Source organism: Pandoraea sp. NPDC090278, from assembly GCF_044772185.1.
In the GTDB taxonomy this organism is placed as follows: Bacteria; Pseudomonadota; Gammaproteobacteria; order Burkholderiales; family Burkholderiaceae; genus Pandoraea.
In genome coordinates this window covers 458813-571356 of record NZ_JBIVYJ010000004.1, presented here as the reverse complement: position 1 = coordinate 571356, position 112544 = coordinate 458813, and the positions used below count along the sequence as shown (strand labels likewise).

At 63.2% G+C, this 112544-nt stretch carries 112 protein-coding genes, 1 other RNA gene and 1 pseudogene (2 of these 114 running past the window's edge); 37 read left to right on the top strand and 77 right to left on the bottom strand.

Features of this window, described 5'->3' with window-relative positions; genetic code table 11:
• From ACIQWO_RS17690 to hemP, 8 genes are all read left to right on the top strand, one after another.
• Positions 1 to 70, top strand: partial view of a bacterioferritin-associated ferredoxin gene (locus ACIQWO_RS17690; RefSeq protein ID WP_150575713.1) — the end only. 194 nt of this gene lie to the left of the window's left edge; the window shows 70 of its 264 coding nt (coding positions 195-264); its start codon lies beyond the left edge, outside the window; the stop codon is at positions 68 to 70.
• Between the two features lie 357 nt (positions 71 to 427).
• On the top strand, positions 428 to 1147 hold the full coding sequence (locus tag ACIQWO_RS17685) for an energy transducer TonB (protein ID WP_402826700.1): 720 nt from the start codon (positions 428 to 430) through the stop codon (positions 1145 to 1147).
• 27 nt (positions 1148 to 1174) lie between these two features.
• Positions 1175 to 1912, top strand: a complete 738-nt coding sequence (locus tag ACIQWO_RS17680; RefSeq protein ID WP_046290946.1) for a MotA/TolQ/ExbB proton channel family protein — start codon at positions 1175 to 1177, stop codon at positions 1910 to 1912.
• A 27-nt stretch (positions 1913 to 1939) separates the two neighbouring features.
• Positions 1940 to 2362, top strand: a complete 423-nt coding sequence (locus ACIQWO_RS17675) for a biopolymer transporter ExbD (protein ID WP_039396348.1) — start codon at positions 1940 to 1942, stop codon at positions 2360 to 2362.
• 275 nt (positions 2363 to 2637) lie between these two features.
• Positions 2638 to 3534, top strand: coding sequence for a pirin family protein (locus ACIQWO_RS17670; protein ID WP_402826694.1), 897 nt, complete (start codon positions 2638 to 2640; stop codon positions 3532 to 3534).
• 255 nt (positions 3535 to 3789) lie between these two features.
• Complete coding sequence (locus tag ACIQWO_RS17665) at positions 3790 to 4200, top strand: OsmC family protein (RefSeq protein ID WP_046290943.1); 411 nt, start codon at positions 3790 to 3792, stop codon at positions 4198 to 4200.
• Positions 4201 to 4275: 75 nt separating this feature from the next.
• A complete protein-coding gene (locus ACIQWO_RS17660) occupies positions 4276 to 4746 on the top strand; it encodes an SRPBCC family protein (protein ID WP_402826689.1) in 471 nt (156 codons plus the stop codon).
• 187 nt (positions 4747 to 4933) lie between these two features.
• Positions 4934 to 5188 (top strand): hemin uptake protein HemP, encoded by a 255-nt coding sequence (gene hemP / locus ACIQWO_RS17655; RefSeq protein ID WP_402826686.1) that lies wholly within the window; start codon positions 4934 to 4936, stop codon positions 5186 to 5188.
• A gap of 462 nt (positions 5189 to 5650) precedes the next feature.
• Here hemP and ACIQWO_RS17650 read toward each other — a convergent pair whose 3' ends face one another.
• The 3 genes from ACIQWO_RS17650 to ACIQWO_RS17640 form a co-directional block, all read right to left on the bottom strand.
• The gene (locus tag ACIQWO_RS17650) at positions 5651 to 6058 is read right to left on the bottom strand and encodes a heme-binding protein (protein WP_039396331.1); all 408 of its coding nucleotides are present in this window, start codon (positions 6056 to 6058) and stop codon (positions 5651 to 5653) included.
• 98 nt (positions 6059 to 6156) lie between these two features.
• Positions 6157 to 6981, bottom strand: coding sequence for a YdcF family protein (locus ACIQWO_RS17645; protein WP_402826683.1), 825 nt, complete (start codon positions 6979 to 6981; stop codon positions 6157 to 6159).
• Positions 6982 to 7144: 163 nt separating this feature from the next.
• Complete coding sequence (locus ACIQWO_RS17640; protein WP_402826680.1) at positions 7145 to 7642, bottom strand: Dps family protein; 498 nt, start codon at positions 7640 to 7642, stop codon at positions 7145 to 7147.
• Positions 7643 to 7819: 177 nt separating this feature from the next.
• Between ACIQWO_RS17640 and ACIQWO_RS17635 the strand changes: the two genes are divergently transcribed.
• Positions 7820 to 8500, top strand: coding sequence for a thiamine phosphate synthase (locus ACIQWO_RS17635; RefSeq protein WP_402826677.1), 681 nt, complete (start codon positions 7820 to 7822; stop codon positions 8498 to 8500).
• A gap of 98 nt (positions 8501 to 8598) precedes the next feature.
• Here the strand turns inward: ACIQWO_RS17635 and ACIQWO_RS17630 are convergent, their stop codons facing one another.
• The 3 genes from ACIQWO_RS17630 to recG form a co-directional block, all read right to left on the bottom strand.
• Positions 8599 to 10047, bottom strand: a complete 1449-nt coding sequence (locus tag ACIQWO_RS17630) for a catalase (RefSeq protein ID WP_402826674.1) — start codon at positions 10045 to 10047, stop codon at positions 8599 to 8601.
• 399 nt (positions 10048 to 10446) lie between these two features.
• The gene (locus tag ACIQWO_RS17625) at positions 10447 to 11391 is read right to left on the bottom strand and encodes a LysR substrate-binding domain-containing protein (protein WP_402826671.1); all 945 of its coding nucleotides are present in this window, start codon (positions 11389 to 11391) and stop codon (positions 10447 to 10449) included.
• A 154-nt stretch (positions 11392 to 11545) separates the two neighbouring features.
• The gene (gene recG, locus ACIQWO_RS17620; protein WP_402826667.1) at positions 11546 to 13879 is read right to left on the bottom strand and encodes an ATP-dependent DNA helicase RecG; all 2334 of its coding nucleotides are present in this window, start codon (positions 13877 to 13879) and stop codon (positions 11546 to 11548) included.
• 111 nt (positions 13880 to 13990) lie between these two features.
• Here recG and queA point away from each other — a divergent pair, with 111 nt between their 5' ends.
• From queA to secF, 5 genes are all read left to right on the top strand, one after another.
• Complete coding sequence (queA, locus tag ACIQWO_RS17615) at positions 13991 to 15073, top strand: tRNA preQ1(34) S-adenosylmethionine ribosyltransferase-isomerase QueA (RefSeq protein ID WP_402826664.1); 1083 nt, start codon at positions 13991 to 13993, stop codon at positions 15071 to 15073.
• A gap of 138 nt (positions 15074 to 15211) precedes the next feature.
• Positions 15212 to 16342 (top strand): tRNA guanosine(34) transglycosylase Tgt, encoded by a 1131-nt coding sequence (gene tgt, locus ACIQWO_RS17610; RefSeq protein ID WP_402826661.1) that lies wholly within the window; start codon positions 15212 to 15214, stop codon positions 16340 to 16342.
• A gap of 174 nt (positions 16343 to 16516) precedes the next feature.
• Positions 16517 to 16846 carry a preprotein translocase subunit YajC gene (gene yajC, locus ACIQWO_RS17605; protein ID WP_150575699.1) on the top strand — a complete coding sequence of 110 codons (330 nt, stop codon included), beginning with the start codon at positions 16517 to 16519 and terminating at the stop codon, positions 16844 to 16846.
• Between the two features lie 144 nt (positions 16847 to 16990).
• Positions 16991 to 18883: a protein translocase subunit SecD gene (secD, locus tag ACIQWO_RS17600; protein ID WP_402826658.1), complete on the top strand. Its 1893-nt coding sequence runs from the start codon at positions 16991 to 16993 to the stop codon at positions 18881 to 18883.
• A 24-nt stretch (positions 18884 to 18907) separates the two neighbouring features.
• Positions 18908 to 19885, top strand: a complete 978-nt coding sequence (gene secF / locus ACIQWO_RS17595; RefSeq protein WP_402826655.1) for a protein translocase subunit SecF — start codon at positions 18908 to 18910, stop codon at positions 19883 to 19885.
• A gap of 89 nt (positions 19886 to 19974) precedes the next feature.
• Here secF and ACIQWO_RS17590 read toward each other — a convergent pair whose 3' ends face one another.
• The gene (locus tag ACIQWO_RS17590; RefSeq protein ID WP_402826652.1) at positions 19975 to 22041 is read right to left on the bottom strand and encodes an LTA synthase family protein; all 2067 of its coding nucleotides are present in this window, start codon (positions 22039 to 22041) and stop codon (positions 19975 to 19977) included.
• A gap of 249 nt (positions 22042 to 22290) precedes the next feature.
• Between ACIQWO_RS17590 and ACIQWO_RS17585 the strand changes: the two genes are divergently transcribed.
• Positions 22291 to 22995 (top strand): cytochrome b/b6 domain-containing protein, encoded by a 705-nt coding sequence (locus ACIQWO_RS17585; protein WP_402826649.1) that lies wholly within the window; start codon positions 22291 to 22293, stop codon positions 22993 to 22995.
• A 111-nt stretch (positions 22996 to 23106) separates the two neighbouring features.
• Here ACIQWO_RS17585 and ACIQWO_RS17580 read toward each other — a convergent pair whose 3' ends face one another.
• Positions 23107 to 23559, bottom strand: coding sequence for a cytochrome c (locus ACIQWO_RS17580; RefSeq protein ID WP_150808312.1), 453 nt, complete (start codon positions 23557 to 23559; stop codon positions 23107 to 23109).
• Positions 23560 to 23744: 185 nt separating this feature from the next.
• The gene (gene purB, locus ACIQWO_RS17575; protein ID WP_150575692.1) at positions 23745 to 25118 is read right to left on the bottom strand and encodes an adenylosuccinate lyase; all 1374 of its coding nucleotides are present in this window, start codon (positions 25116 to 25118) and stop codon (positions 23745 to 23747) included.
• Positions 25119 to 25258: 140 nt separating this feature from the next.
• Between purB and ACIQWO_RS17570 the strand changes: the two genes are divergently transcribed.
• A complete protein-coding gene (locus ACIQWO_RS17570; RefSeq protein WP_402826644.1) occupies positions 25259 to 25882 on the top strand; it encodes a glutathione S-transferase family protein in 624 nt (207 codons plus the stop codon).
• Here the strand turns inward: ACIQWO_RS17570 and ACIQWO_RS17565 are convergent.
• The 12 genes from ACIQWO_RS17565 to ACIQWO_RS17510 all read right to left on the bottom strand — a co-directional run bounded on the left by ACIQWO_RS17565 (position 25800) and on the right by ACIQWO_RS17510 (position 36652).
• Positions 25800 to 26870: a lytic transglycosylase domain-containing protein gene (locus ACIQWO_RS17565; protein ID WP_402826641.1), complete on the bottom strand. Its 1071-nt coding sequence runs from the start codon at positions 26868 to 26870 to the stop codon at positions 25800 to 25802. The genes ACIQWO_RS17570 and ACIQWO_RS17565 overlap by 83 nt on opposite strands.
• Positions 26867 to 27982: an EscU/YscU/HrcU family type III secretion system export apparatus switch protein gene (locus ACIQWO_RS17560; RefSeq protein WP_402826638.1), complete on the bottom strand. Its 1116-nt coding sequence runs from the start codon at positions 27980 to 27982 to the stop codon at positions 26867 to 26869. The genes ACIQWO_RS17565 and ACIQWO_RS17560 overlap by 4 nt, the downstream gene beginning before the upstream one ends.
• A 7-nt stretch (positions 27983 to 27989) precedes the next feature.
• Positions 27990 to 28826: a type III secretion system export apparatus subunit SctT gene (sctT, locus tag ACIQWO_RS17555; protein ID WP_402826635.1), complete on the bottom strand. Its 837-nt coding sequence runs from the start codon at positions 28824 to 28826 to the stop codon at positions 27990 to 27992.
• Positions 28827 to 28849: 23 nt separating this feature from the next.
• Positions 28850 to 29116, bottom strand: coding sequence for a type III secretion system export apparatus subunit SctS (sctS, locus tag ACIQWO_RS17550; protein WP_039396281.1), 267 nt, complete (start codon positions 29114 to 29116; stop codon positions 28850 to 28852).
• A gap of 19 nt (positions 29117 to 29135) precedes the next feature.
• A complete protein-coding gene (gene sctR, locus ACIQWO_RS17545; RefSeq protein ID WP_402826632.1) occupies positions 29136 to 29786 on the bottom strand; it encodes a type III secretion system export apparatus subunit SctR in 651 nt (216 codons plus the stop codon).
• A 225-nt stretch (positions 29787 to 30011) separates the two neighbouring features.
• Positions 30012 to 31094 carry a hypothetical protein gene (locus ACIQWO_RS17540; protein ID WP_402826629.1) on the bottom strand — a complete coding sequence of 361 codons (1083 nt, stop codon included), beginning with the start codon at positions 31092 to 31094 and terminating at the stop codon, positions 30012 to 30014.
• Positions 31084 to 31548, bottom strand: a complete 465-nt coding sequence (locus ACIQWO_RS17535) for a hypothetical protein (RefSeq protein ID WP_402826626.1) — start codon at positions 31546 to 31548, stop codon at positions 31084 to 31086. Before ACIQWO_RS17535 ends, ACIQWO_RS17540 begins: the two co-directional genes overlap by 11 nt.
• Positions 31549 to 31621: 73 nt before the next feature.
• Positions 31622 to 32032 carry a hypothetical protein gene (locus ACIQWO_RS17530; protein WP_402826623.1) on the bottom strand — a complete coding sequence of 137 codons (411 nt, stop codon included), beginning with the start codon at positions 32030 to 32032 and terminating at the stop codon, positions 31622 to 31624.
• The gene (locus tag ACIQWO_RS17525; protein ID WP_402826620.1) at positions 32008 to 33363 is read right to left on the bottom strand and encodes a FliI/YscN family ATPase; all 1356 of its coding nucleotides are present in this window, start codon (positions 33361 to 33363) and stop codon (positions 32008 to 32010) included. The genes ACIQWO_RS17530 and ACIQWO_RS17525 overlap by 25 nt, the downstream gene beginning before the upstream one ends.
• Before the next feature lies 1 nt (position 33364).
• Positions 33365 to 35443 (bottom strand): type III secretion system export apparatus subunit SctV, encoded by a 2079-nt coding sequence (gene sctV, locus ACIQWO_RS17520; RefSeq protein WP_402826617.1) that lies wholly within the window; start codon positions 35441 to 35443, stop codon positions 33365 to 33367.
• Complete coding sequence (locus ACIQWO_RS17515; RefSeq protein WP_402826614.1) at positions 35440 to 35829, bottom strand: hypothetical protein; 390 nt, start codon at positions 35827 to 35829, stop codon at positions 35440 to 35442. Before ACIQWO_RS17515 ends, sctV begins: the two co-directional genes overlap by 4 nt.
• Positions 35830 to 35992: 163 nt before the next feature.
• Positions 35993 to 36652, bottom strand: coding sequence for a two component system response regulator (locus ACIQWO_RS17510; RefSeq protein ID WP_402826611.1), 660 nt, complete (start codon positions 36650 to 36652; stop codon positions 35993 to 35995).
• 237 nt (positions 36653 to 36889) lie between these two features.
• Between ACIQWO_RS17510 and ACIQWO_RS17505 the strand changes: the two genes are divergently transcribed.
• The 5 genes from ACIQWO_RS17505 (at position 36890) to ACIQWO_RS17485 (ending at position 41256) form a co-directional block, all read left to right on the top strand.
• Positions 36890 to 37360, top strand: a complete 471-nt coding sequence (locus ACIQWO_RS17505; protein WP_402826608.1) for a hypothetical protein — start codon at positions 36890 to 36892, stop codon at positions 37358 to 37360.
• A gap of 2 nt (positions 37361 to 37362) precedes the next feature.
• A complete protein-coding gene (locus ACIQWO_RS17500) occupies positions 37363 to 39027 on the top strand; it encodes an EscC/YscC/HrcC family type III secretion system outer membrane ring protein (RefSeq protein WP_402826605.1) in 1665 nt (554 codons plus the stop codon).
• Positions 39028 to 39029: 2 nt separating this feature from the next.
• On the top strand, positions 39030 to 40358 hold the full coding sequence (sctD, locus tag ACIQWO_RS17495; protein ID WP_402826602.1) for a type III secretion system inner membrane ring subunit SctD: 1329 nt from the start codon (positions 39030 to 39032) through the stop codon (positions 40356 to 40358).
• Positions 40333 to 40605 carry an EscE/YscE/SsaE family type III secretion system needle protein co-chaperone gene (locus ACIQWO_RS17490; protein WP_402826599.1) on the top strand — a complete coding sequence of 91 codons (273 nt, stop codon included), beginning with the start codon at positions 40333 to 40335 and terminating at the stop codon, positions 40603 to 40605. The genes sctD and ACIQWO_RS17490 overlap by 26 nt, the downstream gene beginning before the upstream one ends.
• A gap of 108 nt (positions 40606 to 40713) precedes the next feature.
• Positions 40714 to 41256, top strand: coding sequence for a hypothetical protein (locus ACIQWO_RS17485; RefSeq protein WP_402826597.1), 543 nt, complete (start codon positions 40714 to 40716; stop codon positions 41254 to 41256).
• Between the two features lie 97 nt (positions 41257 to 41353).
• Here ACIQWO_RS17485 and ACIQWO_RS17480 read toward each other — a convergent pair whose 3' ends face one another.
• The 11 genes from ACIQWO_RS17480 to ACIQWO_RS17430 all read right to left on the bottom strand — a co-directional run bounded on the left by ACIQWO_RS17480 (position 41354) and on the right by ACIQWO_RS17430 (position 49951).
• Positions 41354 to 42490: a TyeA family type III secretion system gatekeeper subunit gene (locus ACIQWO_RS17480; RefSeq protein WP_402826594.1), complete on the bottom strand. Its 1137-nt coding sequence runs from the start codon at positions 42488 to 42490 to the stop codon at positions 41354 to 41356.
• Positions 42483 to 43172, bottom strand: a complete 690-nt coding sequence (locus tag ACIQWO_RS17475; RefSeq protein ID WP_402826591.1) for a hypothetical protein — start codon at positions 43170 to 43172, stop codon at positions 42483 to 42485. Before ACIQWO_RS17475 ends, ACIQWO_RS17480 begins: the two co-directional genes overlap by 8 nt.
• Positions 43148 to 43861, bottom strand: a complete 714-nt coding sequence (locus tag ACIQWO_RS17470) for a type III secretion system domain-containing protein (protein ID WP_402826588.1) — start codon at positions 43859 to 43861, stop codon at positions 43148 to 43150. The genes ACIQWO_RS17475 and ACIQWO_RS17470 overlap by 25 nt, the downstream gene beginning before the upstream one ends.
• Positions 43819 to 44601 carry a type III secretion system inner membrane ring lipoprotein SctJ gene (sctJ, locus tag ACIQWO_RS17465; RefSeq protein WP_402826585.1) on the bottom strand — a complete coding sequence of 261 codons (783 nt, stop codon included), beginning with the start codon at positions 44599 to 44601 and terminating at the stop codon, positions 43819 to 43821. Before sctJ ends, ACIQWO_RS17470 begins: the two co-directional genes overlap by 43 nt.
• Positions 44602 to 44630: 29 nt before the next feature.
• Positions 44631 to 44942, bottom strand: a complete 312-nt coding sequence (sctI, locus tag ACIQWO_RS17460; RefSeq protein ID WP_402826582.1) for a type III secretion system inner rod subunit SctI — start codon at positions 44940 to 44942, stop codon at positions 44631 to 44633.
• A gap of 62 nt (positions 44943 to 45004) precedes the next feature.
• A complete protein-coding gene (locus tag ACIQWO_RS17455; RefSeq protein WP_402826579.1) occupies positions 45005 to 45385 on the bottom strand; it encodes a DUF1039 domain-containing protein in 381 nt (126 codons plus the stop codon).
• Positions 45382 to 45600: a type III secretion system needle filament subunit SctF gene (gene sctF, locus ACIQWO_RS17450; protein ID WP_402826576.1), complete on the bottom strand. Its 219-nt coding sequence runs from the start codon at positions 45598 to 45600 to the stop codon at positions 45382 to 45384. Before sctF ends, ACIQWO_RS17455 begins: the two co-directional genes overlap by 4 nt.
• Positions 45597 to 46397, bottom strand: coding sequence for a helix-turn-helix transcriptional regulator (locus ACIQWO_RS17445; RefSeq protein ID WP_402826573.1), 801 nt, complete (start codon positions 46395 to 46397; stop codon positions 45597 to 45599). The genes sctF and ACIQWO_RS17445 overlap by 4 nt, the downstream gene beginning before the upstream one ends.
• 228 nt (positions 46398 to 46625) lie before the next feature.
• Positions 46626 to 48227, bottom strand: coding sequence for an FMN-binding glutamate synthase family protein (locus ACIQWO_RS17440; protein WP_402826570.1), 1602 nt, complete (start codon positions 48225 to 48227; stop codon positions 46626 to 46628).
• Positions 48228 to 48311: 84 nt separating this feature from the next.
• A complete protein-coding gene (gene mnmA / locus ACIQWO_RS17435) occupies positions 48312 to 49478 on the bottom strand; it encodes a tRNA 2-thiouridine(34) synthase MnmA (protein WP_402826567.1) in 1167 nt (388 codons plus the stop codon).
• Positions 49475 to 49951 carry an NUDIX hydrolase gene (locus tag ACIQWO_RS17430; RefSeq protein ID WP_150666771.1) on the bottom strand — a complete coding sequence of 159 codons (477 nt, stop codon included), beginning with the start codon at positions 49949 to 49951 and terminating at the stop codon, positions 49475 to 49477. Before ACIQWO_RS17430 ends, mnmA begins: the two co-directional genes overlap by 4 nt.
• Positions 49952 to 50359: 408 nt before the next feature.
• Here ACIQWO_RS17430 and ACIQWO_RS17425 point away from each other — a divergent pair, with 408 nt between their 5' ends.
• From ACIQWO_RS17425 to ACIQWO_RS17405, 5 genes are all read left to right on the top strand, one after another.
• Entirely contained in the window at positions 50360 to 51490 is a 1131-nt protein-coding gene (locus ACIQWO_RS17425) for a Re/Si-specific NAD(P)(+) transhydrogenase subunit alpha (protein WP_150739725.1), read from the top strand.
• Between the two features lie 19 nt (positions 51491 to 51509).
• Positions 51510 to 51833: an NAD(P) transhydrogenase subunit alpha gene (locus ACIQWO_RS17420; RefSeq protein ID WP_233328041.1), complete on the top strand. Its 324-nt coding sequence runs from the start codon at positions 51510 to 51512 to the stop codon at positions 51831 to 51833.
• Positions 51830 to 53272 carry an NAD(P)(+) transhydrogenase (Re/Si-specific) subunit beta gene (locus tag ACIQWO_RS17415; RefSeq protein WP_402826561.1) on the top strand — a complete coding sequence of 481 codons (1443 nt, stop codon included), beginning with the start codon at positions 51830 to 51832 and terminating at the stop codon, positions 53270 to 53272. The genes ACIQWO_RS17420 and ACIQWO_RS17415 overlap by 4 nt, the downstream gene beginning before the upstream one ends.
• 122 nt (positions 53273 to 53394) lie before the next feature.
• Entirely contained in the window at positions 53395 to 54165 is a 771-nt protein-coding gene (locus ACIQWO_RS17410; RefSeq protein ID WP_402826558.1) for a 5'-methylthioadenosine/adenosylhomocysteine nucleosidase, read from the top strand.
• A gap of 118 nt (positions 54166 to 54283) precedes the next feature.
• Positions 54284 to 55456 carry a hypothetical protein gene (locus ACIQWO_RS17405; protein ID WP_402826555.1) on the top strand — a complete coding sequence of 391 codons (1173 nt, stop codon included), beginning with the start codon at positions 54284 to 54286 and terminating at the stop codon, positions 55454 to 55456.
• 77 nt (positions 55457 to 55533) lie between these two features.
• Here the strand turns inward: ACIQWO_RS17405 and ACIQWO_RS17400 are convergent, their stop codons facing one another.
• From ACIQWO_RS17400 to edd, 5 genes are all read right to left on the bottom strand, one after another.
• Positions 55534 to 56853: a class I SAM-dependent RNA methyltransferase gene (locus ACIQWO_RS17400; protein ID WP_402826552.1), complete on the bottom strand. Its 1320-nt coding sequence runs from the start codon at positions 56851 to 56853 to the stop codon at positions 55534 to 55536.
• A gap of 49 nt (positions 56854 to 56902) precedes the next feature.
• Positions 56903 to 57436, bottom strand: a complete 534-nt coding sequence (locus ACIQWO_RS17395; protein ID WP_039396206.1) for a gluconokinase — start codon at positions 57434 to 57436, stop codon at positions 56903 to 56905.
• A gap of 117 nt (positions 57437 to 57553) precedes the next feature.
• Entirely contained in the window at positions 57554 to 58909 is a 1356-nt protein-coding gene (locus ACIQWO_RS17390) for a GntP family permease (RefSeq protein ID WP_150575673.1), read from the bottom strand.
• A 151-nt stretch (positions 58910 to 59060) separates the two neighbouring features.
• Entirely contained in the window at positions 59061 to 59687 is a 627-nt protein-coding gene (gene eda / locus ACIQWO_RS17385) for a bifunctional 4-hydroxy-2-oxoglutarate aldolase/2-dehydro-3-deoxy-phosphogluconate aldolase (protein WP_150666779.1), read from the bottom strand.
• A 34-nt stretch (positions 59688 to 59721) separates the two neighbouring features.
• The gene (gene edd / locus ACIQWO_RS17380) at positions 59722 to 61554 is read right to left on the bottom strand and encodes a phosphogluconate dehydratase (RefSeq protein ID WP_402826881.1); all 1833 of its coding nucleotides are present in this window, start codon (positions 61552 to 61554) and stop codon (positions 59722 to 59724) included.
• 318 nt (positions 61555 to 61872) lie between these two features.
• Here edd and ACIQWO_RS17375 point away from each other — a divergent pair, with 318 nt between their 5' ends.
• Entirely contained in the window at positions 61873 to 62718 is an 846-nt protein-coding gene (locus ACIQWO_RS17375; RefSeq protein WP_402826545.1) for a MurR/RpiR family transcriptional regulator, read from the top strand.
• Between the two features lie 113 nt (positions 62719 to 62831).
• Here the strand turns inward: ACIQWO_RS17375 and ACIQWO_RS17370 are convergent, their stop codons facing one another.
• The 3 genes from ACIQWO_RS17370 to ACIQWO_RS17360 form a co-directional block, all read right to left on the bottom strand.
• Entirely contained in the window at positions 62832 to 63797 is a 966-nt protein-coding gene (locus tag ACIQWO_RS17370) for an NAD(P)-dependent oxidoreductase (protein ID WP_402826542.1), read from the bottom strand.
• A gap of 67 nt (positions 63798 to 63864) precedes the next feature.
• Positions 63865 to 64482, bottom strand: a complete 618-nt coding sequence (locus ACIQWO_RS17365) for a 2-hydroxychromene-2-carboxylate isomerase (protein ID WP_402826539.1) — start codon at positions 64480 to 64482, stop codon at positions 63865 to 63867.
• 101 nt (positions 64483 to 64583) lie between these two features.
• On the bottom strand, positions 64584 to 65000 hold the full coding sequence (locus tag ACIQWO_RS17360; protein ID WP_150575847.1) for a CopD family protein: 417 nt from the start codon (positions 64998 to 65000) through the stop codon (positions 64584 to 64586).
• 224 nt (positions 65001 to 65224) lie between these two features.
• Between ACIQWO_RS17360 and ruvC the strand changes: the two genes are divergently transcribed.
• The 3 genes from ruvC (at position 65225) to ACIQWO_RS17345 (ending at position 67970) form a co-directional block, all read left to right on the top strand.
• A complete protein-coding gene (gene ruvC, locus ACIQWO_RS17355) occupies positions 65225 to 65767 on the top strand; it encodes a crossover junction endodeoxyribonuclease RuvC (RefSeq protein WP_402826536.1) in 543 nt (180 codons plus the stop codon).
• 43 nt (positions 65768 to 65810) lie between these two features.
• Positions 65811 to 66881, top strand: a complete 1071-nt coding sequence (gene ruvB / locus ACIQWO_RS17350) for a Holliday junction branch migration DNA helicase RuvB (protein ID WP_402826533.1) — start codon at positions 65811 to 65813, stop codon at positions 66879 to 66881.
• 102 nt (positions 66882 to 66983) lie between these two features.
• A complete protein-coding gene (locus tag ACIQWO_RS17345; RefSeq protein WP_402826530.1) occupies positions 66984 to 67970 on the top strand; it encodes an oxygenase MpaB family protein in 987 nt (328 codons plus the stop codon).
• 12 nt (positions 67971 to 67982) lie between these two features.
• Here ACIQWO_RS17345 and ACIQWO_RS17340 read toward each other — a convergent pair whose 3' ends face one another.
• The 4 genes and pseudogenes from ACIQWO_RS17340 to tyrS all read right to left on the bottom strand — a co-directional run bounded on the left by ACIQWO_RS17340 (position 67983) and on the right by tyrS (position 71341).
• Positions 67983 to 68690, bottom strand: coding sequence for a histidine phosphatase family protein (locus tag ACIQWO_RS17340; RefSeq protein WP_402826527.1), 708 nt, complete (start codon positions 68688 to 68690; stop codon positions 67983 to 67985).
• A gap of 89 nt (positions 68691 to 68779) precedes the next feature.
• A pseudogene (locus tag ACIQWO_RS17335) lies at positions 68780 to 69307 on the bottom strand (YbhB/YbcL family Raf kinase inhibitor-like protein); the annotation flags it as partial.
• Positions 69308 to 69585: 278 nt separating this feature from the next.
• Positions 69586 to 70065 (bottom strand): D-aminoacyl-tRNA deacylase, encoded by a 480-nt coding sequence (gene dtd, locus ACIQWO_RS17330; RefSeq protein WP_402826524.1) that lies wholly within the window; start codon positions 70063 to 70065, stop codon positions 69586 to 69588.
• Positions 70066 to 70096: 31 nt separating this feature from the next.
• Entirely contained in the window at positions 70097 to 71341 is a 1245-nt protein-coding gene (tyrS, locus tag ACIQWO_RS17325; RefSeq protein WP_402826521.1) for a tyrosine--tRNA ligase, read from the bottom strand.
• Between the two features lie 202 nt (positions 71342 to 71543).
• Between tyrS and ACIQWO_RS17320 the strand changes: the two genes are divergently transcribed.
• The 4 genes from ACIQWO_RS17320 (at position 71544) to ACIQWO_RS17305 (ending at position 76024) form a co-directional block, all read left to right on the top strand.
• Positions 71544 to 72917, top strand: coding sequence for a peptidoglycan DD-metalloendopeptidase family protein (locus tag ACIQWO_RS17320; RefSeq protein ID WP_402826518.1), 1374 nt, complete (start codon positions 71544 to 71546; stop codon positions 72915 to 72917).
• 101 nt (positions 72918 to 73018) lie between these two features.
• On the top strand, positions 73019 to 74191 hold the full coding sequence (locus tag ACIQWO_RS17315; protein ID WP_402826515.1) for an anhydro-N-acetylmuramic acid kinase: 1173 nt from the start codon (positions 73019 to 73021) through the stop codon (positions 74189 to 74191).
• A 142-nt stretch (positions 74192 to 74333) separates the two neighbouring features.
• Complete coding sequence (locus ACIQWO_RS17310; protein ID WP_402826512.1) at positions 74334 to 74837, top strand: SET domain-containing protein-lysine N-methyltransferase; 504 nt, start codon at positions 74334 to 74336, stop codon at positions 74835 to 74837.
• Between the two features lie 11 nt (positions 74838 to 74848).
• Positions 74849 to 76024 carry a trans-sulfuration enzyme family protein gene (locus ACIQWO_RS17305; protein ID WP_402826509.1) on the top strand — a complete coding sequence of 392 codons (1176 nt, stop codon included), beginning with the start codon at positions 74849 to 74851 and terminating at the stop codon, positions 76022 to 76024.
• A 129-nt stretch (positions 76025 to 76153) separates the two neighbouring features.
• On the opposite strand, the gene erpA is transcribed toward ACIQWO_RS17305, so the two are convergent.
• From erpA to rplM, 4 genes are all read right to left on the bottom strand, one after another.
• A complete protein-coding gene (gene erpA, locus ACIQWO_RS17300; RefSeq protein WP_039396169.1) occupies positions 76154 to 76519 on the bottom strand; it encodes an iron-sulfur cluster insertion protein ErpA in 366 nt (121 codons plus the stop codon).
• A gap of 97 nt (positions 76520 to 76616) precedes the next feature.
• Positions 76617 to 77660 (bottom strand): N-acetyl-gamma-glutamyl-phosphate reductase, encoded by a 1044-nt coding sequence (gene argC, locus ACIQWO_RS17295; RefSeq protein ID WP_402826506.1) that lies wholly within the window; start codon positions 77658 to 77660, stop codon positions 76617 to 76619.
• A 162-nt stretch (positions 77661 to 77822) separates the two neighbouring features.
• The gene (rpsI, locus tag ACIQWO_RS17290; protein WP_039396162.1) at positions 77823 to 78218 is read right to left on the bottom strand and encodes a 30S ribosomal protein S9; all 396 of its coding nucleotides are present in this window, start codon (positions 78216 to 78218) and stop codon (positions 77823 to 77825) included.
• Between the two features lie 9 nt (positions 78219 to 78227).
• The gene (gene rplM, locus ACIQWO_RS17285) at positions 78228 to 78656 is read right to left on the bottom strand and encodes a 50S ribosomal protein L13 (RefSeq protein WP_010805091.1); all 429 of its coding nucleotides are present in this window, start codon (positions 78654 to 78656) and stop codon (positions 78228 to 78230) included.
• Positions 78657 to 79294: 638 nt separating this feature from the next.
• Here rplM and ACIQWO_RS17280 point away from each other — a divergent pair.
• Positions 79295 to 79717: an OsmC family protein gene (locus tag ACIQWO_RS17280; protein ID WP_039396159.1), complete on the top strand. Its 423-nt coding sequence runs from the start codon at positions 79295 to 79297 to the stop codon at positions 79715 to 79717.
• A 93-nt stretch (positions 79718 to 79810) separates the two neighbouring features.
• On the opposite strand, the gene rnpB is transcribed toward ACIQWO_RS17280, so the two are convergent.
• From rnpB to pyrC, 3 genes are all read right to left on the bottom strand, one after another.
• Positions 79811 to 80220, bottom strand: an RNA gene (rnpB, locus tag ACIQWO_RS17275) — RNase P RNA component class A.
• A gap of 15 nt (positions 80221 to 80235) precedes the next feature.
• Positions 80236 to 81057, bottom strand: a complete 822-nt coding sequence (locus tag ACIQWO_RS17270) for a DUF3025 domain-containing protein (RefSeq protein ID WP_402826501.1) — start codon at positions 81055 to 81057, stop codon at positions 80236 to 80238.
• Between the two features lie 97 nt (positions 81058 to 81154).
• Positions 81155 to 82192, bottom strand: a complete 1038-nt coding sequence (pyrC, locus tag ACIQWO_RS17265; RefSeq protein ID WP_402826498.1) for a dihydroorotase — start codon at positions 82190 to 82192, stop codon at positions 81155 to 81157.
• Between the two features lie 204 nt (positions 82193 to 82396).
• Between pyrC and ACIQWO_RS17260 the strand changes: the two genes are divergently transcribed.
• Entirely contained in the window at positions 82397 to 83227 is an 831-nt protein-coding gene (locus ACIQWO_RS17260; RefSeq protein WP_039396153.1) for a class II glutamine amidotransferase, read from the top strand.
• A gap of 107 nt (positions 83228 to 83334) precedes the next feature.
• Here ACIQWO_RS17260 and ACIQWO_RS17255 read toward each other — a convergent pair whose 3' ends face one another.
• The 7 genes from ACIQWO_RS17255 to ACIQWO_RS17225 all read right to left on the bottom strand — a co-directional run bounded on the left by ACIQWO_RS17255 (position 83335) and on the right by ACIQWO_RS17225 (position 91249).
• On the bottom strand, positions 83335 to 84060 hold the full coding sequence (locus ACIQWO_RS17255; protein ID WP_069340032.1) for an amino acid ABC transporter ATP-binding protein: 726 nt from the start codon (positions 84058 to 84060) through the stop codon (positions 83335 to 83337).
• Positions 84057 to 84737 carry a glutamate/aspartate ABC transporter permease GltK gene (gltK, locus tag ACIQWO_RS17250; RefSeq protein ID WP_402826491.1) on the bottom strand — a complete coding sequence of 227 codons (681 nt, stop codon included), beginning with the start codon at positions 84735 to 84737 and terminating at the stop codon, positions 84057 to 84059. The genes ACIQWO_RS17255 and gltK overlap by 4 nt, the downstream gene beginning before the upstream one ends.
• Positions 84737 to 85477, bottom strand: a complete 741-nt coding sequence (locus ACIQWO_RS17245) for an amino acid ABC transporter permease (RefSeq protein ID WP_150575659.1) — start codon at positions 85475 to 85477, stop codon at positions 84737 to 84739. The genes gltK and ACIQWO_RS17245 overlap by 1 nt, the downstream gene beginning before the upstream one ends.
• Before the next feature lie 105 nt (positions 85478 to 85582).
• Entirely contained in the window at positions 85583 to 86491 is a 909-nt protein-coding gene (locus tag ACIQWO_RS17240) for a glutamate/aspartate ABC transporter substrate-binding protein (RefSeq protein ID WP_402826487.1), read from the bottom strand.
• A 164-nt stretch (positions 86492 to 86655) separates the two neighbouring features.
• On the bottom strand, positions 86656 to 87942 hold the full coding sequence (locus ACIQWO_RS17235; protein ID WP_150575657.1) for a Glu/Leu/Phe/Val dehydrogenase: 1287 nt from the start codon (positions 87940 to 87942) through the stop codon (positions 86656 to 86658).
• Between the two features lie 310 nt (positions 87943 to 88252).
• Complete coding sequence (locus ACIQWO_RS17230) at positions 88253 to 89209, bottom strand: LysR family transcriptional regulator (RefSeq protein WP_402826484.1); 957 nt, start codon at positions 89207 to 89209, stop codon at positions 88253 to 88255.
• Between the two features lie 126 nt (positions 89210 to 89335).
• Positions 89336 to 91249, bottom strand: a complete 1914-nt coding sequence (locus ACIQWO_RS17225; RefSeq protein ID WP_402826481.1) for an ABCB family ABC transporter ATP-binding protein/permease — start codon at positions 91247 to 91249, stop codon at positions 89336 to 89338.
• 140 nt (positions 91250 to 91389) lie between these two features.
• Between ACIQWO_RS17225 and ACIQWO_RS17220 the strand changes: the two genes are divergently transcribed.
• Positions 91390 to 91809, top strand: coding sequence for an acyl-CoA thioesterase (locus ACIQWO_RS17220; protein ID WP_402826478.1), 420 nt, complete (start codon positions 91390 to 91392; stop codon positions 91807 to 91809).
• A 107-nt stretch (positions 91810 to 91916) separates the two neighbouring features.
• Here ACIQWO_RS17220 and ACIQWO_RS17215 read toward each other — a convergent pair whose 3' ends face one another.
• The 19 genes from ACIQWO_RS17215 to ACIQWO_RS17125 all read right to left on the bottom strand — a co-directional run.
• Positions 91917 to 92684 (bottom strand): enoyl-CoA hydratase, encoded by a 768-nt coding sequence (locus ACIQWO_RS17215; RefSeq protein ID WP_039396125.1) that lies wholly within the window; start codon positions 92682 to 92684, stop codon positions 91917 to 91919.
• Positions 92685 to 92830: 146 nt separating this feature from the next.
• Entirely contained in the window at positions 92831 to 94030 is a 1200-nt protein-coding gene (locus ACIQWO_RS17210; protein WP_402826473.1) for an acetyl-CoA C-acyltransferase, read from the bottom strand.
• A 17-nt stretch (positions 94031 to 94047) separates the two neighbouring features.
• Positions 94048 to 96492 carry a 3-hydroxyacyl-CoA dehydrogenase/enoyl-CoA hydratase family protein gene (locus tag ACIQWO_RS17205; RefSeq protein ID WP_402826470.1) on the bottom strand — a complete coding sequence of 815 codons (2445 nt, stop codon included), beginning with the start codon at positions 96490 to 96492 and terminating at the stop codon, positions 94048 to 94050.
• Positions 96493 to 96509: 17 nt separating this feature from the next.
• A complete protein-coding gene (locus ACIQWO_RS17200) occupies positions 96510 to 98297 on the bottom strand; it encodes an acyl-CoA dehydrogenase C-terminal domain-containing protein (RefSeq protein WP_402826467.1) in 1788 nt (595 codons plus the stop codon).
• Positions 98298 to 98345: 48 nt separating this feature from the next.
• Positions 98346 to 98939 (bottom strand): TetR/AcrR family transcriptional regulator, encoded by a 594-nt coding sequence (locus ACIQWO_RS17195; RefSeq protein ID WP_046290871.1) that lies wholly within the window; start codon positions 98937 to 98939, stop codon positions 98346 to 98348.
• Between the two features lie 184 nt (positions 98940 to 99123).
• A complete protein-coding gene (gene clsB / locus ACIQWO_RS17190) occupies positions 99124 to 100287 on the bottom strand; it encodes a cardiolipin synthase ClsB (protein WP_402826462.1) in 1164 nt (387 codons plus the stop codon).
• 64 nt (positions 100288 to 100351) lie between these two features.
• Positions 100352 to 100816 (bottom strand): dihydroneopterin triphosphate diphosphatase, encoded by a 465-nt coding sequence (nudB, locus tag ACIQWO_RS17185; protein ID WP_402826459.1) that lies wholly within the window; start codon positions 100814 to 100816, stop codon positions 100352 to 100354.
• Between the two features lie 230 nt (positions 100817 to 101046).
• Positions 101047 to 102849, bottom strand: coding sequence for an aspartate--tRNA ligase (gene aspS, locus ACIQWO_RS17180; protein ID WP_046290870.1), 1803 nt, complete (start codon positions 102847 to 102849; stop codon positions 101047 to 101049).
• Positions 102850 to 102896: 47 nt separating this feature from the next.
• Complete coding sequence (locus ACIQWO_RS17175; RefSeq protein WP_046290869.1) at positions 102897 to 103541, bottom strand: DUF502 domain-containing protein; 645 nt, start codon at positions 103539 to 103541, stop codon at positions 102897 to 102899.
• Between the two features lie 50 nt (positions 103542 to 103591).
• Positions 103592 to 103933 carry an FmdB family zinc ribbon protein gene (locus tag ACIQWO_RS17170; RefSeq protein WP_402826452.1) on the bottom strand — a complete coding sequence of 114 codons (342 nt, stop codon included), beginning with the start codon at positions 103931 to 103933 and terminating at the stop codon, positions 103592 to 103594.
• A 205-nt stretch (positions 103934 to 104138) separates the two neighbouring features.
• Entirely contained in the window at positions 104139 to 105584 is a 1446-nt protein-coding gene (locus ACIQWO_RS17165; protein WP_402826449.1) for a sodium:solute symporter family protein, read from the bottom strand.
• A gap of 396 nt (positions 105585 to 105980) precedes the next feature.
• Positions 105981 to 106586 (bottom strand): methyltransferase, encoded by a 606-nt coding sequence (locus tag ACIQWO_RS17160; protein ID WP_402826878.1) that lies wholly within the window; start codon positions 106584 to 106586, stop codon positions 105981 to 105983.
• Between the two features lie 109 nt (positions 106587 to 106695).
• Positions 106696 to 108255, bottom strand: coding sequence for a ubiquinone biosynthesis regulatory protein kinase UbiB (ubiB, locus tag ACIQWO_RS17155; RefSeq protein ID WP_402826446.1), 1560 nt, complete (start codon positions 108253 to 108255; stop codon positions 106696 to 106698).
• A 3-nt stretch (positions 108256 to 108258) separates the two neighbouring features.
• A complete protein-coding gene (locus tag ACIQWO_RS17150; RefSeq protein WP_174990049.1) occupies positions 108259 to 108882 on the bottom strand; it encodes an SCP2 domain-containing protein in 624 nt (207 codons plus the stop codon).
• 166 nt (positions 108883 to 109048) lie between these two features.
• Positions 109049 to 110032, bottom strand: coding sequence for a Tim44 domain-containing protein (locus ACIQWO_RS17145; protein ID WP_402826441.1), 984 nt, complete (start codon positions 110030 to 110032; stop codon positions 109049 to 109051).
• Between the two features lie 227 nt (positions 110033 to 110259).
• Positions 110260 to 110994 (bottom strand): bifunctional demethylmenaquinone methyltransferase/2-methoxy-6-polyprenyl-1,4-benzoquinol methylase UbiE, encoded by a 735-nt coding sequence (gene ubiE / locus ACIQWO_RS17140; RefSeq protein WP_402826438.1) that lies wholly within the window; start codon positions 110992 to 110994, stop codon positions 110260 to 110262.
• A 59-nt stretch (positions 110995 to 111053) separates the two neighbouring features.
• Positions 111054 to 111467 carry a gamma-butyrobetaine hydroxylase-like domain-containing protein gene (locus ACIQWO_RS17135; protein WP_150575642.1) on the bottom strand — a complete coding sequence of 138 codons (414 nt, stop codon included), beginning with the start codon at positions 111465 to 111467 and terminating at the stop codon, positions 111054 to 111056.
• Between the two features lie 149 nt (positions 111468 to 111616).
• The gene (locus ACIQWO_RS17130; RefSeq protein ID WP_150665564.1) at positions 111617 to 112054 is read right to left on the bottom strand and encodes an HIT family protein; all 438 of its coding nucleotides are present in this window, start codon (positions 112052 to 112054) and stop codon (positions 111617 to 111619) included.
• A 74-nt stretch (positions 112055 to 112128) separates the two neighbouring features.
• A protein-coding gene (locus tag ACIQWO_RS17125; protein ID WP_402826432.1) for a Na+/H+ antiporter crosses the window boundary here: on the bottom strand, positions 112129 to 112544 show its end. 1273 nt of this gene lie beyond the right edge of the window; the window shows 416 of its 1689 coding nt (coding positions 1274-1689); the start codon falls outside the window, past its right edge; it ends in the stop codon at positions 112129 to 112131.

The following is a 112544-nucleotide window of genomic DNA, read 5'->3' as shown; positions in this document are numbered from 1 at the left end:
GTCTGCGCATGTCGAGACGACGCAAGTCGAAGTCGTGATGGTGCGTCAGGAACTCGCACTGGCCGCTTAAGCGCCGTGCACGGGTCTTCGAACCCACGGAATCCGCCTGCGTGACCGGCATCGACTGAGGTCACGGGGCAACGGAGCCAGCCAGGCGTCTTGAGGCGTCATGCGCCAGCCAGCGACTTGTCACCCTGGAGGTGTCAGATGGAACTCCTGATTGGCTTTGTTTCGACGCTATGTTTATCGTTTTTCCTGTTTCGAAGGTGAGTTGCAGCACGGTTTCCAACTCACTGCGTTCGCCGACCGCGCCCCTAGGCGCGGTTTTCCTTTGATCGTACGTCCGGCCATTCCCGAACCCGAGGCTTCGCACACCGCGCTTCACTCACCGTTCATCGCCGCAATTTAGCGTACCCTAGCCGTTATCATGTCGACCGCCGTGCCCCCCGCCGTGACCTCATCCGGCCTTGCGTCCACGCAATTCCGAGATCCGCTGCAATCGCCGCGAACGCTCGCGATTGCTGCCGCGATCGTCGTCTTCCACATTGCCGCTCTGATCGGGCTGTCGCACCTGCGCAACGAGCCTGAGCAAGCGACGATCGAGCCGACGACGTTTACCGCCACGATCATTCCGCTCACGCCCGCCCCGACGCCGCCGCAACCCGCGCCGCCTAAACCGCAGCCGGAACCGCCCAAGCCGAAGGTCGCGCCGCCGCCGCCCAAGCCGCGCGAGCAGCCCAAGAACGCCATCACGCAAAAGGCCGAACCGGTCGCCCCGCCTCAGCAAGCGCAGGTCGAGCCGGTGCAGAACGCAGCGCCCACGCCGCCAGCACCGCCCGCACCGACGCCTGCGCCCGCGCCGTCCGGCCCGATCGAAGGTCTCGCCGTGAAGTGCGACGAGCCCCGCGTGGCCTACCCGACGCAATCGCGTCGCGTCGGCGAAGAAGGCACCGTCACGTTGCGTCTCGTGATCGACACCCGTGGGGTAGTCTCGAGCGCCAATGTCGTCAAGTCGAGCGGCTTCCCCCGTCTCGATCAGGCCGCCCGCACCGCCGCACTGGCGATGCGTTGTGCGCCCCCGATGCAAAACGGCCGCGCGGTGGAAGCCGCTGCGACCAAACCGTTTAATTTCAATCTGAACGACTAACGAATTGGATTTTCCGAGGAACGCAAAATGCAAGAGTATGGTTTGAGCCACGTCTGGTCGCAGGGCGATTTCGTCACCCGCGCCATCGCGATCGTGTTGCTGGTGATGTCGGTGCTGTCCTGGACGGTCATCATCATCAAGGGCACGCAAGTCTTCCGCCTGAGCCGCCTCACGCGCACCGCTGAGCCGGACTTCTGGCACTCGGAGAATTTCTCCGCCGGTCTGCAAAAGCTGGGCGAATCGGGTCAGAACAACCCGTTCCTCGCGCTGGCGCTCGCCGGTCAGGACGCCGCCGAACATCACCGTCAAAGCCAGCCGCATCTGCACGACAAGATGGACGTGAGCGACTGGATCACGCGTGCACTGAAGAACTCGGTGGACGATACGGTCTCGCGTCTGCAAAGCGGTCTGGCCATGCTGGCCTCGATCGGTTCGACCTCGCCGTTCGTCGGTCTGTTCGGCACGGTTTGGGGCATCTATCACGCCCTGCTGGCCATCGGCGCATCGGGTCAGACGACCATCGATAAGGTGGCCGGTCCCGTGGGTGAAGCCCTGATCATGACGGCCTTCGGTCTGTTCGTCGCCATTCCGGCCGTGCTCGGCTTCAACGCCCTGACGCGTGCCAACAAGGGTATCGTCTCGAAGCTCAACCGCTTTGCGCACAGCCTGCACGGTTACTTCCTGACGGGCGCCAGCGTGCACTCGACGCAGTTCACCAGCAACGTCACGCCGGTGCGCAAGTCGACGTCGGCCAGCGCCAGCTAAGCCGCCGCGCAAGACAAGGAGTTCGCTATGGCTATGGGTTCATACAGCAGCGACGACGGTGCCGATGACGCGATGATGAGCGAAATCAACATGACGCCGCTCGTCGACGTCATGCTGGTGCTGCTGATCATTTTCATCGTGACGCTGCCGGTGCTCAATCACGCGGTCAAGCTCGACCTGCCGCAGGCGAGCAGCCAGCCGGAAGACACCAAGCCTGCCAAGGTCGACCTGTCGATCCAGGCAGACGGCAGTGTCTTCTGGGACAAGCAGCAGATCGACGACGACACGCTCAAGGCGCGTCTGGCGCAGGCCGCCGAAGCGCAGCCGCAACCGGAACTGCACTTGTTCGCCGACAAGAGCGTGCGTTACGAAAGCGTCGCCAAGGTGCTTTCCGAAGCACAAACGGCCGGCGTGACCAAACTCGGTTTCGTGACCGAACCGGCGAAGTAAGTCGTGAAGTAAGTCGGTAAATCCACGAATCGCAGAAGTGAAAAGCGCGGTGCCAGTCACCGCGCTTTTTTTCGTCTGCACGGTTCGAAATCGATTGGGATTCCGTGGACTTCCCGCGCATTGTTCCAATCGGGTAACAATCCTTCCTGCCTTACGGGCTACTCCCGGTGCCATACGTCCGCATATAGTTGGGACATGACAACGGATGTCGGCGACACCCGAAGCGGCGCTCAGTCACGCTTCCCTCGCCCGTCCCTAACAGGAGAACTCCCCCCATGAGCACCCCCTACACCCGCCCGGTTGCCCGTGTCTTTACCGCAGCGCAAACGCAGGAAGGCGCTGGTTTTCACGTCAACCGCCCGTTCCCGACGCGCATGATGATGGACTTCGATCCGTTCCTGCTGCTCGACGAAATGGGCCCGATGCAAGTGGCCCCCGGCGACGCCAAGGGCGCCCCCGATCATCCGCATCGCGGCTTCGAAACCGTCACCTACCTGCTCGCTGGCGAGATGGAGCACCGTGACTCGCACGGTCACGCAGGCAAGCTCACGCCGGGCGACGTGCAGTGGATGACGGCCGGTGCCGGAGTGATTCACTCGGAAGAGCCGTCGCATGCGTTCCAGCAACGCGGCGGCGAGATGCACGGCTTCCAACTGTGGGTGAATCTGCCGAGCACCGACAAGATGATGACGCCGCGCTATCAGGAGCTGCCCGCCGCCGGTATTCCCACGGCGACGAGCGACGACGGCAAGGTCTCCGTGCGCGTCATCGCTGGCGAGGCGCTGGGCACACGCGCCGCCATCGAAACGCGTACGCCGATTCTGTATCAGCACTTCACGCTGCAACCGCAGGCGCTGCTCGATCATCCCGTGCCGTCGGATTTCAACGTGTTTGCGTACGTCATCGATGGCGAAGGGCATTTCGGTGCGGAGTCGACGGCAGCCAAAGCGCATCAGATGGTCGTGTTCGGCACGGACGGCGAAGGCGTGACCGTGCGCAACGATGGCGACAAGCCGCTGTCGTTCCTGCTGATCGGCGGCAAGCCGCTGGGCGAGCCAGTGGCGCGCTACGGCCCGTTCGTCATGAACACGGAAGGCGAGATTCGTCAGGCGATTCTCGACTTTCAGGCGGGACGTATGGGGCACATTCCGGCGTCCGTGTCGCGCACCTGACAGGAAAACGTCAGCGCAACGCGCACCTGTCCGCTCACGAAGCGACGTTCTCATCGTGAGTGGGTAGGTGACGCGTCGTCATACGCCGACGGTCCGGCGAAATTGGGTCACAATGACACTCAGGGTACGCATCAAGCGTTGAGTGTTTTGTGACCCGATGCTTTTGATGCCGCCGATCCCCGGATCTGCGGATCATCGCGACGGGCCGTTTTCATCGAAGTGAATCAGGACCCATCCAGACCTCCAGGAGCTGCCATGGCCGCAGAAGCGATTGTCACCGCCCACTTGGGCGCCGCCGGATACACCACCCAACTGTCGGACGGCAAACACGAATGGCTTGCCGACGAACCCGAATCGCTGGGCGGCGGCAACCTCGGTCCGGCACCCGCCGCGCTGCTGCTCTCGAGCCTGGGGGCCTGCACATCGATCACGCTGCACATGTATGCACGCCGCAAGGAGTGGCCGCTCAAGGACGTGAAAGTGACGCTTGCAATGAATCCGGATGGCAAACCGCCCGCTGGCACCACGCAAATCACACGCAAAATCGAATTGGCGGGCGATTTGTCGGAGGAACAGCGTCAACGCCTCTTGGAAATTGCCAATGCATGCCCAATTCACAAGGTGTTGTCCGGCACCATCGCCATCGACAGTTCGTTGGTTGAGTAATATCCGGCACGAGGCTGGCGCTGCATTCGCATGTCCGGTAAGCGCCAGCCCTCATCGACAGAAGGGGAAATAGTCTTGCAGTACGAACACCTGATCGAGGTCAACGACCTCCTGAACCCGCTGACCCTGGCGCTCTCGCGCGATCAACTGTGGCGCGGCCTCGTGCTGCGTGCCGAACAGCCGGAGGCATTCGTGCTGGGACTCGACGAGTGCACGATGCTTGAACGCACCGAAGACACGTTGAGCCGCGAACTGCACTTCGGCGAGACCGTTGTGCTGGACCGGGTCGTCTTCGAGTCCATGCAATCGGTACGCTACGAGACGGCAGCGACCGACGCGCACGCGGGCGGTAACCTTACGATGCGTATCGAAGAGCCGAATCCGACGCATCTTTTCGTACGATTCACGTACAGCACGACGCTGCAAGAAGACGCCGTGACCGCCGACACGCGCTACAGCGAGTTTGTGAAATCGGCCTATCGCGAAGCGGACATCGACACCATCCGTCGAATTCGCGAGCTTGCCGAGCAAGGCGCGTTAGGCTGATCGGCCGTCCGGCCTTTGTGGCCGGGGCTGCCGTCGATTTGGCTGCCGGGTTTGCTGGAGGGTGCATCTCATCGTCCAGCAAACGCAATTTAGACAAAATCTACCAAATCAATAAAAACAATAGCCAAATTCAAATATAAATGGGAATGATTCTCATTTAAGATTCTTCTCACAGTCAGCCACACGGATGAGCGAGATGACCGCAAGCCACACCACTGCCCGCCAGACCACGCCCGCCACGGCACCGCGCCGCACCTTGTCGGTGTCGCGCACGCAAGTGGCCAGTCCGGTAGCAGAAAAGCCGGCCACCAGCCAAACCAACGGTCGCGTGCTGACGAGCGATCACCTGCTGCAGGGCACGCAATGCGTGAACATTCTGCACAACGGCCAGACTTACCAACTACGCGCTACGCGTTACGGCAAGCTGATCCTGACGAAGTAAGCGATTGAGTTCAAAGCAGTAGACGTTAAGCAGTCAGGCTTTTTTAACGAATTTTGGCGGCGGCGAGACCACGACCTTGCCGCCACCTTCACCGAGTTTTGTGGGGACCACCTCGCCTAAGAGGTGTTTGGCAGTAGCCAGCGAACGCAACGCGATCCCATGTAGTTACGGCAAGCCCCTCTCTACCTGCGTTGCGCGCCAGCCAAGCCGCTTTTTTTGTCCATCCACTCGGGTTTCATTGATGTTCTCCTCGTGACTAACCTGCCAAGCCTCAGGTTTGTCATACGGCCTGACAAGCCTTTAACCCGTTCGCGAGAGCGGGTTTTTCTTTTTGTAGCGCAGGGTTTCACGTACAAAAAAAGCATCGCCAACTTTCATTGGCGATGCTTTTTTGCTTCCTGCGCTGTCACGGTGTCAGACGCCGCGCCTGCGCATGGTGGCGCACGATGCTACGCAGACAAATTACGCGCCGGTGACGGCTGCGATGCCTGCGCGGGCGATCTGCGCGTCCTGGTTCGACTTCACACCCGACACACCCACGGCACCGATCACGTTGCCGTCGACAACGATAGGCACGCCGCCTTCGAGCATGGCCGTGTTCGGTGCACTCAGGAATGCGAAGCGGCCGCCGTTGATCATCTCTTCGAATGCACCGCTTTCACGACGGCCGACCGCCGAGGTCTGTGCTTTGCCCAGCGACATCATGGCCGTGCTGGGGGCAGCACCGTCCATGCGATACAGCGACAGGGCATGACCACCATCGTCGACGATCGTAATGCACACGTTCCAGCCGTTCGAAGTGGCTTCGGCCACAGCGGCCGCGTTGATCTTCTGCACGTCTTCAACGGTCAGGACAGCTTTCGTCTTCATACGTCTCTCTCGTTTTAGGGTTGGCAAATCATGGAGCCCGCACGACGGCAAAGCTCCGAATCATCATCGTCTTTTTTGTTTCCGCCAGCGACGACCGCTCAATGTCCCACGCTCAGCGCCATCCACTCTCGCAGCGACACGCGCGTGGTGCGCAAGCTGTCGAGCGTTGGCCACCAGCCGGGCGCAGCGTCAGGGTCCTGCGCATTGCCGTTGCAGCACGGTGCGGGTACCACCGTGAGACCGGCAAGTACGAACTGGTCGCGCGCGCGGCGCATATGCCAGGCGTCCGTGACCAGATAGACGCGCGTCACGCCGACGTTAGTCAGCATGCGTGCGCTGAAAAGGGCGTTTTGCGCCGTGTTCAGTGATTGTCCTTCGATCCAGCGTACCGGCACGCCAAACTCGCCCTGCAATATGCTCGCCATCAGTTGCCCTTCGGATACCGAGTATCCGGAAGGCGCACCTCCGGAGACGAGTACCGGCAACTGCGCATGACGCGCCAGGAATGCGCCATAGCGCACGCGAGCGAAGGCGCCCTGCGGCAGATCGGCGCCGTCGCGTCGGCCATACTCTGTCGCGCCGAGGCTGATGCCACCGCCCAGAATGACGACCGCCTGGGGAAGCGTCGACGCATTGCCCGCAGGATTGGACGGATCGGGCGGCGCTGACGCCTGTGCCTGATGTGCCACCTCGACGGACTTGATATCGAGCGTGGGAGCGATGTCGAGCGAGTGCACCAACCGGTTGCTGAACCACGGTGTCGCCTGCAACCAGAGTGCAAGCGCCGCGACGATAGCCAGCGTCTTACCCACTTTCGGAAAGCGCCGCCAGCAGATGACTCCGAGCCCTGCGAGCACCAGCACGTTGGCGGGCGGCAAGAAGAGACTGACGAGGAGGTTTCGGGCGAGCCAATCGAAGGGCATCCGGCCAGTGTACTGGACTGCACAACAGAGTGCACCCTTTCTCTATGACACGTCGCATGTCGCGAGCGATCGCCATCGGGTTGACACAATAAAAGCCCACGCAAGCGCGTGGGCGTCATCCGTCATCAATTAGTTACGCCGTGTTGGCATCGCGCGATGCACCTCAAGCCAGCAAGCTACGCAGCATCCATGCGTTCTTTTCGTGCAGTTGCATGCGCTGCGTGAGCAGGTCTGCGGTCGGCTCGTCCGAGGCCGCGTCGACGATCGGGAAGATGCCACGCGCGGTGCGCGTCACCGCTTCCTGCCCTTCGACCAGCTGACGAATCATCTCTTCGGCCGCAGGCACGCCTTCCGCCTCGGGAATCGACGAGAGCTTCGCAAATTCCTTGTACGTGCCCGGTGCCGGGTAACCGAGCGCACGGATACGCTCGGCGATCTGATCCACCGCCATCGCGAGTTCGTTGTACTGCCCCTCGAACATCAGATGCAGCGTGTTGAACATCGGACCCGTCACGTTCCAGTGGAAGTTGTGCGTCTTTAGATACAACGTGTAAGTGTCTGCCAGCAGATGGCTCAATCCCTCGACGATGCGCTTGCGATCCTTGTCGCTGATACCGATGTTCACGCTCGCTACCTGGGGTGCATTGTTTTTCTTTGCCATGATTTGACTCCGTTTGCTGTGCCGTCTTCCGAGAACGCCAGAAGACGCGCTGAATAAAAACACTCGACGGCGACCGCCATCGATCTCCGTATTTTCCTCAGGACGTTCGTCACGTCATTCCGGTTACACTGCGCCCTATCCGAATAAGCCAGCGCTCCTGCTGCCAACCTCCCGTCGATGCCCATACGTCTCACCGGAACGTCGCACGCAAACGCCGTCGCTCAAGACGCCGCGCCTCCCGCCCAGCCGCTTCTGCCCCGCCAGCTTCTGGTGACGCCCGATGTCGCGTCGCGCTCGCAGATCGCCGCCTTCGCCTCGCAACTGGCACAGGCGCTCGCGCGAGGCACGCGCCTCGTCCAACTGCGCAACCGTTCGCTCGATGCCGACGGCTACCGAGCGCTGGCGGAAAGCGCGTTGGCGCTCACTCACGCAGCCGGGGCGCAACTCATTCTGAATCCGCCGCACGATGTGGCCGACCGTTGGCTCGACGCCCCCCAGGGCATGCACGCCGGGACGGTGCCGCAAGCGGACGGCTGGCACCTCACGAGCGAACGCCTCATGGCCTGCGAGATGCGTCCGGCAGGCTGGAAACTGATGAGCGCCGCCTGTCACAACGCCGCACAACTGGCGCAAGCTTCGCATCTGGGGCTGGACTTCGTGACGCTGTCACCGGTGCTCGCAACCGCCACGCACCCGGACGCGACGCCACTCGGCTGGCCAGCTTTCACGACACTCGCCGCGCAAACTACACTGCCCGTCTTCGCGCTCGGCGGCATGCGCGCCGAGATGCTAGGTACCGCCCGCAATGCGGGCGCTTACGGCATCGCGGCTATCCGCGCCTTCTGGCCTGCGGCCTGAAAACACCGGCGCGCACAGACGCTCTGCCCTTCCTGCAACCTTACTGCGCCGAGTGAAGCTCCGGCAGACACGCTGCCGGAACCGTCAACAGTGACGCCTTACTTCGCCAATGCCTTGCGTGCAGCGATCACGCCTTGTGCATACGCCGGATCGATCTTGTCGAAGTGCGCGATCTGACGCTCGGCGACGTCGTCCGGCACCCCTTGCATCGATGCAGCAATGTTGCCGAACAGACGGCCCTTCTGCGCATCGTCGAACAAGCGGAACAGCGCACGCGGCTGCGAGTAGTAATCGTCGTCTTCACGATGATCGAAACGATCGGCCACGGCACCCACAGCTTGCTGCGGATCGCGATACTCGGGCTGCTCGGCAAACGCACCGTAACGATTCGGCTCGTAGTTCGGCGTGCTGCCCAGATTGCCGTCCACGCGCATCGCACCGTCGCGATGGAAGCTGTGATGGAACGGGCACTTCGGCGCGTTCACGGGAATCGCACTGTGGTTCACCCCGAGGCGATAACGCTGCGTATCGCCGTACGAGAACAGACGTCCCTGCAACAAGCGGTCGGGCGAGAAGCTGATGCCCGGCACCACATTGCCCGGATTGAACGCGGCCTGCTCGACATCCGCAAAGTAGTTCTCCGGATTCCGGTTCAACTCCAGCACGCCGACGTCGATCAGCGGGTAATCCGCATGCGGCCACACCTTCGTGATGTCGAACGGGTTATAGCGATACGTGGCGGCGTCTGCCTCCGGCATCACCTGCACCTGCATGCGCCAGCGCGGGAAGTTGCCAGCTTCGATGGCGTCGAACAGATCGCGCTGATGGCTTTCGCGATCGTCTGCCACGACCTGCGCCGCTTCGGCGTTCGTCAGATTCTCCACACCCTGCATCGACTTGAAGTGGAACTTCACCCAGAACCGTTCGTTCGCCGCGTTGATGAAGCTAAACGTGTGCGAGCCGAAGCCGTGCTGCTGACGATAGTTCTTCGGAATGCCGCGATCGCTCATGAGAATGGTGACCTGATGCAGCGACTCCGGCGAGCGTGACCAAAAATCCCAGGCGGCCGTGGGGCTGCGCATATTGGTCTTCGGATCGCGTTTTTGCGTGTGGATGAAGTCGGGGAACTTGAGCGCGTCGCGAATGAAGAACACGGGCGTGTTGTTGCCCACGAGATCCCAGTTGCCTTCGTCGGTATAGAACTTCAGCGAGAAGCCGCGCACATCGCGCTCGGCATCGGCCGCGCCGCGCTCGCCTGCCACCGTCGAGAAACGCAGGAACACCGGCGTTTCCTTGCCGACGGATTCGAACACGCGGGCACGGGTGTACTTCGTGATGTCATGCGTGATGGTCAGCTTGCCGAACGCGCCCGAGCCTTTCGCGTGCACGCGACGCTCCGGAATCACTTCGCGGTCGAAGTGAGCGAGCTTTTCGATCAGCCAGACGTCTTGCAACAATGCCGGGCCGCGCGGGCCAGCCGTTTGCGTGTTCTGGTTGTCGGTGACCGGCGCGCCTGCGGCGGTCGTGAGTTTCATCTTGTCGGACATGTGACGCTCTCCTGTTTCCTGGTTCCTGATCGGTCGATGACTTGCGACTTGCGTAACTTGAGCGGCTTAGGCGCCCATCAGGGCGAAGTCGGCAAGTACGTGTTCCAGCGTGGTTTCGATGTCGTGCAAATAGGCCTTGAGTTGGGTCATTGCGGGCACCTCGAATGCGTCTTTCTGCGGTAGGGATTCGCGCCTGACGGCTCGGACTTCTCTGTGTGGCCCGGTTTCAAGCGCGTGGGTTTAGATTAATTATTTATATTAAAATGGTCGAATTAATCGTTTTTATATATGTCATAGGCAAAAGCAATACGCCGCGGCACAAGGCAGCGGCGGAGGGCTTTACAGCGGGAGATGAGGACCGGCCGGAAGCGTCCGGTCCTGGGTGCGAGCCGCTAGACGTTAGTTGGACGTCGCGGGCAGATCGAGCGGGATGATGCCCGGCAGATCGCACTTGGCGATCGCCTGCGCCACCGCTTCGATGGCAGGCAGGCGCGTGAAGCTCTTGCGCCACGCGAGCACAACGCGACGGTCGGGCACCGGTGCCGAGAACGGCACATAGCTCAGCAGACTGTCCGGCGCCTGCTTCTCGGGCACGGACGTCTTCGGCAGCACCGTGATGCCCACGCCGCTCGCCACCATATGGCGAATCGTTTCGAGCGACGAGCCTTCGAACGTCTTCTGAATGCCGTCGGCGTTCTGCGAGAAACGCATCAGTTCCGGGCACACGCCCAGCACGTGATCGCGGAAGCAATGGCCGCTACCGAGCAGCAACATCGTCTCTTGCTTGAGGTCGCCCGCATCGATATGGTCGCGGCCCGCCCACGGGTGCGAGCGCGGCAGCGCCACGACGAACGGTTCGTCATAGAGCGGGCGCACCATCAGGCCGCTCTCCGGGAACGGCAGCGCCATGATGGCAGCGTCGATTTCGCCTTGCTTGAGCAACTCGATGAGCTTGAGCGTGTAGTTCTCTTGCAGCATCAGCGGCATCTGCGGCGTGGTCTCGATCATTTGCTTGACGAGCGCCGGCAGCAGATACGGTCCGATCGTGTAGATCACCCCAAGACGCAGCGGGCCAGCGAGCGGGTCGCGTCCCTGCTTGGCGATTTCCTTGATGGCGATGGTTTGTTCGAGCACGCGCTGTGCCTGCGCCACGATCTGCTCGCCGAGCGGCGTCACGCTGACTTCCGCCGCGCCGCGCTCGAAAATCTGTACGTTCAGCTCGTCTTCGAGCTTCTTGATGGCCACCGAGAGCGTCGGCTGGCTGACGAAACAGGCTTCCGCCGCGCGACCGAAATGGCGTTCACGTGCCACCGCCACGATGTACTTGAGTTCCGTGAGGGTCATGTCGTCCTAACCTGTGTAAATTAATCGAACCGATGAAATCGATAGATTTTGTTTTTTATAGCACAATCGGGCGGCAATTGCCCGTTTTCGACCGCTGGCAGGTGACGTTCTTCCCGTCAACGTCCCACGCGGTGGCTGCCACGCCCAGTGGCTGTCAGGCTTTCAGATAGTCTTCACGCGCGCCGAGCCATCGCTCCAGATGTGCGGCGACCGCGCCCGGATGCGACTTCAGCAGCGCATCGGCAGCTTCCTGTGCGCCCGGGATCATCCAGGCGTCTTCATTGAGATCGACGAAGCGCAACATGGCCGCGCCCGACTGACGTGCGCCGAGAAACTCGCCCGGGCCGCGGATTTCCAGATCGCGCCGGGCGATGATGAAGCCGTCGGTGGTTTCGCGCATCGTCTGCAAACGGGCCTTTGCGCCCATCGACAGCGGCGAGGCGTACATCAGCAAACAGACCGATTCGGCGGAGCCGCGACCGACGCGTCCACGCAACTGGTGCAATTGAGCGAGACCGAAGCGCTCGGCGTGTTCGATCACCATCAGTGACGCGTTGGGGACATCCACACCCACTTCGATGACGGTCGTCGCCACCAGCAAATGCGTGTCGCCGCGCGTGAAGTCCTCCATCACGGCGGCCTTCTCGGCGGGTGACAGACGTCCATGCACCAACCCCACCCGCAACTCCGGCAACGCCGCCATGAGCTGCGCGTGCGTATCGACAGCGGTCTGCAATTGCAGTGCCTCGCTCTCCTCGATCAGCGGACAGACCCAGTACACCTGACGCCCGGCCAACGCCGCCGCGCGCACCCGGTCGATCACTTCCGGGCGACGCGTGTCGCTGATGAGCTTCGTTACGACGGGGCTACGTCCGGGCGGCAGTTCGTCGATGACGGAGACGTCGAGATCCGCGTAGTACGTCATGGCGAGCGTGCGCGGAATCGGCGTGGCGCTCATCATCAACTGGTGCGGCATGGCGTTCGGGCCCATGCCCGCCGTCTGCATCTTGCTGCGCAGCGCAAGCCGTTGCGCCACGCCGAAACGGTGCTGTTCGTCGACGACCGCCATGCCGAGTCGCGCGAACGTGACCGTGTCCTGGATGATGGCGTGCGTGCCGATGACGAGCTGCGCTTCGCCGCTGGCCACGCGTGCCAGTGCTTCGCGCTTTTCCTTCGTCTTCATGCTGCCCGCGAGCCACGCGACTTCCACGCCCAGCGGCGTGAGCCACGCCGAGAGCTTGCGCAGATGCTGCTCGGCGAGGATTTCGGTCGGCGCCATGATCGCCGCCTGAAAACCGGCGTCGATGGCCTGTGCGGCGGCGAGTGCGGCGATGATCGTCTTGCCGCTGCCAACGTCGCCTTGCAGCAGACGCTGCATCGGATGCGCTTCGGCCAGATCGGCGCGGATCTCCGCCCAGACACGCTGCTGCGCGCCCGTCAGTTTGAACGGCAACGCGGCTTCGAAACGTTCGAGCAAACCGCCTTTTATGTGCTCACCCAGCGACGGGGCACGCAAACGGCGACGTGCCGCCTGCGCCCGTTTGAGCGAGAGTTGCTGTGCGAGCAACTCCTCGCACTTGATGCGTAACCACGCAGGATGCGAACGCTCCATGAGCGCCGTCTCCGACACGTTCGGCGGCGGCGCGTGCAGCAAGTGCACAGCGTCGGCCAGTGCGGGCAGCGGATGGTCCGGGCCGATGGCGTCTTGAAGCAAGCCGGGCGGCAGCAGTTCGGGCAGCGGCGTGCGATCCATCGCGTTGTGGATCGCTTTGCGTAGGTAGGCCTGCGACAGCCCGGCGGCGCTCGGATAGACCGGCGTCAGCGATTCGGGCAGCGGCGCGGCGGCGTCTTGCACCACGCGGTATGCGGGATGGACCATCTCCAGACCGAAGAACCCGCCGCGCACTTCGCCACGCACGCGCACCCGCGTGCCGATGGCGAGCTGTTTTTGCTGACTGCCGTAGAAATTCAGAAAACGCAGCACCAACTCGTGCCCTTCGTCCGCAATGCGTACCACCCACTGACGTCGGGGACGATAGGCGACGTCGCTCGCCGTCACCACGCCTTCGACCTGCGCCAGCTCGCTCGGCAGCACTTCGCCGATCTTGCGCAGCGTGGTTTCGTCCTCGTAACGCATCGGGAGATGCAGGATCAGATCGATGTCGCGCTTGAGGCCCAGCTTGGCGAGCTTGTCAGCGCTGCCAGCCGCTTTCTTGGCGGCGGGCTTGGCGTCTTTCGCGGATTTGGCGGACTTGCTGGCCTTGGTGGCCTTTGCCGCCTTGGGGTCGGTGGCGTCTGGGCTTGCGTCGCTGGTCGCGCCACTGGTCACACGTTTGGCGGCGGCCTTGGTGCCGCGCTTCGCCGCTTTCGTTGCTTTCGCGGCGGGACGGGCGTCAGCGTCAGCCTGCGCGCTTGCCGCGTCGGCAATATCCACGAGGTCGGCGGTAGCGTCGTCAGGCGCGGTGGCGGGCATTCTGCGTTCGGTCATGCAGTCGCGAGTCAGGGGCGTCGGAAGCGTTCGACCGAGAACCGCACGCCATACCGGCAGGCTTTCGGACGAAACAAGTAAAATGTCGGTTGCTACGCATTGTAAACGCTGATGTATACCCTTTCCGATTTCGATTTCGACCTGCCGCCCGAACTGATCGCGCAGACCGCGCTCACCGAGCGTACCGCCAGCCGTCTGCTGGAGGTCGACGGCAGCGTCACGCCGCCGCACCTGTACGACCGCAGCTTCGCCGATCTGCCCGGCCTGCTCGCCCCCGGCGACCTGCTCGTGTTCAACGACACGCGCGTCATCAAGGCGCGCCTGTTCGGCCAGAAGGCCAGCGGCGGCAAGATCGAGGTGCTCGTCGAGCGCGTGATCGACAACCGCACCGTGCTGGCACAGATCCGCGCCAGTAAGAGCCCCGCGCCCGGCACCGTACTGCATCTGGCGGATGCCTTCGACGTCACCGTCGGCGAGCGCGTCGAGCCGTTCTACACGCTGCACTTCCCCGAAGACTGCTACACGTTGCTGGAAACCTACGGCCGTCTGCCGCTGCCGCCGTACATCGAACACGATGCCGACGCCGCCGACGAGACCCGTTACCAGACCGTCTACGCCCGCAATCCGGGTGCCGTGGCTGCGCCGACGGCCGGTCTTCACTTCGACGATGCCCTCTTCGCCCGCCTCGACGCCCTCGGCGTCCAACGCGCCACGCTGACCCTGCACGTGGGTGCAGGCACGTTCCAGCCGGTGCGCGTAGACAACATCGGCGAACACAAGATGCACTCGGAGTGGTACGAGATCACGCCCGCGCTGGTCGACGCCATCGCGGCCACCCGTGCACGCGGTGGCCGAGTGATCGCCGTGGGCACGACGTCGATGCGCGCGCTGGAGTCGGGCGCGCAGGCCACGCTCGCCGCCGGGGGCGTACCGGGCACGCTGCGCGCGGGCAGTGCCGAGACGGACATCTTCATCACGCCGGGTTACCGCTTCCAACTGGTCGACCGGCTCGTGACCAACTTCCACCTGCCCAAGTCCACGCTGCTCATGCTCGTGTCGGCGTTCTCGGGCATGGAGACGATCCGCGCGGCCTATCGTCACGCCATCGAGCAGCGTTATCGCTTCTTCAGCTATGGCGACGCGATGATCCTCTCGCGCGTAGAGATTCAGGACACCCCGAAGGCTGCCGCCTGATTCGCGGACGGCCCTGGCGTCCAGGGCCGTCCGACCAAGTACAATACCGCCTTGGCCGCGCATGGGGCGCTGGCCGCTTTTTTCACGTCCCGCGCGGGCGCCGGCTTGTTTTGCCGGTGGTGCCGGGGCGCACGACACATGCTCAAGTTCGAACTCATTACCACCGACGGGCAAGCCCGCCGAGGGCGCGTCACGCTCAACCACGGCGTGGTCGAGACGCCCATCTTCATGCCGGTCGGCACTTACGGTTCGGTCAAGGCGATGTCGCCGGTCGAACTCGTCGAGAACAACGCCCAGATCATCCTCGGCAATACCTTCCACCTCTGGCTGCGCCCGGGACTAGAGACGATAGCCGCGCACGGTGGTCTGCACCGCTTTATGGGCTGGGATCGTCTGATTCTCACGGATTCGGGCGGTTTTCAGGTGTTCAGCCTCGGCGATCTGCGCAAGATCAGCGAAGAAGGCGTGAAATTTGCGTCGCCCGTGAACGGCGACCGCCTCTTTCTCTCGCCCGAGATCTCGATGCAGATCCAGCACGTGCTCAATTCGGACATCGTCATGCAGTTCGACGAATGCACGCCGTACGAGATCGACGGCCGTCCGGCCACGGAAGTCGAGGCAGGCCAGTCCATGCGCATGTCGCTGCGCTGGGCCAAGCGCTCCATCGACGAATTCAACCGTCTTGAGAACCCGAATGCGCTGTTCGGCATCGTTCAGGGCGGCATGTACGAGCATTTGCGCGACGAATCGCTCGCCGGGCTGTCGGAACTGGACTTCCACGGCTACGCCATCGGCGGGCTGTCGGTCGGCGAGCCGAAGGAAGACATGATGCGCGTGCTGGAGCACGTGGCGCCGCGCCTGCCCGCGAACAAGCCACATTACCTGATGGGCGTGGGCACGCCGGAAGATCTGGTGGCCGGTGTGGCCGCCGGCGTCGACATGTTCGACTGCGTGATGCCCACCCGCAACGCACGTAATGGCTGGTTGTTCACGCGTTTCGGCGATCTGAAGATCCGCAATGCGTCGCACAAGACCGATACCCGCCCGCTGGACGAAACTTGCGGCTGTTACGCCTGTCGAAACTTCTCGCGCGCCTATTTGCACCACTTGCAGCGAGCCGGGGAGATTCTGGGCGCGCGGCTCAACACCATCCATAACCTGCATTACTATCTCACGCTGATGCAGGAAATCCGGGATGCCATCGAAGCGCACCAATTCGACGCGTTCGTCGCCAAATTCAAGGCCGATCGCGCCCGCGGCGTGCAGTAACGTGGCCGGTGCGCCGAGGCGTTTGGCTCGGCCATCGAATCCCCCGGGAACGGGGTCGGGCAGTGGTAAAATGCCGGGCTTGGATGCTGCATCCTCGCACCGAAACACACGCCGCGCGTGTCCTGAGACCGGCCACACGCGGCTTTTACACGTCTTACATAAGGAGAACCGAACGTGCTGATTTCCGAAGCCTTCGCGCAGACCGCTGGCGCCAGCGCCAGCCCCCTGGGCAACCTGACGAGCTTCCTGCCGCTCGTGCTGATGTTCGTGGTGCTGTACTTCATCATGATCCGTCCGCAGATGAAGCGTCAGAAAGAGACCCGCAACATGCTGGCTGCACTCGCCAAGGGCGACGAAGTCGTGACCTCGGGCGGCCTGGCCGGTCGTATCTCGAAGGTCGGTGAGACCTTCGTGACCGTTGAAATCGCCGACAACGTCGAGATCAACGTGCAGAAGGGCGCTATCACCACGTTGCTGCCGAAGGGCACCATCAAGGCGCTCTGATCGTTTGCACCACCGCACGCGGCCGCCCTTACCGGCGGCCGCAGTGCATGGCGACGCCGGTCCGGCTTGTCCGATACGCCTGCATCGCCATGCAAGACGGTCTGAAGCACGGTTTGCCACGAGGCATCACCCTAGCCCGCTGCTATGAATCGCTATCCTCTCTGGAAGTACATCGTCATTCTGGTGGCTCTTGCCATCGGGGTGCTCTACACGCTGCCGAACCTGTTCGGTGAAACACCGGCGGTACAAATTTCCAGCGTCAAGGCGACCGTCAAGGTCGATCCCTCGACGCTCTCGCGCGCCGAAGACGCGCTCAAGGCACAGAACATCGCCTATACCGGCGCGGTGTTCGACAGCACGGGCAACAACCCGAGCGTGCGTATCCGCTTTGCCGATACCGACACGCAGCTGCGCGCCAAGGATCTGCTCCAGACGTCGCTGAACACCGACGCGACCGATCCGACCTTCGTCGTTGCGCTCAACCTGCTCTCGGCCTCCCCGGAATGGCTCTCCAAAATCCACGCGCTGCCGATGTACCTCGGCCTCGACCTGCGTGGCGGTGTGCACTTCCTGCTGCAAGTCGACATGGCTGGCGCCATCACCAAGCGTCTGGATGCGTCTGCTGCCGACGCCCGTACGCTGCTGCGTGACAAGAACATCCGCCACAACGGCGTGACGCGCACTGACACCGGCATCGAAGCCGCCTTCAGCTCGCAGGCAGACGCCGAGCGCGCCCGCAGCGCGCTGAGCGACGGCCTGCCCGACCTCGCCTACACCACGCAGCCCGCTGCGAACGGTGCGTTCAAGGTCGTGGGCGCGTTCACGGAAGCCGCCCGCCGCGCAGTGCAGGACAACGCCGTCAAGCAGAACATCGTCACGCTGCATAACCGGGTGAACGAACTCGGCGTGGCCGAACCGGTGATCCAGCAGGAAGGCCCGGACCGTATCGTCGTGCAGTTGCCCGGCGTGCAGGACACCGCCAAAGCCAAGGACATCATCGGACGTACGGCGACGCTCGAAGCACGTCTGGCCGATCCGGATGCCCCGCGCATCGTGTCGGCTGACACGCCGGTGCCGCCGCAGGACGAACTGTTCCTGCACGGCAACGGTGCACCGGTCTTGCTCAAGCGTCAGGTGATCTTCAGCGGCGACCGTATCACGAGCGCCTCGGCTGGTTTCGACGATCACCAGCAACCGTCGGTGAACATCAAGCTCGACGCCGCCGGTGGCCGTGTGCTGCGCGACGTCTCGCGCGACAACATCGGCAAGCCGATGGCCATCGTGCTGTTCGAGAAGGGCAAGGGCGAAGTGCTCACGGTGGCGACCATCCGCGGCGAACTGGGCCAAAGCTTCCAGATCACCGGCATGGGCTCGGCACAGGGCGCAAACGATCTGGCGCTGCTGCTGCGCGCCGGTTCGCTCGCCGCACCGATGGAAATCATCGAAGAACGTACGATTGGCCCGAGCCTCGGTGCCGACAACATCCATAAGGGTGTCGACTCGGTGATGTACGGCTTCCTCGCGATCGCCGTGTTCATGATGGCGTATTACATGCTGTTCGGCGTGTTCTCGGTCATCGCACTGATGTTCAACCTGCTGCTGCTCGTGGCCGCGCTGTCGCTGATGCAGGCCACGCTCACGCTGCCGGGTATCGCCGCTATCGCGCTCACGCTCGGTATGGCCATCGACGCCAACGTGCTGATCAACGAACGTATCCGTGAAGAGTTGCGCGGCGGTGCGTCGGCCCAGAAGGCGATTTCGCTGGGCTTCGAACACGCCTGGGCGACGATTCTGGACTCGAACGTGACCACGCTCATCGCAGGTCTGGCGCTGCTGGCCTTCGGTTCGGGCCCGGTGCGCGCGTTCGCTGTGGTGCACTGCCTGGGTATTCTGACCTCGATGTTCTCCGCCGTGTTCTTCTCGCGCGGTCTGGTCAACCTGTGGTACGGCGGCCGTCGCAAGCTCAAGTCGCTGGCGATCGGTCAGGTCTGGCGCCCGGACGGTGCGACGAACGCACCCGACGCAGGCGAGCAATAACCGCAGGCGCGAGAGGAAACAGTCATGGAATTTTTCCGCATCAAGAAAGACGTGCCGTTCATGCGGCATGCCCTGATCTTCAACATCGTCTCGGCGCTCACGTTTGTGGCGGCGGTGTTCTTCCTGCTCACGCGGGGACTGCACATGTCGATCGAGTTCACCGGCGGTACGGTCATGGAAGTGGCCTACTCGCAGGCGGCCGATCTCGAGCAGATCCGCGGCGAAGTCGGCAAGCTCGGCTATCGCGATGTGCAGGTGCAGAGCTTCGGCACCTCGCGCGACGTGATGATCCGTCTGCCGATCCAGAACGGTTCGGACGGCAAGCAGGTCACCAGTGCGCAGCAAAGCGATGCCGTGATGACCGCGCTTAAGGCCGATGCCCCCGACGTGTCGCTGCGTCGCGTGGAATTCGTCGGTCCGCAGATCGGGCACGAGCTGTTCACGGACGGTCTGCTGGCGCTGACCTTCGTGGTCGTCGGCATCATCATCTACCTGTCGTTCCGCTTCGAATGGAAGTTCGCTGTCGCGGGCGTGATCGCCAACTTGCACGACGTGGTGATCATTCTCGGCTTCTTCGCGTTCTTCCAGTGGGAGTTCTCGCTGGCCGTGCTCGCAGGGGTGCTGGCCGTGCTGGGCTACTCGGTGAACGAATCGGTCGTTATCTTCGACCGGATTCGCGAGACGTTCCGCAAGATGCGCAAGGCGACGGTGCAGGAAGTCATCGACCACGCCATTACGACGACGATGTCGCGGACCATCATCACGCACGCGAGTACCGAAATGATGGTGCTGTCGATGTTCTTCTTCGGTGGCCAGACGCTGCACTACTTCGCACTCGCCCTGACCGTGGGTATTCTGTTCGGTATCTACTCGTCGGTGTTCGTGGCCGCAGCGCTTGCGATGTGGTTCGGCGTGAAGCGCGAAGACCTCATCAAGCATGGCAGCAAGGATGACGAAGAAGCGCTGGATCGCAATGATCCGAACTTCGGCGCACGTGTCTGACGCGGGTCTGACGCCTGTGTGATTAAGGCGTCGCTCACGAAAAAGCCGCCGGCATGTCCGGCGGTTTTTTTTCGTCCGTCGTTCAGACGCTATTCATTTGACGCGGCGGACGCAGGCCTCGTCAGTCGTTGCATCTCCCCAAACCATTCCGACAGCGCGAGCGATGCGTTGGCGTCTGCAGCTTGCTGCCTGAGCGTATCGGCATCACCGCCTTCGATGTGGGTATAGCGCACACCGCTGCGCAGATCCTCCGCCCCTGCCGCCGAGAACAGATAGCGCTGTTGCGCCACCGCATAGCGACGTGCTGCGGGCACTACACCGAATAGTGGTTCGCCGAAGCCCACGTAAGGCGCATCCGAAAGCGCGAGATGGTAGAGCGTGGGGAAGATGTCGCGATGGCCGACGAAGTCGTCCAGCCGCAGCGGCCCCATCGGCCGATACGCACGCGGCACGCGGAAATAGATCGGCACGTGATAGCGCTCGAACGGCGAGAGCGACGCGTTATCGAGATCGCGCCATTGCGGCGCGCGATGATCGCCCGTCGCCACTAGAATCGTGCGCGAACTCATCGGTGAGTATTTGAGACGGTCGATGAAGTCGCCGAGCGCATCCATCGCATAGCGATAGGCGCGCACGCCGCGCTGACGTTCGTCGTGCTCCGCCGCGTTCGCGGGTGACGCACGCCATCCCTTCGTCAGGTCGAACGGACCGGTCGCAGCATCGTCGGGTACGTTGAAGGGCCAGTGGTTGCTCATCGTCAGCGCGAAGACGAACAATGGTTGGCCGCGCGCATCGGCATCTTCGAGCATGCCGAGCACATAGCGCCAGAGATAGCCGTCGTACACCCCGTAGGTGCCTGTGTCGGCTTGCGGATAGCGCGCGATGATATCGGCTTGCGTGATCACATCATCGAACCCTTGCGGATGTATAACACGGTCGATGTGCCGCCAAGTACGTGCGCCCCCGTAGACGAATACCGTTCGATATCCCTTCTGCTGAAACGGTCGGGCGGCGGCTGACGTGAAGGACACCGGCACCGCACTGTTCGTCAGCATCAACGATGGGCTACCGCTATTGATCAACAGATGTTCGAGCGTGGAAATCGTATCGGAGCGCGCCGCGACGGCGTGCCGGAACCACCATCCGGCATCCAGATGACGGCGCATCGCGCCTGCGATGGGAAATCCGTCGGCGTCGAGCGACAGGCCGTAACCGCCCCACCCTTCCATCAATCCGAAGACGACATGCGGCGGGTGCGCCGCCAGCATGGCGTTGGGCGGCGTACGACGCCACGCCGCGTGTTGAAGGGCCGCTGTCGGGTCGTCCTCGTGACTCTCACCACCGCCGTTGACTTCGTCTCCTTCGTCACTCTGGCCTTCGACACGCAAGGCGCGGCCAAGCGCAGCGGCATCGTCGAAGCCATGCGACTTCAGCACACGATTCGGACTGTCTGCCTGCCCGGGTGCCTCCCGACTCTGCCGGAAGGCGAGGTAAAGCCGCACGGGGGTGTTGACGAGCAAGTCGTCGAGGAGCGGACGCCGCGCCACGCTGACCCCCTCCTGTGCCGTCAGCCGTACAGCAGGTTTTCCAAAGGCGACGACAAAAAGCGTTACGACCAACGCGATCTGCACGATGGCGTCGCGCCAAGTTGCCCGTCGCTGCGGGACCAGCGACAGGCGCAGCGTGCACCACGTCTGCATGAGCGCGAGCCCCAACGCGCATAGCAACGCCGTGCCCACGGGAAGCAGATGCGCTGCGGCACTCATGGCGATGCCGACATCGTCGTCGTAAATACTGAAAATCTGTGGGCCGAACGGCACACCGAAGTAGCGCAGATAGAAGTGTTCCGTCAGTCCCGCTGCATTCACGGTGACGAACCAGAGCGCAACGCCTGCGACGAAAACCGACCGCATGGCAGGCGTCGATGCAAACATCGCCCGCCCGATCGCCAGCGGCAGCAGCCACATCAACACTCCCCAACTGCTCAGCAAGACGTCGTAGCGCATGCCATACCAGAGCCAGAGCATCCATTCACGCACACTCGTTGTGACGGCGGCATGCTGTGCGTCGGGCGTAAGCGCCATGACGCCAAAGCCACGGATCAGCAGATTGCCCAGCCACGTCGCGAGCATGACGACCACGCATAGGCGCAGCACGCAAGGGAGTCGGGGATCGGCTGGCGAGGCGAGCGCCTCCGCCGGGATGTTGGCAGACGTGGGTCATGGCTGGACGGCTCGATGCGCAGAAGCAGACGAGACCTGCTTGGAGATGGCAGCCAGCCTGACAGCGAATATCCTGCGCTCGATACGGGCAGTTTCCCAACGTGCATGCCCCCTGTCGAACGTGCACGCGCCACGGGCTTGCGGTAATCTCGCGGAATTCGCAATTTACGAATTTTCACGCCGATGAAGCCGATCCGCATCTGGGACTTGCCGACGCGACTGTTCCACTGGTCCTTCGTGGTACTCGCCGTCGCCGCGTACGTCACCGCCAAGACCGGTGGCAACGCGATGATCTATCACTTCTGGTGCGGCTATGCCGTGCTCGCGTTGCTGATCTTCCGTGTGATCTGGGGCATCGCCGGTCCGCGCTATGCACGCTTCTCGGCGTTCATGACCGGACCGCGCACGTTCCTCCGCTCGCTGCGAAGCACGTCGAGCGCATCGGACGCATCGGAAATGCAGGCTCGCTTCGCCGGACACACGCCGCTGGGTGGCCTGTCCGTCATCGCGATGCTGTTGTTCTTCGGCATTCAGGTCGCGCTGGGCCTGTTCTCGAACGACGACATCTTCAACGACGGACCGCTCGTCAAGTTCATCGACAAGGATACGAGCGACATGCTCACCGGCTGGCATCTGCGCAATCAGTGGGTGCTGATCGCGTTGGTGGCGTTGCATGTGCTGGCCATTGTGTATTACCGCATCGCGCGCAAGAAGGATCTGGTCCGGCCGATGATTCTCGGCGACAAGACGCTGCCCGGCCCCGTTCATCCGGCACGTGACGACTGGCGTGTGCGCGCGGGCGCGCTGGTGCTGATCGTGCTGGCGTCGGCGCTCGTGTACCGTATCGTGCATCTCACACCGGCGGTGGCGGCATTGCCGTCATATTGACGAAGTGTGGGTGATCGACCGATGTCGGCGTCGCCCCATAAAAAAAGCCGGTCGCGTGAAACGACCGGCTTTTTTGTTGGCGTGCCGAACACGCCGGATGTGCCAGACAGCTTACTTCGCGCGGAAGTTGTCGTGGCAGCTCTTGCAGGTCTGCGCAGCATCGCCGAAAGCGGTCTTGATCGACGCGAGGTCGCCGCCCTTGGCCACCGTGTTGAGCTTGGCCACAGCGGTTTCCATCTTCTCGGCGGCTTGCTGGAACTTCGCCTTGTCGGAGAAGACTTCCGGCTTGGCTTTGCTCTTGCCGTTCGTCTGGCCGCCTTCGAAGGCGGGCCACGGCAGCTTCGAGAGCGTGGCGACGAGTTCGGCGTTCTTCGCCACGTCGTCCTTGTTGAACGGCGCGTCGCCCTTGACCACTGCGCCGATGCGGCCGAAGTGGTTACCCATCAGGAACAGCGCAGACTGACGGTACTCGACGGCGTCGTCGGCTTTGGCGAACTGGGCTTGAGCGAGGGTCGGCGTGAGGACGGCGGCGGCAAGCGCAGCCACTGCGAGAGTGAACTTCATCTGTGGGGTTCTCCTTATGGTTTGTGCAGCTATGATACACACCAACCTGTGTACCCGTATGACACGATGGTCATATGCACAGAAGCCAGCCATAAGGTCGACGAACAAAGACGAAAGCCGACGAACCATGCGAAACGGGCCGCAAAAGCGGCCCGTTTCGATGATGCTGATGATGCGTCGCGAGCTTACACGCGCTTGGCGAGCGACTCGGCGATCCCGACGTAGTTCGCCGGGGTCATTTCCAGCAGACGCGCCTTGGCATCTTCCGGAATAGCAAGTTGCTTGATGAACGCTTGCAGCGCTTCGCGGGTGATGCCCTTGCCGCGCGTGAGCTCCTTCAACTGCTCGTACGGGTTCGGCACACCGAAGCGACGCATCACGGTCTGCACCGGCTCGGCCAGCACTTCCCACGTGTTGTCGAGGTCTTCGTCCAGACGCTGCGGGTTCACTTCGAGCTTGCCCAGACCACGCAGGCACGAGTCGTACGCCAGCAGGCTGTAACCGAAGGCCACACCGATGTTGCGCAGCACGGTCGAGTCCGTCAGGTCACGCTGCCAGCGCGAGACCGGCAGCTTGTCGGCCAGGTGACGCAGCACGGCGTTGGCCAGACCGAGGTTGCCTTCCGAGTTTTCGAAGTCGATCGGGTTGACCTTGTGCGGCATGGTCGACGAGCCGATTTCGCCAGCCTTCGTCTTCTGCTTGAAGTAACCGACCGAGATGTAGCCCCAGATGTCGCGATTCAGGTCGAGCAGGATCGTGTTGGCACGGGCCACTGCGTCGAACAGCTCAGCCATGTAGTCATGGGGTTCGATCTGGATCGTGTACGGGTTGAACGTGAGGCCCAGACGCTGTTCGATGACCGTCTTCGAGAACGTCTCCCAGTCGTATTCCGGGTAAGCCGACAGGTGCGCGTTGTAGTTACCCACCGCGCCGTTCATCTTTGCGAGCAGTTCGACGCGACGCACGCGCTCCAGCGCACGCGCCAGACGCACCGCGACGTTGGCGATTTCCTTGCCAAGCGTGGTCGGCGAGGCCGGTTGGCCGTGCGTACGCGAGAGCATCGGCTGGGACGCGTGTTCACGCGCCAGTTCGCCGAGCTTGGTCACGAGCGATTCGAGGGCCGGGACGATGACTTCGTCGCGCGCGCCCTTGAGCATCATGCCGTGCGAGGTGTTGTTGATATCTTCCGACGTGCAGGCGAAGTGGATGAACTCGCTCGCCTTCTCCAGTTCGGCCTGACCCTGCACCTTTTCCTTGAGCCAGTACTCCACGGCCTTCACGTCGTGGTTCGTGACCTTCTCGATGTCCTTGATGCGCTGGGCATCGGCGTTCGAGAAGTTGGCCGCCAGATTCAGCAGGAACGTCTCCGCCGCGCCCGAGAACGGGGCGATCTCGGCGAAACCGGCCTTGGACAGGGCGATCAGCCAGTGGATTTCGACCTTCACGCGGTTGCGCATGAATGCCGCCTCGGACAGCCAGGGACGCAGGGCGTCGGTCTTGCTGGCGTAACGGCCGTCGAGCGGGGAAAGCGCGGTCAATGGGGAGAATTCGTCGGACATGGCACTGGGCACCGAAAAAGAAAATCGGGGGAGCCGGCGATGTGCCAACTCGGAAAGGCCAGTATTTTACCATTCCCCGGCCCCGGCCATCCCACACGTTATACTCTGCTCCGCGCTAAAGCGATTTATCAAGGATTCACATGAAGTTGATCGGTGCCCTCGCCAGTCCCTACGTTCGTAAAGTCCGCATTGTGCTGGCTGAGAAAAAGCTCGATTACAAGCTCGAGCTGGAGAACGCCTGGGCCGACGACACCCGCATCCAGCAGTCGAACCCGATCGGCAAAGTGCCGTGTCTGGTAATGGAAGACGGCGAAGCCGTGTTCGATTCCCGGGTGATCTGCGAGTACCTCGACACCCTCTCCCCGGTCGGCAAGCTCATTCCCCCATCGGGTCGCGAACGCGCCGAAGTGCGTTGCTGGGAAGCCCTCGCCGATGGCGTGACGGACGCCGCCGTCCAGATTCGCGTCGAAAAGATGTTCCATGACGAAGCCTCGCGCTCGCAGGTCTTCATTGCGCGTCAGGTCGGCAAGATCGAGGAAAGCCTGCGGGCGATGGCACGCGGGCTCGACGAGCGCCAATGGTGCGCGGGCAACCGCCTGACGCTGGCCGACGTGGCCGTCGTCTGTGCGCTCGGCTATCTCGACTTCCGCTATCAGGAAATCGACTGGCGCGCCGCCCATCCTAACTTGGCACGCCACTTCGAGCGCATGTCCGCTCGCCCGTCGGTCGCGGACACGGTGCCGACGGACGTCGTCCCGGCATGACAACCGCCGGTTGATCCCGCCTCCGGGCGTCGGCCGACGGGCTGCGTGTGATCAGTTCTCCGAGTCCCTGTAGTAAACGCCACGCGCGGGCGTTCTTGTCGTCAGCGACATCGGCCCCACCAGCCCCTTCGGCACCTCCGGCTTTTCTCACGGTCCGCACATTCGCAGCCTTGTCCCGTATGTCGCTCCTCCCTGTGTCATCCGCCTGGACGAGTGCTTGCGCGGCAGACGCCAAGGCAGCGCCCCCCGATGCCAACGGCAGCGCGACAGCGTCCGTTCCTGCGGGATCGCGCAGACGCGAGTAACTCGCCATGACTTTGCGCACATAGTTCTGCGTCTCGCGGAACGGCGGCACCTGACGGCCGTACCGCAATACCGCGCCCTCCCCGGCGTTGTAGGCCGCGAGCGCCAGACTGACGTCGTCATTGAACCGCGAGAGCAACCAACGCAGATACGACGCGCCTGCGCGCAGGTTCTCGGCAGGGTCTTCAAGACGGCGAACCCCGAAGCGCTGCCCGGTGCGTGGCAGTATCTGCATCAGCCCGATAGCGCCGCGCTCCGACACCGCCTGCGGGTCGTATCCCGACTCGGTGTCGATGATCGCGTGCAGCAAGGCTGCGTCGACGGAGGTCGCGTGGGCCGCGCGACGCACGAGTGCATCGAAGGGGAGCTTGGCAGGCGTTTCAGGCGCAGCAGCCTCCAGGTCCCGTCCCACTGTCGGCGTCACCGTTCTCGCCGACGCGATGGACGGTGGCGTCGGTGCCGGTGTTTCTCGATACGACGAGACGAGGCGCCTCTCGGCATCGCGTGTGCTCGCGACGCGTTCCACCGTCGGCACCGCAATCTGTGCATCCGCCACCCTAGGATGATGCGGCAGCAATCCCCGATCCGCCGCCCATGATGGCAGACCGCCCAGTCCCAGCGCACCGCACATCACCAACACGTGACGCCAGCGCCGCCGCCCCCGATTCGTCGGCCGCCCGCTCATGCGCCCTCCCCATCTCGAGTCCGCATCGCCGGACCTACCGGTGCTTCAGCCTCAGCCGAGGACGTCTGCACCTCATAGGGCAAATCCAGTGCGAGACGCAGAATCGCGGCCACCGCGTCAAAAAGATCTGGCGGGATCGGTGCATCGATCTCGACGTCGTCCATCAGCCGTCGCGCCACCGGCACATGCTCAACGACCGGGACGCCCTCGCGCTCCGCGATCCGCACAATCGTGCGCGCACGCGCATGGCGGCCTTTCTCAATCACCAGCGGCACAGCCGTCTCGCCCGGCACGTAACGCGGGCAAATGGCGAGACGCGTCGGGTTGCGCACCACGGCCGTCGACCGCTTGACGTTGTCCGACAGGCTGCCGCTCTCGATCGTCTCGCGGTGAATCTCACGCCGCTTGTTCTTCAGATCACGGTTGCCCTCCACTTCCTTGGTCTCACGCTTGATCTCGTCGTGAGACATCATGAGCTGCTTGCGCAACTGATACTTCTGATAGGCGAAGTCCAACCCGCCGAACACGACATAGGCGATCACCAGCACCGCCATCAACCAGAACATCAACCGCACGGTGAGCGCCAGCCCGCACGACGGGCCGCACTGCCCAAGCACGGCCAGCGACGGCGTGTACTGCCGGATCAGATAGAAGAAGACCAGCCCCAGCACGACAACCTTGACGAGCGATTTGCCGAACTCGAAAAGCGACTGCATCGAGAACAGTTGCTTGGCTTTGGCGACAGGATCGATCCGCTCGTACTTCGGACGAATCACCTGTGGCGCGACCAGCGCCCCCACCTGCAGGACCATTGCGAGCCACGTCGTTACGATCAGCAACACGGAGAGACCACCGGCGAAGCGCACGAAGATCAACAACGACGGACCGAGCATGCCCTGCACGGCTTCCTCCACCGGATCGCGCAGCACGAGCAGCATGCGGGCAATCAGCGCTTGCAGCGCATCGTAGAGGGCGGGCCCCTCGAACATCAGCCACGCGAGCGTCGCGCCGAGTTGCATGCAGACAGCAAGATCGGCGCTCTTGGCGACACGCCCCTTCTTGCGCTCGTCCTGAATCTTCTTGGGTGTAGGGGGAAGGCTCTTCTCGCTCATACGCGTCTCACGAAGCGGGCAGCGTCATGGCCGCCCACGTGTGGAACACCTCGGGCAGGCGATACCAGTGCGCGAGCGGCACGGCGATGGCGAACGGCAGACTCGCGACCGTCACAAGCAGCGCCATCGCGCTCTTGACCGGCATGGCAAGGAAGAACACGTTGAGTTGCTGCGCCGCGCGGTTCACGAAGCCCATCGACATATCGACGAGCACCATCACGACCATCGCAGGCAACGCCACCGCCACGCACATGACCTGCATCGCCTGCCAGAGCGATAGCAGCCAGCCGACGGACGCGTCCTCCCATCGCCAAGGCTGCCCTATAGGTACCGCAACGTACGAGTCGTACAGCGCGCTCAGCACCGCGTGTGCAGCCGGTGTGACGAAGAAGAGCACGCAGAGCATCTGCGTCAACGCAATGCCGAAGATCGACGATTGCGCGCTCATGAGCGGGTTGAGCACGCTGGCCATCGATGCCCCGCGCATGGTGTCGATCACGTATCCCGTCATGTCGACGGCCCAGAACGGCAGCGTCGCCACGAACCCCACGAGACCACCGATGAAGAGCTCGCGCACGATCAACATGCCCCACGCGCCCCATTGCGTTGGCATATCGGGCGTCTCATGCGCGATCGCGACAACCGGCAACGCGAGCGCAAGCACCAGCGCATTGCGCAACATGCCTGCGCCCAGCATGCCGACCGACAGCACCGGCAGCAACATCGCCACGCCCAATGGACGCAACATCGCCACGCCCCACGCGAGCGTCCAGCCAAACAGATCGGCCCACAGTGGCGCGATCAGCGTATCGGACGCCGCGCTCAGGGCGGCGATCTTCGTCATATCCACCATATCGACCATGGCGCTCACCCCATCCTGCTGATCTGCTCGAACGCGCTGCCCGCGTAGTTGAGCAACACGTGGCCCATCCATGCGTAGGTCGCGGCTAGCGTGACCGACACGGCAATGAGCTTGATGAGGAACTGGACGGTCTGATCCTGCACCTGCGTGAGGGCCTGCACCAGCGACACCAGCACGCCGACGGCAGACGCAACAACGACCGTCGGCAGTGACATCAGCAACGTGAGCCAGAGCATTTCACTGGTGAGATTGACGACGATAGCTTCGCTCATGCGCAGGCTCCCGGCGGCGTCATGCGTACGAGAGCATCAACTGCCGCACCAGTTGCTCCCAACCGTTCATCATCACGAAGATGAGCAGCTTGAACGGCAGGGCGATGGTCATGGGCGAGACCATCATCATCCCCATCGCGAGCAGGATGTTCGAGATCACCAGATCGATCACGATGAACGGCAGATAGAGCAGCAAACCGATCTTGAAGGCCTCGGCCAACTGACTGAGTGCGAAAGCGGGCATCAGCACGAGCAGCGAGTCCGCACCCAGCCGGTTGCGATGCGCTTCCGGCCACGTCTCACTTCCCAGCCCGGCGAAGAAGTCGCGTTGTCTGGCGTCGGTGTGACGGGCGAGGAACGCGCGGTACGGCGAGAGCACGCTGGCATCGACGTCGGCCACGAAGGTTTTCGATGAGAGCGAGACTGGCCGGGAACCGAGGTTCGCTTCGATGTCGAAGGCGACCGGTGCCATGATGAAACACGTGAGGACGAGCGACAGACCGTAGATCGCGATGTTGGGCGGGATCTGCTGCGTACCCAGTGCATTGCGCAGCAGCGCGAAGACGACCGCCAGTTTCAGAAAAGCAGTCCCCAGCACCACCAGCAACGGCATGATCGAGAGCAGCGATAGCAGGACGACGAGCTGCACCGGGTGGTCGAGCAAGGACATACGAACTCCAATGAACGCCTTCGTCCGCCGGACAAGCGCGCCGACCGGTACGAACGAAGGAAGAGACTGCGGGACGAGGCGAAACGACGTGACAGCGAAATGGCAGCAAACGGCAGCGAAGCGGCCGCTACGCAGCCGCATGCTGACGAGGCACGACGCAGAGGTCGTCGATCGGCAAATGGTAGGACGCGACCGAATGCACGCCCATCGGGTCACGACCCGAAATCAGGAGACTGGATCGATTTGCACCGCCAGACGTCCGTCGCCGAAGCGCAATAAGCGCCCATTGACCCAAGGCGTGCCGTCGCGCCAGAGCGCGATACGTGCGGCGCTCAAAACGTTTTGTGGTGCACGCGCATGTGACGTGGCGCGCCCGAGATGCCACGCCGCCAGACTCGGAACGGGCAACGCCTTTTCGGCGATGACCGCGACCAGACGGGTACATGACACCGCGCCTCCGTCCACGGCGCCCGGTGTCGGGAGGTCGGGCATGACGACGTTTCGCCCCGACGGTTGTCCGTCACGCATGGCAATGCATCGTGCACCGTCGAGCAGCCAATGCTCGCCGGACGCAACGTCGGCCACCACGTCGAGCAGTACCGCCCCGCCCTCACGCAGACGGTCGCAAAGCGACGCTGGGAGCTCGGCCCAGCCCACCGCGAGGATGCATCGACGCGTCGGCACACCGGACGGGTCCAGCGGCGCGTCGCACGGCACCGCGCGCTGGCAACGGTCCGTGAGCCACGATGTCACACCATCGAGATGCATTAGCGCCAGCCGACGCGCCTCGCGCTGTAACACGATGCCGATACGCCACGTCGTCTCGACGGACTCACGCGTGATCACCGTCACCCGCGGCCAGGAAGTTGGCGTGGCGGATGTGTCTGGGCCTTCCCGACGCATCGCGACAACCGACCGCTCCGTGTCCGATGCGCTCCCCGCCGTCGCCTCGCGCTCCGGGTCTTCCTCGCCCTCGATGGCCGCGCCCTCCGTGGCGAAGGTCAACGACGCGGCGCTCGCCTGCCAGTCCGGCGGCAAAGCGTCCCACGACGGGACAGGCAGCCGGTCGCCGAGCCAGTCCGCCCATTGCCCGGCGTCGCACCAGAAGTGCGTCTGCCCCACGACGCCCTCATCGACCCGTGCAGTCACCACGAGCCCATCCCCCCCTGCGTGGAGCCATCCGACGCGCACCTCCGTCTCGCCTTCGATGAAGCGCACACAACCCGCGCCCGTAAGTACCCCCTCCAATGCAACGCCGACATCCCGCATCGACGAATGATCCGACACCCCGCCAATCTCACGGCACATAACGCGCCTCAACTTCAACCGTGACGGGCAACGCGAAGCGTGACGTCAACGCCCGCGAGAGTTGCCCGCGGTGCGCCAGCAGTCGGCGATACATCGTCAGATGCGCGCACAGCAGACTCACGGTGATGCCCTGCCGCCCGCGACGCGCTTCGACAACCAGCGTGTCCAGCGCACCACCATGCACAACGACGCGCAGCACGCTTGCGCTGTCCCAGTTAGCGTCCTGACGCGTATGCCAGACACGCAACCAGCGGAGGACATCAGCGGGACCGGTCACGCAAGCGGCGGGGTCGCTCGTCAACACGAATGCCCGCTCGTCCCGTTCCTCGCGGTCGGCCCGGCCGTTGTTTCGTCTTTGTGAAACCGCTGCCGTGTCGCGCAGGTGAGAAAGCGATCTTTCCGACAGACTGCCGAACGCATCGGCGGAGAGGCCACTGCGGCGAATGGTATTCATCGTGAAGTCCTCGAAATGACGAAATGGCGGTTGAAATGGAAACGAATGCGGGTGCATGGCGGCGGGAATCAACTCAAGTCCGGTAGAACTTCAGCAACTCACGCAATTTCTCCTGCTTCCGGGTGTTGCTCTGAAGGCGTTCGCGCTGCTCGCGCACGTTGGCCTCGGCTTGCTGCGCGATGTCGATTGCCCTGCTGTGCCGTGCTTTGGCGTCAACCATCGAAGTGCGCTCCGCCTCCACGAGACGCGCCGCGCCAGCCGCCTCGCGCGATCCGTACAGGCCGCCGCGTGCCAACGCCCTCTGCCATACATCACGTTGAACATCGCAAGCGCGCTCACACGCGACGACGTTATCGGCTGCCTCCCTTGCCGCCGACGTGAGACGTGCCAATGCAGCACGTAATCCTGCTTCCCGACGCTGCGCCAGCATCGCCAACGCGGCAATGCCGTCGCGGTCTTTCAGTTCGCGAGATGTTCGAGCCATGCGAGGGTGTCGTCGAACGCGGCCACCTCGTGCTGGCCCTGACAAAGAAAGCTGCGGATGTCCGGCGCGCGCGCCAGCGCCCCATCCGTATCGGGATCGTTACCTGCCTGATACTCGCCGACGCGAACCAGCAGTTCGACGTCTGCCGCCAGCGCCATCGCACGACGCACGCGTGCTGCGCTCTCTACATGCAGCGCACCTGCGACTTGCGTCATCACGCGGGACAGGCTCTTGGGTACGTCGATGGCGGGATAGTGATTTTCCTGAGCCAGACGCCGAGACAACACGATGTGACCGTCGACAATCGAGCGAACTTCGTCGGCGAGCGGCTCGTCCAGATTGTCCCCCTCGACCAGCACCGTATAGAACGCCGTAATGCTGCCGCGCTCGCCGGTCCCGGCGCGCTCCAGCAGGCGCGGCAACCGCGCATAGAAACTCGGCGGCAAGCCGCTTGTCGCGCCAAGTGGCTCGCCTGCCGCCATGCCGATATCGCGCACGGCACGGCCGAAGCGGGTTAGCGAGTCCATGAGCAGCAGCACGTCCTTTCCCTCGTCCCGGTACGCTTCGGCAATCGCCGTCGCCGTGTACGCAGCCTTCATCCGCTCCAACGCGGGACGGTCTGATGTGGCCACCACGCACACCGTTCGTGCACGGGCTTGCGGCGTGAGCCCCTGTTCAATAAATTCACGCACCTCCCGGCCACGCTCGCCGATCAGCGCTAGCACGATGACATCCGCCGCTGTGCCCGCACACATCATCGCGAGCAACGTACTCTTCCCACCTCCCGCCGCCGCGAAAATGCCCAGACGCTGGCCACGGCCGCACGTCAGCATGCCGTCGATGGCCCGAATGCCAATGGGTAGATGCGTGGAGACGAGCGCGCGACGCAGGGCTGACGGCGGCTCGGCGTCGAGCGCGCGCCACTCGACATCGGCGCGGTCCGCACCGGACTCGGTGGCCAGCGACCGTCCCAGGCCATCGAGCACTTGACCGACCAGATGCTCGCCCACCGCCACGCGCGACGACGATCCCAGCGCCTGCACCAGCGCGCCATTGGCCACCCCTGTGGGCTCAGCGTAGGGCGCAAGCCAGACGTGCCTCCCCTCCACCGCAATGACCTCCGCATCGAGCGCCGGTGACATCACCCGGCACTGCTCTCCGAGCGCGGCACCGGGCAACCGGGCTCGCATGGCGTTCGGCGTGATCTTGTCGATGCGCCCGTAGCGCACCTCGCGTGACGCGCCGCGGCGCAGGTCCTCACATGCCTTGCGCTGCGCGTCCAGCGTGCGACGCAGTCCGTTGGCAATTCGTGCCGCATCGGGGCGGCGCACGTCAGAACGCTCCCCGCACATCGATCGTCCCAAGCACGCGAACATGCGGCTCGTCGGCAACTTCCTGGAACGACAGCACCGGCAAGTCGGCACGCTCCCGCTCGACCAGTTTGCGCACGAAGCGACGCACGTCCATTGCCGTGAAAAGCACAGCGGGGGTTCCGTCGTGCGCATTCACCGCCCCATCGATCGCGCCGAGAATCGCGTCCGTCTGAGCCGGATTCAGGTCGGCGTACGAACCAGAGGCCGTTTGCCGCACCGCAGCCCGCACGACGTCTTCGATACCGCGACCGACATTCCAACCAGTGATGTGCTCGGTGCCTCGACGAAAGCGCCGGGTGATGTGACGGCGCAGACTCAGCCGCACGTACTCCGTGAGCATGATCTGGTCTCGTTCCTTAGGGGCCCACTCGATCAGCGCCTCGAACACTCGCCTCAAGTCTCGGATCGACACCCCTTCGGCAACCAATCGTTGCAGCACCTCCGCCGTCCGGCTGATCGGCAACTGCCGCTGCAACTCCTTGACGAGTTCGCCGTAGCGATCCTCCATCGCGTCCATCAGGAAGCGCGCCTCCTGCACGCCCAGGAAATCGGCAGCATGCGCGTCGATGACCAGCGAGACGCAATGGGCTACGCGATCCGCGCCATCGATCACGGTGCCACCGCTCGCGAGCCACGCCGCGCGCTGCGCATCGTCAAGCCAGAAGAGCGTCTGTCCGCCGAACGGCAGCGGCGTCTCACGTGGCGCATCGCCTTCGAGCGCACGCAACGCGAGGATAGGATGCGTGGCGTCGTAGTGCGCCAGCGCGGCCTCCTGCACCACGTCGATCGTCATGACGCTCTCGTGATAAAGCTGAATGTCCAATCTGTCGCCCGGCAACGTGGCATCGGTCGTCACCTGCACTTCCGGCATCGGCACGCCGAATTGCTCGAACTTCTGATGCCGCAGGGCATCGATTTGCCCGGACACAGCCGCGATTCCCCCGCACGACTCGGCCAACGCCACGCCGACCCTCGCCAGCAACGGCTGCGCGCCGGGGCGTCCGGGCTTCGCCGCTGCGCCGTCCGCACCGGCCGCCGCACCGCCCTCCGTGCCGGGCGCCCCATCCTTCGCCCCGCGCTTTATCCACCACGCCGCGCCGCCCGCCAGCGCGGCGAGCAGCAAGAAGTAGTGCATGGGAAAACCGGGAATCAGACCGAACAGCACCAGGACGACGGCCGCCAGCGTCAGTGAGCGCGGTTGTGCTGCGAGCTGGTCGGTGAGCTCACGCGCCAGATTGCGTCGTTGCTCACCGGGGACGCGCGTCACGATAATGCCCGCCGTGACCGAGATCAGCAGTGCGGGGATTTGCGACACGAGCCCATCGCCGATGGAGAGAATGGCATAGATCGCAGCCGCATCGCCAGCGCTCATCCCCCGCATGAACACGCCAACGCCGATGCCGCCCAGCAGGTTAACCACGATGATGACCAGTCCGGCAATAGCGTCGCCCTTCACGAACTTCATCGCCCCATCCATCGCACCGTAAAACTGGCTTTCCTTCTGCACGATCCGGCGAAGTCGCTTAGCTTCGGCCGCATCGATCGTGCCTGCGCGAAGATCCCCATCGATGCTCATCTGCTTGCCAGGCATGCCGTCGAGCGAAAAGCGCGCGCCGACCTCGGCTACCCGCTCCGATCCTTTCGTGATCACGATGAAGTTGACGATAGTGATGATGAGAAACACGATCATGCCGACGACGATGTTCCCGCCTGCCGCAAAGTCGCCGAACGTATAGACGATGTCGCCCGCGTCGGCGTGCAGCAGAATCAGCCGACTGGTACTGATGGTCAGTCCGAGCCGGAACAGCGTCGTCATCAATAGCACCGACGGAAACGCAGAGAAGTCCAACGGCTCGTTGATATATAGCGCCACCATCAGCAGCAACAACGAAACGCCCAGATTGAGTGCGATGAGCAGATCCATTACCGACGGCGGCATCGGGATGATGATCATCAGCACGGTCACGAGCAGCAACGCCGCCAGGACGATGTCCTGACGTCCCGCGGCCGCCCGCAACCAGATCAGCACACGCGTCATGGACGGTTCTCCCGTTGCTGCCCGGCGTCGATCCGTTCGAGCAGGCGGCGCATGCGCGAAAGACAGGCAAACCAGTCGACGGCCTGCAGGTTGGCGCTCGACGGCGGCGTCGCAATCAGCATGGGGCGGCCTTGCGCAACACAGGCGCGCACCGGAATGCCGAGACTCCACTCAGGTGCGCACGTTTGCAGGAGTCGCGGTAGCCAACGCTCTGCGCGTACGACATGATGGCGTAACGTCAGGACTAACGTCACCCCCTGCGCATCGACCTCCGTCATCAGCATGCACGGCGCGAGCACCACGCGCATGCGCGGTTCAATGCGTTGCGTCGGCAAAGCCAGTAGTTCGAAGAGGTGTTCGAGCTTGCGCTGAGTCTGGGTATCCATTTGAAGCATCGGGAACATCGAGAAGCTTGCGCGTGAAGGAGAACGCTTGCGGTAAGTGGCACGCAATACGCAACACACGGAGAGCATTCGAAAATAGGCAGCGACGATGGTCGCGCAATCACGGCGGCTGCGGCTATCCGGCGTGGACCTGAAATTCGCCGGTTCAAAGCAGCATCCGCAAGCGATGTGCCCACCTCACGATGTCGGCAACGTTGTGCGCGTCGAGCTTGCGCATCATGTTCAGACGGTGCGTCTCCACCGTCTTCACGCTGATCGACAGCAGTTGGGCGATATCGCGATTGCGTTGCCCTTCCGCCGCGAGTTTGAGCACCTGTCGTTCGCGCAACGTCAGCAGCCGTTCGGGCAACTCTGCAGCGCCGGGCTTCGACGTCAGTGGCATGCCCGTCGGGTCGTGAACGATGCCGAACACCGCAGGATCGATGAAGCGATCGCCCCGCATAACAACGCTCACTGCGTTGATCAACGTCGTCCGTGAACTACTTTTGAGGACAAAGGCGCCCGCGCCGGCTTCGAGCGATTGCCGCGCGCGTTCGCCGTCGTCGCTCGCCGAATGCACGACGATCCGCAGCTCCGGCCAACGCTGAACGCATTGACGGATGACATCGACACCGTCCATACCGGGCAACCCCAGATCCAGCACGATCAAAGCGGGACGGTGCACCACGCAGGCGCGGTAAACGTCCAGTCCGTTGACGACCCTCGCCAGCACGCACCATCCGAGTTCGTCCTCGATCAGGCGGCAAAGCCCGTCGGCCAGCAATTCGTGGTCTTCCACAACGATGACACCGGTACAACCCGTCATTCGCAGCTCCTCGACAGTTAGTCATTAGCATTCATGCGGATTTTTGTTCAATCTCTTTCGACTTCGGGCCAGCGGGCACGAATCTTGTGCCTTCGCCTGATCGCACGCATAGGAAAACGCCGCAAATCTCCAGATTCAGTTGTGACTTCAGGTCTGCGCCGGATGGCGTGCGTGACACGGCGCTCGATAATGACGGTCCCTGTTCGCAGTGCCGGGCACCCACCCCAACAGACATCTATGCGTTTGCCATTTGCGCTCTCCGCGCTCGACTGGATTGCTCCATGCGACGTTCAAGGCGCGCGCATCGTGCTCGATATCGACGGTCACCCGGGTTGGACCTGCCCGGCAGCCGGCGGCTACTGTGTGGCAACCGCAGTGGATCCCCCGGCAGGCCATTCGTCACACGCTCCCGGACGCCCGGACGACGTCGACGACTCGGCACGCGCGCGCTGGCTTGCGCGCAGCTCGCTCGTGCTGGCCGGGCAGTCGGCGTTACGCGACGACAGTCTGTGTGTCGCGAACGACGTCGTCTGGTGGGTACATCGATTCGACGCGCACGCCTCGCCTGCGCACGTGGAAGCGCAACTCCGTCGCCAACTGCTCGCAGGCGAAATGCTCTCTTCTCAAATGCCCTCGTCCCAATTCGCCCCCATGCAGAACACGGCCACTGGTGTGGCACGGCGATTGCAAGTCGTGCGACACGAGTGACGATGCGTTGCCATCTCCTGTGTCGCGCGTTGCGGCATCTCCTTCGCCTGACCCTGCTGGTTGCCGGACTGACAATGGCCGCGGCGAGCGCTGCGCTATCGAGCACATCCGGCACGATGGGCGACGGGACGTCGCCCGTGTGGCGCGGCGGCCCTTTCGCTTTTCAAAGCGCAGGAACGCCGCTTGCGGAGTTGCTACGCGACTTCGGTGCGCATCACGGCATACCGACGGTCGTCAGCGCGCAGGTCGACGACCGCTTCATCGGCACGCTCCCGCCCGGTTCCGCACAGACGACACTCGACACACTGGCTGAACGTTATCGGCTTTCGTGGTACTTCAACGGCCAGACGCTCAACATCTATAAGGCCAGCGAGGCCACGCGCCGTGTGTTGCCGCTGCGTTACGCGTCACCTCGCGACCTCCTTGCGCATCTGCGCGACGCTGGCGTCCTCCACCCGCGACACTGCGTGGCACGGGCGATTCCGGCGACACACGCACTCGAAATCGCGGGCGTTCCGGCATGCGTCGAGACGGTTTCCATGCTGGCCGACTACGTCGAACGAGACGCACGCGATCAACAGGAGAGCGAGGAGACCATCAAGATATTTCCCCTGAAATTCGCGACGGCGGACGACACAAGGTACTTTTATCGCGGGCAGGAAGTGGTCGTTCCGGGCGTAGTCAGCGTACTGAAGGATCTGATTCAGGGGGCAGGACCGCTGATCGCCACATCGTCGACTACCGACGCGACCGGTGCGGTCCCTCGTTCGCGAACGTCGGTCGACGTCGGCTTCGCCGCCGCAGCGCAGACCGGGACACCGCGCTTTTCCGCTGACCCACGTCGCAATGCCGTCATCGTGCGGGAGCGCCGTCGCAACATTCCCATCTACGGCGATCTCATCGCGCAACTCGATGTGCGCCCTCGGCTGATCGACATCTCGGTCGCCATCATCGATGTGAATGCCAGCGATATCGCCGAACTTGGCGTCGACATTTCCGGCAGCGCTCGGCTGGGCAGCTTCGGAACCGTCTCGCTCAATGGGCCTTCCAGTGACGGCGACGCAGGCACCTTCACCACGCTGGTCGGCGATACCAACAAATTCATGCTCAATTTGAGCGCCCTTGAGCGAAACTCCAAAGCGCGTGTGCTATCGCGTCCGTCGATCGTCACACTGGACAACATGCAGGCGGTACTGGATCGCAGCGTGACCTTCTATACGAAGGTCTCCGGTGAAAAGGTGGCGAAGCTCGAGAGTGTGACGTCAGGGTCGCTTCTGCGTGTCACGCCGCGCCTCGTGCCGAGCGAGCCGACGGGTAGCGCGGTCGGCGGAAGTCCCGAACATGAGGACATCAGCAGTGAGCAGGTAATGCTCACCCTGAACATCGAAGACGGCGGCGAAATTCGCAGCGATCGCAATTTGCGGAACGAGGTGCCGACCATACGCAACTCGTCGATCTCCACACACGCGACGCTTCAGGCCGGACAGTCGTTACTGCTCGGCGGTTTCGTGCAAGACGCGCAACACGAACACGAACGCAAGATTCCCTTGCTCGGCGACCTGCCGCTCATCGGGCGTCTGTTCAGCTCCACGAGCAATCGCAACGACAGCGTCATGCGTTTGTTTCTCATCAAGGCCGAGCCCGCGGCCGTATTGCCGAACGCCTGACGATGCCAACGCTAACGCTCCTCGACGGCCCGCTCGCCGGGCGTCCCATGCCGCTTCCGGCCGGACCGCTCACCATCGGAAGTGGCGAGGCCGACATTGCGATGACGCTCGACGACGAGGCGAACGTCACCCTGCACGTCGAGGAAGATCGTGTACGGTTGATCTCGCACACCCCCGCTTGGGTCGACGGCATGCCGGTCACGGCGACCGACGACGCATCCGACGCCCGCCCACTTCCCCTGCACACCGTGATCGATCTCGCGGGCCTCGGCGTGTGGCTGAGCGACGAAACCCAGCCGTTGCCGACGCCACTACCGAAGCGTCCCGCGCGCCGTCTCCCTCCGTCCACGGTGGCCGATCCCACAGACCTTCCGGACGTTACCGCGCCGATGGACGCGCGCAGACAACGCCGCTCGCCTGCCGCCTGGCTGGCAGTCTCGGGTCTGTCACTGCTGATTGCGGGCGCGGGTGTCGCCATGTGGCGCACGGGCACCGCCAACGTCATCTCTCGCCCCCCGCAACCCGATGCGCTCCGGACGCTGGCCACCCGCATCGCGCCCAACGTCTCCCTCATTACCGCAGGTGACGCCGTGCGACTGTCAGGCGGCTGTATCGACGACGACACACGCGCTCGCTTACGCGCCGAAGCGCGCTGGCTCGGCAAGGCGTTGAGCGACGACACCTGGTGCCCCGCGAATGCTGTACAGACGGTGAGCACGCTGCTACGGCTGCATGGCTTCGGCAATGCACATGTCGACGTGGCCTCGGACGGCGCGCTGGTCATCGGCGGCCCACTCGTTGCCGATGCCCGGTGGCGCGCTGCGTCGGATGCGCTGGACACACTCGCGTTGCCCCACGGATGGCGCGTGGCGAGCGGCACCGCCCATAGTTTCGATCAGTTGGTGAAAACACTGCGCGAGGCGGGTCAACTGCGCGGCGTCGACATCTCGCGCGACCGCAAAGGGTGGCGGATCACCGGTGCGTTGACTGTCGGGCGGCAAGCGTCGCTCAAAGGTCTCGCTACAACGTGGAATCGTTCGGCCGACGCCATGCCGCTACGCATCGATCCTCTGCCACCGCCCATTCCAACGCTGGCCGAGACGGGCTTCTCCGCGCCACTCGTCAGCATTGGCGGCTCTCCGGGCGCGCCGCAGCTTACGCTTGCCGACGGCACCCGTCTTGCGCAAGGCGTCCGTCTGCCCGGCGGCACGCGCATTGTTGCCATTCATGCTGACGGCGTGTCGATCGGTGCCTACGACCGTCTCTTTTACCTTCCCCTGACACCCGCGACCCCGGAGACCCAACATGACGATCCGTCTGACACGCCTTGAAGACGCTCTCTCGGATTCACCCGGCCCCGTGTCGCTTAACGTCGGGGCAAAACTGAATGCGGCGCGTGCGACGCTCGAAAAATCGCTTCGCACGCCACTCCCCCCTGCACAACACGCACAGGCGCAATCGTTGATGCAAGCGATTCAAGCGGCCGAGGCGATTCTCGAAAGCATCACGCGTCGCTACAGCACATCGTATGGAAAATTGATCACGGCCGAAGACGGCCACGGCGATCGGCGCAGTTAAAACGCTCAGTCAAATCGATGGCACAGGTCGCGAGGTGCGATGTCGCGGTAGCGACGTGTTCATAAGCGACAACGCGGTTCGCGCCACCAAAGTCTTTGTCGACCTAACGTGGGAACCTTCGCCATCGCCCCCCAGTCGCGTGGCACGCATTTCCGATCATTCCGAATGATGCATGACGTTGACAGGGGGCGCGTCATCAATGCAGTCCCACCCTCCACGCTCACTTCCACGCCCATCATGCCCAGTTATGATTTAGCGCAAACTCTCGTCGAAGCCCTGAAGCTGATCGGCTGCGACCCCAGCAAGATCGACGCCGTCGACAATCATTCGCCCATCGAGCTGACGTTCAACGCTTCGCCAAGCATCATTGTGGAAACGCTGGACAATCAGGTGTGCAGCATTCATGCCGTCGTAGCGACGGACGAGGCTGCTCGGCTGCATCGAGCCAACAGCGAGCGGTTGCTTCAGTTTCTGATCGAGCCCGCCGAGTGGGCCGTCACCGGGCATGTTCAATTGCGCGAACGCGACAACCGCCTGATTCTTCACGCGCAAGTCAAAGACGACGCCGCCGCAGAAGCGGAGCCGTTCGCCCAGGCGCTCACCGATTTCTACGACCGCATCAAGCTCTGCCGCGAGCATCTGCGCGCCTGACGGACGACATCGATACGCCCCACATCCCCGCTCATCATCTTCCATCCCGCTTCGGCGCATGCCATCATGCGCCGCCGGATGGACCTCCGCTCAAAAGTCAGTGGTTCGTCGCATCCGCCTCGCTGGCAATCTCCGTTCTCCAGACACTCAGCGCTTCCTCGAGCGCTTCACGCTGCGTCTCGTCGCGAAAGCATCCGTCATGCGCCGACTTAATGAGCTGGGATAGCGCTCGTGCGAATGCGTATCGGACGTCGACCGTCGTCATGCCCAGATACGCAGCGCGTTGCGTCAGCCATTCGGCACCCGCCCAAGGCTGATCGAGCAACGTAAGTGTCTCCGCGATCATGGTGTCGGTCGCAAACGCACGGCTTCCCGCATCTCGCATCGCATGCGCCGCGCGTTCGCACATCGACTCCATTGTGAGAAACAGCACTACGCGACGGAGATCGTCCACAACGGCCGACAACCGCTGGGTATCGGCGTCGGCTTGCCGCGCACCCAACTCCAGACCGAGCGCCTGCATGAGAGCGCGAAGTCTCTCGCGTCGCTGAGAGAAGCGACGGCACTCGTCGAACCATTGTGTGAGCGAGCGTTGTGTTCCGGTCGACTGACGAAACAGCGATTTGAGCTGTTGCATCAGCGCCAGACCAGGCGACTTGCCGCCGCCACATTCGAGTGACGCAAATGCCTCGATGGCCCATGTATCCGAGGCCGTCAAGGCATCGAGCGCGCGCCGCAGCCGCGTGCGGGTTTCCGCATCGAGCCCGTTGTCGGCCAACCACGCAGCGACAACCAGTGCGGCGTGCCCGCCTGACATCTGCGCCTGACGGATCAGTTGATGAGGATCGGGGACAAACGGCAAATCGCGCAATTGACTGCGCAGCCGTTCGAACTGCGCACCATTCACGCGTGCGAATCGTTGCATCTGCTGTTCGAACAACGCCCGCGCGCGTTGCTTGTCGTCGCGGACATCTCGCTCGCCCGTGCGCCGAAAACGTACGCCCAGTGCGAAGCTCAGATTTTCCTGCGACTCAGAGAAAGCTGCCTCCTCGTTCTGCGCGATGGTCGCTTCGATCAGCGCCACATGACCCGGCACGTCCGTCGGCGTTGCGCGAGACGACAGACCGTCGGCTTCGAGCGCCTGCCATTCGTCCGTCAATATGCGCTCTAGCGCCTTGTTTTCCTGCGGCGCGCGAACGCTCGGATTGGCAGACGTGGGGAGACGCTCAACCATAAGCAACCTCCAGATTCGGCACGGCGCGCAAGCGTTGGATGACTGCCGCCAGATCCGCATCGAGATCCAGACACACGGTGACCCACTCGCTTTCGATGCGCGCCTGACGGCCGGAGAGCGACGCATCCGGAGTACACGCAAGCACAATGTCGGCATCGCGCAATGCGCCCTCGACGGCCGCGTGATGCACCGTCGGCACACGCAGGACGAGGACACCTTCGCGTACGAGGTCGGGCAACGATTGCCCAACACGATGCGCGAAGCGCTCGCCGACATCGAGTTTTCCGACGAAATTGGACAGCGCGCCCGTCATCGCATCGGCAACCCTGCGCTCCAGTGACCGCACGATCTCCCGCTCCATCGACGCCTCGTCGACAAGCCAGTCCACGGTCTGTGCGACGGCCGCTTGCCGTGCGGCTTCCGCCAGTGTCGCCGCCTCCTGTCTGGCACGCGTCTGCGCCGCCGCCTCCCACGCATTGCGCTGCACCTCTGCGTCGTTTCTCGCCCGCTCGCGCTCTACTTGCGCAGCGTCGCGCTCGGCACGCGCCTCGTTCATCCAACGTGCCCGCTGACTGACGTCGTCACGCAGTTTAACGATTGCCTCGGCGGAAATCACCGGCCCCACCGGAGCAGGGCCGTCAATCGTTTCGATGGGGGTCAATGCGTAGTCGATGACATACATAGCATTTTCTCCAGCGCCGCGAGTCGCGGCCAGATATCGTCGATGACCGGATCGCCGCCCACCGCCGTCGCTGTCATCCCCGGTGGTGGGAGCAGGATCCGCGCAGCCATGTGGACGGTGGCGACGTCCTCGATCATCGCGACGGGATTGTCTGACGCGCCCGAAGTGCCCGGCGATGTGCGAGCGGCGCAGACAGCGTCAAGCTGCTCACCGGTCGTCGCCATCGCCAACGTCGCAATCTCGTCCGCCTCAAACGCACGGTGCGACGGCCAGTCGTGCCGCGTCAGCAGCAGACGATCACATTGCCACGCGTCCAGCCACGGCGAGAGCGCGCGACGAAATTTGCCGAGCAGCAGATAGTCGGGACAGCCCAGCACGCGCAAACCGTGGGCCAACGCGACGCGGCGCAGATTCGGCATCAGATGCACCATGACCCGCGCAGCCTCGCTCCGAGGAAGCGTGCAGTCATTTCGTCCAGCCACCGGCCATCCGCGTCGTTCGATCAATAGCCGGTCGACAGGTGGACGACACGCCGCATGTCTGCGGTACGGGGCACGCCACCTCGACATCTCGAACGTGTTCCACCAGCCTGCATCCATATCCAATCCCGGTTGCCAGATCAGACGCGCGAGCCGGGTGCACGCCATCACGTCGCTCTCGCCACGCGCTGCCGTAACCGGACGACCCATGCGCCCCGTCGACGCCAGGCCATCGCCCCGGCCACCGCAAGCACCATCGCTGCCGCCACTAACATTCCCCACCCTAGCCACCGACGCCAAGGCATTTCGCCGCCCCCGTTCGCCGTCACTGCGGCCGACTCGATGGCCGCCCGAGGCAATCGATAGTCCGCGGGTTGCAGCACGATGCTGATGCGCTCCGGCGATACCCCGGGCACGCTGTCGTGCACCAGACTGCGAATGTCGGTCATGCGTTGCGTCATGTTGATTTCGGGGCTGTACTTCACAAAGACGGCCACACCCGGCGGCAGGGTGGCACGTCCGGCCGAGTCCGTCGGTACCTGCGCAATAGACACTTCTGCCACCATCACGCCGTCGAGCGCCGCCAACATGCGCTCCAGTCGTTGCTCTTTGAGAAAGATGAGTTTCGCCTGCTCCTGCACCGGCGAACTGACGAGTTGCCCCGGTGGAAAGACATCCTCGACCGACGCCCGCTTCTGGCGCGGCAACCCGTGCTGACGAAGCACTTCGACGCCGCGCACGAAATCGCTGCGTTCGATCCGGACGGTCATGCCCGTGGTGTCCGCGCGCTTGTCAGCCTGAAGTCCGGAGACCAGCAGTAGCGCGAGCATCTGATTTGCTTCGGTCTCGCTCAGCGCGCGATGCAACTCGACTTTGCAGCCGACGAGCATCAGCAAGAGCAAGCCGACGAGCAGGATCCGCCCCAATGCGATGCCCTCAACGATCGGCACGAGGCCTTTCACAACACGGCCGCAACGCGTCATTGCATGTGGACCAGCTTGTTGACACCCTGCGTCGTAGCCCCGGCCGCTTTCGCGACAAACTCCAATGCCAGCACCCGCTCGGTGATGTCTAGCTGCGTGGCAAGCAGACGCGCCGGATCGTCCAATGCTTGCTCGTCCAGCGTCACGCGTTGTGCCAGATATTCGGTGTCGCCCGCCAACTTGTTCGCCGCGCTTAGCAAGTGATGCTCGGGCAACGGCGCGGCGTTCGCCAACGCGAGACTGAATCGCGCAGCGTCGGCCTGCTCAGCGGTAGTGGGTGCGGTGGGGAATGCGGCAGACGGTTTCATCGACGCATCGACGGCCGACGTTTGCGTAACTGCCGCGGAAAGCGCAGATGATGAGAGTGTCGTCATGGCAAAGGGAGGACTTCTGGAGAAGAAAAGGCCGGAGGAGGAGATGACGCCGATGAGGTAATCGTCGTGTCGAGCCACTGCTGCAACACGCGCGCGGCGCTTACGTCGGCCTTGTCTGCCTCGCCTTCGGCAGTCAGACGCGCAAGGCAGGTGCGCGCTTGCGCTGTGTCGCCCAGCGCAATGAGCAACGCAGCATGCAAACATTGACGCGCCTCAACCTGCGGCACGAGCAACGGAAGCGCTCGCAGAATCGTTCGCGCTTCCGTCTCGAGACCGTGTTGCGCCCCAGCTAGCGCCAGTTCGACGATATGCTGCCGGACCGAAGCATCCAGCCACGTCACCGCGCCATCATGGGATTTTGACGGCGTCGTCATCATGCGATCTTGGCGATGATGCCCATCAACGTATCCTTGATGAGCTTGATGGCCGCACTGTGCAAGCCGACGCCCGTTGCGAACTGCTGCAACTTGAACTGGACGTCGAGCATCTGACGGGGATCGTTGACTTCCTGCGTGCGCACCGCCTGCGTCGCTTCGTCCGACATTCGCCGCACGCCTTCCGACATGCTGCGGTGGATTTCCTCGACGTTCATAGCACGCCTGCATCGGTCACTGCACCGTGTCCTGCAACGAGATCGGCGCGCATGGCTGCGTAGGCGTCCGCGCGCGGCATCGCGACACGACGGCCACCGCGCTGAGGCGGTGTGCCCAGGCGAATCTCCGTCGGCGCGCAATCGAAGCGTTTGCGGAACGTGTCGGTGAAGTGCGCGTGATTGGTGAAGCCACACTCCAGCGCAATGTCGAGCACCTTGTGACGCGTGGAAAGCAGTAGGTCGCGAGCCAGTCTCAGCCTCCGCTCAAGCAACCATTGCTTGGCGGGCATGCCATACGTCTGCTGAAACAGATACCGGAATTTTCTCAACGGCATGCCGAACTCTTCGGCCAGACGCCCCACCGGCCAGGGTCGATGGAAGTTCGCTTCGACGAAGTCGAACAGCGAATGACTGCCTGCAATCGTCTGACGCAACATCGCGGAGAAGTAGCGCTGATCGCGGCACAGACAGTAGACGTAAAAGAAGCGCAGCATCGCCATGCGGTCGACGTTCTGCAACGTCATCGCCACGTCGACCATGCTGGGTTCGAGGATCAGTGTACGCGCCGCCTGCCTGTGGAACACGCCGAGCGGGCGGCGGTCGAGCAGATCGACGACGTCCGGATACAGCGCCTGTAAATCGCATGCATGAAAATCATGAGCCACCACTGGCCCGGGGGCATCGATCGTCGCATCCGAACTGGTCGCGGTCATGCTGCCCGCAGGCAACGTGTGTACCAGACCGTTCACAATGAGTTTGACGTCGTGGCGGCTGATCAGAAATCGCACCGTACTCATAGGCTCCTCCTCTGACGACAATCCGTCGGCGGGATGACAAAGTCGAAGGCCACACGATAGGCGAGTACGCGCGCGAGCATCATCCGGTGGAGACCTTAATGTGAGTCGCCAGGCCCGGCACTTTTGGCTTTTGGGAAGAAAACTTTCGAGAAGCATAAAAAAACCCGACGCCACCACGCGTCGGGTTTGTTTTACAGCGACAGCCTTGTATCGCTTTGCGCGATATCGTCAGGCCACGGCCGCAGGCGAGAAACTATCGGCACGCGCCATCGGCCAGTACTTCTCGTAGAGCTGATAGCGGAACTGACCGCGCAGCAAATCGCCCGGCTCCAGATACTTCAGCGATTCGGACATGAGACGGATCTCATTGGACGACACACGCTTGACGATGTGATGTGCGCGCAGATCCGACGGATGCGCCAACCCTGCGGCCTGAATCAGTTCCTGCAATGCGTGCAGCGTCTGCGCGTGGAACTGATGCACACGCTGCGCCTTGTCCGGCACCACGAGCGCGCGTTGACGCAACGTATCCTGCGTGGCCACACCGGTAGGACAGCGGTCCGTGTGGCACTTCTGCGACTGAATGCAGCCGATGGCGAACATGAAGCCGCGCGCCGAATTGCACCAGTCGGCGCCAATGGCGAGCGTGCGCGCAATGTCGAACGCCGTCACGATCTTGCCCGACGCACCAATGCGGATCTTGTCGCGCAATCCCGCGCCCACGAGCGTGTTGTGTACCAGCAGCAACCCTTCCTGCAGCGGCGCGCCCACGTGATCGGTGAACTCCAGCGGTGCAGCGCCGGTGCCACCTTCGGAGCCGTCCACCACGATGAAGTCGGGGAGGATGCCGCTCTCGAGCATCGCCTTCACGATGCCGAAGAATTCCCACGGATGACCGATGCAAAGCTTGAAGCCCGTCGGCTTACCGCCCGAGAGCGTGCGCAGCCGATCGACGAATTGCAGCAGACCCAGCGGCGTCGAAAACTCGCTGTGGCGTGACGGCGAGATGCAGTCCTGTCCCATCGGCACGCCGCGCGTTGCGGAGATCTCCGGTGTGATCTTCGCGGCGGGCAACACGCCGCCGTGGCCCGGCTTCGCGCCTTGCGAGAGCTTCACCTCGATCATCTTCACCTGCGGCGTAGTGGCCTGCGCGGTGAACTTCTCGGCGTTGAATGTGCCGTCGTCGTTGCGGCAGCCAAAGTAACCCGACGCCACTTCCCAGATCAGATCCCCGCCTTGCTCGCGGTGATGCGGCGAGATCGAACCTTCGCCGGTGTCGTGGATGAAGTTGCCCAGTTTGGCCCCGCGATTGAGCGCGCGGATGGCGTTGGCGGACAACGCGCCGAAGCTCATCGCCGAAACGTTGAAGATCGAGGCCGAATACGGCTGCGCGCGATCCGCACCGATGGTGATACGGAAGTCGTGATCCTTCAGGACGGTCGGCGCGAGCGAGTGGGCGATCCACTCGTAGCCGGTCGCCTTGACGTCCAGCTCCGTGCCGAAGGGCCGACTATCGACGTCACCCTTGGCGCGCTGATAGACGATGCTGCGCTGAGCGCGCGAGAACGGTGTCTCGGAGGTGTCGTCTTCCACGAAGTACTGACGGATTTCCGGCCGGATGAACTCGAACAGAAATCGGAAGTGTCCCCACAGCGGGTAGTTACGCAGTACAGCGTGACGCTGCTGAACGACGTCCCAGACCCCGAGGGCGACCAACGCAGCGAACGGTATGGGCCAGAGCGGATTCCATCCGTCGACGAGCACCAGCGCGAGCGTTGCGACGAGCAACGCCACGGCGATCCAGAGAGCCAGAAATCGGCGCGAAAACATGAAACCTCCTAGGCTTTTGCGGGGGGAGCGGCAAAACGGCCACCGGCACGCTGCCGGGTGTCCCCCCGGCGAGCGCCGGCGGCTTCAATGCGTATTGAGGATGATGTGTTTCGATGCTGCGGACGTGGCGCCTGCGTCAGCCGCCGCGCCCGTTGCAGCGACGGCAGGCGTGGTGGACGCAATGATCCCGCCGCCCAGACACACCTCGCCGTCGTACAGCACGGCGGACTGACCGGGCGTCACGGCCCATTGCGCGTCCGAGAACGACAGCGTGAGGCCACCGGCGTCGGCGCGCACGACTTCGCAGGCGGCATCTGCCTGACGGTAGCGGGTCTTCGCACCGCAACGCGTGCCCGCAATCGGCGCCTCGCCTGCGACCCATGAGAGGTCTTCGGCATCGAGCGTGCCCGAGAGCAGCCACGGGTGATCGTGGCCCTGCACGACATACAGCGTGTTGCTGACCATGTCCTTGCGCGCGACGAACCACGGCTCGCCCGAGCCGTCGCGGCTACCGCCCAGACCGATACCCTTGCGCTGACCCAGCGTGTAGAACGCCAGCCCCACGTGCTCGCCGACGATCGTGCCGTCCGGCGTCTTCATCGGTCCCGGCTTGGTCGGCAGATAGCGATTGAGGAAGTCGCGGAACGGTCGCTCCCCGATGAAGCAGATCCCCGTCGAATCCTTCTTCTTCGCGTTCGGCAGGCCGATCTGCGCGGCGATCTCGCGCACCTTCGTCTTCGGCATTTCGCCGAGCGGGAACATCGTGCGCGAGAGCTGCTGCTGGTTCAGGCGGTGCAGGAAGTAGCTCTGATCCTTGGTGTGATCGAACGCCTTGAGCAGTTCGAAGCGCCCGTCGCGCTCGCGTACACGGGCGTAGTGGCCGGTGGCGATGGTCTCGCCGCCCAGCGCCACCGCGTGATCGAGGAACGCCTTGAACTTGATCTCGGCGTTGCACAGCACGTCCGGGTTCGGCGTGCGCCCGGCCGAGTACTCGCGCAGGAATTCCGCGAAGACGCGGTCCTTGTACTCGGCGGCGAAGTTCACCGCTTCGACGTCGATGCCGATCAGATCGGCGACCGACACCACGTCGATCCAGTCCTGCCGGGTCGAACAGTATTCGCTGTCGTCATCGTCTTCCCAGTTCTTCATGAACAGACCGACGACGTCGTAGCCTTGTTGTTTGAGCAGCCATGCCGTGACCGACGAATCGACGCCGCCCGACATGCCCACTACTACGCGTTTTTGACTCATGTGTTGCCTTGCCCGCCGGTCAGTGCCGGATGGGTCTGAAGTATGCCGAGGTCGTATCTGACGCCTCGCAGGTAATCGTCCATGCACTGCTCGAGAATCGGCGAACGATGCCGTGCCCGCTGCGCGCGCACCTCGTCCGGCGTGAGCCAGAGCGTGCCGACGATGCCGTCGTCGAGCGTGCGCGTCGCATCGAACTCGCCCAGCGTGCCGCTGAAGGTGAAGCGCAGATAGGCGATGTCGTCCGGTCCCGGCGCGAGATAGATGCCCAGCAGGTGCTGCGGCTCGAACGTATGCGCCGTCTCTTCCAGCACCTCACGGCGCACGGCGTCGAGGATCGACTCGCCCGGCTCCAGATGACCGGCCGGTTGGTTAATCAGCAGACCGGCACGCTTTTGCTCTTCGACAAACAGAAAACGGCCGTCACGTTCGACGACCGCAGCAACCGTCACGTTGGGCTTCCAGCGTGCATTCATGGCACATCCTTGCGGGACGCGGGGACGAGAGACCCCGATAAAAGCGACATTTTACCGTCTGACGGGGTTTGGCGCTGAAGACGGGGCGGTTTCAAGACCGACCGGCCGGTCGGCGAGTCCCGTGCAGATCCCGTCACATTCATTACCGATAGTTAGTATTGATATGTCATTCCATGCAATAGGCGCATTTGTAATGTTCATGTAAGCTTCGAAGCTCCAGCAATGGGCAATGTGCAGTTGCAGTACCGCATCACCGGTTTTTGCAGTAGTTCGAACGCAGTGGTTTGTGCAGGACTAATGTCATCAGCGGCGAAACAGGTAACGCGTCTGCCTCGGCAGCGTACGCGCTGCGGCTCCTTGGTTTTTGGCCGCTGATGAGATCAGTTCACAAACCCAAGGAGATACGCAATGAAAATCGGCATTCCCGCCGAAACGCTTTCCGGCGAATCCCGTGTCGCGGCCACGCCCGAGACGGTGAAGAAGCTGGTCGCGTCAGGACACCAGATCGTGATCGGCCGTGGCGCAGGCGACGCCGCCAGCGTGCCCGACGCCGCCTTCGAAGCTGCCGGGGCCACCCTCGGCAGCGCGGCTGACGCGCTCGGCGCAGAACTCGTCCTCAAGGTACGCGCCCCCTCCCCCGAAGAGCTTGCCCAGATGTCGCGCGGTAGCGTGGTCGTCGGCATGCTCAATCCGTTCGACGCAGAGAACAACGCACGCATGGCCGCCGCTGGCGTCACCGCCTTCGCACTCGAAGCCGCGCCGCGCACCACGCGCGCGCAAAGCATGGATGTCCTCTCCTCGCAGGCCAACATCGCTGGCTACAAGGCCGTGATGCTCGCTGCGAACCTCTATCAGCGCTTCATGCCGATGTTGATGACGGCCGCCGGTACGGTGAAAGCTGCGCGTCTGGTCGTGCTCGGTGCGGGTGTCGCGGGCCTGCAAGCCATTGCGACGGCTAAACGTCTGGGTGCGGTGATCGAAGCGTCGGACGTGCGTCCGGCGGTGCGTGAGCAGATCGAATCGCTCGGCGCGAAGTTCATCGACGTGCCGTTCGAGACCGACGAAGAGCGCGAGATCGCCAAGGGCGTGGGCGGTTACGCTCGCCCGATGCCTGCCGCGTGGCTCGCCCGTCAGGCACAGCTCGTGCACACCCGTCTGACGCAAGCCGACATCGTTATCTCCACCGCGCTGATCCCAGGCCGTGCTGCGCCGACGCTCATCAGCGAAGACACCGTCAAGGCCATGAAGCCCGGTTCGGTGATCATCGATCTGGCGGCTGGGCGCGGTGCCAACGGCGGCGGCAACTGCCCGCTGTCGGTGGCCGACGAAGTCGTCAAGGTCCACGGCGTGACCATCGCGGGTTACACCAACCTCGCCGGTATGGTCGCCGCCGACGCCTCCGCACTCTACGCACGGAACGTGCTCGACTTCCTCAAGCTGGTGATCGACAAGGAAGGCAAGCTCGTGATCGACACGAACGACGACATCGTCGCCGCCTGTCTGATGTGCCGCGACGGTCAGGTGCTGCGCGCCGCCTGAGAAAAACAAGGGGAACGTTATGGAAATGATTAATCACACGGTGATCAATCTGATCATCTTCGTGCTGGCGGTGTACGTCGGCTATCACGTGGTGTGGAACGTCACACCGGCGCTGCACACGCCGCTCATGGCCGTGACGAACGCGATTTCGGCCATCGTGATCGTGGGCGCAATGCTTGCCGCCGGTCTCACCGAAGGCAACCTCGGCAAGACGATGGGCGTGATCGCCGTGGCACTCGCGGCCGTCAACGTGTTCGGGGGCTTCCTCGTCACCCAGCGAATGCTGGAGATGTTCAAGAAGAAAGATAAGCCTGCCAAGGCCATCGAGGGGGACAAGCAATGAGCATGAATCTCGTCACGCTGCTGTATCTGGTCGCGTCGATCTGCTTTATTCAGGCACTCAAGGGCCTGTCGAATCCGAAGATGGCGCGACGCGGTAACGCGTTCGGCATGATCGGCATGGCGATTGCGGCTGTTACCACGATTGCGTTGATTTACGAGTTGCGTCGTCTGATGGGCGGCAACTACTCGGGTCTCGCGCTGATCCTCGCAGGTCTTGTGGTCGGTGGCGGCATCGGTGCCTTCGTCGCCCGCAAGGTCGAGATGACGAAGATGCCGGAACTCGTGGCCGCCATGCACTCGCTGATCGGTCTGGCGGCTGTGTGTATCGCAGTGGCTGCGGTCGCTGAACCGGCTGCATTCGGCATCGTGCCTGCGGGCGAAACCCTCCTGCCGCCGGGCAATCGGATCGAACTGTTCATCGGCACGTTCGTCGGCGCGATCACGTTCTCGGGGTCGGTCATCGCCTTCGGCAAGCTCTCGGGCAAGTACAAGTTCCGCCTGTTCCAGGGCGCGCCGGTGCAGTTCACCGGACAGCACACGATCAACCTGCTGCTCGCCATTGCGATGCTCGGCTTCGGCGTCATCTTCTTCCTGTCGCAAAGCTGGCTGCCGTTCATTCTGATGACGGCCATCGCGTTCGTGCTCGGCGTGCTCATCATCATCCCGATTGGCGGCGCAGACATGCCGGTCGTGGTCTCGATGCTGAACTCGTACTCGGGCTGGGCGGCGGCGGGCATCGGCTTCTCGCTGAACAACCCGATGCTGATCATCGCCGGTTCGCTGGTGGGTTCGTCGGGTGCGATTCTGTCGTACATCATGTGCAAGGCCATGAACCGCTCGTTCTTCAACGTGATTCTCGGCGGCTTCGGCGCAACGCCGGGCACGAGTGCGGCCGGTGGCGAACAGCAGCAGCGTCCGGTGAAGTCGGGCTCGCCCGACGACGCAGCGTTCCTCATGAGCAACGCAGAGTCGCTGGTGATCGTGCCGGGCTACGGTCTGGCGGTCGCCCGTGCGCAGCACGCGCTCAAGGAACTGACCGACAAGCTCTCGGAGAAAGGCGTGAACGTGCGCTACGCGATTCACCCGGTCGCGGGCCGTATGCCGGGTCACATGAACGTGCTGCTGGCCGAAGCCGAGGTGCCGTACGATCAGGTCCTGGAAATGGACGAGATCAACGGCGAATTCGGTCAGACGGACGTGGTGCTGGTGTTGGGCGCGAACGACGTGGTGAACCCCGCCGCGAAGAACGATCCGGGGTCGCCGATTGCAGGCATGCCGATCATCGAGGCGTACAAGGCCAAGACGATCATCGTCAACAAGCGTTCGATGGCCGCCGGTTATGCAGGGCTCGATAACGAGCTCTTCTATCTCGACAAGACCATGATGGTCTTCGGCGACGCGAAGAAGGTGATCGAGGAGATGGTGAAAGCGGTCGAGTAAGCCGGACTCTCTGGTTTGGTTTTAGCGCGGGGCTGCACGCCAACATCGGGTGCAGCCCCGCGCTACAATGCGCGCTCGATCCACGCAATAGCGCGCCGCCGCGCGCGAAAGAGTCCCGCATCATGACGCTAGGCATCGTCGCCGCCCTTCACGAAGAAATCGCCGATCTGCTCGCAGAGATGGCCCCTGGGGCACACGTCGAACACATCGGCATGCGCGACTATCACGTGGGCAAGCTGCACGGCCATGACTGCGTCATCGTGCTCGCCCGTATCGGCAAGGTGGCGGCGGCGGCCACAACGGCTGCGCTGATCCATCGCTTCGACGTGCGGGAAATCGTCTTCACCGGTGTGGCGGGCGGACTCGCGCACGGCTTGTCGGTGGGCGACGTCGTCATCGCCGACACGCTCACGCAGCACGACATGGACGCTAGCCCCCTCTTCCCCCGCTTCGAAATCCCGTTGCTCGGGCGCGCTGCGTTCGACGCCGAAGCCTCACTGCGCGATGCCCTCGCTCAGGCCGCACGCGACTGGCTTGCCGACGAGATGGCCGCACAGGTGAGCGCCGCGTTGCGCACCGAGCTGCGGATGTCCGCGCCGCGCGTGCACGTCGGGCAAATCGCCAGCGGCGACCGCTTCGTTTCCAGCGCCAGCGAAGTCACGTTGTTGCGCGGCACGCTGCCGCAAGCCCTTGCCGTCGAAATGGAAGGCGCAGCGGTCGCGCAGGTCTGTCATGAGTACGGCATTCCATTCGCCGTCATGCGCACGCTTTCCGACGCGGCCGACGACACCGCGCACGTCGATTTCTCGCGATTTCTGCGCGAGGTCGCGAGCCACTACTCTCACGGCATCCTTCGTCGCTTCCTGAGCGCGCGCTCTGTACCGTCCGCTTAAGCGCGCCACACCGTCACCGTCCATCCCCGTTTGGACATTCCAGCGGGCGATCTCGACATCCCGCATCGGCCTCCTTCCAGACAATGTCGCCTTGTCCATTGTCCGGAGGAGACACCCGATGAATGCAGACGGTCATCGTGCGCTATCTGCGCCACCCATGCCATCCGCGTCTTCAGCGCAGGCTGGCTATCCCAGCACCCCCATCCTCGAACCGCTCTACCGGGCGCTCAGTTGGACGGATGTCGTCAACATCCGGGCGCTGAACCCCAAATGCAATCCGACGAAGGCCGCCGTGATGCGCGCCGCCGAACACCCCGACAGCACGTTCGGACGCGAGATCGAGTCATGTATGGGCAAGACGGTCGTCGGAGAACCGGCACGCACTGCTGAACAGGCCATCGCGCTTCGCCGACTCGCCGTCCTGGAAGATCACGAGGTCACACTGGACGCGCTCAGAGACACAGGCCTGCCGACGGACATCGCCGTCGATCTGCTGCGTCGCCTGCTCCCGCGCCCGACCGGCTGGACGCTCTTCGAACGTATCGCGGGCACCCCGAATCTCGAAACATGGGCGCAATCGGTGCTCTCGCGAGAGTTTGAAACGCATATCGCCGACGACATCCTGACGCTGCGCATTCTGCAAGCCTTCGGGCACGACATCGCCGTGCCCTGGACGTTCGATACGACCAACAAGTGGGTGTACTTCTACAGCGCGGGCGCTGACCCGACCAGCGTCCTGTCACGGATGATCGATATTGCGACACTGGATCGCCCCTCGTGCTACGCAACGCGCGACGTCTGCCGCAAAGCCTATCAGGCCATCGCGTACTGCCATTACGGCGCGGGCGGGCAAATCTGGCCGCACTGGGAGGCCACGCACGACGTCTGGCAGATTCATCCGGACCCGCGCGAATTCGGGATCGTCGACGACATCCTGAGCCACAACGCCATCACATGCGACACCGAACGGTGGCTCAGGGACGTTACCGTCGTCGGTGTGCTGGATGTGCGGGACTATTCGCCACGCACCGGTCCCGATTACGAGAGCGACCTGTCCGATCCGGAAAACGTGACATGCGATCCCCGGCGCAATCGTATTTCCCCGAGCGAGCTGCGCGAACGTCGCGCCGTGCTCACGGCCGTCGCCGCCCAACGGCGTGCCGCACAACGCGCCGCCTTGCCGCCGCCACCGGAACCACCCGCGCAACCGCCGGACGAGCGTCCCCGCTCCGCACCGCCTTCGACCTCCCGCGATGGCAACGTCGACAGCCCTGACGGCAACGCGAGCTAAAGTCGCCGTCCGCACAAAACAAAAGACCGGCCAATGGCCGGTCCTTTTCATGACGCAGAACGTCGAGGCGCTAACACTTACTCAGCCGCGTCACGCCCGGCTTCCGTCTTGCCCTCGCCGTCGCCTGCACGCTTGCGCACCGAGCCAGCGATCAGATCGAAGCGGAACAAGCGGCATTCCAGCGCACCGTTGTACAGCGGCGTACGACGCGATTCACGCAGACGCATCTGCCCCGGCAGGCTCATGTCCGCCGTCAGCAAGAACGCGCTCCAGCCGGTGAAGCGTTGCTTGAGCGCGTCGCCGAAGGCACGGAAGAACTCGGCATCGACGCCGTCCGGCTGATTGCGCTGGAAGCCACCGCGATTGCCTTGCACGTCCGGCGAATAACCGTCGTCGTCATCGCGCGGGGCACGGCGGCCACGCACTTCGATACGTTCGCCGTACGGCGGATTGGCGACGATGATCCCCGGACGATCCACCGGCGGCGACATATCGCGCGCATCCACCTGCTTCAGACCGATGTCGCCCACGCCGGCGCGTTCCAGATTGGCGCGCGACTTGACGAGCATGTCGCCGGAAATGTCGCTACCGAAGATGCTGTCGGGCACGCCGCGCACGCGGGCGTCGCGCTGCGCTTCGTCCGCCTGCACCTTGAGTGCTTGCCAGGCGGTGATGTCGTAGCCCTTCAACTTCTCGAAGCCGAAGCGGCGACCTGCGCCCGCAGGGACACCCAGCGCGATCTGCGCGGCTTCCGCGAGGAACGTGCCGCTGCCGCACATCGGGTCGTACAGCACCATGTCGGCGGCCGTATCGGCGCGCCAGCCCGCCAGTCGCAGAATGCCCGCCGCGAGGTTTTCGCGCAGCGGCGCTGCGCCCTTGTCCAGACGCCAGCCGCGTTTGAACAGCGGCTCGCCGGAGGTATCGAGGTAGAGCGTGGCGTCGGTCGCCGTCAGGAAAGCGAACACGCGCACGTCGGGCTGCATGGTGTCGATGTTCGGACGCGCACCGGACTTCTCGCGCAGACGGTCGCACACGGCGTCCTTCACGCGCAGCGTGACGAATTCGAGGCTGCGCACGGGTGCCTTGATACCGGTGACGTCCACCCGCAGCGTCTGCTGATAGCCGAACCAGTCTTCCCAGCGCTGACGCAGGGCGAATTCGTAGATGTCCTGTTCGGTGCGGTAGCCCTGCTGTGCGACGCGCAGCAGCACACGGCTCGCGATGCGCGAATGCAGGTTGGCTGCCATGCCTGCGGCCCACGGACCGGCGAAATGCACGCCACCGGGCACCTGTTTGCCCACCGAAATCGGGGCGAGACGCCCCAGTTCTGCCAGTTCGGCGGCAAGCGCCTCTTCCAGTCCACGGGGACAGGGCGCGAAGAATTCGAAGGAAGCCATGTGGGTGCGTGCGACCGGCGCGCGAAGCGCCGGCGGAGGGAATAAACCGCTATTGTACGCGCGCCGAACCGGCGGACGTCAGCGGCACGCCGCCGGGGCAGGCGGCCAGCTTGTGAAGCAAGGTTTCGACGATGGCGTCGGGGGAATCGCAGATGTCGACGATCAGCGCATCGCGCGGCTCTTCCAGTGTATTGAACTGGCTTTGCAGCAACGCCGGATCGAAGAAATGGCCCGAGCGCGAGGCCAGACGCTCCCCGATCACCTCGGGCGCGCCCTTCAGGTAGACGAACACGACATCGCCGTCGTGCTCGCCGAGCACGTCGCGATACCGTGCGCGCAGCGCCGAACACGCGAACACGTGATGTCGCCCCGCCACCCGACGCGCGACGATGGCTTCGCGAATCGCGGCAAGCCACGGCGCACGGTCGGCGTCGTTAAGCGCTTCGCCACGACGCATCTTCTCGATGTTCGCGGCGCTGTGAAACGAATCTGCGTCGGAAAACCCGCAGCCCAGCCGGTCGGCAAGCATCTGCCCGACCGTGCTCTTGCCGCTGCCCGATACGCCCATTACCACGACGATCATGGCTCGTCTCCTTGTTCCGTGCCGACCTGTGCCAGCGTGTTACCCGTATTGCTCGCGCCGCTCTGTGCGTGTTCAGTGCCTGAGCGGCGCGCTTACCCGATACAACGATATTGCCGATTACACCACCGCGGCCAGACCCAGCGTGAGCAGCAGTGCGACAACCGAAATGATCGTCTCGCACACCGTCCACGTCTTGAAGGTCTGCGGCACGGTCATGTTGAAGTACTCCTTGACCAGCCAGAAACCGCCGTCGTTCACGTGCGACAGGATCAGCGAGCCCGCGCCCGTAGCCAGCACCATCAGTTCCGGCTTGACCGTCGAACCGGCGGCCATCGCGATCGGGGCGACGATACCGCAGGCGGTCGTCATGGCCACCGTGGCCGAACCCGTCGCGATACGGATCAGCACCGCCACCAGCCAGCCGAGCAGCAGCGGCGAGAGATGGGCATTGTTTGCGACGTCGACAATCGCCTTCGACACGCCGCTGTCCATCAGGATACGCCCGAAACCACCACCGGCACCCACCACCAGCGTGATCGTGGCAATCGGGGCCAGACACTCGTTGGTGAACTTCAGAATCTGGTCGCGATTGAAGCCGCGTTGCTTGCCGAACGTGAAGAAGCTCACGAGCGTGGCAATGAGCAACGCCATCACCGAGTTGCCGATCAGGCGCAGGAAGTCGTTCGCGAACGTCTTCGGTGCGAAGAACAGGTCGGCCCAGCTACCGATGAGCATCAGAATGACCGGCAGCAAAATCGTGAACAGCGTGATGCCGAAGCCCGGCAGCTTGTCCATCGGACGGTCGGCTTCGACGAACTGGGCGAGCAGCGGGTTATCCGGATTGGGCACCACGTGACGCGCCATCAGCTTGGCGAAGAGCGGACCGGCAATCGCGGCCGTCGGAATACCGACGATCAGCGCGTACATGATCGTGTGACCGATGTCCGCGTTGTAGGCGGTCACGGCCAGCAGCGCCGCCGGGTGCGGCGGGATCAGGCCGTGCACGACCGACAGACCGGCGACCATCGGAATACCCACGAGCACCATCGACGTACCGGTGCGCTTGGCGACGTTGAACGCAATCGGAATCAGCAGCACGAAGCCGACTTCGAAGAACACCGGCAGACCGACGATGAACGCGATCACGACCATCGCCCAATGCACGTTCTTCTCACCGAAGAAGCCGATGAGCGTGCGCGCGATGCGCTCCGCGCCGCCCGACTCGGCCATCATCTTGCCGAGCATCGTGCCAAGCCCCACCACGAGCGCAATGTGCCCCAGCGTGTTGCCCACGCCCGTCTCGAATGCCTTGACGATGCCACCCATCGGCATGCCCACCGCCAGCCCGAGCACGAGCGAGACGACGATCAGCGTGATGAACGGATTCAGTTTGAAACGCGCGATCAGCAGAATCAGCGCGATTACCGCGATAAGCGCGTATACCAGCAGCAAGTTGCCTTGCACCGCGACCATGGGGGGTCTCCTCGTTTGGCTAGATGGGCGGATGCCCGTTGGGCTCGCGCCCGTTTATTGAAATCCTGTTATCCGGTAAAACCGGCGATGTTCTGCCGTCGATGCGAGTGACTACAGTTGCGAGATTCGACGTTGCGTTTGCTGCACCGCTTCAGGCACGCGGCAGCGCGCTCGCCGCACGGGCCAGACGCGTGATGCCGTCCCAGTCCTTCGCGTCGACCAGCGCCTTGGGCGTAAGCCACGAGCCGCCCACACACACCACGTTCGGCTGCGCCAGATACGACGGTGCCGACTCAGCGCTGATGCCGCCCGTCGGGCAGAAACGCACCTCGCGGAACGGGCCGTACAGCGCCTTGAGCATCGGCACACCGCCCGAGGGTTCGGCCGGGAAGAACTTCACCGTCTCATAACCGTCGGCGAGCGCCGCCAAAATGTCCGAGGGCGTCACCACGCCCGGCAGCAGCGGCAGACCGGCTGCCTTGGCGGCCGCGCCCAGCGCCGGTGTGTAGCCCGGCGACACGCCGAAGCGGGCACCGGCGGCCACGGCCTGCGCCATCTCTTCGGGGCGCGTGAGCGTGCCCACGCCAACGATCAGTTCGTCCGACAGTCCGGCCACATGGCGGATGACGTCCATCGCCGCCGGGGTGCGCAGCGTGATTTCGAGCACGCGCACGCCGCCCGCGAGCAATGCACGCGAGACCTGCTCGCCCTGTTCGACGTTATCGAACTGGAGCACCGGAACCACGGGGCCGGCACGAACGATGTCATTGATGTTCATTACGTTTTCCTTGAATGCAGTGACGTAGTGCTCGTCACTCGGTACCGAAGAACACGGAAGCGCCGGTTTCCGCCGCGCCTACGGATGCACGCATGTGCCCGAAGAGCAGACGTCCGGTGTCGTCACTCGACACGTCGACCGGCGCGTTCTCGCGCTCGGCCCACACCTGCGGCGACACTTCGGCGTGCAGCATGCCGGTGTTGGCGTCGAGCACGATCAGATCGCCGTCGCACACGCGTGCCAGCGGACCACCGCCAGCCGCTTCGGGCGACACGTGAATCACGGCAGGCACCTTGCCCGACGCGCCGGACATCCGGCCGTCCGTCACCAGCGCCACGGCGAAACCCTCGTCCTGCAAGACACCGAGCAGCGGCGTGAGGCGATGCAGCTCGGGCATGCCATTGGCGCGTGGCCCCTGGCCACGCAACACCACGACCACGTCGCGACGCAGCTCGCCTGCATCGAACGCGGCCTGGACCGCTTCCTGCGAAGTAAATACGCGTGCCGTTGCGGCCACGCGCCGATGTTCCGGCTTGACCGCCGACACCTTGATGACGCCACGCCCCAGATTGCCGTGCATGAGCCGCAATCCGCCATCGGGGGCGAACGGCTCGGCATGGCCGCGCAAGACGTCACGATCACCACTGTAGGCGCTACCTGCGCGCCACGCCACCCCTTCGGGCGACAACCACGGCTCGGCGCGGTAGCGCGAGAGGCCCGGACCGGCGACGGTCTTCACGTCGTCGTGCAACAGGCCTGCGTCGAGCAGTTCGCCGATCAGGAAGCCCATGCCGCCCGCAGCGTGGAAATGGTTCACGTCGGCTTTGCCGTTCGGATAGACGCGCGCCATGAGCGGCACGATGGCCGACAGCGCGTCGAAATCGTCCCAGTCGATGATGACGCCCGCCGCACGGGCCATCGCCACGAGGTGCAGCGTGTGATTGGTCGAGCCGCCCGTGGCCAGCAGGCCGACGATGCCGTTGACGACGGCACGCTCGTCGACCACATGGCCGACCGGGGTGTATTCGGGGGTGTCCGCGCCGATGGCCAGCACGCGCGCGAGCGCCGCGTCGGTGAGCGCATCGCGCAGGGGCGTATGCGGGTGCACGAAAGCTGCGCCCGGCAAATGCAGGCCCATGATTTCCATCAGCAACTGGTTGCTGTTGGCCGTGCCGTAGAACGTGCACGTGCCCGCACCGTGGTACGCCTGCGATTCGGCTTCGAGCAGCGCGTCGCGGCCCACTTTGCCGGTGGCGTACAACTGGCGGATCTTGGCCTTCTCGTCGTTCGACAGACCGCTCGCCATCGGCCCGGCGGGCACGAAGATCGTCGGCAGATGGCCGAACTGCAGGGCCCCGATCACGAGACCCGGCACGATCTTGTCGCACACGCCGAGCATCAGCGCGGCGTCGAACATGTTGTGCGACAGAGCGATGGCCGTGCTCATGGCGATGATTTCGCGCGAGAACAGCGACAGTTCCATCCCTGCATTGCCTTGCGTGACGCCGTCGCACATGGCGGGCACGCCGCCCGCCACCTGCGCCGTTGCGCCCAGCTTGCGAGCGGCTTCACGCAGACGCGCCGGATATTGCTCGTACGGCTGATGCGCCGACAGCATGTCGTTGTAAGCCGTGACGATGCCCACGTTCGGGCGACGCTGCTCGCGCAGAATCAGCTTGTCGTTGGCTGGCATCGCGGCGAAACCGTGCGCCAGGTTCGCGCAGGACAGCGCGCCGCGCTGCGGAAAGCGACCGGCGCTCGCGTCGATGCGGGCCAGATACGCTGCGCGCGTGTCGCGGCTACGCGCTGCAATGCGCGCAGTGACGGCCATTACGGTCGGGTGCAGGGGCTTCTTTTGCTCGGACATCATGTCGTGGGACTGAACTTACGATGCACCCGGAGCAGGTGCGATTGGGAGCGGAGTTTAGTAGAAATTCTACATCCCATCAATCCAAAGCCATCGACACTCAGGGTTTTACCCAGTCATTTCCGACACTTACGCCATATTTTGTCGGATTGAGAAACTTCACTCCATAATGTGAAATGTCGTATTTTTGTAGTTTTTGTACATTTCGTTCATCATCCGCGCCTCTGCGCCCCTAAGCCCGGTGCAGTGCCAAGCGGTGTACGGGTGCTATAGTGAGCGCCGTCCCCTGCCGCGCGTCTGCTTTTGTTGCTGCCTGCCATGCTTAACCGAATCGAAGCCACGCTGACCCAATTGCGCCCGTCCGAGCGCAAGCTTGCGACCTATGTGTTGGAGGCCCCGCGCGAAGTCGTCGATCTGTCGATGAACGAACTCGCCGAGCGCGCCAACGTCAGCCAGCCGACGATTGCCCGCTTCTGTCAGGCGGTGGGATGCAGCGGCTATCGTGAATTCAAGATCCGTCTGGCGCAGGGCATCGCACAGGGCGTGCCGTTCGTGCACCGCGATGTGCGTCCGGACGAGCCCGTGCCTGGCATCGCCAGCAAGGTACTCGACCGCACCATCGGCAGCCTCATGCAGGTGCGCAACAATCTCTCGCCCGACAGCATCGGCCAGGCGATCGAACTGCTCGCGTCGGCACGGCGCATCGAGTTCTACGGCGCGGGTGCGTCGGGCATCGCCGCGCAGGACATGCAGCACAAGTTCTTCCGCCTCGGTGTGCCCGCAGTCGCGTACAGCGATCCGCACGTGTACGGCATGTCGGCCGCGCTCCTCAAGGAAGGGGATGTCGTCGTGGCGATCTCGAATACGGGACGCACGCAGGATCTGCTCGAAGCGACGCAACTGGCGCGCACGGCGGGCGCGAGCGTGATCGCCATCACGCACAGCAACTCACCGCTGGCGCGGCAAGCCAGCGTGGCGCTGTTCGCCGACGTTGACGAGGACACCGACGTGTATTCGCCTCTGACGTCGCGCATCGCGCATCTGGCCATCGGCGACGTGCTCGCGGTCGGCATGGCGTTGCGTCTCGGGGATCGGCTGCCGTCGCAACTGGCACGCGCCAAGGAAGTCATCAACCGGCGACGCACGGCGAACGACGGAAAGTAACCGGATGCGGTGCGCATCACCGTCAACGAAAAAGGGGCGAAGCGCCATGACAGCGCTTCGCCCCTTCTCACTTCTCACTTCTCGACGCAATGTTGCGCGTGTGAAGGCCCCGCTTACGGATTCACCACGTTCTGCAGCGGCTTGCCCGTCAGCGCGGCGATCAGATTGTCGGCGGCGCACGACGCCATCGCGTGACGCGTCTCGTGTGTGGCCGAGCCGATATGCGGCAACGCCACCACGTTCTTCATCTTCAGCAGCGGCGAATCGACGGACACCGGCTCACGCTCGAAGACATCGAGACCGGCAGCACGCAGATGGCCGGAGGCGAGCGCATCGACCAGCGCGGCTTCGTCGATCACCTTGCCGCGCGCCGCGTTGATGAAGATCGCACCGCGTTTCATCTGCGCGAACTCTTTCGCACCGATCAGACGCTCCGTCGCAGGCGACAGCGGCACCAGCGTCACGACGAAATCGGCTTGCGCGAGCAGTTCGGGCAACGTGCGATGTTCCGCGCCGAAGGCCTTCTCCGCCGCTTCATTGCGCGAGCGGTTGCTGTACAACACCTTCATGCCGAAGCCCAGAGCAGCACGACGCGCCACTGCGCCACCGATGCGTCCCATGCCGACGATGCCCAGCGTCTTGCCCTGCACGTCGGTGCCGAAGTGCTCCTCACCGAGGCTCGCCTTCCAGCCACCCGCCTTCACCAGTTCGGCCAGTTCGACCACGCGACGCGCACTCGACAACACCAGCGCGAAGACGGTATCGGCGGTGGTTTCCGTCAGCACGTCGGGGGTGTTCATCAGCTTGATGCCGCGACGCGTGAGGTCGGGCACGTCGAACTGGTCGTAGCCCACGGAGATCGTGGCCCACGCCTTGAGCTTCGATGCGCCGTCGAGCAGCGCGGGCGTCGCGTTCACGCCAACGCCGATGGCACCGTCCGCACGGCTGAGCGCCGCCGCGAACTCGGCGCGGTTGCCGTCGTTTACGCCGTCGAATTCGGTGAGCGAGAAATGCTCGGCCAATCGTGCACGCACGTCAGGCGGCACGCTCTTGTACAACACAACTTCCGGACGACTCATGCGATTCACTCCTGGGGGTTGCCGCTACCGGCATTGCCGGCCGCGAGCGAGAGATTCTGCGACAGGCTCAGCGCTTTGCGCTGGCCTCGGCGAAGGCGCGTTCGAGGAAGTCCAGGCGGTCCTGACCCCAATACGGCTGGCCTTCGAAGACGAACCACGGCGCGCCGTACACGCCTGCCGCCGCTGCGTCGTCGGTGTTGGCGTCGTAGGCCGCTTGCACGCTCGCGCCATGCGACGCGGCGAGCAGCGACTTGCCGTCGAGCGACAGGCTATCCGCGAGCGCTTGCAGCGTGGCATCGTCGGCGATGTTGCGCTCTTCGACCCACAGCGCATTCGACACCGCGCCGACGAGTTCCAGCGCCTTGTCGGTGCCGTGCGCGAGTTGCGTCGCGATCACGAGTTTGGCCGCCGGATCGCCCGACACGGGGAAGAACTTCGGTTCGAGGTTCAGTGGCAGGCCAAGATACTTCGACCATCGCGCCAGTTCCACCAGACGATACGCCTGACGCTGCGGCGCGCGCTTGGCGAGCGGCAGACCGCCCGAGCCGCTGAACACGCGCCCGAGATCCATCGGCTTGAGCTGGATCTGCACGCCATAGCGGCGCGCCAGCTCGACGAAACGGGCATGCCCCATGTAGACATAGGGCGACTGCGTCGCCAGGAAATACTCACAAGTCAGACTCACGGCAAAACTCCTCTTGCTATCGGTAAGGGGCGCCTATGACTGGCGCTGTTGATGCATGACGTGTTCAGTGTGTGTTGTTCAGGCGACGCTCGCAAGCGATGTCAGAACGGTTTGACGACTGCGAGAATCACCGCGCCGAGGAGCCCCAGCACCGGGACCTCGTTGAAGTAGCGATACCAGCGATGCGAGTGCGTGTTGCGGCCGGTCTCGAACTTGCGCAGCAGACGGCCGCACGCGTGGTGGTAGCCGAGCAGCAGCACTACGATCAGCAGCTTGGCGTGCAACCAGCCACCGTAGCGGCCGATGCCGTAGTACAGCCAGAGGATCAGTCCGAAAGCGAGTGCCGGGACCGCGAGAATCGTCATGAAGCGGTAGAGCTTGCGCGCCATGAGCAGCAGACGTTGCGTGGCAGCCGGATCGCTCTCCATCGCGAGGTTGACGAAAATGCGCGGCAGATAGAACAGACCGGCAAACCACGAGGCGACGAAAACGATGTGAAGCGCTTTGATCCAGAGCATCGGGGACAAGCGGCCCGCCAGCAGGCCGTCGAATATTTTGAACAGCAAGCAATGTACAACAATCCGCCGTATCGCGACGCGCAGCGCCGCCCGCCAACGGCCGCCGGGCCTGCGGCAAATCGACGCGATGCATTCAACTCGATGCCGCCGGGCTGTGCCAGAATACGGACCATATTGGCTTTTTTGCCCCACATCGGCGCAGCACGCCGGTCATCGGCCCCCGCATGAGAATTCTTGGTATCGACCCCGGCCTGCGCGTCACCGGCTTCGGCGTGCTCGAAAAGCACGGCAACCGTCTGCAATATGTGACGAGCGGCGTCATCCGTACCGGCGAAGGCACCCTGCCCGCCCGGCTGCGCATCATCTTCGAGAGCGTGGCCGAACTGGTCGACACCTACCGGCCCGATCAGGCCGCCATCGAAAAGGTGTTCGTCAACGTCAACCCGCAATCCACGCTGCTGCTCGGACAGGCACGCGGTGCGGCCATCACGGCGCTGTCTGTCGGCGGGCTCGAAGTCTTCGAATACACCCCGATGCAGTTGAAGCAGGCGGTCGTCGGCTACGGACGCGCGCGCAAGGAGCAGGTGCAGGAGATGGTCACCCGTTTGCTGACCCTCACCGGCACGCCGGGCAAGGACGCTTCCGACGCACTGGGCGTCGCCATTTGTCACGCGCACACCGGCGACACCTACGCGGCGCTCACCGAAGTCGCGCCCGCGCTGGCCGCCAAGGGCCTGCGTGTGAAACGCGGTCGTCTGGTGGGCTAAAGGGTGGGCTAAGGGCAGACGTCCGAAGCGCTACAATGCATCCATGATCGAAACCGACAAACTCGCCGCCGAGCGCATCATTGCGCCCACACCGGCCTCGCCCAACGAAGAAGCCTTCGAGCGCGCGCTGCGCCCCAAGCTGCTCGACGAATACGTCGGCCAGCGCAAGGTGCGCGAACAGCTCGAAATCTTCATCGAGGCAGCCCGCAAGCGCTCGGAACCGCTCGACCACGTGCTGCTCTTCGGCCCGCCGGGTCTGGGCAAGACCACGCTCGCCCACATCATCGCCCGCGAAATGGGCGTGCATCTGCGCCAGACGTCGGGTCCGGTGCTGGAGCGTCCGGGCGATCTTGCTGCGCTGCTGACCAATCTCGAAGCCAACGACGTGCTGTTCATCGACGAAATTCACCGGCTCTCGCCGGTCGTCGAGGAGATTCTGTATCCGGCGTTGGAGGACTATCAGATCGACATCATGATCGGCGAAGGTCCGGCAGCGCGCAGCGTCAAGCTCGATCTCCAGCCGTTCACGCTGGTGGGCGCGACGACCCGCGCGGGCATGCTGACGAACCCGCTGCGCGACCGCTTCGGGATCGTGGCGCGTCTGGAGTTCTATACGGACGACGAACTGGCGGGCATCGTGCGCCGCTCGGCGAGCCTGCTCGGCGCGGTCATCGCCGACGACGGTGCCTTTGAGATCGCACGCCGCGCACGCGGCACGCCCCGTATCGCCAACCGCTTGCTGCGCCGCGTGCGCGACTACGCCGAAGTGAAGGCCGACGGCCGCATCACCGCCGCTGTGGCCGACGCAGCGCTGTCGATGCTCGACGTCGACGCGGTCGGCTTCGACGTGATGGACCGCAAGCTGCTCGAAGCCGTGCTTCACAAGTTCGACGGCGGCCCGGTCGGTGTCGACAACCTCGCCGCCGCCATCGGCGAAGAGCGCGACACCATCGAAGACGTGATCGAGCCGTTCCTGATTCAACAGGGCTTCCTGCAACGCACGCCGCGCGGTCGCGTCGCCACGCTCGCCGCTTACCGTCACTTCGGACTGGCAGCGCCCGGCAGCGCACCGGAAAGCGGTGCGCTCTGGTCGCCGGACGCGACAGGGAAGTAGCGACGGCAGCGACGATCGGTCGCATGTCCGGCGAATCCCCCTGTCGGACAATCGACGTTCACGCTTCCCCCGCTTCCCCCGCTTCCCGCCACAAGGCACAACATGGCCTCCCACGACGATCTTCCCACCCCGCCCCCGGCAACGCCCCTGCGTCCTGCCGGACCGGTCGTGGGTGTGTCGGGGCGTTTGCGCCACGCCATCGCCATGCGGCTCGTGAGTCTGACGTCCGGCCCCGGTGCCCCGCGTCTGAATTACGACACGCCTGACGGCGACCCGGGCCTGTTCGGTCCGGACGCCGCCTGCTGGCACGTCCACGGCGATTTCACCTCGATGATGATTGGCGGCGTAAGCGCGCTGCTGCTGCAATCGCTGCACCCGCTGGCGATGGCCGGTGTCTGGGACCACTCGACGTTCCGGCAGGATGTCATGGGCCGTCTGCGCCGTACCGCGACGTTCATCGGCGGCACGACCTTCGGCAACACGGCCGACGCCGAAGCGCTGCTCGAACGCGTGCGACGCATCCATCTCCAGGTCAAAGGCACGACCCCCGACGGGCGGCCGTACGCCGCTTACGATCCCGATCTGCTCACATGGGTGCATGTCGCCGAGACGTCGAGCTTTCTGCGCAGCTATCTCGTCTACAAGAACCCCGCGTTCTCACGTGACGATCAGGATCGCTATTACGCAGAAGTCGCACGCATTGCGATTGCGTTGGGTGCGCGCGATGTGCCGACGAGCGTCGCGCAGATCGACGACTATCTCGCGGCGATGCGCCCTGCACTCAGCACAAGCGACCGCACGGAAGAAGTCGTAAGCGTATTGCGCAACCTGCCTGCGCCGTTTGCAGGCGCGCGCGTTTTCAGTGGATTGTTATTCCGGGCCGGTGTCGATTTGCTGCCGGACTGGTCGCAAACGATGCTCGGCTTCGATGAAAAGGCGACGATTCGCCGCCTTACCGTGCGCCCTGCCGTGCGCCACATGGCACAGCTCGCACGCTGGTCGATGCGCAACAGCGTGGCGCATCGGGCACGTCGCCGGGCATTGGCGACACCGGCGGTGGTGGTGACGGCGCCGTCGCTGGAACGCTAGAAGCGCGCCCTGTCACACCACACGCGGATCGACGCGGTCGCCTGAGGCATCGGCAGGCTTGTCGTTGCTCTCGTCACGCACGGCATCGTCCAGATGCGTGACGTCGCCCCAGCTCAGTACCTTCCAATTCGCTCCGTCGTACGACAGACGGTTCACGCTGGCGTTGAGCAGCGGGTACGAGCGCGGTTCGGTCAGCGCCAGGCCCGTCGCGAGCCGGTAGCAGCAATCGAGCACGCCACCATGCGCCACGAGTGCCACGCGCTGGCCCGCGTAATCACGCAGCACCTGCGCAATGAAACCGGTGATGCGCGTATAGAAGCCACGCGTCGACTCGCCACCGGGGATCACGAAGTCCGGATCGCGGCTCTGCCACCGCGCGTAGTCCTGCGGAAAGTCCGCCTGAATTTCATCTGGCACACGCGTCTCGAAAGCGCCGTAGTGGCGCTCCCGAAGACTCACCGTGCGCACCAGCGGCAATCCGCACGCTCGCGCGACCGGCTCCGCCGTCTGCACCGCGCGCTGCAAATCGCTCGTCAGCACGTGATCGAACACGCTTCCGCTCGCCGCCACCTCGCGAGCAATTCTCGCGCCCAGCAACACGGCCTGACGCTCGCCTTCCGCCGACAGCGGAATGTCCGTGTGCCCCTGAATCCGTTTGACGCGGTTCCAGTCGGTCTCGCCGTGGCGAATCAAGGTCAGGGTCGTGGTCGTGCCGTTCATCGATGCAATTGCGTGTTCAGGTTAAGCGGAGTGCCGGGCGAGCTGTGAAGCAGGTTGTGAAGCAGACGTGATGATGTGCTTAGACGTCCTTACTTCGCCTTCGAATTGAGCGTGTAAATGCCGGTCACGCGAGCGCTGCCCAGGATATGCGGCTTGATCGCAGCGAGCACGTCGTTGCCGTCGAAGCGGCCGTCGAGCGGTACGCGCGCGATGTCGAGCGCATACACGGTGAAGTGATAGTGGTGGACGATCGTGTCGTTCCACGGCGGGCACGGGCCGTCGTAGCCGTAGTAGTCGCCCTTCATGGTGTCGTCACCAGCAAACCACGCGGTGTAGTCGTTCACCCCATGACGCATGCCGTCGAGCGCATCGGGGCCGAACTTGCCACGCGGCGTGACGTGATTGCTGTGGCTGGCCGCCGGGATTTCGCTGGTCGACGCGGGCACGTCCACGAGCACCCAGTGGAAGAAGTCGACGCGCGGCAGATCGGCCGGTACTTCACGACCTTCCTTGTTGACGTCGTCGCCCTGGCTCGGCACATCGCTGTCGGTGCAGATCACGACAAACGAGCGCGTACCCGCGGGGACATCGGACCAGGCGAGATGCGGGTTCTTGTTCTGCGAGAGCGCAACGTGCGACGTCGCGTCCGGTTTGCCAAAGGCGAACTGTGCATCCATCGCCGCATTGTCGACAAACGAGTCACTCCAGACTTTCATCAGATTCTCCCAAGCTGTGAATTCTTGAATTCGCGAATTCGGAACCCAAGGACGGTATCACACCGATGCGAATCGCGTGCACTCACCCTGGCACGTCCGGACGATTCCAGACAATTCCGAGCGATTTTCGGGATAACAGGAGGGGCGATGCCAGAATGTGCCGGATCGCTTCCGGCCGCTTAGGCCGCTTCAGGCCTGGTCTGCAACCAGAACGTGACGGGACCGTCGTTCACGAGCGAGACGCGCATGTGCGCCCCGAACTCACCGGTTTCCACGATCGGATGGCGCGCACGCGCCTGCGTCACGAAGTAATCGAACAGGCGCTTGCCGTCTGCCGGACTGGCCGCAGGCGTGAAGCTCGGACGCGTGCCGCTGTTCGTATCCGCCGCGAGCGTGAATTGCGAGACGAGCAGCAAGCCACCCGCCGCACCGTTACCGTCCGGATTACCGTCGAGATTCGAGACACTGCGGTTCATCTTGCCCGCCTCGTCCGAGAACACGCGGTAGCCGAGCAACTTCGCCAGCAGCTTGTCGGCGCTCGCCTCGGTGTCGCCGCGTTCGGCGCATACCAAAGCGAGCAGCCCCGGACCGATCGAGCCGACGGTGCGGCCGTCGACCGTCACCGCCGCTTCGAGCACACGCTGAATGAGCGCGATCATCGTCGCTTGCCTTGCAAAGTGACGCCGACGCTCAGGCGAGCGTCACGCGTGCGAAGCGGCGCTTGCCGACCTGCACGACGTAAGTCCCTGCGTCGATCTTCGCGCCCTTGTCGGACACCACTTCGCCATCGATGCGCACGCCGCCCTGCTCGATGTTGCGGTTGGCTTCCGATGTCGACGGCACGAGCGAGGCCTGCTTGAGCAGTTGCGCAATGCCCAGCGGTGCGCCATCAAGGGAAACTTCCGGAATATCGTCCGGCACGGCGCCTTTGGCGCGTGCGTTGAACTCTTCGAGCGCGCGTTCGGCGTCGGCCTGCGAATGGAAGCGTGCCACGATCTCCTGCGCGAGCAGCACCTTCACGTCGCGCGGGTTACGCCCTTCCTCGATGTCGCGGCGCAGTTGCGCAATCGCCTCGAGCGTGCGGAACGACAGCAGCTCGTAGTAGCGCCACATGAGCGTGTCGGAGATGCTCATCAGCTTGCCGAACATGTCGCTCGGCTTCTCGCTGATACCGATGTAGTTGTTCTTGGACTTCGACATCTTTTCGACGCCGTCCAGCCCTTCGAGCAACGGCATCGTGAGAATGCACTGCGGCTCCTGACCGTATTGCTTCTGCAATTCGCGGCCCACGAGCAGGTTGAACTTCTGGTCCGTGCCGCCGAGTTCCAGATCGGACTCCAGCGCCACCGAATCGTAGCCCTGCATCAGCGGGTAGAGGAATTCGTGGATGGCGATCGGCACGCCACCCTGGAAACGCTTGGTGAAGTCTTCGCGCTCCAGCATGCGCGCCATCGTGTAGCGCGACGCGAGCTTGATCATGCCGTCGGCGCCCAGCTTCATCGACCATTCGCTGTTGTAGCGGATTTCGGTCTTTTCGCGGTCGAGCACGAGTGCGGCCTGCTCGAAATAGGTCTTGGCGTTCGATTCGATCTGTTCGCGCGTGAGCGGCGGACGCGTGCTGTTGCGGCCCGACGGATCGCCGATCAGCGAGGTGAAATCGCCGATCAGGAAGATGACGGTGTGCCCCAGATCCTGCAACTGACGCATCTTGTTGAGCACCACCGTGTGACCGATGTGAATGTCGGGCGCAGTCGGATCGAGACCCAGCTTGATGCGCAGCGGCTTGCCGGTGGCTTCGCTGCGCGCGAGCTTCTGCAGGAACTCCTCTTCCACGAGGAGTTCGTCGCAGCCGCGCTTGGCGACGGCCAGCGCAGCGCGCGCGGCATCGGTCACGGGGTACTTCTTTTCCGAGGTGAGTGCGTGTTCACTTGTCATAACATCATTGTCCAGACTGGGTCGGGGGTTTCCCCTTATCCAGTCAGTAAAGGCGGAGGCAGCGGCGGGTCTGCTATAATCGCCGCTCAATTCTCGGCTCGGGCCGAAGCGACGCCGGGTTGCCCCGGAAATTCCGGCAGGCAATCTCGAAGCGTGTCGCTCCGCCCGGGCTTTTTTCGTAAGTTGCGCAGAATTTTACGTGATGTGGCCAAAACTCCGTGATTTTTTTGCGCGTGAACTGCTGACCCTGATCGATCCCACGCAGCCGAAGCACCGTCGCAGAAAGGTGCAAATCGTGGCGACGGTCGGTTCGGCCCTGACGTTGGGAATGGTGACCGCCTTCGGCGTGGCACCGATGGTGCCGGATTCGGCACGCAACGGTGCGAGCGTGACTCTGCCGCTCACCTTCCCCGATCTGGCCAAACAAATCCAGCAGCTCGACGCGCAATCCCAGACCTTTATCCATCAAGTGGCGCTGCGGCGCGGCGAAACCCTCGGCGACATGCTTTCCCGGCTGTCGATTCAGGATCCCGCCGCCGAGAAGTTCATTCGCGAGAATGCCGTCGCCCGTCGCCTGATCGGCGTGCCCGCCGGGCAAGTCGTTCAGGCCGAAACCGACGACGACGGCAAGCTCGTCACGCTCTCCACCGTCCTGTCGACCGGCAGCACTGCCGCACAGCAGTTGGTGATCGAGCGTAACGACACCGGCCGTTTGCGCGCGCGCATGGAGCAGTTGGCGAACGACACCGAATGGGCCATGCGCTCCGGTGCGATTGCGGGCAACTTCTTCACTGCGATGGACGATGCGGGCGTGCCCGACGCCGTCGTCGCGCAGATGGTGAACATCTTCTCCGGCGTGATCAACTTCCAGCGCGACGTGCGCCGTGGCGACCGTTTCCGCCTCGTGTACGAGGTGATCAAGCAGCAGGATCGCACCGTTCGCACCGGGCGCGTGCTTGCCATCGAGTTCATCAATCAGGGCAAGACGCACCAGGCCATCTGGTACGCCGATCCGCAGGGCAACTCGCCCGACGGCGCGTACTACGGCTTCGACGGTCGCAACCTGAAGCAAGCCTTCCTGCGCACACCGGTCGAGTTCTCGCGGATTTCGTCGGCCTTCGGCGGTCGCGAGCATCCGTTCCAGCACAAGTGGAAGAAGCACGAAGGCGTGGATCTGGCCGCCCCGGTCGGCACGCGCGTGTTTGCTGCGGGTGACGGCGTCGTGAAGTTCGTCGGTACGCAAAACGGTTACGGCAATCTGGTCGAAATCGATCACGCGGGCAACTATCAGACGCGCTACGCCCATCTCTCCGGCTTCGGTCAGGGAATGAAGCCCGGCACGCGTGTGACGCAAGGTCAGGTCATCGGCTTCGTCGGTCAGACGGGCTGGGCGACCGGCCCGCACCTGCATTACGAACTGCGCCTCAACGGCGTGCCGCGCAATCCGTTCTCGACGGATGTCGCTGCCGTCGCCCCGCTCGCGGGCAACCGGCTGAAGCTGTTCGACATGTACGCCGAGAACCTGCTCAAGCGCATCGATCTGATGCGCACCGTGCAAGTCGCCGAACGCGATTGAGGTATGCTAGTCCGCACTGTGCGGGTGACGTCTGATCCATCGACGCGCCGCGCGCAGTGCAGGACTTCCTTCTCAAGCTCATCGCACGCGCGCGCCCGCACATGAACGACATCGCTCGTCACCTGGCCGATCCGGCCACCGCCTCCCTCGCTGCCTCCGCCAAGTCCGCTTGCTACATCGGCCTGATGTCCGGCACCAGTCTGGATGGCGTCGACGGTGTGCTCGTCTCGTCCGCCGACGGGCAAGTGCTCGCGGAAGCCTATCTGCCGTTCCCGAACGATCTGCGTGAGACGCTGATGGTGCTGCAAGCGCCCTCGGACAATGAACTGCATCGCGAAGCGCTTGCGGCGAATGCGCTGGTGCGCGTGTATGCCGAGTGCGTGGCGCAGTTGCTCGCTACGGCGGGTTTGTCGGCGTCTGCGGTATCCGCCATCGGCGCGCACGGGCAGACGATTCGCCACCGCCCCGGCGAGTTCGACGGCATCGGCTATACGCGCCAGCTCAACGCGCCTGCGTTGCTCGCCGAACTGACGAATATCGACGTGGTGGCCGACATTCGCAGTCGCGACGTCGCAGCAGGCGGTCAGGGCGCACCGCTCGTGCCTGCCTATCATCAGGCCATGTTTTCGGACGCTGGCGAGACGCGCGTCGTGTGCAATCTCGGCGGCATCAGCAATGTGACGATTCTGCCCGCTGCAGCACTGGGCCAGCCGGTGTCCGGTTTCGATTGCGGCCCGGGCAATGCGCTGCTCGACGGCTGGGCGGCACGCCACCTCGGCAAGTCCTACGACGACGGTGGTGCCTGGGGCGCGACGGGACACGTTGACCCGGCCTTGCTCGCCGCCCTGCTTAGCGAGCCCTATTTCCGTCAGACGCCCCCGAAGAGCACCGGACGCGACCTATTCCACGCGGCATGGCTCGACGCGCACCTTGCCGCCTTCCCCAACGTCTCACCGGTCGATGTTCAGGCGACGCTCGTCGCACTGACAGCGCAATGCGTTGCAGACGACGTGCTGCGCTTCGCGCCGGACTGCCAGGGCTTCTATGCCTGCGGCGGCGGCACGCGCAACCATGCACTCATGCAGGCCATTGCCGATCGTCTGCCGGGCGTGACCGTGGCGACCACCGACGCCCTTGGCGTTCCACCGCATCAGGTCGAAGCGCGCGCGTTCGCGTGGCTTGCCGAGCGCTGTGTGACGCGTCAGCCGGGCAATCTGCCGTCCGTCACGGGCGCGAAGGGCCTGCGCATTCTGGGCGCGCTCTACCCGCGTTAAAAGGTTCGCCTCCGCGATCTGCGGGCCTCCCCCCAAAAGTTGCCCGATTCGGCCTCGCTTTGCCGAAGCGTATGCCACTGTTACGACGTCAACTTCGCGCCCTGGCGCGCTTCTTCAGACGTATCTCAGAGGGGCATTCATCATGGGAAAAGTGCATTTTTCTTATCTGTTCGAAACACTGGAAGACGCTTATCCGTCCCCCAAGAAGTTCGAAGTCTGCCGACATAGTGACGGGGAGGGTCAAGGTGTTCGGACGCTGGTTCCGTTCATTCGGGGTCAACTTGTCAGCCGCATCACGGGGCTGCTCAGCAGCCAGCGTAAGTTGCATACGTTGCAGGTGAATGAGACGACGCATCTTTACGATCCGCACTTCTCCGGCATGCTGCTGCATTCCTGCTCGCCCTCGTTGATGGTGGACATGAAGCGTCTCGAGATTTTCGCCTTGCGCGACATCGAAGCCGGGGAATTTCTCACCATGGACTATGCGTCCACCGAGGATGTGCTGGCTCGGCAGTTCAAGTGCGGATGCGGTTCAGACGGTTGCCGCAGGTGGATTACCGGGTTCAGGGAACTGCCCAATCGCGAGGGGATGGCGTACCTCGCCGAGGTCAGCGCCGGCAGGAAGACACTCACTGCCAAGTCCTAGGACGGTCCGATATGCGTCACATTGAGACGGCGTCCATTCTTGGCGACCGCGGCGTCTCGGGCAACGAACACGAGAGGGGCGTCGCCCCCGCAATCCACTACAGCGCTGTTTTCGCTGCGTCAGACGAACGGGACTTTGCCGAGATGTCGACGGTGCCGCAGCACGCCAGGAATTACACGCGCTACGGTAATCCCGTGCACGAACGGGTCAAAGCCGTGATGGCCACCCTTGAAGGCACAGAAACAGCGCTAGTGACCGGCTCCGGCATGGGGGCACTGACAACGACGCTACTCGCCCTGCTCAGCGCCGGGGACCATGTGATCGCCCAACGGCGGCACTACATGAGTACCGCCAATCTGCTGGACGACATGTTGACCCGGTTTGGTGTCGAACTCTCGCTCGTCGACCAGACAGACACGCAGGCCTTCGCTCGGGCGATACGAAAGAATACGAAAGTCATCGTGCTCGAGTCTCCCGCGAATCCATTGCTCGAATTGACGGATATCGCGAGCGTTGCCCAAACGGCAAAGGCGCACGGCATTCTCACCCTCGCCGATAACACCTTTGCTTCGCCCGCAAATCAGCAACCTCACGCGCTGGGCGTCGATATCGTTGTGCACAGCGCCACCAAGTATCTCGGCGGGCATCACGACCTGACCGGCGGCGTCATTTGCACGAGTCATGCACTGGCAGAGCGCATCTGGCACACGCATGTCACGGTGGGATCGGTGCTCTCCCCGATGGATGCGTGGCTGCTGCTGCGCGGCGTCCGGACGTTTCCGCTGCGAATGGCGCAGGTCAATCAGAATGCACTGTCACTGGCCCGCAGGCTTTCCGAGCATCCACGCGTTGGCGGCGTCGTCTATCCGGGACTGGACTGTCATCCGCAATTCGATCTGGCCTGTCGGCAGATGCGGGGATTTGGTGGCGTGCTGACGTTTCGCGTCAAGGCGGGCGACGGTGCGGCCAGACGCGTAGTCGCCAACCTGCGGATTCCGCAAATGGCCGGGAGTCTGGGCGGCGTCAATTCGCTGGCGATCCATGTCGCCACGATGTGGGGTGGTACGAGAACGCAGTGCGCCGACGGCAACGACATTCCCGGCGATCTGATCCGCTACGCTGTCGGCATCGAACACATCGACGATCTGACGGAAGACCTGTTTCAAGCGCTGGATCGGTCCGCATGACGACGTACGGGCCGACAACGCCCGCTCCTCAGGGCACAAAAAAAGCCCCCTTCTCAGGGGGCTTTCTCACTGACCACGGTCGACGGTACGACGTTCAGCCGTCTTGTCGATTCGCAGTCGACGCGTCGCTCAGACCGAGAACGAGGAACCGCAGCCACACGTCGTGGATGCGTTCGGGTTCTTGATCACGAACTGCGCGCCGTTGATGTCTTCCTTGTAGTCAATCTCGGCGCCGACGAGGTATTGATAGCTCATCGAATCGATCAGCAGCGATACGCCGTTCTTGTCGAGCACGGTATCGTCTTCGTTAACATCTTCGTCGAAGGTGAAACCATACTGGAAGCCCGAGCAACCGCCACCTTGCACGAAAACGCGCAGTTTCAGGTCCGGGTTGCCTTCTTCGTCGATCAGTTGCTTGACCTTGTCCGCAGCGCTGTCGGTAAAGACCAGGAATGCGGGCATTTCCGTGACGGCGTCCTCAAGCAGTGCGCTCATCGCAAATCTCCATAAATCGGTTTGGTGTCATTCTAGCCCTATTCCCCAAATCGTGCCGAACGCCGGAAAATCAAGAGCTTAGTGACGATAAATACCGTTACGGCAGTACGGGAATATGGGTCAGGCCCATGTTCTCCGGCAGGCCGAACATCAGGTTCATACATTGCACGCCCTGACCGGACGCGCCCTTGACCAGATTGTCCTCGACGACGAGGATCACCAGCGTGTCGCCATCGTTCGGACGGTGCACAGCCATGCGCACATAGTTCGACGCACGAACCCAGCGCGTTTCCGGCATCGAGCCGGCCGGCAGCACGTCCACGAACGGCTCGCCAGCGTAATGCGTTTCGAACAGCGCCTGGAAGTCGGTGTCGCGCGCTTCGGGCAGGATCGTCGCGTACAGCGTCGAATGGATGCCACGAATCGTCGGCAACAGATGCGGCACGAACGTCAGACCCACGTCGTAACCGGCAATCGCTTCGAGACCCTGCTTGATTTCCGGGTGGTGACGGTGACCCTTCACGCCATAAGCCTTGAAGTTGTCAGCTGTTTCCGCGAGGATGAGCGACGTTTCGCCCTTACGACCCGCGCCGCTCGCGCCCGACTTGGCGTCGGCGATCAGATGCTTCGGGTCGACCAGCTTGCGGCCACTGGCGAACAGCGGTGCGTAGCCCAGCTGCACGGACGTCGGATAGCAGCCCGGCAGGCCGATCACGCGCGCGCTCTTGATCTTGTCGCGGTTGATCTCGGGCAGGCCGTAGACGGCTTCTTCGAGGATGTCCGGGCACGAATGCGGCATGCCATACCACTTTTCGAACGTGGCGGTGTCCTTCAGGCGGAAGTCCGCCGCCAGGTCGATCACACGCACACCGGCGGCCAGCAACTCGCGCGCCTGCGCCATTGCCACACCGTGCGGCGTCGCAAAGAACACCACATCGCAATCCGTCAGACGTGCGTCGTCAGGCGTGCAAAATGCCAGGTCGACACGGCCTCGCAGGTTCGGATACATATCGGCGACCGGCGTACCCGCTTCCTTGCGCGAGGTAATCGCCGTCAACTTCACTTCCGGGTGCTGCGCCAGCAAACGGAGCAGCTCCACACCGGTATAGCCGGTGCCGCCTACGATACCTACCTTGACCATGTCCTACCCCTTTCAATCGGAACCGCGATTCTATCAAGCTTCGACGACACTTGTGGGACGGTAACGTCCCTCGCATCTCTCGCGTCGCCAAAAGAAAAAGGCCGCGCGAGGCGGCCTTTTCTTGCATCCACCGAAGCGGATGCCCACAAGCACTCGTGGCGATTAACGCTTCGAGAATTGCTTGCGACGGCGGGCTTTGTGGAAGCCAACCTTCTTACGTTCGACTTCACGGGCATCGCGCGTAACGAAGCCTGCGGTCGACAGCGTCGGCTTGAGCGTCGCGTCGTAGTCGATCAGTGCGCGGGTGATACCGTGACGAACCGCACCAGCCTGACCCGTTTCACCGCCGCCCGAGACGTTGACTTTGATGTCGAACGTTTCGCCGTGGTTGGTCAGCTCGAGCGGCTGACGAACGATCATCAGCGACGTTTCACGAGCAAAGTACTCTTTGATCGGCTTGCCATTGACGATGATATCGCCCTTGCCAGCCTTGATGAACACACGAGCCACTGCGCTCTTGCGACGGCCGGTGCCGTAATTCCAATCGTTTTTGAACATGGCTGGCCCTTAGATCTCGAGCGACTTCGGTTGCTGCGCTTCGTGCGGATGGTTGCCGTCGGCGTAAACCTTCAGCTTCTTGATCATCGCGTAGCCCAGCGGACCCTTCGGCAGCATGCCCTTCACGGCCTTCTCGAGCGCACGGCCCGGGAAGCGCTCTTGCATCTTGCCGAACGTGGTTTCGTAGATACCGCCCGGGTAACCGGTGTGACGGTAGTACTTCTTGTCAGTTTGCTTTGCGCCCGTAACTTTCAGCTTGGCAGCATTGACGATGATGATGTAATCACCCGTGTCAACGTGCGGCGTAAATTCAGGTTTGTGCTTGCCGCGCAGACGGCGTGCCACTTCGCTGGCGACACGGCCGAGGACTTTGTCCGTCGCGTCAATCACAAACCATTCGCGCGTCACCTCTGCCGGCTTAGCGGAAAACGTCTTCATGATCGATCCAAATAAAATGCGTTTGCCCCATTAACACCAACTTCCTGCTTGTCTGCCGGCCACGTCCTTGCGACTCGAGGTCACATGGCGCAGTCCTGTGCTTGCAGGCTCTCCCTGATGCTTTTTCCGTGGGCATTTCCGGAAAAGCCGTTGATTATACAGAAAAATCGCCTCTCCGGTAAACGGCGTTTCCGGCGGCACAAAAAAAAACCCGAACCTCAATGGGTCCGGGTTAAATCCACCAAAGGAGGAGGGTGGAGGAGACACTTGCAGCGTTGCTGTGAAGCACAACAACCAATGACTGCAGTCTAGCAAACGGGATGGTGCAACGCAAGAAAATTTATAGTTCGAAATGCAAAACCATAATGTGAAACGCACAAAAAACAAGCATCATCACAAAAACTCATTGAAAATCAGTTAGATAAAACTTTCAAGCATCCTCCGCAGCGTCATCCTCTAGAGGGCAAAACCTAAATTTAGGGTTTATCCCCCTCAAAACCCGATCAAAAAAGCGCCAATATTGCGATGCAACAACCTGAGGCACGATTTGCGGTCATACAGGTTTGAGGCGGCGTCGTACGCAGGTTCTCGGAAGCCGCTACAATTTTTGCTTGAATGGGATATCGGGGTTTCGAAATATGGAATGCAAGGTTAGCTGGATGGGCCCGGGCGGCATGTCCTTCGTCGCACAGACGGGCAGCGGACACATTGTCGCGATGGACGGCGCACCGGAAGGCGGCGGCAACAATCTCGCGCCGCGTCCGATGGAGATGGTGCTGGTCGGCACCGGCGGATGCACGGCGTACGACGTGGTGATGATCCTCAAGAAGAGCCGCGCGGACGTGAAGGATTGCAGCGTGACGCTCAAGGCCGAGCGCGCCAGCGAAGATCCCAAGGTCTTCACGAAGATCCACTTCCACTTCACCGTGACGGGTCGCAATCTGAACCCGAGCGCCGTGGAGCGCGCGGTGACGCTCTCGCACGACAAGTACTGCTCGGCGTCGATCATGCTCGCGAAGACGGCAGAGCTCACGCACAGCGTCGAGATCGTGGAAGGCTGATAGCGACTGTCGTCGCCGACGCGGCACTCGCGGCGGTGGCACGCGCAGAAACACAAAAGGCTCCCTCAGAGGAGCCTTTTGCATTGTATTGGGATGCAGAGCCAGCCGGTAAGCCGGATTCTGTGAACGCGACTCGCGCCGCGCCTGACAATCATTCCTCTAGGCGACGCATCACTGCGCCGCTCAAGCTTCCTACCCGCAGGCTCCCGGGGGCCCCGTTGCCGACACGCGCGCGAGGCGCATGCCGCTCACCTGCCTATTTGGAATTGCTCCGGGTGGAGGTTACCGTGCCGTGTGCGTTGCCGCACGCCGCGGTGCGCTCTTACCGCACCGTTTCACCCTTACCTGATCCCCTGACTTGCGCCAGAGGCCATCGGCGGTCTGTTCTCTGTTGCCCTGTTCCGCGTCTCGCGACGGATGGCCGTTAGCCATCACCCTGCCCTATGGAGTCCGGACTTTCCTCCCCCTCCCCGAAAGGAGGCGGCGATTGTCTGGCCGACTCTGCGGGCCGAAGTGTATCACGGGGTGTCATATCGACGCAGGGGCTTTCCCGGACCTGGCGCCCGCTCCCGGCGCCCAGGGCGGAAGACGGACACGTCCCGATAAAACGCCGGATCGTCGTTCGCGGGCCACCACCCCGGGATGCCCAGTACCGGCAGCGGCGAAAAATCACGGGGGGTGAGGGAGACGGATGCGAGCCTCGGGGCGATCTGCGTGTCCAGCCATTCACGCCGCCGCGCGTCCGGCCATTCGAAGTAAGTCCGAGGAACGTCGACGATCCACGCGTGCGCGGTCACCGACTTGTAGGGCGTGACGAGCTTTTCCAGCAAGGCATGGCCGAACGGCTGCACTTCGCAGGCGCGCCCCCAGTCGGCACGACGCGCCACGAACAACGTCTGCCAGTCGAACGCCCGCAATGCCGCACCGAGCGTGGCATCGCTGCAAGCAAAAACGACGGCATTCTCGTCGAACAGCGTTGCGGCGTCGCGTGTCGCGCCTCGGGTGGATTGCACACCGTCAGCCGCAATGGCCGACGCCTGACGCGCATTGAGCGCCGCCTTGCCGCGCGGAAACGTCAGCCAGATCAGCGCGTTGAAGAAGTCGTGGAGATTCCGACGGGTGGGCACGCCCCCGGTGGACGCAATGAACGCCTCATAGGCGACACCGACGGGCAGATCGTCCTGCGCGACGAAGCGAAGCGCCCGTCCCTGCCCGCTGACCAGTCCAGCGTCCGCGGCCAGCGACGACAGCGCACCCCGCCAGTCGTCATCGGCTAGCACCGCCTGACCCGGCGCCGCCACGGCGCTAAACCACGGCGCACGCCAGTCGATCTCCGGCAATTCGGATGCTCCCGCCGAATTCAACGACGTTAGCGAACTCGACGACACGCGTTCATGCCTCGACATCATCGAAACGACAGCAAGCCGACGCCCAACCTCAGCCCTTGAACTTCCAGCCGATGACTTCACCGCCACGCAGCGGCACGACGGTCTGGTCGCCCATCGGCAGTTCCGCAGGCAGCGTCCAGTCTTCGCGCACCAGCGTGACCTTGTCTGCGTTGCGCGGCAGTTCGTAGAAGTCCGGGCCGTAGAAGCTCGCGAACGCTTCCAACTTATCGAGCGCGCCTGCCTTGTCGAACGCCTCGGCGTACAGCTCCACTGCATGCAGTGCCGTGTAGCAACCGGCGCAGCCGCAGGCGGCTTCCTTCACGCCACGGGCGTGCGGCGCGCTGTCGGTACCGAGGAAAAAGCGCGGGCTACCCGACGTGGCGGCCTTCACGAGGGCTTCGCGATGCGTCTCGCGCTTGAGCACCGGCAGGCAGTAATAGTGCGGACGAATACCGCCGGTGAAGATGGCGTTACGGTTGTACAGCAGGTGGTGCGGGGTGATCGTGGCGGCGATCGGGCCTTCGGCCGACGCGACGTATTCGGCGGCGTCTTGCGTCGTGATGTGCTCGAAAACGACCTTCAGCCCTGGGAAATCGCGACGCAGCGGCGACATCACCTTGTCGATGAACACCTTTTCACGATCGAAGATGTCGATGTCCGAACTCGTCACTTCACCGTGCACGAGCAGCGGCATGCCGACTTCTTGCATGGCTTCGAGCGCACCACGGCACTTGGCCAGATCGGTCACGCCGGCGTCCGAGTTCGTCGTGGCACCGGCCGGATACAGCTTCACCCCGTGGACGAAACCCGACGCCTTTGCGCGGCGGATCTCTTCGCCCGGCGTGTTGTCGGTGAGGTACAGCGTCATGAGCGGCTCGAACGTGTTGCCTGCCGGGCGTGCGGCGAGAATGCGCTCGCGATACGCGGCCGCGTGTTCGGTCGTGGTAACCGGCGGCTTCAGGTTCGGCATGATGATCGCGCGGCCGAACTGGCGGGCGCTGTCGGGCAGCACGCTCTTGAGCACGTCGCCATCGCGTACGTGCAAGTGCCAGTCATCGGGACGGGTGATAGTCAGTTCGGTGCTCATGGGCGTTTTCCGGGGGCAGGAGGGACGTCTAGCCCAATGCGACCGTAGCTGCGAAGTGCGAACAAGTGACGCGTCGACGCGACGGACCGCCTGGGCGGGAATGTACGTGCACAGAGGCCGGTGCTATGCTTCTGTAACCCCATATTGTAACGGTTGCGGCGCTCAGACACGACGTGCGCAGCCAATCATCGATTTGCCCGTCCCATGTGCCAACTGCTCGCAATGAATTGCGCGGAACCGACCGACATCACGTTCTCATTTACCGGTTTCGCGGCACGTGGGGGTGGCACCGATCACCATGCCGACGGTTGGGGTATCGCGTTCTTCGAGGACAAGGCCTGCCGCCTGTTCATCGATCATCAGGCCGCGGCCAACTCGCCCATCGCCGAACTGGTCAAGAAGTACCCGATCAAGTCCAAGAACGTCATCGCGCACATCCGCAAGGCTACGCAAGGCATCGTCGAACTGGAGAATTGCCATCCGTTCCAGCGCGAGCTTTGGGGACGTCACTGGATCTTCGCCCACAACGGTGATCTGCACGATTACGACCCGTTTCTCTCGGGCGTCTATCAACCAGTGGGGACGACGGACAGTGAGCGCGCCTTCTGCGACATCATGCAGGGCCTGCGCAAGCGCTTCCCCGGCTCGCAACCGCCGCTCGACGAACTGTTCCACGCGGTGGAAGACATCACGCGCACGATCACGCGCCACGGTGTGTTCAACTTCGTGCTCTCGAACGGTCAGGCCCTGATCGCGCACTGCTCGACCCGACTGCATTTCATCGCCCGTCAGTGGCCGTTCACCAAGGCGCACCTGATCGACGCCGACTGGGAGATCGATTTCGCCAAGTTCACCACGCCGGCCGACCGCGTCGCGGTGATCGCGACGGCGCCACTCACCGACAACGAAGTCTGGACGACCTTCGAGCCGGGCGAACTCATTCTGTTCGAGAAAGGCGCGCCGACGCTGCGCACCGTGGTGCCGATTCCGGAAGCGGTCCGTCTGCGCAACGCGCAAAACACGGCCTGCCAGTAATCGAGTGACGGCGGGCGACCTCGCGACGCGAAGTGTCTCTCGCGTCGATGCCCATAAAAAAAAGCGTGCCCGAAGGCACGCTTTTTTCATTCCTGCGCTGGCGGCGATCAGTGAAGGATCTTGGCCAGGAAGTCCTTGGCGCGGTCCGACTTCGGATTCGCGAAGAACTCGTCCTTCTGGTCGTCTTCCACGATGATGCCCTGATCCATGAAGATCACGCGGTTGGCGACCTTCTTGGCGAAGCCCATTTCGTGCGTGACCACCATCATGGTCATGCCTTCCTGCGCCAGTTCGACCATCACGTCGAGCACTTCGTTAATCATTTCCGGGTCGAGCGCCGAGGTCGGCTCGTCGAACAGCATGGCGATCGGGTCCATGCACAGGGCACGGGCGATGGCCACACGCTGCTGCTGACCGCCCGAGAGCTGGCCCGGGAACTTGTGAGCGTGCGCCTTCAGACCCACGCGCTCAAGCAGCTTGAGGCCCTTGTCGCGCGCCGCGTCCTTGCTGCGACCCAGCACCTTGACCTGTGCGAGCGTCAGGTTTTCGGTGATCGACAGGTGCGGGAACAGTTCGAAGTGCTGGAACACCATGCCGACGCGCGAGCGCAGCTTGGCCAGGTTCGTCTTCGGATCGGCGACCGAGGTACCATCGACGATGATCTCGCCTTGCTGGATCGGCTCCAGACCGTTGACGGTCTTGATGAGCGTGGACTTGCCCGAACCCGACGGGCCGCACACCACCACGACTTCACCCTTCTTGACTTCAGTGGAGCAGTCCGTGAGCACCTGGAACTGGCCGTACCACTTGGAGACGTTTTTAAGGGTAATCATTTCGCCAACCTCTTTTGAAGACGTTTAACCAACATCGAAACCGTGAAGCAGATCACAAAGTAGACCGCCCCGGCAAACACAATCATGGCAGGCAGCGTGCCGTCACGCTGACCGACCGAGTACGCCATGCCGAAGAAGTCGGACAGGGCGATCGCGTACACGAGCGAGGTATCCTGGAACAGAATAATGCCCTGCGTGAGCAGCAGCGGCACCATGTTGCGGAACGCCTGCGGCAGCACCACGAGGCCCATCGCCTGCCAGTACGACATGCCCAGCGCGAAAGCGGCGGACATCTGACCACGCGACACGCTCTGAATACCGGCGCGGATAATTTCCGAATAATACGCCGCTTCGAAAAGCGAGAAGGCCACGAGCGCCGAGACCATCCGGATATCCCACGTCGGCGGCACGTCGAGCAGCGAACGCAGCACCTGCGGCACGATCAGGAAGAACCACAGCAGCACCATCAGCAGCGGAATCGAGCGGAACACGTTCACGTACAGATCCGCGAACCACTTGAGCGGCGCCACACCCGACAGACGCATCATCGCGAGCAGCGTGCCCCAGACGATACCGACGACCACGGCCAGCGCAGTCACCTGCAGCGTGGTGATCATGCCCTTGACGAGCAGAGGCCACGCGTCGACGACACCGCCCCATGCAAAGATCTCGAACATTATTTGCCCCCGATGTAGCCCGGCAGGCGGGTCTTGGCTTCGATGAAGCGCATGAGCACCAGCACCGCGATGTTGATGATCATGTAAGCCACCGTGATAACGATGAACGACTCGTAGCTATGCGCCGTGTAGTCGATAAGCTGCTTGCCCTGGCCCGTCAGTTCGAGCAGGTTCACCGTCGAAATCACAGCCGAGTTCTTGAAGATGTTGACGAACTCCGACGTAATCGGCGGAATCACCACACGGAACGCGACCGGCAGCAACACGAAGCGGTAGGTCTGCGGGAGCGTCAGCCCCATCGCGAGACCGGCATTCTTCTGGCCCTTCGGCAGCGAATTGATACCGGAGCGCACCTGTTCGCACACCCGTGCCGCCGTGAACAGTCCCAGACCGATCACACCTGTGAGCAGCGAGACGTTAGCGGGGTTGAGCGAGAACAGCCATTGGCGAACCGCTTCCGGCAGGAAGTCGGGGGCAACGTAATACCAAAAGAACAACTGCACGAGCAGCGGGATGTTCCGGAACAGTTCGACGTAAGCCGCCGCGAATCCGGAAATCCATTTGTTTGGGACGGTGCGCATCACCCCGAGCACGGAGCCGACGACGAGCGCGATGATCCAGCCGCCGAGGCCGACCTCAAGCGTGAGCTTGAGACCCGAGAGCACCCAACCGAAGTAGGTGCTGTCCTCACCGGTAGCAACCGGCTGGAAGAAAAAACTGAAATCGAGACCGAAAGCCATGATCTCCCCTCTTCTACTTGTCTTGCTTAAAAAGAAGCGGAAGGATTGACTCCTTCCGCTTCGGAATTACCTGCTTACGCCGGGTGAATCAGCGAGCCTCGCGGCTTACTTTGCGGCGTTGACGTCAGCGCTGTCGTTCGGATTCTTCCACAGGGCAGCCATTTCAGCCGACGGTGCGAAGTCCATGTTCACACCACCCAGTGCCGGAATCGGCTGTTGGAACCACTTGGCGTAGTCCTTTTGAGCCTGACCCGACTTTTGGTAGTCGGCGACAGCCTTGTCCACCACCTTCTTGAACGCCGGATCGTCCTTGCGCATCATGCAGCCGTAGGCTTCGTACGAAGCGGCCTTGCCGACAATGCTGTAGTCCTTGGCATCCTTGAACTTGGCACGTTCGCCTGCGAGCAGTGCGTCGTCCATCATAAAGGCCACGGCACGACCCTGATGCAGCGTGATGGCGGCTTCGCCGTGATCCTTCGCGCTGATGATGTTCATGCCCATGTTGTCTTTCTGGTTCATCTCGCGCAGCAGACGCTCAGACGTCGTACCTGCCGTCGTGACGACGTTCTTGCCCTTCAGGTCCGCGAAATCCTTCACGCCCGACGTATTCTTCGTCAGCAGACGCGTGCCGATGATGAAGAACGTGTTCGAGAAGGCAGCCTGCTTCTGACGGTCGGCGTTGTTCGTGGTCGAACCGCACTCGATGTCGATCGTGCCGTTCTGAACCAGCGGAATGCGGTTCTGCGACGTGATCGGCGTCTGCTTGACGTCCAGCTTCGCGAGCTTCAGGTCTTTCTTGACTTCAGCAACGATCGCCTGAGCGACGTCGTTGGCATAACCGACAACATTGTGGTTGTTGTCATAGAACGAGAACGGGATCGACGATTCGCGGTTTCCCAGCGAAACGATGCCCGTGTCCTTGATCTTCTTGAGGGTACCAGCTTCCTGAGCCTGAGCAGCACCTGCCATCAGGCCAACACAGCACATCGCCAACGCAATTTTCGAGAGGGTCATTCCTTGGTCTCCTTGGCAAAAACGAGTGCATTTTAGCACTGCAATTACCGATTTTTTTATTCTCGATTGTTCGGAACGAGCGTCTTTTTTGACGTAACTCGCCCCGAACGTTCCTTTTTACGCACGAATGCGTACTACTACTTAGCCGGACTATACCCTATCGATCAGGGGTACAGACCACGCATTTCACGCGCTTGCAGAATACGGCTACACGCCACGATGAATGCCGCTGTACGCAGCGAAACCTGATGCTCCTGCGCCACGTGCCACACGCCGTCGAATGCCTCGCGCATGATGCGCTCCAGACGCTGGTTGATCTCTTCCTCGGTCCAGAAGAAGCTCGAGAAGTCCTGGACCCATTCGAAGTACGACACCGTCACACCACCGGCGTTGGCGACCACGTCCGGCACCACAAGAATGTTCTTGCTACGCAGGATGTCGTCCGCAGCCGTCGTGGTCGGGCCGTTGGCACCTTCCACCACGACCTTGGCGCGGATCTGGTCGGCGTTCTTCTCGGTGATCTGGTTTTCCAGCGCGGCCGGGATCAGGAATTCGCAGTCGATCGACCAGAATTCCTCGTCCTTCATGGTTTCTGCGGCCGGGAAGCCACCCACGCCGCCGGTCTCGGCCACGTGCTTGAGCAGGTTCGGCACATCGAGGCCGTCCGACTTGTAGATCGTGCCGGTGTGATCTTGCACGCCGATGACATGCGCGCCGGCTTCATGGAACAGACGGGCAGCGATACCGCCCACGTTGCCGAAGCCCTGCACGATCACGCGCGCACCGCGCACGTCCATGCCCAGACGGCGGGCTGCTTCGCAGCTCACCACGAACACACCGCGGCCGGTCGCTTCGCGGCGGCCCAGCGAGCCACCCAGCGAAATCGGCTTGCCGGTCACGACGCCCGTGGCAGTGGAACCCTCGTTCATCGAGTAGGTGTCCATCATCCACGCCATGATCTGCTCATTGGTGTTGACGTCCGGTGCCGGAATGTCCTTCGTCGGCCCGATGATGATGTTGATTTCGCTGGTGTAGCGACGCGTCAGACGCTCCAGCTCGCCACGCGACAGCTTGCGCGGGTCGACGCGGATACCGCCCTTGGCGCCGCCGTAAGGCACGTTCACCGCTGCGTTCTTGACCGACATCCAGGCCGACAGGGCCATGACTTCGGACAGCGTTACGTCCTGGTGGAAACGCACGCCGCCCTTACCGGGGCCGCGCGAGGTGTTGTGCTGAACGCGATATCCCTCGAAGTGGGCGATGGTGCCGTTGTCGAGTTCGATCGGGCAGTCGACCACGAGAATACGCTTCGGGCGCTTGAGGGTTTCGACCCAGCGCGAGAGCGAACCGAGGTAGGGGGTAACGCGGTCGACTTGTTGGAGGTAGTTACCCCACGGACCGAGGTGTTCGGCGTCGAGGTAAGAGGGCAAGGCATGTGACGTTTGAGACATCGTTGGATTCTCCGGCTTCAATCTGCACCGCCGGCACACACCGCGCCAGCGACACGAATGGCTGGCACTTTACAAAGAACCTCGATTAACAATCCAATGCCGAATAAACATGCATCTATGCAATTCCTGCATAGATGTGAGCACACCCTCATTTCGCCGGTACGTCAGGCAAATCGACGTGATCACGCGTCAAAGGAGACGTCCTTACCGGATGCGAATAGCCCTTCGCGCGGCGTAGCCCTACTACGTATCCGGTCTATTGAAGACGCCTATCCGACGGCTTCCCGCAGCCGTTTGAGAGGCGGGAGACCTAGCCTTTGACCTGATCCCGAACGGCCTGCCAGAAGGCCTCGACGACATCGCGCTTGGCACGCTCGCGGCGGTTGCTCGCGTCCGTATAGGCGAGCCTGTCGCGATACAGACGGATTTCCATATCCAGATGCCAGGGCGTCGCGGCTTTGCCCGGAGGCGCGAGGTCGATCAGTTCGCCGCGCGCCACCGAGTCGACCACCGCGCTCTCGGGCAGGAACGCCACGCCGTGTCCGGCGAGCACCATCGCTTTGAGCGCCTCCGCCATGTCCGTTTCGTAGACCTTGTCCAGATGCGGACGGCTCGACACGTCCCCCACGAGCAGATCGGCCATCCGGCCGAGGTAGGCGTTGGACGTATAGGCCAGATACGGCACCGGCGCTTCCGGGGTTCCGGGCAACTTGAAACGCGCGCGCTTTTGCGCGACTGGGGCGCTGTACGGACTGAAGCGCTCGCTGCCGAGCACGATCATCTCGTAGCGCGCCGAGTCGAGCTGCAGCGGCTGGCTCGGGTGGTAGTAGCACATCAGAAGATCGCAGCCGCCGTCGGTGAGCGACATGGCCGCATCGTGCACGTTGAGCGCGCGCAAACGGCTACGCAGCAAGCCCTGACGCTTCTCCAGCAACTTGAGCCAGCGCGGGAAGAACGTCATGGAGAGCGTGTGGGGGACGGCGAAGTCGATCACCGAATGGTCGGCAGAGCGCTGTTCGCGCAGCAACGCGCGGGCTTCCTGCGCCTGCGCAAGCAACGTCAGCGCCTGCTCGTAGAAGACCTCGCCAGCGGGCGTGAGGCGCGTCGGATAGCTGGAACGGTCGATGAGTTCGCTGCCCAGCCACGCTTCGAGCGACTGGATACGCCGCGAGAACGCGGGCTGCGTCACGTGACGCAATTCCGCCGAGCGGCTGAAACTGTTCGTCTTGGCGAGGGACACAAAGTCCTCGAGCCACTTGATTTCCATGCGGTGCTCCCGCGCAGGCGATGTCAGTGCGCCAGTCTACTCAATCGCCTGCCGGGATGACAGACCCGCGCCCGTCATCCTCACGCAGAATTGCGCACAAGCACGCACAATCACGCCAAGTCGCGATCAGGACACCACCGTGGCGAAGTGCGATGCCTCGGCATCCCCTTCCCCGCCGCGACGCTGCTGCTGCAACGCCCACATTTGTGCGTAGAGGCCTTCGGCGTGAAGCAACTGATCGTGCGTACCGCGCTCCACGATGCGTCCCTTGTCGAGCACGATGATCTGCGCCGCGTGCACCACCGTCGAAAGACGGTGCGCGATGACGAGCGTCGTCCGCTCACGCGCGATGTTGCGCAACTCCGTCTGAATCGCCTGTTCCGAGCGCGAATCGAGTGCCGACGTCGCCTCGTCGAAAATCAGAATATGCGGATTCTTGAGGATGGTCCGCGCAATCGCCACGCGCTGCTTTTCACCGCCGGAGAGCTTCAGCCCGCGCTCGCCGACCATCGACTCGTAACCGGCGGGCAAGCTTTCGATGAAGTCATGAATGTGCGCGGCCCGCGCGGCGGCAATCACCTGCTCGCGCGATGCGGACGGATTGCCGTACGCGATGTTGTAGTAAATGGTGTCGTTGAACAGCACCGTATCCTGCGGCACGATGCCGATGGCGGCGCGCAGCGAATCCTGCGTGACGTTCCGAATGTCCTGACCGTCGATGGAAATGCGTCCGCCGTCGAGTCCCGGGAAACCTACGTCGTAGAAGCGGAACAGCAGGCGCGAAAGCGTCGATTTGCCCGAGCCGCTATGGCCGACGACAGCCGTGGTCGTCCCCGCAGCAATGGTGAAATCGACGTCGTGAAGAATCTGGCGTGCAGGCTCGTAGCCGAAGTTCACGTGTTCGAATCGCACGGTGCCACCATTGCATATCAACGGCTGCGCACCCGGCGGATCGGCCACTTCGCGATTCACGTCGAGCAGCGTGAACATGCGGTCCATGTCGGTCATCGCCTGCTTGAGCTCACGATAGATCACGCCGAGGAAATTCAGCGGAATGTAGAGCTGCAACATGAACGTGTTGACGAGCACGAGATCGCCGAGCGTCATGCGTCCGCTCATCACGCCCTGCGTGGCATGCCACAGAATCAGAATCAGCCCGCTGGCGATGATCACCTGCTGGCCGAAATTCAGCACCGACAGCGAGTTCTGCGAACGGATGGCGGCCGCGCGATAACGCTTGAGGTTCTCGTCGTAGCGCTGCGTCTCGAAGGCTTCGTTGCCGAAGTACTTCACCGTCTCGTAGTTGATGAGCGAATCGATGGCGCGGGCGTTGGCCTTCGAGTCGAGTTCGTTCATCGTGCGACGAAAGTGCGTGCGCCACTCCGTGACCTTCACTGTGAAGGTGATGTAGAACACGAGCGCCACGAGCGTGACGATGGCGTAGAACGCTTCGTAGCGCACGACGAAGAAGCCGAGCACCAGCGCGACTTCGATGAGCGTGGGCAGAATGCTGTAGAGCGAGTACGAGATCATCGACTGGATGCCTCGTGTGCCCCGCTCGATGTCGCGACTCATGCCCCCCGTCTGCCGCTCCAGATGGAACCGCAGCGACAGCGCGTGCAGATGCCGGAACACCCTGAGCGCGATCTGACGCACGGCGCTCTCCGTCACCTTCGAGAACAGGATTTCGCGCAGTTCGGTGAAGAGCGACGTCGACAGGCGTACAAAACCGTAAGCGATCACCAACATGCCAAGGCCGCCCACGACGATCAGGCTCGGATCGTTCGTGGCGCGAGCCGTGGCCGAGAGCGACGCCACCGGGCCGAGGGCGTCGACGATGTGCTTCATGATGACCGGCACGCCGAGGTTGGCGACCTTCGCCAGGATCAGGCACGACAGCGCGAGCGTGACGCGGCCGCGAAACTCCATCAGATACGGGATCAGGGATTTAATGACCTGCCAGTCGCCGCGCGCCGGTTTGGCGGCATTGGGCTTGCCGGAGGCCGCCGGCGCGGGCTCGGCCGGAGTAAAACGTCTCATGGTGGGGTGGGGCGGCGTCCGGCTCGGGAGAGGGCTTTCCGCTAGAATCGTCGATGACGTATTTTCGCAGAACCCGGCGACGTGCGCTGAATCCCGCCAAATCGACGCCGGCCGGCTTTCCCGCTCTAGCAAGGAACCTCATGAGTACCCCGACCCCTGCCCTCACGGCCCTGCCCGAAGAAAAAGAACTGGCGTTGCGCGTGATGCCGATGCCCGCCGACGCCAACGCCCATGGCGACGTCTTCGGCGGCTGGATCATGTCTCAGGTCGACATCGCCGGTTCGATCCCCGCCGCACAACGGGCAAACGGCCGTGTGGCGACCATCGCCGTCAATTCATTCCTGTTCAAGGAGCCGGTCTTCGTCGGCGACTTGCTCAGCTTCTACGCCACCATCGTCAAAACGGGCAACACGTCGATTACCGTCTACGTCGAGGCGTACGCCCAGCGCATGCGCCTGTCGCACGAGATCGTCAAAGTGACCGAGGCGATGGTGACGTACGTGGCGACCGACGAAGACCGCCGTCCGCGCCCGCTGCCGAAGCTCGACGCCATCAGTTGAGCCTCTGGGACGGCTGCCAGACGTAAAAACGCCGCACGCCTCGCGAATCGGGGCGTGCGGCGTTTGTCTTTCCCGCTGGCGGACAGACGGTCCAAAAGCGGCAGAACTTACGAAATCTTCGTGAAATCCGGCTTGCGCTTCTCGAAGAAGGCCGTGAACGCTTCACGGGCCTCGGGCGACAGCAGACGCTTGGCGAACTCGACGCCCTCCTCGCCAATGCGTGCCTGTACGTCGCTTGCACCGTCAGCCTTCATCAGTTGCTTGGTCACGCGCAGCGACCCGGCAGGCATGGCGGCCAGTTGCGCAGCACGCTTCGCCGCAAACTCTGCCAGTTCGGCCGCTGGCACGATCCGGTTGACGAAACCCATGGCGACCGCTTCGTTCACGTCGAACGGCTCACCGAAGAGCAGCTTCTCAGCGGCGCGGTGATAGCCCGACACACGCGGCAGCAGCCAGCTCGACGCCGCCTCCGGGCAAAGTGCCAACTGCGAGAACGGCAGCGCGAAACGGGCCGAATCGGCCGCGTAGACCACATCGCAGTGCAGCAGCATCGTGGTGCCCACACCGACGGCATTGCCCGCCACGGCGGCCACGATCGGCTTGGTCGCCTGACTGATTGCACGCAGGAACTGGAACACGGGCGCACTCTCGTCCTTCGGCGGATTTTTCAGGAAGTCTTCGAGGTCGTTGCCCGCCGAGAAGGCTTCGGGCTGGCCCTGAATCAGGATCACGCGCAGCGAAGCGTCGTCTTCGGCTTCGTTGATTCCGTCCGCGAGCGCCTGATACATGTCGGCGGTGATCGCATTCTTCTTCTGAACGCGGTTGAGCGTGAGCACCTGCACCGCGCCCTGACGCTGCACCAATACGTCTTCCATCGTGTGTGTCTCCTCGGTGTCTCAGTAGCGACAGATGACGACGCCGGGGGCAGCCACGCATTCGCGAAACCGCACCCCGGCGTCCTGAGCCGTCGTCAATCGTAGTGTCTGACGTGCCGCCCGCGCACGGACGGCATCCGCCCGCCTTACATGCGCTCGATGATGCCCGCCGCGCCCATGCCGGTACCCACGCACATCGTCACCATGCCGTACTTCAGGTTGTGACGGCGCAGCGCGTGCACCACGGTCGCAGCGCGAATCGCGCCGGTCGCGCCCAGCGGGTGACCCAGCGCAATAGCGCCCCCCATCGGGTTGACCTTGCTGGTGTCGAGGTCCAGATCCTTGATGACGGCGAGCGCCTGCGCGGCGAACGCTTCGTTCAGCTCGATCCAGTCCATGTCCTGCTGGCTCAGCCCTGCGGCACGCAACGCCGCCGGAATCGCTTCCTTCGGCCCGATGCCCATGATCTCGGGCGGCACGCCGCGCACGGCGAACGACACGAAGCGCGCGAGCGGCGTGAGGTTGAACTGCTTGAGGATCTTTTCGCTCACGACGAGCAGCGCACCGGCGCCGTCGGACGTCTGCGAGCTGTTACCGGCCGTCACCGAACCCTTGTTCGCGAACACCGGACGCAGCTTGCCCAGCCCTTCGATGGACGTGTCGGGACGCGGACCTTCGTCGAGCGAGAGCAGGCGCGTCTTGACCGACACTTCGCCCGTTGCCAGATTCGGGAAACGCTCGACGATCTCGATCGGCGTGATCTCGTTCGTGAACTCACCGGCTTGCTGCGCCTTGATCGCCTTCTGGTGCGAAGCCAACGCGAAGGCGTCCTGCGCTTCGCGGGTCACGCCCCACTGCTGCGCAACCTTCTCGGCGGTCAGCCCCATGCCGTAGGCGATGCCCACGTTCTCGTCGCGCTCGAAGATCGACGGCGAAAGCGACGGCGTGTTGCCCATCATCGGCACCATGCTCATGCTTTCGATGCCGCCAGCGATCATGGCGTCGGCTTCGCCCACACGAATGCGGTCGGCGGCCATCGCCAGCGCGGTCAGGCCCGAGGCGCAGAACCGGTTGACGGTCACACCCCCGACCGTGTTCGGCAGTCCCGAGAGCAGCGCACCGATACGCGCCACGTTCAGGCCCTGCTGGGCTTCGGGGATGGCGCAACCGATGATCGCGTCCTCGATGACCTTCGGATCGAGATCCGGCACCTGCGAGAGCGTGCTCTTGAGGATGGTCGCGAGCAGATCGTCCGGACGCGTGTTCTTGTAGCTGCCCTTGGGTGCCTTGCCGATCGGCGCACGCGTGGCGGCAACGATATAGGCGTCTTGCAGTTGTTTGCTCATGTCAGTCTCCGGTCGGCTTAGTTGCGCACCGGCTTGCCGGTCTGCAGCATGCCCATGATGCGTTCCTGGGTCTTCGACGTGCCCAGCAGTTCGATGAAGGCGCGACGCTCAAGCGCCAGCAGCCATTCTTCGTTCACGAGGCTGCCCGCTTCGACATCGCCGCCGCACACGGCTTCGGCAATGCGCGAGGCGATCAGGAAATCGTGCGCCGAGATGAAGTTGCCGTCGCGCATGTTCACGAGCGACGCCTTGATCGTCGACACGCCCGAGCGGCCTGCCACCGGAATGCCTGCCGGTTTGAGCGGCGGACGATACCCGGCAACCGACAGCGCGCGCGCTTCGTTGCGGGCGACCGACAGCAGTTCGTGCACGTTGTAGACGATCGTGTCCGACGGCTTGAGATAGCCCATGTCGCGGGCGTCGATCGCGGAGGCCGAGACCTTCGCCATCGCGGCGTTGGTGAACGACTTCGTCACGAATTGCAGATACTGGACGCTACCGGCAGCGGTGGCCGCTTCGGCCGCGCGGATCGCCGCTTCCTTCAGACCGCCGCCGCCCGGCACGAGGCCGACGCCGACTTCCACGAGACCGATGTAGCTCTCCAGCGCCGCCACGCGCTTGGCGCTATGCAGCAGCAGTTCGCAGCCACCGCCCAGCGCGATACCGGACACGGCCGAGACGACCGGCACCTGTGCGTACTTCACGCGCATCATGCCGTCCTGGAATTTCTTGATGAACGGCTCGATACCCTTGGCGCCGCCCATCATGAAGGCGGGCATGGCGGCTTCCAGATCGGCACCTGCCGAGAACGGACCGCCCGGCGCGCCGAGCTTGAGCGACGTCGGCTGCCACACGACCACACCGCGATACTGCTGCTCGGCCAGATCGATGGCGCGGGTCAGACCGTCGATGACGTCCGGCCCGATGGTGTTCATCTTCGTCTTGAACGAGACGATCAGCACGTCGTCCTGACCCGGGGTCTCGTCGACCCACAGACGCACGGCGTCGGTCTCTTCGATGGTCTTGCCGAACTTACGCGGATCGGCGCTGGCTTCGCCCACGAGCGAGGCCGGGAACACCTGACGCTGATACACCGGCAGCGTGCTGCGCGGCACGAAGGCGTCCTTGGCCGGGTTGTACGAGCCTTGCGCGGTGTGAACGCCACCGGCTTCGGCCACCTTACCGCCCGTCACCCACTTGGGCAGCGGAGCGTTCGACAGAGCCTTGCCCGCGTCGATATCTTCCTGCACCCACTGGGCGATGTCCTTCCAGCCCGCAGCCTGCCAGTCCTCGAACGGACCCGTGGTCCAGCCGAAGCCCCAGCGAATCGCGAAGTCGACTTCACGTGCGTTGTCGGCGATCTGCTCCAGATATACGCCGATGTAATGGAAGACGTCACGGAACACGGCCCACAGGAACTGCGCCTGCGGGTTGGTCGATTCGCGCAGCAGACGCAGACGCTCGGCCGGTGCCTTCTTCAGAATGCGCGCGACCATTTCGTCGGCCTTCTTGCCCGACTCGACGTACTCACCCGTTTGCGGGTCGAGCACCTTGATGACCTTGCCTTCCTTCTTGTAGAAGCCCGCGCCCGTCTTTTGACCCAGCGCGCCCTTCTCCACGAGTGCTTTGAGCACGGGCGGCGTGGCGTACGTCGGGGCAAACGGGTCGTCCTTGAGGCCGTCCTGCATCGTCTTGATGACGTGTGCCATCGTGTCCAGCCCGACCACGTCGGCGGTACGGAACGTGGCCGACTTGGCGCGACCGAGCTTGCTGCCCGTCAGGTCGTCGACGACGTCGAACGGAATGCCGAACTTCTGCGCTTCGGCGAACACCGCCAGAATCGAGAAGACACCGACACGGTTCGCGATGAAGTTCGGCGTGTCCTTCGCACGCACGACACCCTTACCGAGCGTGGACGTGAGGAACGTTTCGAGCTGATCGAGAATTTCCGGCGCGGTCGTTGCGGTCGGGATCAATTCGACCAGATGCATGTAACGCGGCGGGTTGAAGAAGTGCACGCCGCAGAAGCGTGCCTTCAGATCGGCGTCGAAGCCTTCCGAGAGTTCGGTGATCGACAGACCCGACGTGTTCGACGCGAAAATCGCGTGCTTGGCCAGATGCGGCGAGACCTTCTTGTACAGGTCGTGCTTCCAGTCCATGCGTTCGGCGATCGCTTCGATCACCACGTCGCAGCCAGCGAGCTTTTCGAGGTCGTCCTCGTAGTTCGCGGCTTCGATGTATTGTGCGTCGGCCTTGTCGGCAAACGGCGCAGGGCTCAGCTTCTTCAGGCTCTCGATGGCGCGCGTGACGACGCCATTCTTCGGGCCTTCCTTGGCGGGCAGATCGAACAGCACGACGGGCACTTTCGCGTTGACGAGGTGCGCGGCAATCTGCGCACCCATCACGCCGGCGCCGAGTACGGCAACCTTGCGTACGACCAGGGGTTTGTTGGTTTGGCTCACGGTGATCTCCTCCGCTCTCAGAACAGGTCGACGTCGACTTCCATCAGCGTCTTCGCGCCCGCACGGGCCATGCGAATTTGCGACGCGGTCTCCGGCAGCAACTTGGCGAAGTAGAAGCGCGCCGTGGCGAGCTTCGATTCGTAGAACTTGTCGCCGCTGCCTTGCTTGTCCAGCGCGATACGCGCCATGCGCGCCCAGAAGTACGCGAAGACCAGATGGCCGACCACGCGTTGATACGGCACGGACGCCGCACCCACTTCGTCCGGATTGGCCATCGCCTTCATGCCGATTTCCATCGTCAGCTTCTGGACCTTGTCACCGATATCCGCGAGCGGATTGATGAACTCTTGCATCTCTTCCTTGGTGCCTTCGGCTTCCACGAAGTCCGACACGAGCTTGCCGAACTTCTTGAGCTTCGCGCCCATGTCGCCAAGCACCTTGCGGCCGAGCAGGTCGAGCGCCTGAATCGAGTTGGTGCCTTCGTAGATCATGTTGATACGTGCATCGCGCACGTATTGCTCCATGCCCCACTCGGAGATGAACCCGTGACCGCCGTAGATCTGCATGGCGTGGTTCGTGCACTCGAAAGCGTTGTCCGTCAGGAATGCCTTGATGATCGGCGTGAGCAGCGCGACCAGGTCCGCCGCTTCCTTACGCTCGGCTTCGTCGCCGTGCGACAGTTCTTTGTCGATGTGCAGCGCGGTCCAGTACGAGAAAGCGCGACCGCCTTCCACATAGGCCTTTTGCGTGAGCAGCATGCGACGCACATCCGGGTGCACGATGATCGGATCGGCGGGCTTGTCCGGTGCCTTCGGGCCGGTGAGCGAGCGCATTTGAATGCGTTCCTTCGCATATACCAGCGAGTTCTGATAAGCGACTTCGGTCAGGCCCATGCCTTGCATGCCAACGCCCTGACGTGCCGCGTTCATCATCACGAACATGGCGTTCAGGCCCTTGTTCGGTTCGCCGACGAGCCAGCCCTTCGCGCCGTCGAGGTTCATCACGCACGTGGCGTTGCCGTGAATGCCCATCTTGTGTTCGATGGAGCCGCACTTGATGCCGTTGCGCTCGCCCGGTGCACCGTTCGCATCGGGGATGAACTTCGGCACGACGAACAGCGAGATGCCCTTCGTTCCCGGCGGCGCATCCGGCAGACGTGCCAGCACGAGGTGAACGATGTTGGCGGCCATGTCGTGCTCGCCCGCCGAGATGAAAATTTTGGTGCCGGAGATGGCGTACGAACCGTCGCCGTTCGGCTCTGCCTTCGTGCGCAGCATGCCGAGGTCGGTGCCGCAGTGCGGCTCGGTCAGGCACATCGTGCCCGTCCATTCGCCCGACACGATCTTCGGCAGATAGGTGGACTGTTGTTCGGGGGTGCCGTGGGCATGCAGACACTCATAAGCGCCGTGCGACAGGCCGGGATACATCGTCCACGCCTGGTTGGCCGAGTTGAGCATTTCGTACAGGGCGTTGTTCACGACCTGCGGCAGTCCCTGACCGCCGAATTCCGGATCGCACGCCAGTGACGGCCAGCCAGCTTCGACGTATTGCTGATAAGCAGCCTTGAAGCCTGTGGGCGTGGTGACGACGCCGTCGCCTTCGTATTTACAGCCTTCGCGATCGCCCACTTGATTCAGCGGGAAGACGACTTCGCTACAGAACTTGCCGGCTTCTTCGAGCACCTGATTGATGGTGTCGGCATCGATGTCCGCGTGCTTCGGCATCGCCTTCAATTCGTTTTCCACGCCCAGCAGTTCGTGCATGACGAATTGCATGTCGCGCAGCGGCGCGTTGTACTGTCCCATGACCTACTCCTCCGAACAAATCGAATCGAATCGCGGACGGCTCGCGCCTCACCCGCGCTGATAAGACGAAATCAGTTTTTCCAGTGCCACCCGGGTCATGTCGACGGCGCCGGGGTCCCGAAGGAAGCGCGCGTCGTGATGCAGGCCGAGTGTCAGGCTGTACATTTCAAAGAGCATCAGGCGCGGATCGGTGTCCGGGCGCAGATGTCCCTCCTCCTTCGCTTGCGTAATCGCGCGCAGCAGGGCAGATCGCCACAACTGCACACTCTTCACCAAGGCTTCGCGCACCGGACTGGCCGCACGATCGTCATACTCGACAGCGCCGCTGATATAGATGCAGCCCGTCGTCACTTCGCGAATCCGCTTGTCCATCCAGCGATCCACCAGCGCTCTGAGTCGCGGCAGGCCGCGCGGCGCTTCCATGCTGGGAGCGAACACTTCTTCATCGAAGCGCCGGTGGTATTCCATCAGCACTTCGATCTGCAAATCTTCACGCGACCCAAAGTGCGCGAAGACGCCGCTCTTGCTCATTTGCATACGATCGGCCAGCAAGCCGATCGTCAGCCCCTCAAGCCCATCCCGCCCCGCCAGTTCAAGCGCGGCATTCAGGATCGCGGCACGTGTCTGTTCACCCTTTCGCATATGTTTTGCATCGCTTTGGTTATCCGTTCTTCGATGCTAACCAAAAAATCGAACGGCCGTCCTATTATTGGGAAACGTCCATGGGGTAACAAGGAATTTATTAGACCGGAATACCTAATCGGTATTGGGCCTGGACCCCGGCCCGGCGGGCGCGGGCGGGCGGTTGGGAAGGGGCAGACGCCGCTCAGTCGTACTTGCCGCGCGTGAGCAGTTTCATCGCCAGGCGGTAGAGCCGGTAAGCCATCCACTGACGGAAGCGCCGCCAGCGCGAGCGTTCGCCGTAGCGCTCCGGGTCGATCAGGCGTGCGTCCCCGAACGCGCGACGAATATGGTCGCGCAGTTCGATGACAACGGGATCGTCGAGCACGACGACATTGGCTTCGTGATTCAGAAACAGGGACAACGCATCGAGATTTGACGAGCCGACCGTCGCCCAGACATCGTCCACCACCGCCACCTTGCCGTGCAACTGACGCATGTCGTACTCACCGATGCGCACCCCGGCGTCGAGCAGCTTGGCGTATAGCCACGGCACCGCCGTATCCAGCAGACGGAATTCCTTGCGGCCGATGAGCAGATGCACCGACACGCCGCGTCTGGCGGCCTGCGTGAGGGCGCGTCGCAGACGACGTCCCGGGACGAAGTACGGATTGGCAAGCCAGACCTCGTGACGCGCCCGTCCCAGCGCCATCAGATACGCCTTCTCGACCGCGCGACGATTGTGGAGGTTGTCTCGCGCGACGAAGGCCGCCTGACCGGTATAGGGCGCGTGCAAACGCCCGCGCAAGCCCCGGCGACGGTGGCGAAACGGCGTACCGAGATACCCCGGTGCGAGACGCTGCCATTGAATGTGGAACGCCGCGACAATCTCGGCGACGATAGGCCCGCGGCATTGCACGGCGAAGTCCCAGCGCGGGTCGTCCATGCGCGTGCCGCCACCGCCGCCGCTGTTGTAGTCGTCGATGATGTTGATGCCGCCCACGAACGCCACCGCGTGATCGACGACAGCGATCTTGCGATGCGTGCGCGAAAAGCCGAACTTGCCGAAAAGCCGAGGGTTATAGATGCGGTGCGCCACCCCGCTCTCACGCCACGCGTCGAAGAACGGCAAGCGTCGGCTGGTGCCGATGCCGTCCGTGATCACCCGAACCTTGACGCCACGTTGCGCCGCTCGTTGCAGCGCGGCGCTGACGTTCTCCCCGGCGTCATCGGCTTCGAAGATGTACGTTTCGAGCGCCACGTCGTGCTCGGCGCGGTCGATGGCGTCGATGAGGGCGGTGAAGTAGTTCGCGCCGAGATAGAGCAGTGCCAGTTCGTTGTCGCGGGAGAACGGCAGATATTTGCTCATCGGCTAGGCGGAGGGGCGATGGGGACGATGGTGACGATGAGCACGCGGGACATGGGGCGGACGGTCAGCGCACGCGTAACGGCAACTGCCGGATGGCGTCGCCGTTCGAGGGAGAGAAGCAACGCTCGGCCGCCGCTTCCCACGGCAACCAGACATAGTCGACGTGCTCGCGCGGCGAGAGCGTCACGAGCGTGTTCTCCGGGACACACAGACCAAACCAGTGCTCGGTGTTACGCGTGATGCCCGGCGCGTAGCGATGCGCCCAGCGCGGGTAGATGTTGTACTGAATCTCGTGATGCCAGTCGGTCAGCGCGGCATCGGGCACCGGTGTGCCGTTCGCCACCCGAATGCCCGTCTCTTCGAAGACTTCGCGCGCGGCGGTCTCGACCAGAGGCTCGTCGAGCTGATCCTTGCTGCCGGTGACGGACTGCCAGAAATTCCCTGCATCGGCACGCTCGATGAGCAAGACGTCGAGCGCTGGCGTATAGATCACGACCAGCACGGATTCGGGAATCTTGAAGGGTTTCATGCAGGCAACGGGGTTCAGGCAGCGATGATGCATTGTATAGGGCCTGCGCGACGTTGCGGTGCACGGATCCCGAACATCACGCGGGCGCATCGCCCAAATCACCGGCATTGACACATCGAGCGCGCCAGAAAGCAAAAACCCCCTCGCCTCGCGGCAAAGGGGGTTTTCCAACCGGCTCACCACGCCGGGACGCAGGTCCCGGCAGTAGCGTACGGACGCAACGCGTAGGCTTACGCCTTCGGTGCTTCCGGCTGACGCAGGCGGATGTGCAGTTCGCGCAGTTGACGCTCGTCGACCGGCGACGGCGCTTGCGTGAGCAGATCCTGTGCACGTTGCGTCTTCGGGAACGCGATCACGTCGCGAATCGAATCGGCACCGGCCATCATCGTGATGACGCGATCCAGACCGAACGCGATGCCACCATGCGGGGGCGCGCCGTATTGCAGGGCGTCGAGCAGGAAGCCGAACTTCGCACGCGCTTCTTCTTCACCCAGCTTGAGCGCGCGGAACACCTTGCTCTGCACGTCTTCCTGGAAGATACGGACCGAACCGCCGCCGATTTCCCAGCCGTTGAGCACCATGTCGTAGGCCTTCGCCAGGCACTTGCCCGGGTCGGTCTCGAGGTAGTCGATGTGCTCGTCCTTCGGGCTCGTGAACGGGTGGTGGCAGGCGACCCAACGGGCGTCTTCCTCGTCGTACTCGAACATCGGGAAGTCGACGACCCACAGCGGACGCCAGCCGGCTTCGAACAGGCCGTGCGACTTGCCGAATTCCGAATGACCGATCTTCAGACGCAGTGCGCCGATACCGTCGTTGACGACCTTTTCCTTGTCCGCGCCGAAGAAGATGATGTCGCCGTCTTGCGCGCCGGTGCGCTCAAGGATCGAAGCGACTGCGGCGTCGTGCAGGTTCTTCACGATCGGGCTCTGCAGACCGTCGCGACCCTTGGCCACTTCATTGACCTTGATCCAGGCCAGACCCTTCGCACCGTAGATCTTCACGAAGTCGGTGTAAGCATCGATTTCGCTGCGCGAGATCTCTGCACCGCCCGGCACGCGCAGGGCGACCACACGGCCACCTTCGGTCGTGGCGGGCACCGAGAACACCTTGAAGTCCACGTCGCCCATCACGTCGGTCAGCTCGGTGAATTCGAGCTTCACGCGCAGGTCCGGCTTGTCCGAACCGAAGCGGCGCATCGCTTCCGAGTACTCCATGACCGGCACCTTCGCGTCGAGTTCGACATCGATGGCTTCCTTGAACACGTGACGGATCATGTTCTCGAACAGATCGCGGATTTCCTGCTCCGAGAGGAACGAGGTTTCGCAGTCGATCTGCGTGAATTCCGGCTGACGGTCAGCGCGCAGGTCTTCGTCGCGGAAGCACTTGGTGATCTGGTAGTAGCGGTCGAAGCCCGCCACCATCAGCAACTGCTTGAACAGCTGCGGCGATTGCGGCAGCGCGAAAAACTGACCGGCGTTCACACGCGACGGCACTAGGTAGTCGCGCGCGCCTTCCGGGGTGCTCTTCGTGAGCATCGGCGTTTCGATGTCGATGAAGCCTTGCGCGTCGAGATACTTGCGCACTTCCATCGCCACCTTGTAACGCAGGCGCAGGTTGTATTGCATCTGCGGACGACGCAGATCCAGCACGCGATGCGTGAGGCGCGTGGTTTCCGACAGGTTTTCGTCGTCGAGCTGGAACGGGGGCGTGACCGACGGGTTGAGCACCTGGAGCTCGTGGCACAGCACTTCGATCTTGCCGCTCGTCAGGTTGGCGTTCTCGGTGCCGGCCGGACGGCTGCGCACGAGACCCGTGATCTGCACGCAGAACTCATTGCGCAGGCCTTCGGCGGCCTTGAACATCTCAGCGCGGTCCGGATCGCACACGACCTGCACCAGACCTTCGCGATCGCGCAGGTCGATGAAGATGACCCCGCCGTGATCACGGCGGCGATTGACCCAGCCACAAAGCTTGACCGTCTGGCCCAGTTGTTGCTCGGTCACCAGACCGCAGTAGGAGGTACGCATGGACATTTTGCTGTTCCGATTTTCAAAAAATGGCGTCGTCAGATCCCGGTGGCTCACAGGAGCGGACCGGGACGTTGTTGGCGCGGGTTGTGGGCGGGCGCCACCACGCCCATCGATACGATGTACTTCAGTGCAGCGTCGACCGTCATGTCGAGTTCGATCACGTCGCTCGTCTTCATCATCAGGAAGAAGCCCGAGGTCGGATTCGGCGTCGTCGGGACATAGACGCTCACATACTCGCCCTGCAAGTGATTGACCACATCGCCGCCCGGCGCGCCGGTCAGGAAAGCGATGGTCCAGGACTCTCCGTGCGGATAACGCACGAGCAACGCCTTGCGAAACGCGTTGCCGCTGCTCGAGAGCAGCGTGTCGGAGACCTGCTTGACGCTACCGTACAAGGGTCCAACGATGGGAATGCGCGTCAGAATGGCTTCCCACCAGCCGACCAGCTTCTGGCCAATGAAATTATGCGTCAGAAGGCCGACGACGAACACGAAGGCGAGCGTGACGATCACGCCGAAGCCTGGAATGCGCAGACCGAGCAGGCGCGACGGCTGCCACTCGTCCGGCAGGAGCAGCAGGGTCTGATCCATCGTGCCGATGATCAGGCCGAGCACCCAAAGCGTGATGGCGAGGGGCACCAGCACCAGCAGGCCGGTGAGGAAAATCGTCTTCAACGCGGGTTTTTTGACGCTCATGGCAGGACTCGCGAATGTGGTCGGCTACTGGGGGTCAGGGGAAATTCGGCTTAATGGCAGGCGCAACCGCCGCCGCAGCTCGCTGCCGGGGCGCTCGACGACTCGCCGCCAGCCGAAGCCGACGATGCAGAGGCGCTCTCGCCCGACGAGGCGGCTGCCGGAGCTGCCGATGCTGCCGCGCCCGATGCCGGTGCGCTTGCGCCGCCCGAACCACCGCGGAAATCGGTCACATACCATCCCGAGCCCTTGAGCTGGAACCCGGCAGCAGTCACCTGCTTGACGAACGAGTCCTTGCCGCATTCGGGGCACTGGGTGAGCGGGTCATCGCTCATTTTTTGCAGCACATCCTTGGCGAAACCGCATGTTTCGCAACGATAGGCATAGATAGGCATGATTCTTTCCGACGGAAAAAGGCGCGCAAAGCCTTGAATTATAACCGCTTCACAAGGCTTTCGGGATTTGTACGGAGATAAATGGGGGCGTCGTGGGGCAAGATCAAGACCGGGCGTCGCCGCGATCCGCGTGGCAAGCCGCGTCGTCAATGGAAAAGGGCGGCAGTTGCCGCCCCGTTCGCTATGCGCTCGCCATCGGCCCGCGTCAGATCGTCGAGACCTGCGGCTCCGGCGGCTGCCCGCGCTCCGAGGCCGGTTGCAGCAGCGAGCCGACGACCATCCCCGTAATCGACGCCAGCAGACCGGCCAGTTGCGGTGGCACCAGCGCTTCCGGCGCAAGGGCTTCGCAGGCAATCCACACGATCAGCCCGAAGAACACGGCCAGCGTGCCGCCCAGCGAGCTGGAGCGCTTCCAGTACAGACCGAACGCCAGCGGCACAAAGCAGCACACGAGCGTGACCTTGTACGCGCTCTCGACCATCTGGAAGATCGACGCCTTCGAGTTCAGGGCGTACACGAGCACCAGCGCCGTGAAGCACAGCACGACGATCCGCATCAGACGCAGCAGATGCTTGTCGTCGATCTGGCCCTTGAGCATCGGACGAATGATGTTCTCCGCGAACGTCACCGACGGTGCCAGCAGCGTCGCCGACGCACAGCTCTTGATGGCGGAGAGCAACGCCCCGAAGAACATCACCTGGGCGACGATCGGCACGCTGGTGAGCACCAACTGCGGCAGGATCTGTTGCGGGTCGGTGCCGAGGTACTTCTGGACCATCGACGGGGCGATCAGCAGCGCCGAGTAGGCGAGGAAAATCGGGATGAACGTGAAGAAGAAGTACAGCACGCCGCCCGTCACGGAACCGGAGACGGCAATGTTCTCCGACTTGGACGACATCACGCGCTGGAACACGTCCTGCTGCGGGATCGAGCCGAACATCATGGTGACACCGGCCGCTATGAACGCTAAGACATCCGCCGGATTCATCTCCGGCAGGAACACGAACTTGCCCGCCTCAGAAGCGTGCGCGATCACCGCACTCGCCCCACCCGGCACCATGCCCGACACGACCACGGCGATGTACACCAGCCCCACGACGATGATGATCATCTGGATGAAGTCGGTCACGGCCACCGAAATCATGCCGCCCAGCAGCGTGTAGGCCAGCACCGAGATCGCGCCGATGATCATGCCCGTCGGCTCCGACATCGCACCGCCGGACACCGTATGGAACACGAGGCCCAGCGCCTTGATCTGTGCGCCGACCCAGCCGAGGTACGAAATGACGATGGCGACCGATGTCACCACCTCGACCGTGCGGTTGTACTTGAGCTTGTAGAAGTCGCCGATCGTCATGAGATTCATGCGATACAGCTTGCGGGCGAAGAACATGCCCACGAGGACCAGACACATCGACGAGCCGAACGGATCGGCGACCACGCCGCGCAGGCCCTCGCCGATGAACGTCGCAGGAATGCCGAGCACTGCTTCCGAGCCGAACCAGGTCGCGAACACGACAGCCACGACCATGCCATAAGGCAGACGGCGGCCAGCGACGGTGAAATCCTTGGTATTGCGGACCTTGAGGGCGGCCAACAGCCCGATAGCCACCGAAATGACCCAATACAGAATGACAAACCAGATCAGCATAACGCGGCCCCAGCCAAGCCCCAGAGCGACGGTCGCGGCAGGGAAACGTTAAAGGCGGGCGTGATCCGGCCGACAGAAGCCGCCGCGCAAGCCAACGAAACCGAGCCTTGGGCCGCAGCCTTCCGGGCAACAGAAAATCAGGTCGTGCATGACGGGGCTGATGCGATTCAGCGCTCGTGGGCGCCCGTTTTTGCCACCTGGGGAAAAAATTTTGGGCCGATTATAGCGGCGCGCGGGATGCGCGGGGAAAAAAGTCACAAATCCCCGGACGGTTCGTGGCAAATATCGGGAAATACCGAGTGACTGTCAGGGGATTAGGCGCAGTTGACGTCAGCGACGTGTTGTACAAACACGTCGCCAGGAGGCTTCGACGGGCAGACCGCCGGGCATGAGGCTTCAGCGACGCCGCCAGACCATCCAGTGTTCGGCCCCGGCAAAGACCGGCACCGAGTCGTCGACGAGACGATCGGCCTCGCAGACGAAGTCCTGCGACAGCAGCGCATCGAGCGCCTCCGGCGTCATGCCGAACGGCGGCCCCTTGGGCGTTTCCTTGAGGAAGAAGAATCCGGCGAGACGTCCGCCCGACGGCAGCAGTTGCGCCATACGACGGGCGTAGCCCGGCCAGAGATCGCGAGGCAGCGCACAGAGAAACGCGCGCTCGTAGATCACGTCGAGCGTGAACGGCGGCGTGTAAGTGAAGAAGTCGGCTTGCTCGACGAGCGACGCCCGTGCGCCCAGTTGTGCCTTGGCCGCATCGACGGCCCCCGGCGAGAAGTCGATGGCGCGCACCGGCCAGCCCTGTGCATCAAGCCACGCAGCTTCGTACGCTGCACCACAACCGGGGATCAGCGTGGCGCGCGGTGCGCCCTCGCCTGCCACGAACTCGCGCAGCGCCTGCGGAACACCGGCGGCGTCCCACGGCATGAAGGCGCTGGCGAAACGTTCGTCCCAGAATTCGGCGCGCGACGGATCGCGATGGGAAAACGATGGCACCGATGGCACCGATGGCACGGGCGTTGCCCCGCTCTTCTCCGGCGAATCTCCTTCGCGCGAGGCGTGGAGCACTATCGAATGCCTACGATTCACGACCACGTCCGTCCCCTTCGAAACCTTAGCTATACAACCACACGAACGCCGTCAGCACACCGATGGCGATACCGCCGACCAGACAGAACGCGCCGGTCAGCAGGCGGTTGGTGCGGCGTTGCTCCTGAAGGAGTGCGAGCATCAGCGTGTCGTCCTGCGGACGTGCGTGCGCCGCCAGTGCCTGATGGATCAGCCGCGGCAATTGCGGCATCGTCTTGCTCCACTGCGGCACTTCCGCCTTCAACCGCTCCAGCCAGCCGCGCGGGCCGATCTGCTCGGCCATCCAGCGCTCCAGGAACGGCTTGGCCGTCTTCCAGAGATCCAGATCGGGATCGAGCTGACGTCCCAGCCCTTCGATATTGAGCAGCGTTTTTTGCAGCAACACGAGTTGCGGCTGAATTTCGACGTTAAAGCGGCGCGACGTCTGGAACAGACGCATCAGCACCAGCCCCAGCGAAATCTCTTTGAGCGGACGATCGAAGTACGGCTCGCACACCGCGCGGATCGCGCCTTCGAGTTCTTCTACGCGCGTGTCCGGCGGCACCCAGCCCGACTCCAGGTGCAGCGACGCCACCCGGTGATAGTCGCGACGGAAGAACGCGAGGAAGTTCTGCGCGAGGTAGTTCTTGTCGAATTCGGACAGCGCCCCGACGATGCCGCAATCGAGCGCGATGTAGCGTCCGAACGTTGCGGGATCCAGGCTCACCAGGATGTTGCCCGGGTGCATATCGGCGTGGAAGAAGCCATCGCGCAGGAACTGCGTAAAGAAGATCTCGACGCCTTCGCGCGCGAGCTTCTTCAGATCGACGCCCGCCTCGCGCAGCACGTCGATCTGACTGATCGGCACGCCATGCATGCGCTCCATCACAAGCACGGAACTGGAACTGAATTCCCAGTAGATCTCCGGCACCATCAACATGCCGGAATCGATGAAGTTGCGACGCAACTGCGCGGCATTGGCGGCCTCGCGCATCAGGTCGAGTTCGTCGTGCAGATACTTGTCGAACTCGGCCACGACCTCACGCGGCTTCAGACGCTTGCCATCCGGCCACAGACGCTCCACCCAACCGGCCAGATCGCGCATGAGCGCCAGATCGCTGTCGATCACGTTGAGCATGTTCGGACGCAGCACCTTGACCGCGACCTCCTTGCCTGCGTGCTCGCCATCGCGAACCCGCGCAAAGTGCACCTGCGCAATCGAAGCGCTCGCCACCGGCATGCGCTCGAACTCCACAAACACTTCGTCGAGCGGACGGCCCAGCGACTTTTCGATGCTCGCATGGGCGACCTGCGGATCGAACGGCGGCACCTGATCCTGCAAGCGCGCCAGTTCCTGTGCGAGGTCCGGCGGCATCAGATCGCGACGCGTCGACAGCACCTGCCCGAACTTCACGAAGATCGGACCCAGCGATTCGAGCGCCAGACGCAGACGTTCGCCGCGCGGCGCTTTCAGCCCACTGCGGCCAATCGTGAGCACGCGCAGCAGCGCGCGCGTGAAGGGATGCGGAATGCTCGAGAGCACCAGCTCGTCGAGCCCGTAGCGATAGCAGACGAAGAAAATCTTGATGAGACGCAGGAGACGCATCGGTCAGCGGCCTCCGGTAGTGCGGGACGCCGCATCGGGCGATCCCTTCAGACGTTCCAGCTTCTCGAGACGCTTTTCCAGCCGCGCGAGGTCGTCGCGCAGCGTGCCGATATCGGAGCGCATCGCATCCAGACGCGGACGCGCTACCAGCAGCGGGTTCTCTTCCACGAAGTAATCGGCCAGCGAGCGCACCAGCGTGCCGCCTGTGCGGCGAGCGCCCGCAACAGCCGCGCGGCCGGTCTCCGTCACGCGATGGGCTGCGGCGTCGCCGATGACCTTGCTAAGGTCTTCGGCCACTTCCCAGCGCAGATGCTGCGCCAGATAGGACACCGTATTGGCGAATTCGGCGTCGCCTTCGATCTTAACGTGACGCATCACGGCGGCCTGTCCGCCGCCTGCGAAGTCGGCCAGCGCCGCCGGGGGCACCGAGATACTGACGTCGCAGGGGAAGTCCGCCTCAGTGGCGGCCAGATAGCCGTCGTCGCCCACACGCAGGCGCACGTCGATTGCCGACATGGCCAGCCGGGCGGACGCACCGACATGATGGCGCAGACGGTCGCGTGCCCACGGTTCGCGGGCAAGCAAATGGTTCACGGTGGCGGCAAAGGCTTTGGCGGCTACGGTCATGAGCTTGGCGGCCGGCCGGTGCTGAACACCGGTCGCACCGAAAGACGCCGTCCGCAGACAACCTTCGGACGGCAAAAACAAAAGAGCCCGCGCATTGACGCGCGGGCTCTCATTGTAAGGCAGGTTACGCCAAAAACGTCGCCAGCCTACTTCGGCTTAAGCCAGCTTACGCGAGCTGCTGAATCCCGGCGAGCACCCAGCCACCGTTGCCGGTCACCGGCTTGGTCAGGTTCCACACCTCGTTGAACGGCTCGGCGGCGGCACCTTCGGCTTCGCGGATCAGGCCCGAGAAACGAACGCTGGCCATGTACTCGCTGGTCGATTGCTCGATGCCGAGGAGTTCGGCGTCCAGTTGCACGACGTCCGTACGGTTGGTCGACTTACCGCGTTCTTCGAGGTCCATCTTGATTTCCGCAAACATCTGCGGCGTGGTGAACTCGTTGATGTCGGCCTGATCGCCCTTGTCCCAGGCGGCTTGCAGACGGTTGAAGTACACCTTCGCGCTGCGCAGGAAGCCTTCCGTGTCGAAACCGGCCGGCACACCGAACGACTCGGCTGCGGCGGCACCGGCTGCGGCACCTGCGGCGACCGGGGCAGCCGTCTGGAAGGCGGTCTGCTGCGATTGCTGCGGTTGCTGCTGGTTATCCCACTGCTGACGCAGCGAATTGTTCGACGATGCGTCGTTGCCCGCGCCTGCATAGGCAGGCGTCTGGGACTGCGACTTATTGCCGCGGAAGCGACGGATCAGCCACATCACGGCGAACGCGATCAACGCGATGATGATGACGTTGGCCATCATGCTGGCGAATGCGCCACCCATGCCGAAGTGCGACAACAGCGCGGCAATACCGAGGCCTGCGGCCAGACCAGCGATCGGTCCGAGCCAGCGGTTGGCCGGTTTGGCGGCTGCGGCCGCACCTGCGGCACCTGCGCCTGCGGCCGCCGGAGCGGCCTGAGTCGGGGCTGCGCCCGGGGCGGCTTGCGCCGGCTGCTGCGGCGTTGCCTGACGTTGCGTCACGGTGTTGGACTGCTTGCCGATGCTCCGGCCGCCGCCAACGCGCTTGGCGTCAGCGTCCGCGATCGTCATGCCGACCGCCACTACGCCGGCCACAACGCCCAACAACAGCTTGTTTTTCAGGAACTGGAACATCGTTCTGGTCTCTCCGTGGAGTTATAGGTTGCTGTCTACTGACAGACGTCAACCCAAATGGTTCAGACGTTTTTTACGTACTAAAACCAGATAAGGCGATGGGCGATTCTGCCACAGCAAAATTAGCTTGTACTTAGGTAACGGCAAACAAAACGCCCCGGCGCGGCGTTTCTCCGCAATCCGGGGCGCTGCATGTCGTCTGGACGATCAGGTAAGTGAGTGTGTACTCAGAACTTGCGTCCGATGTGCAGGGCGACGACACCGGCGGTCAGGTTGTGATACTCCACGCGCTCAAGACCGACATCTTCCATCATCGACTTGAGCGTTTCCTGATCCGGGTGCATGCGAATCGACTCGGCCAGATAGCGATAGCTGTCGGCGTCGCCCGCGATGCGCGAGCCCAGCCACGGCAGCACCTTGAACGAATACGCGTCGTACGCCTTTTCCAGCGGCTGCCAGACCTTCGAGAACTCCAGCACCATGACCTTGCCGCCCGGTTTGATCACGCGGCGCATTTCTGCGAGCGCGGCGTCCTTGTGGGTCATGTTGCGCAGACCGAACGCCACGGTCACCACGTCGAAATAGTTCGACGGGAACGGCAGCTTCTCGGCGTCGCACAGCAGCGACGGCGTGACGATGCCGTCGTCGAGCAGACGATCGCGGCCCACGCGCAGCATCGATTCGTTGATGTCGGTGTGCCAGACTTCGCCGGTCGGGCCCGCCGCACGTGCAAACGCTTTCGACAGATCGCCTGTACCGCCAGCGATGTCGAGCACCTTGAAGCCGGGACGCACAGCGGCGCGTCCGATCGTGAAGGCCTTCCAGATGCGGTGCAGGCCGCCCGACATCAGGTCGTTCATGATGTCGTACTTGCTCGCGACGGAATGGAACACCTCGGCAACCTTGCCAGCTTTTTCCTTCTCGTCTACGGTCGTATAACCGAAGTGGGTCTGATCACCCATTGCACATCTCCAAAATCAGGTAAGCGGGCACACACTCGCGTGTGCGCGGCGCCGGGGCCTCAATGGTGGTGACAGCCACCGGCCGCGGGCGACACCATCGGCGTGTCGCGATCGACACCCGCTGCCGCGAGCTTGTCCAGGTATTCCTGCCAGAGCGCGTCCTGACGCACGCACAGCTCGTAGAGGTAATCCCACGAATAGATGCCGGTGTCGTGGCCGTCCGAGAAGACGGGACGCACGGCGTAATTGCCGATCGGCTCCAGACCGTTCAGCGTGACGTCACGCTTGCCGGTTTGCAGCGTCTCCTGCCCCGGCCCGTGACCACGCACTTCCGCCGACGGCGAGAGCACGCGCAGCATTTCGAACGGCAGGCGGTAGGTCTTGCCGTCTTCGTAACCGAGTTCCAGCACCTTTGATGCGCGATGCAGCGTCAGGGAAACGGGAATCGGCGTGTCTTTCTCCAGCCCAGCCATGATCTTGCTCCAGAAAATTCGGTCGCCGCGCGCAGAAACTGCGCGAGTGCCTCATTCGGCACATCGGCGGGCAGTATAGCCGCTCAGGCGTGCTCAGTCAGGTCGCTGAATCAGGTCGCTCATTCAGCCAACTCATTCAGCCCGCTTAATCAGGCAGGCCAGCCCGGCATGCGTTCCAATTCTGCCACGATGGCCTCGCGCAACGCTGGCAGCCATGCCGAGCGCTCTGCGATGACCGCCTCCGGCAGTTCGCGCTGCGGCGCGCTCCAGACCGAACCGGGGAAGTGGATGTCGTCGCGATAACGCGGAATCACGTGCCAATGCACGTGCGGCACCATATTGCCCAGACTCGCGACGTTGACCTTGTGCGGCGACATCACCGTGCGCTGCGCGGTCTCGACGGCGAACACGGCGCGCATCACATGCTCACGCGCCGCCTGCGGCAGATCGCTCATCTCTGCGACGTGCTCGCTCCAGATCACGCGCGCGAAGCCCGGATAACCGGGCTCGCTCGCCAGCACCACGCGCAACACCGGATCGCGCCACACCACTTCGCCGCCGTCACCGGCGCAAAACGGACATTCCATGATGATTCTCCCTCCCGTTGGCCTGTCGTGCTGCCGTCCCAAATGCGATGAAAGCAATGAAAGGACGGCACATGTCAGTGCTTCTTTCCTTTGCGACGCTTGCCGGTGGCCGGATCGACCGGCCCCAGCGCGAGTTCGGCGAAGTCGATTTCGCTGAGCAGTTCACGCAGCGTTTCGTCGTTGATGCGGTGCGTAATGCGCAGACGCGACAACTCCACGCGCTCCGCCTGCAACGCGGCGGCCCGCAGGCGCCGCTCCACCTCGACCTCACGCACCGCGCGCTCGCGCATCTCTTCGGTCGCCGTCGCAGCGTTGAGCGTGCGGCGATACCGCCCCATCACCCGCGCCGCCGCCTCCGCGCACACAGCCGTATCCAGTTCGTCGCCCGACTTGGCGATCATCTTCTGCAGCGACTCCACCGCACGGATTGCCGCTTCGGACGCCGCCAGCCGCGCCTCGCCCATCTCGCGATTGCGCGGGTCTTCGACCG

Bases quoted from the DNA above. Each gene is read 5' to 3' on its own strand.
- ACIQWO_RS17640 (WP_402826680.1), bottom strand. From the start codon at position 7,642: ATGGCAAAGAAAAACAATGCACCCCAGGTAGCGAGCGTGAACATCGGT.
- sctS (WP_039396281.1), bottom strand. From the start codon at position 29,116: ATGAGCGAAGCTATCGTCGTCAATCTCACCAGTGAAATGCTCTGGCTC.
- ACIQWO_RS17410 (WP_402826558.1), top strand. From the start codon at position 53,395: ATGACGCTAGGCATCGTCGCCGCCCTTCACGAAGAAATCGCCGATCTG.
- sctD (WP_402826602.1), top strand. From the start codon at position 39,030: ATGCCAACGCTAACGCTCCTCGACGGCCCGCTCGCCGGGCGTCCCATG.
- ACIQWO_RS17425 (WP_150739725.1), top strand. From the start codon at position 50,360: ATGAAAATCGGCATTCCCGCCGAAACGCTTTCCGGCGAATCCCGTGTC.
- sctT (WP_402826635.1), bottom strand. From the start codon at position 28,826: ATGACGAAGATCGCCGCCCTGAGCGCGGCGTCCGATACGCTGATCGCG.
- ACIQWO_RS17395 (WP_039396206.1), bottom strand. From the start codon at position 57,436: ATGATCGTCGTGGTAATGGGCGTATCGGGCAGCGGCAAGAGCACGGTC.
- ACIQWO_RS17210 (WP_402826473.1), bottom strand. From the start codon at position 94,030: ATGAGCAAACAACTGCAAGACGCCTATATCGTTGCCGCCACGCGTGCG.
- recG (WP_402826667.1), bottom strand. From the start codon at position 13,879: ATGACCGAACGCAGAATGCCCGCCACCGCGCCTGACGACGCTACCGCC.
- ACIQWO_RS17230 (WP_402826484.1), bottom strand. From the start codon at position 89,209: ATGGAAATCAAGTGGCTCGAGGACTTTGTGTCCCTCGCCAAGACGAAC.
- ACIQWO_RS17440 (WP_402826570.1), bottom strand. From the start codon at position 48,227: ATGTTTTCGCGCCGATTTCTGGCTCTCTGGATCGCCGTGGCGTTGCTC.
- ACIQWO_RS17255 (WP_069340032.1), bottom strand. From the start codon at position 84,060: ATGATTACCCTTAAAAACGTCTCCAAGTGGTACGGCCAGTTCCAGGTG.
- ACIQWO_RS17570 (WP_402826644.1), top strand. From the start codon at position 25,259: ATGAAGTTGATCGGTGCCCTCGCCAGTCCCTACGTTCGTAAAGTCCGC.
- secF (WP_402826655.1), top strand. From the start codon at position 18,908: ATGGAATTTTTCCGCATCAAGAAAGACGTGCCGTTCATGCGGCATGCC.
- ACIQWO_RS17560 (WP_402826638.1), bottom strand. From the start codon at position 27,982: ATGAGCGAGAAGAGCCTTCCCCCTACACCCAAGAAGATTCAGGACGAG.
- ACIQWO_RS17260 (WP_039396153.1), top strand. From the start codon at position 82,397: ATGTGCCAACTGCTCGCAATGAATTGCGCGGAACCGACCGACATCACG.
- eda (WP_150666779.1), bottom strand. From the start codon at position 59,687: ATGAACATCAATGACATCGTTCGTGCCGGCCCCGTGGTTCCGGTGCTC.
- ACIQWO_RS17280 (WP_039396159.1), top strand. From the start codon at position 79,295: ATGGAATGCAAGGTTAGCTGGATGGGCCCGGGCGGCATGTCCTTCGTC.
- ACIQWO_RS17215 (WP_039396125.1), bottom strand. From the start codon at position 92,684: ATGGAAGACGTATTGGTGCAGCGTCAGGGCGCGGTGCAGGTGCTCACG.
- erpA (WP_039396169.1), bottom strand. From the start codon at position 76,519: ATGAGCGCACTGCTTGAGGACGCCGTCACGGAAATGCCCGCATTCCTG.
- ACIQWO_RS17630 (WP_402826674.1), bottom strand. From the start codon at position 10,047: ATGTCCGACAAGATGAAACTCACGACCGCCGCAGGCGCGCCGGTCACC.
- ACIQWO_RS17500 (WP_402826605.1), top strand. From the start codon at position 37,363: ATGCGTTGCCATCTCCTGTGTCGCGCGTTGCGGCATCTCCTTCGCCTG.
- ACIQWO_RS17650 (WP_039396331.1), bottom strand. From the start codon at position 6,058: ATGAAGACGAAAGCTGTCCTGACCGTTGAAGACGTGCAGAAGATCAAC.
- ACIQWO_RS17515 (WP_402826614.1), bottom strand. From the start codon at position 35,829: ATGGATACCCAGACTCAGCGCAAGCTCGAACACCTCTTCGAACTACTG.
- ACIQWO_RS17150 (WP_174990049.1), bottom strand. From the start codon at position 108,882: ATGACCGTAGCCGCCAAAGCCTTTGCCGCCACCGTGAACCATTTGCTT.
- ACIQWO_RS17170 (WP_402826452.1), bottom strand. From the start codon at position 103,933: ATGCCTATCTATGCCTATCGTTGCGAAACATGCGGTTTCGCCAAGGAT.
- aspS (WP_046290870.1), bottom strand. From the start codon at position 102,849: ATGTCCATGCGTACCTCCTACTGCGGTCTGGTGACCGAGCAACAACTG.
- ACIQWO_RS17625 (WP_402826671.1), bottom strand. From the start codon at position 11,391: ATGACCCTCACGGAACTCAAGTACATCGTGGCGGTGGCACGTGAACGC.
- ACIQWO_RS17340 (WP_402826527.1), bottom strand. From the start codon at position 68,690: ATGAACGGCACGACCACGACCCTGACCTTGATTCGCCACGGCGAGACC.
- ACIQWO_RS17245 (WP_150575659.1), bottom strand. From the start codon at position 85,477: ATGGCTTTCGGTCTCGATTTCAGTTTTTTCTTCCAGCCGGTTGCTACC.
- nudB (WP_402826459.1), bottom strand. From the start codon at position 100,816: ATGAAACCCTTCAAGATTCCCGAATCCGTGCTGGTCGTGATCTATACG.
- ACIQWO_RS17200 (WP_402826467.1), bottom strand. From the start codon at position 98,297: ATGGGACAGTACAACGCGCCGCTGCGCGACATGCAATTCGTCATGCAC.
- sctI (WP_402826582.1), bottom strand. From the start codon at position 44,942: ATGAAACCGTCTGCCGCATTCCCCACCGCACCCACTACCGCTGAGCAG.
- clsB (WP_402826462.1), bottom strand. From the start codon at position 100,287: ATGAGCAAATATCTGCCGTTCTCCCGCGACAACGAACTGGCACTGCTC.
- ACIQWO_RS17585 (WP_402826649.1), top strand. From the start codon at position 22,291: ATGAAGCCGATCCGCATCTGGGACTTGCCGACGCGACTGTTCCACTGG.
- gltK (WP_402826491.1), bottom strand. From the start codon at position 84,737: ATGTTCGAGATCTTTGCATGGGGCGGTGTCGTCGACGCGTGGCCTCTG.
- ACIQWO_RS17490 (WP_402826599.1), top strand. From the start codon at position 40,333: ATGACGATCCGTCTGACACGCCTTGAAGACGCTCTCTCGGATTCACCC.
- ACIQWO_RS17420 (WP_233328041.1), top strand. From the start codon at position 51,510: ATGGAAATGATTAATCACACGGTGATCAATCTGATCATCTTCGTGCTG.
- ACIQWO_RS17675 (WP_039396348.1), top strand. From the start codon at position 1,940: ATGGCTATGGGTTCATACAGCAGCGACGACGGTGCCGATGACGCGATG.
- ACIQWO_RS17345 (WP_402826530.1), top strand. From the start codon at position 66,984: ATGGCCTCCCACGACGATCTTCCCACCCCGCCCCCGGCAACGCCCCTG.
- ACIQWO_RS17535 (WP_402826626.1), bottom strand. From the start codon at position 31,548: ATGAATACCATTCGCCGCAGTGGCCTCTCCGCCGATGCGTTCGGCAGT.
- ACIQWO_RS17680 (WP_046290946.1), top strand. From the start codon at position 1,175: ATGCAAGAGTATGGTTTGAGCCACGTCTGGTCGCAGGGCGATTTCGTC.
- ACIQWO_RS17480 (WP_402826594.1), bottom strand. From the start codon at position 42,490: ATGGTTGAGCGTCTCCCCACGTCTGCCAATCCGAGCGTTCGCGCGCCG.
- ACIQWO_RS17405 (WP_402826555.1), top strand. From the start codon at position 54,284: ATGAATGCAGACGGTCATCGTGCGCTATCTGCGCCACCCATGCCATCC.
- ACIQWO_RS17375 (WP_402826545.1), top strand. From the start codon at position 61,873: ATGCTTAACCGAATCGAAGCCACGCTGACCCAATTGCGCCCGTCCGAG.
- ACIQWO_RS17130 (WP_150665564.1), bottom strand. From the start codon at position 112,054: ATGGAATGTCCGTTTTGCGCCGGTGACGGCGGCGAAGTGGTGTGGCGC.
- tyrS (WP_402826521.1), bottom strand. From the start codon at position 71,341: ATGACAAGTGAACACGCACTCACCTCGGAAAAGAAGTACCCCGTGACC.
- ACIQWO_RS17195 (WP_046290871.1), bottom strand. From the start codon at position 98,939: ATGCGAAAGGGTGAACAGACACGTGCCGCGATCCTGAATGCCGCGCTT.
- ACIQWO_RS17475 (WP_402826591.1), bottom strand. From the start codon at position 43,172: ATGTATGTCATCGACTACGCATTGACCCCCATCGAAACGATTGACGGC.
- ACIQWO_RS17370 (WP_402826542.1), bottom strand. From the start codon at position 63,797: ATGAGTCGTCCGGAAGTTGTGTTGTACAAGAGCGTGCCGCCTGACGTG.
- ACIQWO_RS17360 (WP_150575847.1), bottom strand. From the start codon at position 65,000: ATGCTCTGGATCAAAGCGCTTCACATCGTTTTCGTCGCCTCGTGGTTT.
- ACIQWO_RS17665 (WP_046290943.1), top strand. From the start codon at position 3,790: ATGGCCGCAGAAGCGATTGTCACCGCCCACTTGGGCGCCGCCGGATAC.
- ACIQWO_RS17580 (WP_150808312.1), bottom strand. From the start codon at position 23,559: ATGAAGTTCACTCTCGCAGTGGCTGCGCTTGCCGCCGCCGTCCTCACG.
- sctR (WP_402826632.1), bottom strand. From the start codon at position 29,786: ATGTCCTTGCTCGACCACCCGGTGCAGCTCGTCGTCCTGCTATCGCTG.
- argC (WP_402826506.1), bottom strand. From the start codon at position 77,660: ATGGTCAAGGTAGGTATCGTAGGCGGCACCGGCTATACCGGTGTGGAG.
- ruvC (WP_402826536.1), top strand. From the start codon at position 65,225: ATGAGAATTCTTGGTATCGACCCCGGCCTGCGCGTCACCGGCTTCGGC.
- ACIQWO_RS17645 (WP_402826683.1), bottom strand. From the start codon at position 6,981: ATGCCCTTCGATTGGCTCGCCCGAAACCTCCTCGTCAGTCTCTTCTTG.
- ACIQWO_RS17320 (WP_402826518.1), top strand. From the start codon at position 71,544: ATGTGGCCAAAACTCCGTGATTTTTTTGCGCGTGAACTGCTGACCCTG.
- ACIQWO_RS17390 (WP_150575673.1), bottom strand. From the start codon at position 58,909: ATGGTCGCGGTGCAAGGCAACTTGCTGCTGGTATACGCGCTTATCGCG.
- ACIQWO_RS17470 (WP_402826588.1), bottom strand. From the start codon at position 43,861: ATGGGTCGTCCGGTTACGGCAGCGCGTGGCGAGAGCGACGTGATGGCG.
- ACIQWO_RS17565 (WP_402826641.1), bottom strand. From the start codon at position 26,870: ATGAGCGGGCGGCCGACGAATCGGGGGCGGCGGCGCTGGCGTCACGTG.
- ACIQWO_RS17145 (WP_402826441.1), bottom strand. From the start codon at position 110,032: ATGTTCCAGTTCCTGAAAAACAAGCTGTTGTTGGGCGTTGTGGCCGGC.
- ACIQWO_RS17445 (WP_402826573.1), bottom strand. From the start codon at position 46,397: ATGAGTACGGTGCGATTTCTGATCAGCCGCCACGACGTCAAACTCATT.
- dtd (WP_402826524.1), bottom strand. From the start codon at position 70,065: ATGATCGCGCTCATTCAGCGTGTGCTCGAAGCGGCGGTGACGGTCGAC.
- ruvB (WP_402826533.1), top strand. From the start codon at position 65,811: ATGATCGAAACCGACAAACTCGCCGCCGAGCGCATCATTGCGCCCACA.
- hemP (WP_402826686.1), top strand. From the start codon at position 4,934: ATGAGCGAGATGACCGCAAGCCACACCACTGCCCGCCAGACCACGCCC.
- ACIQWO_RS17540 (WP_402826629.1), bottom strand. From the start codon at position 31,094: ATGTGCCGTGAGATTGGCGGGGTGTCGGATCATTCGTCGATGCGGGAT.
- ACIQWO_RS17505 (WP_402826608.1), top strand. From the start codon at position 36,890: ATGCGTTTGCCATTTGCGCTCTCCGCGCTCGACTGGATTGCTCCATGC.
- sctV (WP_402826617.1), bottom strand. From the start codon at position 35,443: ATGACGCGTGTGCTGATCTGGTTGCGGGCGGCCGCGGGACGTCAGGAC.
- ACIQWO_RS17510 (WP_402826611.1), bottom strand. From the start codon at position 36,652: ATGACGGGTTGTACCGGTGTCATCGTTGTGGAAGACCACGAATTGCTG.
- ACIQWO_RS17530 (WP_402826623.1), bottom strand. From the start codon at position 32,032: ATGGCTCGAACATCTCGCGAACTGAAAGACCGCGACGGCATTGCCGCG.
- ACIQWO_RS17225 (WP_402826481.1), bottom strand. From the start codon at position 91,249: ATGAGACGTTTTACTCCGGCCGAGCCCGCGCCGGCGGCCTCCGGCAAG.
- ACIQWO_RS17430 (WP_150666771.1), bottom strand. From the start codon at position 49,951: ATGAATGCACGCTGGAAGCCCAACGTGACGGTTGCTGCGGTCGTCGAA.
- tgt (WP_402826661.1), top strand. From the start codon at position 15,212: ATGCTCAAGTTCGAACTCATTACCACCGACGGGCAAGCCCGCCGAGGG.
- ACIQWO_RS17635 (WP_402826677.1), top strand. From the start codon at position 7,820: ATGCCCATACGTCTCACCGGAACGTCGCACGCAAACGCCGTCGCTCAA.
- ACIQWO_RS17415 (WP_402826561.1), top strand. From the start codon at position 51,830: ATGAGCATGAATCTCGTCACGCTGCTGTATCTGGTCGCGTCGATCTGC.
- secD (WP_402826658.1), top strand. From the start codon at position 16,991: ATGAATCGCTATCCTCTCTGGAAGTACATCGTCATTCTGGTGGCTCTT.
- ACIQWO_RS17135 (WP_150575642.1), bottom strand. From the start codon at position 111,467: ATGGCTGGGCTGGAGAAAGACACGCCGATTCCCGTTTCCCTGACGCTG.
- ACIQWO_RS17175 (WP_046290869.1), bottom strand. From the start codon at position 103,541: ATGAGCGTCAAAAAACCCGCGTTGAAGACGATTTTCCTCACCGGCCTG.
- ubiB (WP_402826446.1), bottom strand. From the start codon at position 108,255: ATGCGTCTCCTGCGTCTCATCAAGATTTTCTTCGTCTGCTATCGCTAC.
- ACIQWO_RS17240 (WP_402826487.1), bottom strand. From the start codon at position 86,491: ATGACCCTCTCGAAAATTGCGTTGGCGATGTGCTGTGTTGGCCTGATG.
- queA (WP_402826664.1), top strand. From the start codon at position 13,991: ATGTATACCCTTTCCGATTTCGATTTCGACCTGCCGCCCGAACTGATC.
- ACIQWO_RS17455 (WP_402826579.1), bottom strand. From the start codon at position 45,385: ATGATGACGACGCCGTCAAAATCCCATGATGGCGCGGTGACGTGGCTG.
- edd (WP_402826881.1), bottom strand. From the start codon at position 61,554: ATGTCCGAGCAAAAGAAGCCCCTGCACCCGACCGTAATGGCCGTCACT.
- ACIQWO_RS17400 (WP_402826552.1), bottom strand. From the start codon at position 56,853: ATGGCTTCCTTCGAATTCTTCGCGCCCTGTCCCCGTGGACTGGAAGAG.
- ACIQWO_RS17235 (WP_150575657.1), bottom strand. From the start codon at position 87,942: ATGTCTCAAACGTCACATGCCTTGCCCTCTTACCTCGACGCCGAACAC.
- ACIQWO_RS17315 (WP_402826515.1), top strand. From the start codon at position 73,019: ATGAACGACATCGCTCGTCACCTGGCCGATCCGGCCACCGCCTCCCTC.
- sctF (WP_402826576.1), bottom strand. From the start codon at position 45,600: ATGAACGTCGAGGAAATCCACCGCAGCATGTCGGAAGGCGTGCGGCGA.
- ACIQWO_RS17220 (WP_402826478.1), top strand. From the start codon at position 91,390: ATGAGTACCCCGACCCCTGCCCTCACGGCCCTGCCCGAAGAAAAAGAA.
- ACIQWO_RS17310 (WP_402826512.1), top strand. From the start codon at position 74,334: ATGGGAAAAGTGCATTTTTCTTATCTGTTCGAAACACTGGAAGACGCT.
- mnmA (WP_402826567.1), bottom strand. From the start codon at position 49,478: ATGAGTCAAAAACGCGTAGTAGTGGGCATGTCGGGCGGCGTCGATTCG.
- ACIQWO_RS17670 (WP_402826694.1), top strand. From the start codon at position 2,638: ATGAGCACCCCCTACACCCGCCCGGTTGCCCGTGTCTTTACCGCAGCG.
- pyrC (WP_402826498.1), bottom strand. From the start codon at position 82,192: ATGAGCACCGAACTGACTATCACCCGTCCCGATGACTGGCACTTGCAC.
- ACIQWO_RS17685 (WP_402826700.1), top strand. From the start codon at position 428: ATGTCGACCGCCGTGCCCCCCGCCGTGACCTCATCCGGCCTTGCGTCC.
- purB (WP_150575692.1), bottom strand. From the start codon at position 25,118: ATGTCCGACGAATTCTCCCCATTGACCGCGCTTTCCCCGCTCGACGGC.
- ACIQWO_RS17165 (WP_402826449.1), bottom strand. From the start codon at position 105,584: ATGCTGATCTGGTTTGTCATTCTGTATTGGGTCATTTCGGTGGCTATC.
- rplM (WP_010805091.1), bottom strand. From the start codon at position 78,656: ATGAAGACGTTTTCCGCTAAGCCGGCAGAGGTGACGCGCGAATGGTTT.
- rpsI (WP_039396162.1), bottom strand. From the start codon at position 78,218: ATGTTCAAAAACGATTGGAATTACGGCACCGGCCGTCGCAAGAGCGCA.
- ACIQWO_RS17305 (WP_402826509.1), top strand. From the start codon at position 74,849: ATGCGTCACATTGAGACGGCGTCCATTCTTGGCGACCGCGGCGTCTCG.
- ubiE (WP_402826438.1), bottom strand. From the start codon at position 110,994: ATGGGTGATCAGACCCACTTCGGTTATACGACCGTAGACGAGAAGGAA.